At 58.7% G+C, this 112,199-nt stretch carries 104 protein-coding genes, 1 tRNA gene, 4 pseudogenes and 1 riboswitch (2 of these 110 running past the window's edge); of the genes and pseudogenes, 69 read left to right on the top strand and 40 right to left on the bottom strand.

Features of this window, described 5'->3' with window-relative positions; genetic code table 11:
* Positions 1–1,880 carry the 5' portion of a sensor domain-containing diguanylate cyclase gene (locus tag ACYVB2_RS03055; RefSeq protein WP_382429149.1) on the bottom strand. The gene continues 1,045 nt to the left of window position 1, outside the view, so the window shows 1,880 of its 2,925 coding nt (coding positions 1–1,880); it begins with the start codon at positions 1,878–1,880; the stop codon falls past the left edge of the window.
* A 62-nt stretch (positions 1,881–1,942) separates the two neighbouring features.
* Positions 1,943–3,511: a threonine ammonia-lyase, biosynthetic gene (ilvA, locus tag ACYVB2_RS03050; RefSeq protein WP_382429151.1), complete on the bottom strand. Its 1,569-nt coding sequence runs from the start codon at positions 3,509–3,511 to the stop codon at positions 1,943–1,945.
* Between the two features lie 312 nt (positions 3,512–3,823).
* Between ilvA and ACYVB2_RS03045 the strand changes: the two genes are divergently transcribed.
* Positions 3,824–4,273 (top strand): OsmC family protein, encoded by a 450-nt coding sequence (locus tag ACYVB2_RS03045; protein WP_382429153.1) that lies wholly within the window; start codon positions 3,824–3,826, stop codon positions 4,271–4,273.
* A 36-nt stretch (positions 4,274–4,309) separates the two neighbouring features.
* Here the strand turns inward: ACYVB2_RS03045 and coq7 are convergent, their stop codons facing one another.
* Positions 4,310–4,927, bottom strand: coding sequence for a 2-polyprenyl-3-methyl-6-methoxy-1,4-benzoquinone monooxygenase (gene coq7, locus ACYVB2_RS03040; RefSeq protein WP_382429155.1), 618 nt, complete (start codon positions 4,925–4,927; stop codon positions 4,310–4,312).
* Between the two features lie 261 nt (positions 4,928–5,188).
* On the opposite strand from coq7, the gene ACYVB2_RS03035 reads away from it, so the two are divergent.
* From ACYVB2_RS03035 to thiC, 32 genes are all read left to right on the top strand, one after another.
* Positions 5,189–6,160, top strand: a complete 972-nt coding sequence (locus tag ACYVB2_RS03035) for a porin (protein WP_382429157.1) — start codon at positions 5,189–5,191, stop codon at positions 6,158–6,160.
* A gap of 114 nt (positions 6,161–6,274) precedes the next feature.
* Positions 6,275–7,144 carry an acyl-CoA thioesterase gene (locus tag ACYVB2_RS03030; RefSeq protein WP_382429159.1) on the top strand — a complete coding sequence of 290 codons (870 nt, stop codon included), beginning with the start codon at positions 6,275–6,277 and terminating at the stop codon, positions 7,142–7,144.
* Positions 7,145–7,149: 5 nt separating this feature from the next.
* Positions 7,150–7,926 carry an enoyl-CoA hydratase gene (locus ACYVB2_RS03025; protein ID WP_382429161.1) on the top strand — a complete coding sequence of 259 codons (777 nt, stop codon included), beginning with the start codon at positions 7,150–7,152 and terminating at the stop codon, positions 7,924–7,926.
* Positions 7,927–8,067: 141 nt separating this feature from the next.
* Complete coding sequence (locus tag ACYVB2_RS03020) at positions 8,068–9,153, top strand: CobW family GTP-binding protein (protein WP_382429163.1); 1,086 nt, start codon at positions 8,068–8,070, stop codon at positions 9,151–9,153.
* A 179-nt stretch (positions 9,154–9,332) separates the two neighbouring features.
* Positions 9,333–10,076 (top strand): RNA polymerase-binding protein DksA, encoded by a 744-nt coding sequence (gene dksA, locus ACYVB2_RS03015; RefSeq protein WP_382429165.1) that lies wholly within the window; start codon positions 9,333–9,335, stop codon positions 10,074–10,076.
* 51 nt (positions 10,077–10,127) lie between these two features.
* The gene (locus ACYVB2_RS03010) at positions 10,128–11,909 is read left to right on the top strand and encodes an STAS domain-containing protein (RefSeq protein ID WP_382429167.1); all 1,782 of its coding nucleotides are present in this window, start codon (positions 10,128–10,130) and stop codon (positions 11,907–11,909) included.
* 49 nt (positions 11,910–11,958) lie between these two features.
* Entirely contained in the window at positions 11,959–12,522 is a 564-nt protein-coding gene (gene hslV / locus ACYVB2_RS03005; protein WP_382429169.1) for an ATP-dependent protease subunit HslV, read from the top strand.
* 21 nt (positions 12,523–12,543) lie between these two features.
* Positions 12,544–13,860, top strand: coding sequence for an ATP-dependent protease ATPase subunit HslU (hslU, locus tag ACYVB2_RS03000; protein ID WP_382429171.1), 1,317 nt, complete (start codon positions 12,544–12,546; stop codon positions 13,858–13,860).
* A gap of 274 nt (positions 13,861–14,134) precedes the next feature.
* Entirely contained in the window at positions 14,135–15,070 is a 936-nt protein-coding gene (gene rsmH / locus ACYVB2_RS02995; RefSeq protein WP_382429173.1) for a 16S rRNA (cytosine(1402)-N(4))-methyltransferase RsmH, read from the top strand.
* Between the two features lie 46 nt (positions 15,071–15,116).
* Positions 15,117–15,395 carry a cell division protein FtsL gene (gene ftsL, locus ACYVB2_RS02990; protein ID WP_382429175.1) on the top strand — a complete coding sequence of 93 codons (279 nt, stop codon included), beginning with the start codon at positions 15,117–15,119 and terminating at the stop codon, positions 15,393–15,395.
* A complete protein-coding gene (locus ACYVB2_RS02985) occupies positions 15,392–17,137 on the top strand; it encodes a peptidoglycan D,D-transpeptidase FtsI family protein (RefSeq protein ID WP_382429177.1) in 1,746 nt (581 codons plus the stop codon). Before ftsL ends, ACYVB2_RS02985 begins: the two co-directional genes overlap by 4 nt.
* A 29-nt stretch (positions 17,138–17,166) precedes the next feature.
* Positions 17,167–18,639, top strand: coding sequence for a UDP-N-acetylmuramoyl-L-alanyl-D-glutamate--2,6-diaminopimelate ligase (locus ACYVB2_RS02980; protein ID WP_382429771.1), 1,473 nt, complete (start codon positions 17,167–17,169; stop codon positions 18,637–18,639).
* 5 nt (positions 18,640–18,644) lie between these two features.
* Complete coding sequence (locus ACYVB2_RS02975) at positions 18,645–20,078, top strand: UDP-N-acetylmuramoyl-tripeptide--D-alanyl-D-alanine ligase (RefSeq protein ID WP_382429773.1); 1,434 nt, start codon at positions 18,645–18,647, stop codon at positions 20,076–20,078.
* Entirely contained in the window at positions 20,072–21,250 is a 1,179-nt protein-coding gene (mraY, locus tag ACYVB2_RS02970; RefSeq protein WP_382429179.1) for a phospho-N-acetylmuramoyl-pentapeptide-transferase, read from the top strand. The genes ACYVB2_RS02975 and mraY overlap by 7 nt, the downstream gene beginning before the upstream one ends.
* 5 nt (positions 21,251–21,255) lie before the next feature.
* Positions 21,256–22,776, top strand: a complete 1,521-nt coding sequence (gene murD, locus ACYVB2_RS02965) for a UDP-N-acetylmuramoyl-L-alanine--D-glutamate ligase (RefSeq protein ID WP_382429181.1) — start codon at positions 21,256–21,258, stop codon at positions 22,774–22,776.
* Positions 22,776–24,041 carry a putative lipid II flippase FtsW gene (gene ftsW, locus ACYVB2_RS02960; protein WP_382429183.1) on the top strand — a complete coding sequence of 422 codons (1,266 nt, stop codon included), beginning with the start codon at positions 22,776–22,778 and terminating at the stop codon, positions 24,039–24,041. The genes murD and ftsW overlap by 1 nt, the downstream gene beginning before the upstream one ends.
* Positions 24,038–25,102 carry an undecaprenyldiphospho-muramoylpentapeptide beta-N-acetylglucosaminyltransferase gene (gene murG, locus ACYVB2_RS02955; RefSeq protein ID WP_382429185.1) on the top strand — a complete coding sequence of 355 codons (1,065 nt, stop codon included), beginning with the start codon at positions 24,038–24,040 and terminating at the stop codon, positions 25,100–25,102. Before ftsW ends, murG begins: the two co-directional genes overlap by 4 nt.
* Complete coding sequence (gene murC / locus ACYVB2_RS02950) at positions 25,099–26,529, top strand: UDP-N-acetylmuramate--L-alanine ligase (RefSeq protein WP_382429187.1); 1,431 nt, start codon at positions 25,099–25,101, stop codon at positions 26,527–26,529. Before murG ends, murC begins: the two co-directional genes overlap by 4 nt.
* 4 nt (positions 26,530–26,533) lie before the next feature.
* On the top strand, positions 26,534–27,538 hold the full coding sequence (locus ACYVB2_RS02945; RefSeq protein WP_382429189.1) for a D-alanine--D-alanine ligase: 1,005 nt from the start codon (positions 26,534–26,536) through the stop codon (positions 27,536–27,538).
* Positions 27,535–28,320 carry a cell division protein FtsQ/DivIB gene (locus tag ACYVB2_RS02940; RefSeq protein WP_382429191.1) on the top strand — a complete coding sequence of 262 codons (786 nt, stop codon included), beginning with the start codon at positions 27,535–27,537 and terminating at the stop codon, positions 28,318–28,320. Before ACYVB2_RS02945 ends, ACYVB2_RS02940 begins: the two co-directional genes overlap by 4 nt.
* Positions 28,321–28,353: 33 nt before the next feature.
* Positions 28,354–29,583 (top strand): cell division protein FtsA, encoded by a 1,230-nt coding sequence (ftsA, locus tag ACYVB2_RS02935; RefSeq protein ID WP_460535195.1) that lies wholly within the window; start codon positions 28,354–28,356, stop codon positions 29,581–29,583.
* 105 nt (positions 29,584–29,688) lie between these two features.
* Positions 29,689–30,921 (top strand): cell division protein FtsZ, encoded by a 1,233-nt coding sequence (gene ftsZ / locus ACYVB2_RS02930; protein WP_382429195.1) that lies wholly within the window; start codon positions 29,689–29,691, stop codon positions 30,919–30,921.
* Between the two features lie 105 nt (positions 30,922–31,026).
* Positions 31,027–31,950, top strand: a complete 924-nt coding sequence (gene lpxC / locus ACYVB2_RS02925) for a UDP-3-O-acyl-N-acetylglucosamine deacetylase (protein ID WP_382429197.1) — start codon at positions 31,027–31,029, stop codon at positions 31,948–31,950.
* Positions 31,951–31,959: 9 nt separating this feature from the next.
* A complete protein-coding gene (locus tag ACYVB2_RS02920) occupies positions 31,960–32,136 on the top strand; it encodes a hypothetical protein (protein ID WP_382429199.1) in 177 nt (58 codons plus the stop codon).
* A gap of 201 nt (positions 32,137–32,337) precedes the next feature.
* On the top strand, positions 32,338–33,228 hold the full coding sequence (locus ACYVB2_RS02915; RefSeq protein WP_382429201.1) for a glutamate/aspartate ABC transporter substrate-binding protein: 891 nt from the start codon (positions 32,338–32,340) through the stop codon (positions 33,226–33,228).
* A gap of 59 nt (positions 33,229–33,287) precedes the next feature.
* Positions 33,288–34,025 (top strand): amino acid ABC transporter permease, encoded by a 738-nt coding sequence (locus ACYVB2_RS02910; protein ID WP_382429203.1) that lies wholly within the window; start codon positions 33,288–33,290, stop codon positions 34,023–34,025.
* Between the two features lies 1 nt (position 34,026).
* Positions 34,027–34,707, top strand: a complete 681-nt coding sequence (gene gltK, locus ACYVB2_RS02905; protein ID WP_460535188.1) for a glutamate/aspartate ABC transporter permease GltK — start codon at positions 34,027–34,029, stop codon at positions 34,705–34,707.
* A gap of 23 nt (positions 34,708–34,730) precedes the next feature.
* Positions 34,731–35,459 carry an amino acid ABC transporter ATP-binding protein gene (locus ACYVB2_RS02900; protein WP_460535185.1) on the top strand — a complete coding sequence of 243 codons (729 nt, stop codon included), beginning with the start codon at positions 34,731–34,733 and terminating at the stop codon, positions 35,457–35,459.
* 37 nt (positions 35,460–35,496) lie between these two features.
* Positions 35,497–36,798, top strand: a complete 1,302-nt coding sequence (locus ACYVB2_RS02895; protein ID WP_382429209.1) for a Glu/Leu/Phe/Val family dehydrogenase — start codon at positions 35,497–35,499, stop codon at positions 36,796–36,798.
* 54 nt (positions 36,799–36,852) lie between these two features.
* Positions 36,853–38,772 (top strand): sensor histidine kinase, encoded by a 1,920-nt coding sequence (locus tag ACYVB2_RS02890; protein WP_460535181.1) that lies wholly within the window; start codon positions 36,853–36,855, stop codon positions 38,770–38,772.
* Entirely contained in the window at positions 38,756–40,075 is a 1,320-nt protein-coding gene (locus ACYVB2_RS02885; protein ID WP_460535381.1) for a sigma-54-dependent transcriptional regulator, read from the top strand. Before ACYVB2_RS02890 ends, ACYVB2_RS02885 begins: the two co-directional genes overlap by 17 nt.
* Before the next feature lie 75 nt (positions 40,076–40,150).
* A riboswitch (TPP riboswitch) is annotated at positions 40,151–40,269 on the top strand.
* A 75-nt stretch (positions 40,270–40,344) separates the two neighbouring features.
* Positions 40,345–42,240 (top strand): phosphomethylpyrimidine synthase ThiC, encoded by a 1,896-nt coding sequence (gene thiC, locus ACYVB2_RS02880; RefSeq protein ID WP_382429213.1) that lies wholly within the window; start codon positions 40,345–40,347, stop codon positions 42,238–42,240.
* 66 nt (positions 42,241–42,306) lie between these two features.
* On the opposite strand, the gene ACYVB2_RS02875 is transcribed toward thiC, so the two are convergent.
* Positions 42,307–44,160, bottom strand: a complete 1,854-nt coding sequence (locus ACYVB2_RS02875; protein ID WP_382429215.1) for a Tar ligand binding domain-containing protein — start codon at positions 44,158–44,160, stop codon at positions 42,307–42,309.
* Between the two features lie 43 nt (positions 44,161–44,203).
* Positions 44,204–45,346: an HD-GYP domain-containing protein gene (locus tag ACYVB2_RS02870; protein WP_382429217.1), complete on the bottom strand. Its 1,143-nt coding sequence runs from the start codon at positions 45,344–45,346 to the stop codon at positions 44,204–44,206.
* A gap of 389 nt (positions 45,347–45,735) precedes the next feature.
* Between ACYVB2_RS02870 and ACYVB2_RS02865 the strand changes: the two genes are divergently transcribed.
* The 5 genes from ACYVB2_RS02865 (at position 45,736) to ACYVB2_RS02845 (ending at position 50,423) form a co-directional block, all read left to right on the top strand.
* Positions 45,736–47,121, top strand: a complete 1,386-nt coding sequence (locus ACYVB2_RS02865) for a circularly permuted type 2 ATP-grasp protein (protein ID WP_382429777.1) — start codon at positions 45,736–45,738, stop codon at positions 47,119–47,121.
* A gap of 1 nt (position 47,122) precedes the next feature.
* Positions 47,123–48,091, top strand: a complete 969-nt coding sequence (locus tag ACYVB2_RS02860) for an alpha-E domain-containing protein (RefSeq protein ID WP_382429219.1) — start codon at positions 47,123–47,125, stop codon at positions 48,089–48,091.
* A gap of 43 nt (positions 48,092–48,134) precedes the next feature.
* A complete protein-coding gene (locus tag ACYVB2_RS02855) occupies positions 48,135–48,962 on the top strand; it encodes a transglutaminase family protein (RefSeq protein ID WP_382429221.1) in 828 nt (275 codons plus the stop codon).
* Between the two features lie 66 nt (positions 48,963–49,028).
* Positions 49,029–49,772: a peptidase gene (locus tag ACYVB2_RS02850; protein ID WP_382429223.1), complete on the top strand. Its 744-nt coding sequence runs from the start codon at positions 49,029–49,031 to the stop codon at positions 49,770–49,772.
* 78 nt (positions 49,773–49,850) lie between these two features.
* The gene (locus ACYVB2_RS02845) at positions 49,851–50,423 is read left to right on the top strand and encodes a DUF3617 domain-containing protein (protein ID WP_382429225.1); all 573 of its coding nucleotides are present in this window, start codon (positions 49,851–49,853) and stop codon (positions 50,421–50,423) included.
* Positions 50,424–50,451: 28 nt separating this feature from the next.
* On the opposite strand, the gene ACYVB2_RS02840 is transcribed toward ACYVB2_RS02845, so the two are convergent.
* Positions 50,452–51,174, bottom strand: coding sequence for a YggS family pyridoxal phosphate-dependent enzyme (locus ACYVB2_RS02840; RefSeq protein ID WP_382429227.1), 723 nt, complete (start codon positions 51,172–51,174; stop codon positions 50,452–50,454).
* Between the two features lie 36 nt (positions 51,175–51,210).
* Here ACYVB2_RS02840 and ACYVB2_RS02835 point away from each other — a divergent pair, with 36 nt between their 5' ends.
* The 4 genes from ACYVB2_RS02835 to ACYVB2_RS02820 all read left to right on the top strand — a co-directional run bounded on the left by ACYVB2_RS02835 (position 51,211) and on the right by ACYVB2_RS02820 (position 55,151).
* Positions 51,211–52,254, top strand: a complete 1,044-nt coding sequence (locus tag ACYVB2_RS02835; protein WP_382429229.1) for a type IV pilus twitching motility protein PilT — start codon at positions 51,211–51,213, stop codon at positions 52,252–52,254.
* A gap of 54 nt (positions 52,255–52,308) precedes the next feature.
* Positions 52,309–52,953, top strand: coding sequence for a cyclic nucleotide-binding domain-containing protein (locus ACYVB2_RS02830; RefSeq protein ID WP_382429231.1), 645 nt, complete (start codon positions 52,309–52,311; stop codon positions 52,951–52,953).
* A 51-nt stretch (positions 52,954–53,004) separates the two neighbouring features.
* The gene (locus tag ACYVB2_RS02825; protein WP_460535173.1) at positions 53,005–54,141 is read left to right on the top strand and encodes a PilT/PilU family type 4a pilus ATPase; all 1,137 of its coding nucleotides are present in this window, start codon (positions 53,005–53,007) and stop codon (positions 54,139–54,141) included.
* A gap of 95 nt (positions 54,142–54,236) precedes the next feature.
* The gene (locus ACYVB2_RS02820; protein ID WP_382429235.1) at positions 54,237–55,151 is read left to right on the top strand and encodes an NAD(P)-dependent oxidoreductase; all 915 of its coding nucleotides are present in this window, start codon (positions 54,237–54,239) and stop codon (positions 55,149–55,151) included.
* Between the two features lie 13 nt (positions 55,152–55,164).
* Here the strand turns inward: ACYVB2_RS02820 and ACYVB2_RS02815 are convergent, their stop codons facing one another.
* From ACYVB2_RS02815 to ACYVB2_RS02805, 3 genes are all read right to left on the bottom strand, one after another.
* On the bottom strand, positions 55,165–55,821 hold the full coding sequence (locus ACYVB2_RS02815; protein WP_382429237.1) for a BON domain-containing protein: 657 nt from the start codon (positions 55,819–55,821) through the stop codon (positions 55,165–55,167).
* Positions 55,821–56,399 (bottom strand): SIS domain-containing protein, encoded by a 579-nt coding sequence (locus ACYVB2_RS02810; RefSeq protein WP_382429239.1) that lies wholly within the window; start codon positions 56,397–56,399, stop codon positions 55,821–55,823. Before ACYVB2_RS02810 ends, ACYVB2_RS02815 begins: the two co-directional genes overlap by 1 nt.
* A gap of 70 nt (positions 56,400–56,469) precedes the next feature.
* On the bottom strand, positions 56,470–56,871 hold the full coding sequence (locus tag ACYVB2_RS02805; RefSeq protein ID WP_382429241.1) for a YraN family protein: 402 nt from the start codon (positions 56,869–56,871) through the stop codon (positions 56,470–56,472).
* Here ACYVB2_RS02805 and rsmI point away from each other — a divergent pair.
* The 5 genes from rsmI to ACYVB2_RS02780 all read left to right on the top strand — a co-directional run bounded on the left by rsmI (position 56,871) and on the right by ACYVB2_RS02780 (position 61,268).
* Positions 56,871–57,791: a 16S rRNA (cytidine(1402)-2'-O)-methyltransferase gene (gene rsmI / locus ACYVB2_RS02800; protein ID WP_382429243.1), complete on the top strand. Its 921-nt coding sequence runs from the start codon at positions 56,871–56,873 to the stop codon at positions 57,789–57,791. The two genes, ACYVB2_RS02805 and rsmI, sit on opposite strands and share 1 nt — an antisense overlap.
* A gap of 11 nt (positions 57,792–57,802) precedes the next feature.
* Entirely contained in the window at positions 57,803–58,027 is a 225-nt protein-coding gene (locus ACYVB2_RS02795) for a cysteine-rich CWC family protein (RefSeq protein WP_382429245.1), read from the top strand.
* Positions 58,024–59,499, top strand: a complete 1,476-nt coding sequence (locus tag ACYVB2_RS02790; RefSeq protein WP_382429247.1) for a DHA2 family efflux MFS transporter permease subunit — start codon at positions 58,024–58,026, stop codon at positions 59,497–59,499. The genes ACYVB2_RS02795 and ACYVB2_RS02790 overlap by 4 nt, the downstream gene beginning before the upstream one ends.
* Positions 59,500–59,532: 33 nt before the next feature.
* Entirely contained in the window at positions 59,533–60,297 is a 765-nt protein-coding gene (locus ACYVB2_RS02785) for a class II glutamine amidotransferase (protein WP_382429249.1), read from the top strand.
* A gap of 155 nt (positions 60,298–60,452) precedes the next feature.
* Positions 60,453–61,268, top strand: a complete 816-nt coding sequence (locus ACYVB2_RS02780; protein WP_382429251.1) for a tetratricopeptide repeat protein — start codon at positions 60,453–60,455, stop codon at positions 61,266–61,268.
* Between the two features lies 1 nt (position 61,269).
* Here ACYVB2_RS02780 and ACYVB2_RS02775 read toward each other — a convergent pair whose 3' ends face one another.
* Complete coding sequence (locus ACYVB2_RS02775) at positions 61,270–62,061, bottom strand: type III pantothenate kinase (protein ID WP_382429253.1); 792 nt, start codon at positions 62,059–62,061, stop codon at positions 61,270–61,272.
* A 107-nt stretch (positions 62,062–62,168) separates the two neighbouring features.
* Here ACYVB2_RS02775 and lysM point away from each other — a divergent pair, with 107 nt between their 5' ends.
* Entirely contained in the window at positions 62,169–62,645 is a 477-nt protein-coding gene (gene lysM / locus ACYVB2_RS02770) for a peptidoglycan-binding protein LysM (RefSeq protein ID WP_382429255.1), read from the top strand.
* 24 nt (positions 62,646–62,669) lie between these two features.
* On the opposite strand, the gene ACYVB2_RS02765 is transcribed toward lysM, so the two are convergent.
* The 4 genes and pseudogenes from ACYVB2_RS02765 to ACYVB2_RS02750 all read right to left on the bottom strand — a co-directional run bounded on the left by ACYVB2_RS02765 (position 62,670) and on the right by ACYVB2_RS02750 (position 64,960).
* On the bottom strand, positions 62,670–63,014 hold the full coding sequence (locus tag ACYVB2_RS02765) for a rhodanese-like domain-containing protein (RefSeq protein ID WP_382429779.1): 345 nt from the start codon (positions 63,012–63,014) through the stop codon (positions 62,670–62,672).
* 267 nt (positions 63,015–63,281) lie between these two features.
* Positions 63,282–63,782, bottom strand: a pseudogene (locus ACYVB2_RS02760) (MBL fold metallo-hydrolase); the annotation flags it as partial.
* 133 nt (positions 63,783–63,915) lie between these two features.
* Positions 63,916–63,992 (bottom strand) — tRNA-Pro (locus ACYVB2_RS02755).
* Positions 63,993–64,030: 38 nt separating this feature from the next.
* Complete coding sequence (locus ACYVB2_RS02750; RefSeq protein WP_382429257.1) at positions 64,031–64,960, bottom strand: polyprenyl synthetase family protein; 930 nt, start codon at positions 64,958–64,960, stop codon at positions 64,031–64,033.
* 216 nt (positions 64,961–65,176) lie between these two features.
* On the opposite strand from ACYVB2_RS02750, the gene rplU reads away from it, so the two are divergent.
* From rplU to proB, 4 genes are all read left to right on the top strand, one after another.
* Positions 65,177–65,488 (top strand): 50S ribosomal protein L21, encoded by a 312-nt coding sequence (gene rplU / locus ACYVB2_RS02745; protein ID WP_091459059.1) that lies wholly within the window; start codon positions 65,177–65,179, stop codon positions 65,486–65,488.
* Positions 65,489–65,503: 15 nt separating this feature from the next.
* Positions 65,504–65,764, top strand: a complete 261-nt coding sequence (rpmA, locus tag ACYVB2_RS02740) for a 50S ribosomal protein L27 (RefSeq protein ID WP_091459058.1) — start codon at positions 65,504–65,506, stop codon at positions 65,762–65,764.
* A gap of 171 nt (positions 65,765–65,935) precedes the next feature.
* Positions 65,936–67,030 carry an Obg family GTPase CgtA gene (cgtA, locus tag ACYVB2_RS02735; protein WP_382429260.1) on the top strand — a complete coding sequence of 365 codons (1,095 nt, stop codon included), beginning with the start codon at positions 65,936–65,938 and terminating at the stop codon, positions 67,028–67,030.
* A gap of 108 nt (positions 67,031–67,138) precedes the next feature.
* Positions 67,139–68,293 carry a glutamate 5-kinase gene (gene proB / locus ACYVB2_RS02730; RefSeq protein ID WP_382429262.1) on the top strand — a complete coding sequence of 385 codons (1,155 nt, stop codon included), beginning with the start codon at positions 67,139–67,141 and terminating at the stop codon, positions 68,291–68,293.
* Positions 68,294–68,300: 7 nt separating this feature from the next.
* On the opposite strand, the gene ACYVB2_RS02725 is transcribed toward proB, so the two are convergent.
* Positions 68,301–68,978 carry an RNA pyrophosphohydrolase gene (locus tag ACYVB2_RS02725; protein WP_382429264.1) on the bottom strand — a complete coding sequence of 226 codons (678 nt, stop codon included), beginning with the start codon at positions 68,976–68,978 and terminating at the stop codon, positions 68,301–68,303.
* Positions 68,979–69,069: 91 nt separating this feature from the next.
* Here ACYVB2_RS02725 and ACYVB2_RS02720 point away from each other — a divergent pair, with 91 nt between their 5' ends.
* The 4 genes from ACYVB2_RS02720 (at position 69,070) to ACYVB2_RS02705 (ending at position 75,196) form a co-directional block, all read left to right on the top strand.
* Positions 69,070–70,815, top strand: a complete 1,746-nt coding sequence (locus tag ACYVB2_RS02720) for a proline--tRNA ligase (protein ID WP_382429266.1) — start codon at positions 69,070–69,072, stop codon at positions 70,813–70,815.
* Positions 70,812–71,486, top strand: a complete 675-nt coding sequence (locus ACYVB2_RS02715) for a lytic transglycosylase domain-containing protein (RefSeq protein ID WP_382429268.1) — start codon at positions 70,812–70,814, stop codon at positions 71,484–71,486. The genes ACYVB2_RS02720 and ACYVB2_RS02715 overlap by 4 nt, the downstream gene beginning before the upstream one ends.
* Before the next feature lie 127 nt (positions 71,487–71,613).
* A complete protein-coding gene (locus ACYVB2_RS02710; RefSeq protein WP_382429270.1) occupies positions 71,614–72,885 on the top strand; it encodes a hypothetical protein in 1,272 nt (423 codons plus the stop codon).
* A 16-nt stretch (positions 72,886–72,901) separates the two neighbouring features.
* Positions 72,902–75,196, top strand: coding sequence for a CHAT domain-containing protein (locus ACYVB2_RS02705; protein WP_382429272.1), 2,295 nt, complete (start codon positions 72,902–72,904; stop codon positions 75,194–75,196).
* Here ACYVB2_RS02705 and paeA read toward each other — a convergent pair.
* From paeA to ACYVB2_RS02690, 3 genes are all read right to left on the bottom strand, one after another.
* A complete protein-coding gene (gene paeA, locus ACYVB2_RS02700) occupies positions 75,172–76,500 on the bottom strand; it encodes a polyamine export protein PaeA (protein WP_460535158.1) in 1,329 nt (442 codons plus the stop codon). The genes ACYVB2_RS02705 and paeA overlap by 25 nt on opposite strands.
* A gap of 122 nt (positions 76,501–76,622) precedes the next feature.
* A complete protein-coding gene (gene grxD / locus ACYVB2_RS02695; RefSeq protein ID WP_382429276.1) occupies positions 76,623–76,943 on the bottom strand; it encodes a Grx4 family monothiol glutaredoxin in 321 nt (106 codons plus the stop codon).
* A gap of 82 nt (positions 76,944–77,025) precedes the next feature.
* Positions 77,026–79,869, bottom strand: a complete 2,844-nt coding sequence (locus ACYVB2_RS02690) for an ATP-binding protein (protein WP_382429278.1) — start codon at positions 79,867–79,869, stop codon at positions 77,026–77,028.
* Positions 79,870–79,878: 9 nt separating this feature from the next.
* Here ACYVB2_RS02690 and ACYVB2_RS02685 point away from each other — a divergent pair.
* The 4 genes and pseudogenes from ACYVB2_RS02685 to ACYVB2_RS02670 all read left to right on the top strand — a co-directional run.
* Positions 79,879–80,226: pseudogene (locus tag ACYVB2_RS02685) on the top strand (transposase); the annotation flags it as partial.
* A 263-nt stretch (positions 80,227–80,489) separates the two neighbouring features.
* The gene (locus ACYVB2_RS02680) at positions 80,490–81,017 is read left to right on the top strand and encodes a beta/gamma crystallin domain-containing protein (RefSeq protein ID WP_382429280.1); all 528 of its coding nucleotides are present in this window, start codon (positions 80,490–80,492) and stop codon (positions 81,015–81,017) included.
* A 407-nt stretch (positions 81,018–81,424) separates the two neighbouring features.
* Positions 81,425–81,646 (top strand): annotated as a pseudogene (tnpA, locus tag ACYVB2_RS02675) (IS200/IS605 family transposase); the annotation flags it as partial.
* Positions 81,647–81,770: 124 nt separating this feature from the next.
* On the top strand, positions 81,771–82,886 hold the full coding sequence (locus tag ACYVB2_RS02670; protein WP_382429282.1) for an ABC transporter substrate-binding protein: 1,116 nt from the start codon (positions 81,771–81,773) through the stop codon (positions 82,884–82,886).
* Between the two features lie 18 nt (positions 82,887–82,904).
* Here ACYVB2_RS02670 and prmC read toward each other — a convergent pair whose 3' ends face one another.
* From prmC to ACYVB2_RS02625, 9 genes are all read right to left on the bottom strand, one after another.
* Positions 82,905–83,747: a peptide chain release factor N(5)-glutamine methyltransferase gene (prmC, locus tag ACYVB2_RS02665; protein ID WP_382429284.1), complete on the bottom strand. Its 843-nt coding sequence runs from the start codon at positions 83,745–83,747 to the stop codon at positions 82,905–82,907.
* Between the two features lie 8 nt (positions 83,748–83,755).
* On the bottom strand, positions 83,756–84,844 hold the full coding sequence (prfA, locus tag ACYVB2_RS02660; protein ID WP_382429286.1) for a peptide chain release factor 1: 1,089 nt from the start codon (positions 84,842–84,844) through the stop codon (positions 83,756–83,758).
* A gap of 76 nt (positions 84,845–84,920) precedes the next feature.
* The gene (gene hemA / locus ACYVB2_RS02655; protein ID WP_382429288.1) at positions 84,921–86,222 is read right to left on the bottom strand and encodes a glutamyl-tRNA reductase; all 1,302 of its coding nucleotides are present in this window, start codon (positions 86,220–86,222) and stop codon (positions 84,921–84,923) included.
* Positions 86,223–86,302: 80 nt separating this feature from the next.
* Positions 86,303–86,905, bottom strand: a complete 603-nt coding sequence (locus ACYVB2_RS02650) for a HupE/UreJ family protein (protein ID WP_382429290.1) — start codon at positions 86,903–86,905, stop codon at positions 86,303–86,305.
* Between the two features lie 34 nt (positions 86,906–86,939).
* Positions 86,940–87,392 carry a hydrogenase maturation protease gene (locus ACYVB2_RS02645; RefSeq protein ID WP_382429292.1) on the bottom strand — a complete coding sequence of 151 codons (453 nt, stop codon included), beginning with the start codon at positions 87,390–87,392 and terminating at the stop codon, positions 86,940–86,942.
* An 8-nt stretch (positions 87,393–87,400) separates the two neighbouring features.
* Positions 87,401–88,867, bottom strand: a complete 1,467-nt coding sequence (locus ACYVB2_RS02640; protein ID WP_382429294.1) for a Ni/Fe hydrogenase subunit alpha — start codon at positions 88,865–88,867, stop codon at positions 87,401–87,403.
* A gap of 32 nt (positions 88,868–88,899) precedes the next feature.
* Positions 88,900–89,445, bottom strand: a complete 546-nt coding sequence (locus tag ACYVB2_RS02635) for an NADH-quinone oxidoreductase subunit B family protein (protein ID WP_382429296.1) — start codon at positions 89,443–89,445, stop codon at positions 88,900–88,902.
* Positions 89,445–90,167 (bottom strand): 2Fe-2S iron-sulfur cluster-binding protein, encoded by a 723-nt coding sequence (locus ACYVB2_RS02630; protein ID WP_382429298.1) that lies wholly within the window; start codon positions 90,165–90,167, stop codon positions 89,445–89,447. Before ACYVB2_RS02630 ends, ACYVB2_RS02635 begins: the two co-directional genes overlap by 1 nt.
* On the bottom strand, positions 90,164–91,969 hold the full coding sequence (locus ACYVB2_RS02625) for an NAD(P)H-dependent oxidoreductase subunit E (protein WP_460535149.1): 1,806 nt from the start codon (positions 91,967–91,969) through the stop codon (positions 90,164–90,166). The genes ACYVB2_RS02630 and ACYVB2_RS02625 overlap by 4 nt, the downstream gene beginning before the upstream one ends.
* 106 nt (positions 91,970–92,075) lie before the next feature.
* Between ACYVB2_RS02625 and ACYVB2_RS02620 the strand changes: the two genes are divergently transcribed.
* Genes ACYVB2_RS02620 through hypD form a run of 5 tightly spaced genes read left to right on the top strand, consistent with a single transcriptional unit; the run spans position 92,076 to position 95,814 of the window.
* Positions 92,076–92,420, top strand: a complete 345-nt coding sequence (locus ACYVB2_RS02620) for a hydrogenase maturation nickel metallochaperone HypA/HybF (protein ID WP_382429302.1) — start codon at positions 92,076–92,078, stop codon at positions 92,418–92,420.
* A gap of 20 nt (positions 92,421–92,440) precedes the next feature.
* Positions 92,441–93,280: a hydrogenase nickel incorporation protein HypB gene (gene hypB / locus ACYVB2_RS02615; RefSeq protein ID WP_382429304.1), complete on the top strand. Its 840-nt coding sequence runs from the start codon at positions 92,441–92,443 to the stop codon at positions 93,278–93,280.
* 18 nt (positions 93,281–93,298) lie between these two features.
* On the top strand, positions 93,299–94,429 hold the full coding sequence (locus ACYVB2_RS02610; RefSeq protein WP_382429306.1) for a Kae1-like domain-containing protein: 1,131 nt from the start codon (positions 93,299–93,301) through the stop codon (positions 94,427–94,429).
* Positions 94,430–94,435: 6 nt separating this feature from the next.
* Complete coding sequence (locus tag ACYVB2_RS02605; RefSeq protein ID WP_382429308.1) at positions 94,436–94,681, top strand: HypC/HybG/HupF family hydrogenase formation chaperone; 246 nt, start codon at positions 94,436–94,438, stop codon at positions 94,679–94,681.
* On the top strand, positions 94,678–95,814 hold the full coding sequence (gene hypD / locus ACYVB2_RS02600; RefSeq protein ID WP_382429310.1) for a hydrogenase formation protein HypD: 1,137 nt from the start codon (positions 94,678–94,680) through the stop codon (positions 95,812–95,814). Before ACYVB2_RS02605 ends, hypD begins: the two co-directional genes overlap by 4 nt.
* Here hypD and ACYVB2_RS02595 read toward each other — a convergent pair.
* Positions 95,792–96,925, bottom strand: coding sequence for a GNAT family N-acetyltransferase (locus ACYVB2_RS02595; protein ID WP_382429312.1), 1,134 nt, complete (start codon positions 96,923–96,925; stop codon positions 95,792–95,794). The genes hypD and ACYVB2_RS02595 overlap by 23 nt on opposite strands.
* 149 nt (positions 96,926–97,074) lie before the next feature.
* Between ACYVB2_RS02595 and ACYVB2_RS02590 the strand changes: the two genes are divergently transcribed.
* On the top strand, positions 97,075–98,325 hold the full coding sequence (locus ACYVB2_RS02590; RefSeq protein WP_382429314.1) for a YbfB/YjiJ family MFS transporter: 1,251 nt from the start codon (positions 97,075–97,077) through the stop codon (positions 98,323–98,325).
* Positions 98,326–98,350: 25 nt separating this feature from the next.
* Here the strand turns inward: ACYVB2_RS02590 and ACYVB2_RS02585 are convergent, their stop codons facing one another.
* Positions 98,351–98,569: a hypothetical protein gene (locus tag ACYVB2_RS02585; RefSeq protein ID WP_382429316.1), complete on the bottom strand. Its 219-nt coding sequence runs from the start codon at positions 98,567–98,569 to the stop codon at positions 98,351–98,353.
* 159 nt (positions 98,570–98,728) lie between these two features.
* Here ACYVB2_RS02585 and hypE point away from each other — a divergent pair, with 159 nt between their 5' ends.
* From hypE to ACYVB2_RS02570, 3 genes are all read left to right on the top strand, one after another.
* Complete coding sequence (hypE, locus tag ACYVB2_RS02580; protein ID WP_382429318.1) at positions 98,729–99,769, top strand: hydrogenase expression/formation protein HypE; 1,041 nt, start codon at positions 98,729–98,731, stop codon at positions 99,767–99,769.
* A gap of 108 nt (positions 99,770–99,877) precedes the next feature.
* On the top strand, positions 99,878–103,783 hold the full coding sequence (locus tag ACYVB2_RS02575; RefSeq protein ID WP_382429319.1) for a DUF3683 domain-containing protein: 3,906 nt from the start codon (positions 99,878–99,880) through the stop codon (positions 103,781–103,783).
* Positions 103,780–104,256 carry an HIT family protein gene (locus tag ACYVB2_RS02570; RefSeq protein ID WP_382429321.1) on the top strand — a complete coding sequence of 159 codons (477 nt, stop codon included), beginning with the start codon at positions 103,780–103,782 and terminating at the stop codon, positions 104,254–104,256. The genes ACYVB2_RS02575 and ACYVB2_RS02570 overlap by 4 nt, the downstream gene beginning before the upstream one ends.
* Positions 104,257–104,299: 43 nt before the next feature.
* On the opposite strand, the gene ACYVB2_RS02565 is transcribed toward ACYVB2_RS02570, so the two are convergent.
* The 11 genes and pseudogenes from ACYVB2_RS02565 to ACYVB2_RS02515 all read right to left on the bottom strand — a co-directional run.
* A complete protein-coding gene (locus ACYVB2_RS02565; protein WP_382429323.1) occupies positions 104,300–104,755 on the bottom strand; it encodes a DUF1877 family protein in 456 nt (151 codons plus the stop codon).
* A 25-nt stretch (positions 104,756–104,780) separates the two neighbouring features.
* Positions 104,781–105,302, bottom strand: coding sequence for a DUF2946 family protein (locus ACYVB2_RS02560; RefSeq protein WP_382429325.1), 522 nt, complete (start codon positions 105,300–105,302; stop codon positions 104,781–104,783).
* Positions 105,295–106,071 (bottom strand): uroporphyrinogen-III C-methyltransferase, encoded by a 777-nt coding sequence (cobA, locus tag ACYVB2_RS02555; protein ID WP_382429327.1) that lies wholly within the window; start codon positions 106,069–106,071, stop codon positions 105,295–105,297. Before cobA ends, ACYVB2_RS02560 begins: the two co-directional genes overlap by 8 nt.
* On the bottom strand, positions 106,068–106,412 hold the full coding sequence (locus tag ACYVB2_RS02550) for a (2Fe-2S) ferredoxin domain-containing protein (protein ID WP_382429329.1): 345 nt from the start codon (positions 106,410–106,412) through the stop codon (positions 106,068–106,070). Before ACYVB2_RS02550 ends, cobA begins: the two co-directional genes overlap by 4 nt.
* On the bottom strand, positions 106,409–107,425 hold the full coding sequence (gene cobJ, locus ACYVB2_RS02545) for a precorrin-3B C(17)-methyltransferase (protein WP_382429781.1): 1,017 nt from the start codon (positions 107,423–107,425) through the stop codon (positions 106,409–106,411). Before cobJ ends, ACYVB2_RS02550 begins: the two co-directional genes overlap by 4 nt.
* A gap of 63 nt (positions 107,426–107,488) precedes the next feature.
* Positions 107,489–107,890 (bottom strand): annotated as a pseudogene (locus tag ACYVB2_RS02540) (cobalamin biosynthesis protein); the annotation flags it as partial.
* A complete protein-coding gene (locus ACYVB2_RS02535) occupies positions 107,890–108,693 on the bottom strand; it encodes a cobalamin biosynthesis central domain-containing protein (RefSeq protein WP_382429331.1) in 804 nt (267 codons plus the stop codon). The gene ACYVB2_RS02535 and the pseudogene ACYVB2_RS02540, both read right to left, overlap by 1 nt.
* Positions 108,690–109,490, bottom strand: a complete 801-nt coding sequence (gene cobI, locus ACYVB2_RS02530; protein WP_382429333.1) for a precorrin-2 C(20)-methyltransferase — start codon at positions 109,488–109,490, stop codon at positions 108,690–108,692. The genes ACYVB2_RS02535 and cobI overlap by 4 nt, the downstream gene beginning before the upstream one ends.
* Positions 109,483–110,802 carry a precorrin-6y C5,15-methyltransferase (decarboxylating) subunit CbiE gene (gene cbiE, locus ACYVB2_RS02525; RefSeq protein ID WP_382429335.1) on the bottom strand — a complete coding sequence of 440 codons (1,320 nt, stop codon included), beginning with the start codon at positions 110,800–110,802 and terminating at the stop codon, positions 109,483–109,485. The genes cobI and cbiE overlap by 8 nt, the downstream gene beginning before the upstream one ends.
* Positions 110,802–111,944: a cobalt-precorrin-5B (C(1))-methyltransferase gene (locus tag ACYVB2_RS02520; RefSeq protein WP_382429337.1), complete on the bottom strand. Its 1,143-nt coding sequence runs from the start codon at positions 111,942–111,944 to the stop codon at positions 110,802–110,804. The genes cbiE and ACYVB2_RS02520 overlap by 1 nt, the downstream gene beginning before the upstream one ends.
* Positions 111,945–111,954: 10 nt before the next feature.
* A protein-coding gene (locus tag ACYVB2_RS02515; protein ID WP_382429339.1) for a precorrin-8X methylmutase crosses the window boundary here: on the bottom strand, positions 111,955–112,199 show its final stretch. The gene runs 445 nt beyond the window's last position; 245 of the gene's 690 nt are visible here — the last part of the coding sequence; its start codon lies beyond the right edge, outside the window — the gene reads right to left on this strand; it ends in the stop codon at positions 111,955–111,957.

Here is a 112,199-nt window from a genome sequence, read left to right as displayed (position 1 = left end):
TAGTCATCGCGTTCTTTGCGCTCTGAAATGTCGCGGGTGATGCCCAGCAGCCCCAAAAACTCGCCATCGGCGTTTTGTACTCCGTTGGTCGTCACCTCAGTCCAAACCGTGCTGCCATCTTTACAGGGTTGTTCCAACTCTGCACGCAACTCTGGAATGGGCAACCCCGCCTTGGCGGCTGCTTGGCTTTTGTGCAGGGCGTCCAGTACCACGGGCACCCCCTCGGGCATCAATGCCTCCTGCAAGGATTGCTGCATCACTTCGGCACTGGTATAGCCCCGCAATTTGGCCACCGAAGGGCTGACATAGGTGAAGTGCCCTTGCGCATCCAACGTCCAGATCACATCGTGGGCGTTCTCGGCTAGCAGCCGGTATTGCGCTTCGCGCACCTTCAGTGCTTCTTCTATCTGCTTGCGCTGTGAAATGTCGACGATGAGCCCCAGCATCCCGCCATCTTGCCCTGGCACCAGATCGAAGGTGCATCGTTGGTACAACACCGTACGCATGACCCCATCGCAGAAGGCCAGGTCAATTTCTTCGGTGGTTTGCCCGCCTTGGGCCATCAATGCTCGGTCGGCCGCTTGAAAGGCTTCACGGGTTGCTGGTGGTAGAAAGTCCAGATCTAGCACCGTTTTGCCAATAAAGTCTGCGCGTGCAATACCAAATGCTTCTTCGTAGGCACGGTTGCAGGCCGTGAAGACGGTGTGGGTGTCTTTGATGAAAATCGGGTTGGGCAGTGCATCAATGAATGCTGAGAACAGCCGCAACTGCTTTTCCAGATCGGACTTTTGCTGCGCTATCCCGCTCAGTAGGTGGTTAAAACTTTGAATCAACAAACCAATTTCATCATGGCGCTCCACCGGCAAGGGTTGGGGCGTTTGGGCCAGTGATGACATGTGGGCCAACGTTTGGGCCGTGTCAGACAATCGAGACAACTCCCGCCGCAGCAACCACCAAGTCAGAGCACCGGCCAGCACAGTCAACAACAGTGCCGCCATGACCATACGGTGTTGCATGGCAAGAATAGGCGCAAAGGCCTCTGCCGCAGAGATAGAGGCAGAAATGCCCCAGTCCACCGCGGTCAGGCGCTTGACGGAATTGAGCACCTCCACCCCTGCGGGGTTGATATAAACCTGAGAGCCTTCAAAACCATTGACAAAACGGTCAATGGCCGGAATTTGACCTTGTGGTCGCAGCGGTTGCAAGATGCGCTCGGTTTTGGTGGATGCAATGATCAGCCGTTCTTGCCGATCGACCAGAAAATAACTTCCGGTCTTGCCATAGGCGCTCTGGGTCAGCTCATCAAGGAACCCGGTCTTGCGCAGCGCAATCACCCCCGCCAGAGTGCCAAGATTGCGTCCTGTGGCATCCCGAATGGGCGCCGCAATACCAATCACTGGCACGGCCAGCCGTTTGTCCAGGACGGGGGTGCCAATTTGGGTATGCCCCTCCTGCAAGGCGACGGCCACCGCTTTGCGATCCATAAAATTGACGCCAATGCGCCCCAAAGAGGGCGGCACTTCTGCAATTGCGGTGCCACGGCTGTCGGTAATGAGCACGCCACCACTGAACAAGGTTTGCAACAGGGGACGACTATTGAGCAGGTGCTGCAATGCGGCGGGCTGCTCCATTGCCTGGGGGTCTATGCTGTTGGCAATCGTCTCTAATGCCTTGATGCGCTCATTCAGGTGGGCATCAATGGCCCTTGCAATAAAAGACACCACCGAAAATTGCTGGTCACTCAATTGACGTTGCATATCTTCGCGCAGCATGTGGCTAGCGTAGAACGTCAGCGACCACAGACTGGTCATAAAAATCACCAGCGTGAACAAAGTGATGCGGGTCTTGAGCGAACCGGCGGGTCGGATTTTGGACGGCATGTGCTGTGGTAGCTACCAGCGCATGCAGTCCAAGCGCCGGTGGGGAGTGGTGGCCTTCTTCTTCAATCGGCAGCCGGGGCTTGCAGAAACAAGCGGTAAGCTGGATTGTCTGTCTCTTCCACATAAGGGTAGCCTAAGGTGGACAGGAAGGCTGCAAAAGCCTCGCTATCCCCTGGGGGCACTTGGATGCCTACCAAGATACGGCCATAGTCTGCCCCCTGATTGCGGTAATGGAACAGAGAAATATTCCAGCTCGGCTGCATCAGGCTCAAAAATTTGAGCAAGGCACCGGGCCGCTCTGGAAACACAAAGCGCAGCAGCCGCTCATCTTGTGCCAAGGCAGAATGGCCGCCCACTAAATGGCGCAGGTGCTCCTTGGCCAGATCATCATGTGTCAGATCCAGCGCCCCAAACCCGTGTTGACTAAACGCCTGCGCCAGTTGGGCCGACTCGCCTTTGCCATGCGTGGTCACGCCCACAAACACATGGGCACGGGCAGCATCGCTGATACGGTAGTTGAATTCAGTCACATTGCGCTGCCCACCGGGCAAGCTGCCAATAATTTCGCAAAAGCGTCTGAAGCTGCCACGTTCTTCCGGAATACTCACGGCCAGCAGGGCTTCTCGCTCTTCGCCTACCTCGGCCCGCTCGGCCACAAAGCGCAGGCGGTCAAAATTCATGTTGGCACCACACAAAATAGCGGCGTAAGTCTCGCCCTCGGTGTGGTGGGTAGCGACATACTGCTTGACAGCCGCTACAGCCAAGGCACCCGCAGGCTCCACAATGCTGCGTGTGTCGACAAAAATATCCTTGATAGCTGCGCACACAGCATCCGTATCGACCGTGATGAACTCATCCACCAAGCCTTGTGTGATGCGGAAGGTCTCTTCGCCCACCAGCTTCACGGCGGTGCCATCAGAGAACAAACCCACGTCGGGCAATGTGACCCGGCTGCCCGTGGCTACCGATTGCACCATGGCGTTGGAGTCGTTCATTTGCACGCCGATCACCTTGATCTCAGGGCGCAAAGCCTTGATGTAGTTGGCTACACCTGCAATCAGGCCGCCGCCGCCAATGGCGACAAACACCGCGTCGAGGCGGTTGCTGCCCAGCTTTTGCAATTGGCGCAAAATCTCCATAGCGATGGTGCCCTGTCCGGCAATCACATCGGGGTCGTCAAAAGGATGGACAAAGGTCAGACCTTGTTCCTTTTCCAGTTTCACCGAATGGGCATAGGCATCGGAATAGCTCTCGCCAGCCAATACCACCTCGCCGCCCAGGGCTTGTACAGCGTCAATCTTGAGCTGTGGCGTGGTGGTGGGCATCACAATCACCGCCCGTGCGCCCAGTTTGCGTGCGCTCATGGCGACCCCTTGGGCATGGTTGCCTGCCGAAGCGCAAATCACCCCTCGTTCCAATTGGCCTGGAGTCAGGTGGGCCATTTTGTTGTAGGCCCCGCGCAGCTTGAAGCTGAACACGGGCTGTTGGTCTTCGCGCTTGAGCAGCACCTTATTGCCTAGGCGTTGGCTCAGGGTGCGGGCCACTTGCAGATCGGTTTCAACCGCCACGTCATAAACACGGGCAGTCAAGATTTTTTTCAGATAGTCCAGGGGAGAAAGTGGGTCGGTCATGGTGGAGTGCAAAAAAGACACGGCCTGCCTGAAAGTGGCAAGCAGTCACAGAGACATTGACGACACATCATAGGCGTCTGACCGGGCTTGGGGTACGCACCGACAGAGCAAAAAAAAAGCCCCAAACCAAAGGTTTGGGGCTGAATCCATCCTTTGAGGAGATGGAGGAGACAATTGGTGCAATGCTTGGGGTTAGTACCAGCTATAAGCATCGCGTGTTTTGAATTATAAGCCATCCGATCGGTTTATGCTGCATAGCAACAAAATCCACGACAATATTGTGGTGAAAAAACAACCATCAAGGAAGCAATCATGGAATGCACAGTGAGTTGGACTGGCGCTGCAGGCGCGCGCTCGGCAATGGGCTTTGTGGCTGAAACCGGTAGCGGTCATACGCTGGTGATGGATGGTGCACCCGATGCGGCACGGCCCGAGAATGGGGGGCAGAACCTTGCACCGCGCCCTATGGAAACCGTGTTGGCGGGCACCGGTGGCTGCACCGCCTACGATGTGGTGCTGATTCTGAAGCGGGGCCGTCACGATGTGCGCGGCTGCAGTGTCAAGCTCACCAGTGAGCGTGCCGACAGCGATCCCAAGGTCTTTACCAAAATCCACATGCATTTCACCGTCACGGGCAAAGACATCCCACCCGGTGCCGTGGAGCGGGCCATTGCCATGAGCCACGACAAATATTGTTCGGCCAGCATCATGCTGGGCAAAACAGCAGACATCACCACCAGCTTTGACCTGTTGTCCGCTTGAGAGGCGCACTATGCCACCCTGTGACCCCTCCATGCGCTAGATGTAGTGGGCTGTGGTAGTCATGACTTTGGCCGCCACTTGCATGAGCGCCTTGGCTGGAGCAGGAAGCTCCAAGGCTCCAGCCGCCAGCGCGTTGGCAGCGTGACGCTCCTCGTCGTCTTTCATGCGGGCCACGATGGCGCGAGAGGCCTCGTCCTCCTGCGGCAAACGTTCCAAGTGACTTTGCAAATGTGCTGACACTTGGTTTTCGGTCTCGACCACAAAGCCCAGGCTGACCGCATCGCTGATTTTGGAGGCCACCACGCCAATGGCAAAGGCGCCCGCATACCACAGCGGATTGAGCAGGCTGGGCCGGTCGCCCAGTTCTTCCAGGCGCTCGCGGGTCCACGCCAGGTGGTCGCCTTCTTCGCGTGCCGCTTGCAATAGGTGGGCGCGCAGTTGTTCATCGCGCGTCACTGTAGCTTGGGCCGTGTAGAGTGCCTGAGCGCATATTTCGCCCACATGGTTGACGCGCATCAAGGCACCAGAAAGGCGCTGCTGGCTAGGCTCCATCTCAGGCTTGGGGCAATCGCGTGCCGGTGAGGCTTCTTGGGCACGGTGGGGTGCAAACAGGGTGCGCAGGGCTGCATCGGCGGCAGTCAGCAAGGTATCCATCAAGGTTCTCCAGGCGATGGCGGCAGACAGCCAGGTGCTTTGGTCACCTCGGTGCCAGCCGCCGCTATGTTGCGGCAGTGCAACGGATTTTGCGTTTGACGCCCATTGTGGGGGAATTCCTTTGCGAAACTGGCGCGCGTCTGGTGCAATAGGAGCAACTTCCCCACCAGGAGGTTGGCCCGGGGAACCGGCGGGACTGCGTAGGCTCTGCAACCAAGCCCCCCGTACCGGCGCCCTCTGTTTAACCTTGGAGTACTCGCAATGAAAAAATCCCTGATTGCCCTGGCCGTGCTGGCTGCTTCCGGCGCCGCCATGGCCCAATCTTCTGTCACCCTGTACGGCGTGATGGATCTGAGCTTGGTCAAGTCCAATGGCATTTCGGCTCAGTTGAGCGGCAGCGGCCTGATGAACAACGGCAACAGCCGTATCGGTCTGCGTGGCGTGGAAGACCTGGGTGGCGGCCTGAAGGCTTCCTTCAACCTGGAACAAGGTATCAACCCTGAGTCTGGCGCCCTGACCGGTGGTGCTGCTGGTGCTTGGAACCGTGCTGCCTTCCTGGAACTGTCGGGTGGTTTCGGTGGCGTGCGTCTGGGCCGTTCTTTGACTCCTAGCTACTACGGTCTGGCCGCTTGGGAACTGACTGGCGCTGCCAACTACTCTGCCGTGGCTAACCAATTCGGCTTCGTGGCCGCTGGTGCTCGTAACGACAGCCAAATCGCTTACACCACCCCCAACTTCGGTGGCGTGACTGCTAGCCTGGCCGTGGTTCTGAAGCCCGACACCCCCGCTGCTGTGGGCGACAACGCCAAGTATGACCTGAACGTCATCTACGCAAACGGCCCCATCGCTGCTGCCCTGTCTTACAACAAGGTGCAAGAGCACAAGGGTAACTTGGCTATCGGCGGTTCTTACGACCTGGGCGTGGCCAAGGTTGCTGCTTCGTTCCAAGACGGCTATGCCGGTGGCGTAGCTCCTTCCAACACCACAGCACAAAAGCAACGTGGTTTCACCATCGGCGCCACTGTGCCCGTGGGTGCTTTCTCGGTGACTCTGGACATCGCACGTGACACCAAGGCCAAGGACACCGACGTGGTCATCGAAGGCAAGTACGCCCTGTCCAAGCGCACCTTCGCCTACGCTGCTTACTACAACGATGGCAAGCAAGACGGCGCTGCTGTGTACAAGACTGGTGCCAAGAACCACCTGGGTCTGGGCATTCGCCACAACTTCTAATCACCCGCTGGCCTGAGCCAGTTGTGATTTAGACAAAAAGCCACCAGCCTGCCGGTTGGTGGCTTTTGCTTTTTGGACGGATACTTGCCCCCTGTGCTTTTTGAGGAGCCTGTTTTGAAAAGAACCACTGTATCCGCAGAACATCCCTTTGATCAGGCGGTGGCTTTGGCCCCGGTGGCCATTACCGCCCACGAACATGGCCGCGAAGCGGCACGCCATTGGCAGGGTCAGACCCACCCTGATTACATGAATATGGTGGGGCCATTTGGCGGCGTAATCGCGGCCCAGGCCATGAACGCCATATTGCAGCACCCCGAATTGTTGGGGGAGCCCGTGTCGTTCACCGCGAATTTTGCGGCCGCTGTGCAAGCAGGTGGTTTTCGTGCGCAAGCACGGCCAGTGCGCACCAACCGCTCTACTCAGCATTGGCAAGTCACGCTGTCGCAAACCAACAGTGAAGGCGTAGATTCGGTAGTGCTGACGGCCACCGCCGTCACTGCCAAGCGCCGCCAAACTTGGAGTGCGGTGGATGCCGTGATGCCCGATGTGCCGCGCCCCGCCACGGTAGCGCGGGCCGTTCAACCCAAGCACATGGCTTGGGTGCGCCGTTATGACACACGCCCTTGTGCTGGTGAAGTGCCTACCGAGTGGAATGGCACCGAGGCCGACAGCGTGACCCAATTGTGGATGCGGGATGATCCCCCCCGCCCGTTGGATTTTTGTAGCCTGACTGCGTTGGCGGATGTGTTTTATCCGCGCGTTTGGCGCCGTCGGGCTTTCATGACGCCGGTAGGTACCGTGTCGATGACGGTCTACTTCCATGCCAGTGCGGCCGAACTGGCTGCCACAGGCACCGATTACCTGTTGGGGCAGGCCAGAGCGCAATCGTTCTTTAATGGGTTTTTTGACCAAAGCGCCGAGCTATGGAACGAGTCAGGCCACTTGCTGGCCACCACGCACCAAATTGTTTATTTCAAAGAGTGACGCCCATGAGTACCCCGAATACCGACATCTTGGTGCATACTGAGGCGGGTATCAGCACTATCACCTTCAATCGGGTGGATAAGAAGAACTCCATTACCACCACGATGTATGCCACCTTGGCAGACTTGTTTGAGGCTGCAGCCACCGATTCTGCTGTTCGGGTGGTGGTCTTGCAAGGTGATGTGGCCGTGTTCAGTGCAGGCAACGATATTGGTGATTTTCTAGCCAATCCGCCCAGCACACTCGATGCACCCGTGTTTCGCTTGCTGCGTGCCGTAGCCACCTTCCCCAAGCCTTTATTGGCGGCTGTGTGCGGGCCTGCGGTGGGTATTGGTACCACACTGCTGTTCCATTGTGATCTGGTCTATGCGGGTGACAATGCCGCGTTTTCTATGCCTTTTGTCAATCTGGGCTTGTGCCCCGAGGCGGGCTCCAGTTTGCTTGTGCCGCAGATGTTGGGCTACCACCGTGCCGCCGAGGCTTTGTTGTTGGGTGAGCCGTTCTTTGCCGAGGCCGCCTTGGAAGTGGGGCTGGTCAACCGTGTGGTGCCGCCCACCGAATGCAATGCCGTGGCACAAGCGCAGGCCCGTAAGTTGGCTGCCAAGCCCCTGTCTGCATTGGTAGAGACCAAACGTTTGCTCAAGCTGGGTCTAACCTCTGCTGTATTGGAGCGTATGGCCCAAGAAGGACAGAGCTTTGTTCGCATGCTGTCGGAGCCAGCGGCCCGCGAAGCCTTTAGTGCCTTTATGGAAAAGCGGCGTCCAGATTTTCAGGCGTTCTGAAACTATCGGTTGCCAGCGGGTCAAGTGTGCCCGCTACACTCTAAAAAACCCTGGTTGGTTCTTCTCACCACCTACCCCACCTTGGGTGGGTGTTGGTGCTGCCTTCAGGCATCTGTATTCCTCACCGAAAGTGTTGCTTCCATGTCTCTCATCCCTGTCACTATCCTCACGGGTTTTTTGGGCTCGGGCAAAACCACATTGCTCAAGCGTGTACTTAGCGAAGCCCACGGCCAAAAAATTGCCGTGATTGAGAACGAGTTTGGCGAAGAAAACATCGACAACGATATTTTGGTAACCGATGCCAAAGAGCAGATCATCCAAATGAGCAATGGCTGCATTTGTTGCACCATCCGCGAAGATCTGCGCGAAACGCTGCAACTGCTGGCCGCCAAGAAGCGCAAAGGGTTGCTGGATTTTGAGCGGGTGGTGATTGAGACCACGGGTCTGGCCGACCCCGGCCCGGTGGCCCAGACCTTCTTCATGGATGAAGAAATTGCCGAAACCTACCTGATCGACTCCATTATCACGTTGGTAGATGCCAAACACGCCGCCCAGCAACTCAACGACCGCCAAGAAGCACGCCGTCAGGTGGGCTTTGCCGATCAGATCTTTTTGTCCAAGACCGATTTGGTCAGTGGTGAAGAGGTGGATGCCCTGACGCACCGCCTCAAGCACATGAACCCGCGTGCGCCCATCAAGGCGGTGCATTTTGGTGAGGTGCCCCTCAAGGAAGTGCTGGATCTGCGGGGCTTTAATCTCAATACCAAACTGGATATTGATCCTGATTTCCTTCAAGAGGAAGATGCACACCATGACCATGACCATGACCATGACCACAGCCATTGCGGTCATGATCACACGCACGACCACGGTGAGCATTGCCACCACCCCTCGCACCAGCACAGCCACGGCCACCACCATCACCACGACGATGATGTGAAAAGCTTTGTGTATCGCTCAGAGCGTCCATTTGATCCGGCCAAGTTAGAAGACTTCTTGGGGGCCATTGTCAACATCTATGGGCCGCGCATGTTGCGTTACAAAGGGGTGCTCAACATGGTGGGTACAGAGCGCAAAGTGATTTTCCAAGGCGTACACCAGCTCATGGGCAGCGACTTAGGGCCGCAGTGGGCGCAGGGTGAGCAGCGCATCAGCAAGATGGTATTCATTGGCATTGACCTGCCGCAAGACATCCTGCTCCAAGGTTTGGAACAGTGCTTGGTGTAAATGCTATCGCTATCCAGTATGCTTCAGGTTACGACTATGGCACCATGTTGCATCTGGAGGGAGTGGCTGCCGATACAATCGCGCCCCGGTAAGCACACGGGTTGATTACCACCCTATCGCCTCCTGGCGCGCCGTCGGCGCAGCCACAGGCCCGCCGTACTGTGAGGAGACAGGAAGTGATGACAGCCAAAACCAGTCAATCCAAGGCCCCTGCGGCCACCACCGCTTCTGCCAAAACGCCAGCCAAGTCTGCTGCGAAAACCACACCCAAGGCGGCCAGTACGCGTACGGTGGCTGCCCCTGTTGGGGCAGCACAAGACCCTGTGCGTAGCACGCGGCCTTCTTCGCGCTTGGCCTCATTGACCGTTCCATCCATGGCGCAGGCAGTGGCTTCCACTGCTGCCAAAGCCAGCTACACCAACACCATGCCCTCTACTATGCAAGTGTCGCCCACAGCCGGCTCTATCAAGAAAGATGCCAAACTCGCCAACAACTGGAAAACCAAGTCCGTGGAAGAGCTGACCGATGCCGATGTGCTGGCGATGCCTGACAGCGAGTACATGAACGACACGCAGATGGCTTTTTTCCGCCTCAAGTTGGTCAACCTCAAACGCGACATGCACAACAATGCTGGAGAGACTACCGAGCATTTGCGTGAAGACACCGTGGTGGTGCCCGATCCTGCCGATCGGGCCACTATCGAGGAAGAGCATGCACTGGAGTTGCGCACCCGTGACCGCGAACGCAAACTGCTCAAGAAGATTGAGCAGTCTATTGCCCGTATTGATGCAGGCGACTACGGTTACTGCGATGAAACCGGCGAACCTATCGGTGTAGGGCGTTTGCTGGCCCGCCCCACAGCCACGCTGTCGCTAGAAGCGCAGCAACGTCGTGAACTCAAGCAGAAAATGTTTGGCGATTGATGCCATCAGGCACTGCCTGATCCGCTGTAGCACCCCACGGTCTGTACTGCCATGAGCAAAGAAGAATCTTCCCCTGGTGGCCTGTTGTCCAAGGTGGTGCGCTTTGTGCGCAACCCGACCGTCAATTGGACTGACCTCGATACCATCGAGACTGACCGCGAAAGCCAGTACAGCAAGCAGGTGCTCAAAGAAATGCTCGAGCGCAAGCGGCGCAATGATTTTGTCCGCAAGCGCGAGTTTGACTATTTGCGCAAGCTGCGTCAGCGCGATGCGTTGGCAGGGCACCGGGTAGAAGACCCAGCGGTGCGGCCTTCATTCTTCCAAAGTAGCCTGACGCCACCCGACGACCGGGCCGGTACCATCAAGAAAATTGATGAGATCGAAGCCCAGATGTCAATGCAGTGGTGGAAAGGTAAGTCTGCCACAGAGACTGCTGTGGTGGCCCGCCCCACAGCCACTGCACCTACCAGGCTTCCGGTGCAGTCTGAGGCCTCAGAGACGCGCCCACCACAACATTTGGCCCCCGGCCTGTTTCCCCAACCTCTTTTGCGTGGGGGCGATACCAGTCCGGCCAGTTTGAGTGGATCTTTTGCCTCTACGGTGCCAGTATCACTGCCTGTAGGTTTGGAGCCTCAGGCGGGGGCAGAACCCCTGTTTGCCCACGACAGCATGCCCATTGCCGATTTTGGTGGTGCCTCTGCGCAATGGCTGTCTTCGACCCCGGATGCCCCGCCTGATTTCTTTCCCTTGCCTGCGGTGGTGCCACCTGTCCCTATGGAGCCTTTCGTGCACGACCCCGATTTGGAAGAAGCCGCCATTTTGTTTGCCAATGCCGACTATGCGGGAGCGGGTGCCTGCCTGCTTGATGTGGTGGCCCAGCATCCTGCCGAGGCCAGTGCGCAGTTGCAAGAAATTTGGATGACCCTGTTTGATTTGTATCGGGCTACCGGACAGCAGGAGGCGTTTGACCATCTGGCGATTGATTTTGCTGCACAGTTTGGTCGTTCGGCACCGTTGTGGTTTTCTATGCCTGAACAATTGGGATTGGTCTCGGCCACCCAGGCCAGTGCTGCGGCGCCTGCACGCCGCGACTTTAGCTGGAACGCGCCTAGCAGCCTGACGGTGCAATCGGTGGCGGCATTGCAAGCCTCGTTGGGCCGCGCTGCGCCGCCTTGGACCATGATTTGGAGTCGGGTAGCCAGCATTGACGAAGCGGCGCTGCCAGCATTGACGCAAGAGTTCAACCGCTGGGGTGACCAGAAAGCGCAATTGGTTTTTGTGGGGGCTGAGCGTTTGCAGGCACTGTTGCAAGCCCACACGCAGTCGGGAGACCGTAGCAGCAACCCAGAATGGTGGCGCCTGCGCATGGCTGCATTGCGTTTCATGGGGCAACCTGAAGAGTTTGAACTGGTGGCATTGGATTACTGCGTGACCTATGAGGTCTCGCCACCTTCTTGGGTAGACCCGCGCTGTAGCTACGTGGATGCTGCCGAAGGCGACGGTGCTAGCCATGATTTGCTGGCCCCCAGTGCGCCCGCAGGCGCAGGAGACGCCGTGGCGCCGGTAGGTTTGTCTGGGCACATCGAGGGGGATGCTACCGAAGCCTTGCAGGCGCTCGAAGTGTTGGTGCGCCCCGGTGAGCCGCTGGTCGTGCCCTGCGATCGGCTGATTCGGGTCGATTTTTCTGCGGCGGGGGCGGTGTTGAACTGGGCCGCAGAACAGCAAGCGCAAAAACGCGAAGTCCATTTCAAGAACCTGCATCGCCTGGTGGCCGTGTTGTTCAATGTGGTGGGTATCAATGAGCACGCTTGGGTGATTCCACGCAAGAATTGATGTTTGAAGCTGGCTTGTAAATCGGGCCATTGCTCCCAATTGGGGTTTTATGCAATCCAACAGCGAACAGGCCGTGTTTCACGGCACTACCATTTTGAGCGTGCGCCGCCAAACCCCCGAAGGCATCCAAGTGGCTATTGGTGGTGATGGTCAAGTCACTCTGGGCCATATCGTGGTCAAGGGCACAGCGCGCAAGGTGCGCAAGCTCTACCACGGCAAAGTGCTGGCCGGTTTTGCCGGGGCCACGGCCGATGCCTTTACCTTGTTTGAACGCTTTGAAGCCAAACTAGAAAAGCACCAAGGCCACCTGACCCGTGCCGCCATTGAGCTCACCAAAGACTGGCGCACCGACCGGGTGTTGCGCCGCCTAGAGGCCATGCTGGCCGTGGCCGACCACAGTGCTAGCCTGATCATTACCGGCAATGGCGATGTATTGGAGCCTGAGCAAGGCATCGTAGCCATTGGCAGTGGTGGCGCTTATGCCCATTCTGCCGCCAAGGCGCTGCTCAACAACACCGATTTGCCTGCCGTCGATATTGTGAAAAAGTCGCTCGAAATTGCGGGCGAGTTGTGCATTTACACCAATATGCACCACACCATCGAGACGCTCTAAATTGCCGCCCAAAGGTTTGCCATGTCTCACATGACCCCCCAAGAAATTGTCAGCGCACTAGACCAGCACATCATTGGCCAACCCGCTGCCAAGCGTGCCGTGGCGATTGCCCTGCGTAACCGTTGGCGCCGCCAGCAGGTGGCCGAGCCACTGCGCCACGAAATCACACCCAAAAACATCCTGATGATTGGCCCCACTGGTGTGGGCAAAACCGAAATTGCCCGGCGTTTGGCCCGGCTGGCCGATGCGCCTTTTATCAAGGTAGAGGCCACCAAGTTCACCGAAGTGGGCTATGTGGGCAAAGATGTAGATGCCATCATCCGCGATTTGGCCGAAATTGCTGTCAAGCAAGAGCGCCAAGCCCAGGTGCAAAAAATGCGCGAACGGGCTGAAGACGCGGCAGAAGAACGTATTTTGGATGTGTTGATTCCTTCGGCGCGCACCGGCGAGCCGCCCTCCGACAGCACGGCACGCCAAGTGTTTCGTAAAAAACTGCGCGAAGGCCAATTGGACGAGAAAGAAATCGACATTGATTTGGCCGATACCCACCCCCAAGTTGAAATCATGGGGCCGCAGGGCATGGAAGAAATGGCCGAGCAACTGCGTAGCGTGTTCAGCCAAATGGGCCAAGACAAGCGGCGCACGCGCAAGCTCAAAATTGCCGAGGCGCGTAAGCTGTTGATTGAAGAAGAAGCCGGCAAACTTGTCAATGAAGAAGAAATCAAAACCCGCGCCTTACACAACGCCGAGCAAAACGGCATCGTCTTTATCGACGAGATTGACAAAGTAGCCGCTCGCCAAGAAACCAGCGGCGCCGATGTCTCGCGCCAAGGCGTGCAACGCGACTTGCTGCCCTTGGTAGAGGGCACCACCGTCTCGACCAAATACGGTATGGTCAAAACCGACCATATTTTGTTTGTGGCCTCGGGGGCGTTTCACCTGAGCAAGCCCAGCGATTTGATTCCAGAATTGCAGGGGCGTTTTCCAATTCGGGTCGAGTTGGATTCTTTGTCAGTCCAAGACTTTGAAGGCATCCTGAACCAAACCAACGCCTCGCTGGTCAAGCAATACCAGGCGCTGTTGGCTACCGAGGGGGTGCAACTCGAATTTACCCCCGAAGGCATTACCCGTTTGGCACGCATTGCCTTTGAAGTGAATGAGCGCACCGAAAACATCGGCGCTCGGCGCCTCTCCACCGTGATGGAGCGCCTGCTGGATGAAGTCAGTTTTGATGCAACACAGCGCAGCGGCCAGAGCGTGTTGGTGGATGCGGCTTATGTGGATGAACGTTTGCAAGCCTTGAGCAAAGACGAAGACTTGTCACGCTATATTCTTTGACGTTCTAGCTTCTCAGGAGAGTGGCGCCCCAGCCGGTTAAATTGGGACAGCGCCTTGGGGGGGAATGCCAATTCCTGCTACAGTGCAAAGAGTTTGCGCTATGGTCGGAAAAAGCGCATTTTTCCCCGGTTTTTCGGGGCAAGTCAACGAAAAAACTAGCTGGGGTGTCTGTGTTCCAAGGGCGTTGTTCGCGGGGTCGGAGTGCGAAGGGGGGGCTGTTGCTGCGCGCCCCTAAAAAAATGTCACGGTTCTGGGCCTGTTATTGGGAGCAACCATGACCACGCCTATGCTGCAACACACAACCGTGTTATTGGATGAGGCCGTGGATGCCCTGCTGGGAAACGCCACGGACATGGGGCCAGACAGCCTTTGGGTGGATGCCACTTTTGGTCGTGGTGGGCACTCTAGGCATATTTTGTCTCGATTACCGCCAGTCGGGCGCTTGCTGGCGTTCGACAAAGACCCAGAGGCCATTTCCGAAGCAGCGCGCATCCACGATGCGCGTTTTTCGATTCGCCATGAGGGGTTTTGCCACTTGGCCGATCTGCCAACGGGCAGTGTGGCGGGGGTGTTGATGGATTTGGGCATCAGCTCGCCGCAAATTGACAGCCCGGAGCGCGGCTTTAGTTTCCGCTTTGATGGCCCCTTGGATATGCGCATGGACACCACGCGCGGTCAAGGCGTGGCCGATTGGTTGGCGCAGGCCGATGCAGCGCAGATTGCCCAAGTGGTGCGTGACTATGGCGAGGAGCGTTTTGCTGGGCCTATTGGGCGTGCCATTGTGGCGCGGCGCCAAGAGCGTGGCCCCTTGAGTACAACCGCCGAACTGGCCGATTTGGTAGCCACCGTGGTGAAAACCCGCGAAGGTGGTCAGCACCCGGCCACACGCACCTTTCAGGCGTTGCGCATTTTTATCAATGCTGAACTCGATGAGTTGCAACAGGCGCTACAGGCGAGCCTGGATGTGCTGCGCCCCGGTGGGCGGCTGGTGGTGATCAGCTTTCACTCGCTGGAAGATCGCATCGTCAAGCAGTTTATTGCCCAGCATGCCAAAGAAGTCTACGACCGCCGTATGCCCTTTGCGCCACCGCAAGCCATGCGCTTGCAGGCACTGGAGCGCATCAAGCCGGGGGCGGCTGAAGTGGCTGCAAACCCACGGGCCCGCAGTGCCGTGATGCGGGTGGCCCAGCGCACAGAGGTGGCAGCATGAGCCAGTGGTGGGGCGGTGGTTGGGGTACAGCAGGGGACGCGCGGGCATGATGCGCTTGAATCTGGTGTTGCTGGTGCTGGTGGTGCTCAGCGCCATGTATGTGGTGCGCACGCAGTACGAGGCGCGCGTGTTGTACACGGCGCTAGACCGGGCGGTGGCCGAGGCGCGGCGGTTAGAGACCGAGCACGAGCGTTTGCAGGTAGAGAAGCGGGCGCAGGCAACGCCACTGCGGGTCGAGACCATGGCCCGTGACCAGCTGCACATGCGTACGGCCACACCCCCCATCACGCAGTATGTGGCTGCGCCCACCAAGGAGCAGCCATGAGCCGCAGCGTGCTCTACACCTCCAGTCCGTTGTTGGCGAGCAAGACGCCTGTTTGGCGCAGCCGTTTTATTGTGGGCATGATTGCGCTGGGCTTTGTAGGGTTAGGCGCGCGTGCGGCCTATGTGCAAGTGGTAGGAAATGACTTCTTTCTGCGTCAAGGTGAGGTGCGTTTTGCCCGCACGCTAGAGCTGCCTGCTAATCGGGGCAAGATTCTGGATCGCAATGGCTTGATCTTGGCCTCCAGTGTGCCTGCGGCCAGTATTTGGGCCATTCCCGAAGATGTGGAGATGCAAGCCCCAGAGGTGCGGGCCAAACTGCCCGAACTGGCCAAGCTGTTGGAGATGCCCTTGGCCGAGTTGCAGGCCAAACTGGCCGATGAAGACAAAACGTTTGTCTGGATCAAGCGCCAATTGGATTGGGAAACAGGGCAAAAGATTGCCGCCCTCGATATCAAGGGTATTTATCAACGCAAAGAATACCGGCGCCAATATCCAGAAGGCGAGTCCGCGGCCCACGTAGTGGGCTTTACCAACGTGGAGGACAAGGGCCAAGAAGGCATGGAATTGGCCTTTGACAAACTGTTGGCAGGCAAGGCCGGTTCGCGTCGGGTGATCAAAGACCGGCTGGGTCGGGTGGTCGATGGGGTGGGTGAGGAGGTGCCGCCACAAGATGGACGCGACATGCAGTTGTCCATCGACAGCAAGGTGCAGTTCTTTGCCTACCAGAAGCTGCGCGATCAAGTAGAAGCGCACAAGGCCAAGGCGGGCAGTGTGGTGGTGCTCGATGCCAATACGGGGGAGGTGTTGGCGCTGGCTAACTACCCGAGCTACGTGCCAGACAAGCGCAAAAACCTGACCGGAGAGCAGCTGCGCAACCGTGCTATTACCGATACCTTCGAGCCGGGCTCTACCATGAAGCCCTTTACCGTGGGCATTGCGCTAGAGACCAAACGTGTGCGCCCCGAGACAGTGATTGATACCAACCCTGGGCGCATCACTATCACTGGCTCCACCATTTCGGATACGCACAACTACGGCGCGCTGACGGTGGAGGGGGTGATCCAAAAGTCCAGCAACGTTGGCACTACCAAGTTGGCTATGCAAATGCCCGCTAAGGAGATGTGGGAAACCTTTTCTGCTGCGGGCTTTGGTCAGAAACCACAAATTGCCTTCCCTGGGGCGGTGAGTGGCCGTTTGCGGCCCTACAAAACCTGGCGCCCAGTGGAGCAGGCCACGATGTCGTATGGCTATGGCCTCTCGGCCAGCCTGTTCCAAATGGCCCGCTCTTACACCGTGTTTGCCCACGATGGCCGCATCATTCCTGCCACCATGCTCAAGAGCAGTGAATCGGCGGTGGGGGTGCCAGTGTTTTCGTCCAAAACCGCCAGCCAAGTGCGCAAGATGCTGGAGATGGCCGCTGGCCCCGGTGGCACCGGCCAACGTGCCCAAACCTTGGGCTACTCGGTGGGGGGGAAGTCGGGTACTGCGCGCAAACAAATTGGCAAAAGCTATGCCGCAGGCAAGTACCGCGCTTGGTTTACAGGTATGGCTCCCATCGATAAGCCACGCATCATTGTGGCTGTGATGGTGGATGAGCCTAGCAACGGGCAGGTTTATGGGGGGCTGGTGGCTGCACCCGTGTTCAGCGAGGTGGTGCAGCAGACCTTGCGCATGATGGGTGTGCAGCCCGATATTGATGTCAAGCCGCAGATTGTGGCCAACCCTGTGGAGGAGTCCCTGTGATCGTTCATCTCTCTTCGTTTCAGGAAGCCATGCAGTGGCTGCGTGCCCGTGTCACAGGCACTTTGCAGACCGACAGTCGCCAAGTGCAGCCCGGTGATGGTTTCATTGCTTGGCCAGGGGCCAGCACCGATGGGCGCTCCCATGTGCAGGATGCCCGTGCCCGTGGGGCGGTGGCCTGTTTGGTGGAACAGGCTGGCGTGGAGTCCTTCGCATTGGACGGTGAGGATGTGGCGGTGTACACCGGCCTGAAGATCGCCACTGGATTGATCGCTGCTGAGTGGTTTGGCTCACCCAGCAAGGCGGTGGACGTGGTGGCCTTTACAGGCACCAATGGCAAAACCAGCAGTGCGTGGTGGCTGGCTAGCGCCTTGAGTGGGCTGATTCGTGAGCCAGTGCATGATGAGCCCATTCCCTGTGCCTTGGTGGGCACCTTAGGGATGGGGGTATTGCCCCGACTGACCATGACGGGGCTAACAACCCCAGACCCCGTGCGTTTGCAGCGGGCCTTGCGCCAGTTTGCTGATGCCGGGGTGCGTACCTGTGCCATAGAGGCTTCCTCTATTGGGTTGGCCGAGCACCGTCTGGCAGGCACCCGCATTCGGGTGGGGGTGTTCACCAACTTCACCCAAGACCACCTCGATTACCACGGCAGTATGGAGGCTTATTGGCAGGCCAAGTCGGCACTGTTTGATTGGCCAGGCATGGAGGCTGCGATCATCAATATCGATGACCCTCAAGGGATGCTGCTGCACGCCTCACTGGCGGGCCGTGGGCTGGATTTGTGGAGCGTGTCTATGCGCCAAGAGGCCCGCTTGCAGGCGCAAGATCTGGATTTGGGTGGCGATGGTCTGCGTTTCGTCGTGGTAGAGGGCGAGGAGCAGTACCTTTTGCAGACGGCCCTGATTGGTGATTACAACGTCTCTAACCTACTGGGCGTGATTGCTGCGTTGCGCACCTTGGGCATCCCTTTACAAGCGGCTGTGCAGGCTTGCGAGCAGTTAGAGCCCGTGCCGGGCCGCATGCAGCGCATCATAGCCCCTGGCCAGCCCTTGGTGGCAGTGGACTATGCCCATACCCCTGATGCCTTGGCCCAGGCACTGCGCGCATTGCGTCCGGTGGCACAGGCCCGTGGTGGTCAGCTGTGGTGCATTTTTGGCTGTGGTGGCGAACGCGACAGCAGCAAGCGTCCCTTGATGGGGGCTGTGGCCCAGCAAGGGGCCGATTGGGTGGTAGTGACCAGTGACAACCCACGCAGCGAGCCGCCCGAGCACATCATCCACCAAATTTTGCAGGGCACGATTGCAGGCACTACCTTGCTGGTGGAGCCAGATCGCGCTGCGGCCATTTCTGAAACGCTGGCCGAAGTCGATGCCGCTGATGTGGTGCTGATTGCGGGCAAAGGCCATGAAGACTACCAAGAAACCGCGGCGGGACGCCGCCCCTTTTCTGATATGGCCCAAGCGCAAGTAGCTCTGCAACGCAGGGGAGGCGGTGCGTTATGAACAGTATGATGAAGCTGGCCCATGCGCTGGGCTGGATAGGCCAATGGCAGCCACAAGCGTGCCTGGTGGGACATGCGGGCGTGTCTATTGCCAGGGTGCATACCGATAGCCGTACCTTGCAGCCGGGCGATTTGTTTGTGGCTCTCAAGGGAGAGCGTTTTGACGCCCACGACTTTCTGGCCCAAGCGCGTGCGGTCGGGGCGGTAGCCGCCATTGCCCATACGGGGCGGCTGGCAGAAGTAGGTTTGCCCGGCATTGAGGTGCCCGATACGCTGGTGGCTTTGGGGGCATTGGCAGCTGGTTGGCGTAGCCAATTTGCTTTGCCATTGGTGGCCGTGACGGGCAGCAATGGCAAAACCACGGTCACGCAAATGGTGGCCTCTATTTTGCGCGCCTATGCAGGCGAGGCCGCATTGTTTACCCAAGGCAACCTGAACAACGCCATTGGTGTGCCGCAAACCTTGTTGCGCCTGACGGCAGCGTACCGCATCGGTGTGGTCGAGTTGGGCATGAACCACCCCGGCGAGATTGCCGAGTTGGCCCGCATGGCCCAACCGACCGTAGCGTTGGTGAACAACGCCCAACGTGAACACCTGGAGTTCATGGGCACGGTACAAGCCGTGGCCGAAGAAAACGGCTCTGTGCTCACCGCACTGCCTGCCGATGGCGTGGCGGTGTTTCCCGCCGATGAACCCTATACCCCGCTTTGGCGCGGTTTGGCGGGGGCGCGCCGTTGCCTCACTTTTGGCGGCGCAGGTGCTGATGTGCAGGCGCTGGCTGCCCACTGGTGTGATGGCGCTTGGCAGGTGCAAATCACTACTGCGCAAGGGCAATTTGCTACTGCTTTGCACATTGCAGGCCGCCATAACGTGCGCAACGCGCTGGCGGCCACCGCCTGCGCGCTGGCAGCAGGGGTGCCTCTGGCAGCAATTGCCCAAGGGCTGGGCGCTTTTACGCCAGTCAAGGGGCGTTCGCGGGCGTTGGCGGTGGTGCTGGCTGGGCGCAGCGTTACGGTGGTGGATGACACCTACAACGCCAATCCCGACTCGGTACGCGCTGCCATCGACGTGTTGACGGATTTGCCAGGCCCGCGCTTGCTGGTGCTGGGCGATATGGGCGAGGTGGGCGATGAGGGGCCACAGTTTCATGCCGAGGCTGGGCGTTATGCCTCAGCCTGCGGCATAGAGCAACTGCTGGTGTTGGGGACACAAACCAGGCACGCTGTGGCCGCTTTTGGCCCCAACGCACAGCATTTTGACAACATGGCGCAACTGCAAGAAGCAGTGCGCGCAGCCCTGCCCACTGTGGGCAGTGTGCTGATCAAGGGATCACGCTTCATGAAGATGGAACAGGTGCTGGAGGTGCTCACGGCACCCGCACAGACACATACCGCAGTGACCACTGCTGGTGCATCTGCCGCTATGGGGGCTGCATGCTGATTTGGTTGGCGCAGTGGTTGCAGGGCTTGTCGCCCGATTTTGGTTTCTTTCGGGTGTTTCAGTATTTGACGTTCCGTGCCGTGATGGCCGCCCTGACGGCGCTGCTGATTGGTTTGGTGGCTGGCCCAGCCGTCATTCGCCGTCTGACGGCCTTGAAGATTGGTCAACCGATTCGCACCAACGGCATGGAAACCCACCATGTCAAGAGTGGCACACCCACCATGGGGGGGGTGTTGATTTTGATGTCGATTGCTGTCTCTACCCTGCTGTGGTTTGACTGGGCCAATCGTTTTGTCTGGATTGTGCTCATCGTCACGCTGGGCTTTGGGGCCATTGGTTGGGCCGATGATTGGCGCAAAGTGGTCAATAAAGACCCCGAGGGGATGCCCTCGCGTGAAAAATATATGTGGCAGTCGATCATTGGGCTGCTGGCGGCGTTGTATTTGGTGTTCAGCATTTCTGAGAGCAACAACTACAAGGTGTTCGAGTTGTTCATGTCTTGGGTGCGCTCGGGCTTTGATGTCAACTTGCCAGCGCAAGCGGGGTTGCTGCTGCCCTTTTTCAAGGAAGTGAGCTATCCGTTGGGTGTGTTGGGCTTTGTCATCATGACTTATTTGGTGATTGTGGGGGCCAGCAATGCGGTCAATCTCACCGATGGCCTGGACGGTTTGGCCATCATGCCGGTGGTGATGGTGGGTTCTGCCCTGGGGGTGTTTGCTTATGTGACGGGCAATGTGTTCTATGCCAAATACTTGTTTTTGCCACACATCGCTGGTTCTGGGGAGCTGCTGATTTTTTGCGCTGCAATGGCGGGGGCTGGACTGGCCTTTTTATGGTTCAACACCCACCCAGCACAGGTTTTTATGGGTGATGTTGGGGCGCTGGCGCTGGGCGGAGCATTGGGCACGATTGCCGTCATCGTGCGCCAAGAGATTGTGCTAGCCATCATGGGTGGCATTTTTGTGGTGGAGGCGCTGTCGGTGATGGCGCAGGTGACTTGGTTCAAGTTCACCAAAAAGCGTTATGGCGAAGGGCGTCGTTTGCTCAAGATGGCTCCACTGCACCACCATTTTGAGAAAAGTGGCTGGAAAGAGACCCAGGTGGTGGTGCGCTTTTGGATCATTACCATGCTGTTGTGCTTGGTCGGTTTGTCCACCCTGAAACTGCGGTAACTGCCATGTCGTTGCAAGACCAGCATATTTTGATTCTGGGCCTAGGGGCTTCGGGTTTGGCGATGGCACGTTGGTGTGCGCGTGCAGGTGCCCATGTCACCGTGGCTGATACCCGTGCCCAGCCACCCCAGTTAGAAACCTTGCAGGCCGAGTGGCCTCAGGTGGCGTTTGTAGCGGGCCCGTTCAGTGCCGATCTGGTGCAAGGGCAGCCAGTGCAAGCGGTGTACCGCTCGCCCGGCCTCAGCCCCGATGCAGTGGCTCCGGTGTTGGTGGCTGCCAGTGCCAGCGGTATTGTCACTGGGGGAGAGTTGAGCCTGTTCTTTCTGGCCTTGCAGGACTTGCAGGTCCGCCAAGGTTACGCCCCCGCAGTGCTGGCGATCACGGGCACCAATGGCAAGACAACTGTTACCTCACTCACCGGGCAATTGGTTGAGCGTGCAGGCAAAACGGTGGCGGTGGCAGGCAACATTGGCCCCACGCTGCTCGATACGCTGGCAGCACGGTTAGAGGCCTCTGCGTTGCCCGATGTGTGGGTGTTGGAGCTGTCGAGCTTTCAGTTAGACAGCGTCACTGGCTTTGAGCCCACCGCTGCCGCTGTGTTGAACGTTACACAAGACCACCTCGATTGGCATGGCAGCATGGAGGCCTACGCCAATGCCAAGGCGCGCATTTTTGGAGCCAATGCGCTGATGGTGCTCAATCGCGAAGATGCAGCCGTCATGGCTATGTTGCCTGCGCCAGTACGTACCAAGCTGCAAAAAACCGCGCAGCGGGCCCATGTCACTTTTGGTGGCGATCTGCCCCGGCGCCCTGGCGACTTTGGTATCGAAACGGTTGGTGGCATGGCTTGGCTTGTGCGGGCAGCACTGGCTGACGAGACACGCCAGCGCAGCCGTACGGCCCAAGAGCCAGAGGAGCTGCATATCCAACGCTTGATGCCTGCCGATGCCTTGCGCATCCGCGGGCGGCACAACGCCATCAATGCGCTGGCGGCTCTGGCCTTGGCCCAGTCGGCAGGTTGTGCGCTGGCCCCGATGCTGTATGGCTTGCGTGAATACCAGGGTGAGCCGCACCGTGTGGAGTCGGTAGGGCTGGTCAATGGAATTGAATACTTTGACGACAGCAAGGGCACCAATGTGGGGGCCACTGTAGCGGCACTCACAGGTTTGGGGGCCGACCGGCGCTTGGTCGTCATTTTGGGGGGCGATGGCAAGGGCCAAGACTTTGCCCCATTGGCCGTGCCCGTGGCCCGCCATGTGCGTGCGGTGGTGCTGATAGGGCGTGATGCACCGCAGATTCAGGCTGCCCTGCAAGAGACGGGCGTCCCCTTGTTGCGGGCAGCCACCCTGCCCGAGGCCGTGCAGCAGGCCACACAGCAAGCACTTGCAGGGGATGCAGTGCTCATGTCGCCTGCCTGCGCCAGTCTGGATATGTTCAAAGACTACGCGCACCGCGCCCAGGTGTTTTGCGAAGCCGTGCAAACTTTGGCCGATGAATGTGGTCAGACGCTGGGAGGCGGGCTGTGATGGACGAGCGCATCGGTCTGCACCACCGTATTCGGGGCTGGTTTCAGCCTGCCCAGGCGCAGGCTGCCGATGGCCTGCCTGTGCGGGTCGGTGGCATGGAGTACCGTCAGACCTCCACCACACCGGCCAGTGTGTTGGGGTTTGATCAGGCGTTGCTGTGGGTGGTCGTGGCGTTGCTGGCCTGGGGGCTGGTGATGGTCTATTCGGCCTCCATTGCCCTGCCAGACAACCCCCGTTTTGGCAAGATTGCACCTACCCATTTTTTGGTGCGCCATATCTTTGCCTTGGTGATGGCGTTTGTTGCCGGGCTGATGGCTTTTCAAGTCCCGATGGTGGTTTGGGAGCGCCATGCACGCAGCCTCTTTTTGTTGGCTTTGTTCATGTTGGTGCTGGTGCTCATTCCCCATGTGGGCACGGTAGTCAATGGAGCCCGGCGCTGGTTGTCGTTGGGAGTGATGAATTTTCAGCCGTCAGAGTTGGCCAAGTTCGCGGTGCTGATCTATGCCGCCGACTACATGGTGCGCAAGATGGAAGTCAAGGAGCGATTCTTCCGTGCTGTGCTGCCGATGGGCGCTGCGGTGGCGATTGTGGGCGCATTGTTGCTGGCCGAGCCAGACATGGGCGCTTTTATGGTGATTGCCGTGATCGCAATGGGCATCCTCTTTTTGGGAGGGGTCAATGCGCGCATGTTCTTCATGATTGCGGCTATTTTGGTGCTGGCCTTTGCCGCTATGGTGTGGTTCTCTGATTGGCGACGCGAGCGTATTTTTGCGTACCTCGATCCGTGGAGCGAGAAGCATGCGCTGGGCAAAGGCTACCAGTTGTCGCACTCCCTCATCGCCATTGGTCGGGGCGAGATTTTTGGGGTAGGACTCGGTGGCAGCGTTGAAAAGCTGCACTGGCTGCCCGAAGCGCATACCGACTTTTTACTGGCAGTGATTGGCGAGGAATTTGGTCTGATTGGGGTGTTGGTGCTCATCACCCTGTTCTTCTGGCTCACCCGGCGCATCATGCACATTGGTCGCCAAGCGATTGCGCTGGATCGGGTGTTTTCTGGTTTGGTTGCACAAGGGGTGGCGATGTGGATGGGTTTTCAGGCATTCATCAATATGGGGGTGAATCTTGGAGCCCTGCCTACCAAGGGCTTGACCTTGCCGTTGATGAGCTTTGGTGGATCGGCCATCTTGATGAATTTGGTGGCATTGGCCGTGGTTTTTCGTGTGGACTACGAAAATAAATTACTCATGCGCGGAGGTCACGCATGAAGCAGAAAACGGCACTTGTCATGGCCGGTGGCACGGGCGGGCACATCTTTCCAGGGTTGGCGGTGGCACAGGCACTGCGTGAGCGTGGTTGGCAGGTGCATTGGTTGGGTGCGCCCGCCAGCATGGAGGCCCGCTTGGTGCCCCCGCAAGGTTTTGTGCTCGAGACCATAGATTTTTCTGGTGTGCGCGGCAAAGGCCTCAAAACCTTGGCTCTGTTGCCTTGGCGCTTGCTGACGGCAGTGGGGCAGGCGCTGGCTGTGGTGCGCCGGGTGCAGCCCGACGTAGTGGTCGGTCTGGGGGGCTACATCAGCTTTCCGGGGGGCGTGGCGGCACGGCTATCAGGCAAGCCCTTGGTGCTGCATGAGCAAAACTCCGTCGCTGGCATGGCCAATAAGCTGTTGGCCCGTGTGGCCGACCAAGTGTTCACGGCCTTTCCGGGCGTGTTTGCCCAAGGACACTGGGTGGGTAATCCTTTGCGGGCTGCTTTTTTGCAGCACGCCGCTCCTGCAGAGCGTTTTCTAGGGCGCAGCGGGCCGTTGCGCCTGTTGGTGGTGGGGGGCAGCTTGGGGGCCAAGGCACTGAACGAGGTAGTGCCTCAGGCGCTGGCCTTGTTGCCTGCGGGGCAGCGGCCCGTGGTCACACACCAAAGTGGTGCGGCGCAAATTGACGCCCTGCGTGCCCACTATGCTGCTGCGGGCGTTGAAGCCACCCTCACACCATTCATTGAGGATACGGCCCAAGCTTTTGCTGATGCCGATGTGATCGTCTGTCGTGCGGGCGCCAGCACAGTGACGGAGATCGCCGCCATTGGCGCGGCGGCCATTTTTGTCCCCTTCCCGGCAGCCGTAGACGACCACCAAACTGCCAATGCGCGCTTTTTGGTGGATGCAGGTGCGGGTTGGTTGGTGCCACAGCCCGAGTTGTCAGCGCAGATGCTGGCCAAAATGTTACAAACCCTAGAGCGCCCAACCCTGTTGCAGCGCGCAATCAAGGCCAAAGAAATGCAAAAAACAGAAGCCACACTGGTGGTGGTCAGTGCGTGTGAGGCGTTGCTGGCATGAAACACGCGGTTCAACATATCCATTTTGTCGGCATGGGTGGCTCGGGCATGAGCGGCATTGCCGAAGTGCTGCACAACTTGGGCTACACCATCTCTGGTTCCGATTTGGCCGACAGCGCCACCCTGCGCCGTTTGCAAGGGCTGGGTATCAGCACCTATCTAGGCCATGATGCTGCCCATATTGCCGGTGCCGATGCTGTAGTGACGTCCACCGCTGTGCAATCCGACAATCCTGAAGTGCAGGCAGCCCGGGCCAAAAAAATCCCGGTGGTGCCCCGTGCCCTGATGCTGGCCGAGCTGATGCGCATGAAGCAAGGTATTGCTATTGCTGGAGCCCACGGCAAAACCACCACCACCAGCCTGGTGACCAGTGTGCTGGCCGAAGGTGGCCTAGACCCCACTTTTGTGATCGGTGGGCGCCTCAACAGTGCGGGAGCCAATGCCAAACTGGGCAGTGGAGAATACATTGTGGTGGAGGCCGACGAGTCCGATGCCTCGTTCCTGAACCTGCTGCCCGTGATGGCAGTCGTTACCAACATCGATGCCGACCACATGGAAACCTACGGCCACGACTTTGGCCGGCTGAAAAAAGCATTTGTTGATTTTCTGCACCGGATGCCCTTCTATGGCACGGCCATTTTGTGCATTGACAGCCCTGCGGTGCGTGACATCCTGCCCGAAGTCACCTGCCCCATCACCAGCTATGGCTTTGCCGAAGATGCCCAAGTCCGTGCCGTCAATGTGCGAGCCCAAGCTGGGCAGATGCACTTTACCGTGCAACGGCGCAATGGCGTCACCTTGCCCGATTTGGACGTCGTGCTCAACTTGGCAGGAGAGCACAATGTGCTCAATGCCTTGGCTGCGGTGGCGGTGGCGGTAGAGTTGAACATTTCTGATGAGGCACTGCTGCGGGCATTGGCAGGGTTTCGGGGGGTGGGACGGCGTTTTCAGCGGTATGGCGACTGGCCTGCACCTGCCGGTGGCGGTGTTTTTACCCTGATAGACGATTACGGCCACCACCCGGTCGAGATGGCCGCCACACTGGCGGCAGCGCGTGGTGCCTTTCCGGGGCGCCGTTTGGTGCTGGCTTTCCAACCCCACCGTTATACCCGTACCCGCGACTGTTTTGAGGACTTCGTCAAGGTCATTGGCAGTGCCGATGCCGTGCTGCTCACAGAGGTTTATGCCGCTGGTGAAGCGCCTTTGGTGGCTGCTGATGGCCGCGCTTTGGCCCGTGCTTTGCGTGTGGCCGGGCGCATTGAGCCCGTGTTTGTTGACAATGTGACAGATTTGCCACAAACCATTGTCGATCAGGTGCAGCCGGGCGATGTGGTGCTGTGTATGGGGGCTGGCACCATCGGTGCCGTGGCCGCAAAAGTGGTGGATTTGCTACAGAATCAAGAGCTGCTGATCGCAGCATCGGAGTAAAGGAATGAGTCTCCTGGATGTCAATATCGATGTGGCGGCACTGGGCAAAGTGGCCGTCTTGATGGGGGGCAGTTCCGCCGAGCGCGACGTCTCGCTCATGTCGGGCAGTGGCGTTTTGCAGGCATTGCGTGCGCGGGGTGTGGATGCCCACCTGTTTGACCCGGCCTACAACGACTTGGGCGACCTGAAACGCCAAGGCTACAGCCGCTGTTTTATTGCCCTGCATGGCCGCCACGGCGAAGATGGCACGGTGCAAGGTGCGCTTGAGCTACTGGGCATTCCCTACACTGGCTCAGGCGTGCTGGCCTCCAGCATTGCCATGGACAAGATCATGACCAAACGCCTGTGGCGGGCCGAGGGTTTGCCTACCCCTGATTGGCGTTTGGTAGCCAACGCCACAGAGACCGAACAGGCTTTGCAAGCACTGGGTGCGCCCATGATCGTCAAGCCTGCCCGCGAAGGTTCCACCATCGGCCTGACCAAAGTGACCGATGTGGCGCAGTGCGCCCAAGCCTATCAGCTTGCTTCGCGCTATGACCCCGAAGTGCTGTGCGAGCAATTTATTGCCGGTGATGAGACCACCTGCCCGATTCTGGGCGAAGCCGCCAGCGCCCAAGCCTTGCCCGTGATTCGTATCGTGGCCCCCCAAGGCAACTATGACTACGAGCACAAATACTTTACCGACGACACCCAATACCACTGCCCCAGTGGTCTGCCCGCAGTCGAGGAGCAAGCCATCCAAGAACTGGTGGTGCAGGCTTTTCGTACCTTGGGCTGCCGGGGGTGGGCCAGAGCCGACATCATGATCCGTGCTACCGATCGCCAGCCGTTTCTGCTGGAGATCAACACTTCGCCGGGCATGACCGGGCATTCTTTGGTGCCGATGTCGGCCCGTGCGGCGGGCATCAGTTATGAAGACCTGTGCTTGCGCCTGCTGGCCCAAGCGACCCTCGACACACCACTGCAAGACCGTCACACCGCCACTGTGCGGTCTGGAGACGCTGCATGACAGACACACTGCCCGCACCGCTGGACGTCCGGCTCATGAACCTGGCCGCCTCGGTCTTGTTTTTGGGCTGCGTCGTGCTGGTGCTGGCAGCCGGGGCTTGGTGGGCGCTGCGTCACCCGGCATTTGCCATTGGGCGGATTGTGGTACAGGGTGAACTGGTGCATAACAATGCCGTCACCTTGCGTGCCAACGTGGCGCCCCAGCTTACTGGCAACTTTTTTACCGTGGATCTTCAAGCGGCCCGCAAAGCTTTTGAACAGGTGCCTTGGGTGCGCAAGGCCCAGATTCGTCGCCAGTATCCGCGCACTCTGGAAGTGGTGCTGCAAGAGCACCATGCCGTGGCGCACTGGGGCCGGGAGTCGGGCGAAGAAATGGTCAACAGCCAGGGCGAGGTGTTCGAGGCCAATGGTGACGAGGCTGACCTGGATGATCTGCCCCGTCTGCATGGCCCGCAAGACCAATCGACGCAAGTCTGGCAGATGTACCAACGTTTACAGACCCTGCTGGGGGCACCTATCAAGACGTTAGAGCTCTCGGGGCGTGGCGGCTGGAAGGTCACCTTCCAAGGCGGCGCCGTGGTGGAATTGGGGGGGGGGAGCGCCCAAGAGGTGGAGCAGCGTGCTCAACGCTTTGTCAGCACCCTGGCGCAGGTGGCAGCGCACTATGGGCGCAAGCCCGATGCATTGGAGTCGGCAGACTTGCGCCACAGTGGTGGTTACGCCGTGCGTTTGCGTGGTGTAACCACAGTGGCACCGGGCACTGCATCAACAGCGCGCAAATAAGGCGGCACAGGACAACAAAAGGCAGACACGGATATGGCAAGAGAATACAAAGATGTGGTGGTCGGGCTGGACATCGGTACGGCCAAGATCATGGCGGTGGTGGCTGAAGTGTTGCCCAGTGGTGCCCTCAAGTTGGTGGGTTTGGGCGTGGCCCCCAGTAACGGCCTCAAGCGTGGAGTGGTTGTCAATATCGATGCCACCGTGCAAAGCATCCAGCTGGCCCTCAAAGAGGCCGAGTTGATGGCCGACTGCAAGATCCAGCGGGTCTACACAGGCATCACGGGCAGTCATATTCGGGGCTTGAATTCCAGTGGAATGGTGGCTGTCAAAGACAAGGAAGTCACAGCTGCCGACGTAGCCCGTGTGGTCGAGACTGCCAAGGCCATCAACATCTCCAGCGATCAGCGCCTGCTGTTGGTGGAGCCGCAAGAGTTTGTGATTGACGGCCAAGACGTCAAAGAGCCCATTGGCATGAGCGGTATTCGTCTCGAAGCCAAAATCCACATTGTGACTGGGGCACAAAGTGCCGCCGAAAACATCATCAAGTGTGTGCGCCGCTGCGGCCTGGAAGTGGAGCAACTGCTGCTGAACCCACTGGCTTCCAGCCAAGCAGTGCTCACCGACGACGAGCGCGAGCTGGGTGTGGCGGTGGTGGATATCGGTGCTGGCACGACCGATGTTGCCATCTTCACGGGGGGGGCCATTCGACACACAGCCGTCATTCCGGCTGCGGGCGATCTGATTACCAGCGATATTGCGATGGCGTTGCGCACCCCCACCAAGGATGCCGAAGACATCAAGGTAGAAAGTGGCTATGCCAAGCAGATGCTGGCCGACCCTGAAGCCCAAGTAGAAGTCCCCGGTCTGGGTGACCGGGGCCCACGCATGTTGAGCCGCCAGGTACTGGCTGGCGTGGTGGAGCCGCGCGTAGAAGAAATATTCTCGCTGGTGCAACAGGTGATTCGCGAGTCTGGCTATGAAGAAGTGCTGTCTTCGGGTATCGTACTGACTGGCGGCAGTTCCGTCATGCCGGGCATGGTGGAGTTGGGCGAGGACATTTTCCTGAAGCCAGTACGCCGGGGCATTCCTAAATATTCCAGCGCCCGGGCCGACATGGTGGCCCAACCGCGTGCTGCCACCGTAATGGGGCTGCTCGAAGAAGCGCGTTTGGCGCGCATGCGTGGTTTCAAGGTGGCACAGAAAACCGGCACGGTACAGACCGTCTTTGGCCGGTTCAAAGAATTCATCGTAGGAAATTTCTGATCGTGAAGCGCGCGAGGACGTACACTGCGCGGCAAAAAAACACGGTCTTTACCTTTTATTTACTTTTGCCAGCGCATACCATTCAGGGTCAGGAGCACCAACAACATGCCAATTGAAATCATCGATGTGGAAGAATTCAACCAAGGCACGCAGATCAAGGTCATTGGTGTCGGTGGTGGTGGTAGCAATGCGGTAGAACACATGATTGCACGCCATGTGCAAGGTGTCGAGTTTGTCAGTGCCAACACCGACGCACAGGCACTCAACCGCAGTTCTGCCCACCGCATTATTCAACTGGGCCAAAACGGCTTGGGTGCGGGCAGCCGCCCCGAGAGAGGCCGTGAGGCCGCCGAAGCCGCCATTGACGATATCCGTGCTGCTATTCAGGGCGCGCACATGCTGTTTATTACCGCAGGCATGGGCGGCGGCACCGGCACTGGCGCTGCGCCGGTGATTGCACGGGTGGCCAAAGAGATGGGCATTCTCACCGTGGGCGTGGTTACCAAGCCCTTCGATTGGGAAGGCAATCGCCGGATGCAAAATGCCGACAATGGTTTGGCCGAGCTGGAGTCAAACGTCGATTCGCTGATCGTTGTGCTCAACGAAAAGCTGCTTGACGTGCTGGGCGACGAGGTCACCCAAGACGAAGCCTTTGCCCATGCCAATGATGTGCTGCGCAACGCCGTGGGTGGTATTGCCGAAATCATCAACGAGTACGGCCAAGTCAATGTCGACTTTGAAGACGTGCGTACCGTGATGGGTGAGCCGGGCAAGGCCATGATGGGAACGGCTACTGCCAGCGGTCCCGACCGTGCCCGTATTGCCGCCGAGCAAGCCATTGCGTGCCCGCTGCTGGAAGGCATTGATCTGTCTGGTGCCAAGGGCGTATTGGTGTTGGTAACCGCCAGCAAGGGCAGCCTCAAGCTGTCTGAGTCGCGCTTGGCCATGAACACCATCAATGCCTATGCCTCGCAAGATGCCCACGTCATCTTCGGTGCGGCTTACGACGAAACTTTGGGCGATGCCATCCGCGTCACAGTGGTTGCCACCGGCCTGTCGCGCCAAAATGCCCGCCGCCAAAACATTCAGGTGGTGCAAGGCGGTTTGCGCACTGGCACTGACAACGTAGCCTACCAAGTGGCGGGCTTGGGTGGCAGCATGGGGGGAGGCTCTGGCTTGGGCGCTGGCAGTGCAGCGGGAGCCGACTACCACGGTATGGCTGTGCCCAGCGTTTGGCGTACCAACCGCAATCAGGCTGCAGCCAGGGTCGACGCGCTGTCCTCCGGTGGCATGGACGATCTGGAGATTCCAGCGTTCCTGCGCAAACAGGCCGACTGATCTTGTAGAGCGCGTGGGCTGCGCGCGGGGTATTTATCGTTGCCATAGTCAAGGTTTTGGGGGCAAAGCCTGTGCGTTGTTGTCCCCAAAAACTAAAATCGGCCTATGCTCCAGCAACGTACTCTCAAAACGCTGACCCGTGCTGTCGGCGTGGGTCTTCATAGTGGTCAACGGGTAGAGCTCACCCTGCGACCAGCCCAGCCCGACACCGGCATCGTCTTTCGCCGCATCGACTTGCCAGAGCCCGTCGATATTCCGATTTCGGCCACCGCCGTGACAGACACACGCATGGCCTCCACGATTTCTGCGGGCCATGCCAAGGTGCATACGGTGGAACATTTGATGTCGGCTTGTGCAGGTTTGGGTATTGATAACCTGTATGTGGACATCACTGCGGAAGAAGTTCCCATCTTGGATGGATCTTCAGCCTCTTTTGTGTTTTTGTTGCAAAGTGCGGGCATCGCCTTACAAAATGCGCCCAAGCGTTTTATTCGGGTCACGCGCCCGGTGCAGGTGTCTCAGGGCGAGGGCGTACAAGCCAAATGGGCGCGGTTGGAGCCCTACCACGGCTTCAAACTGCGCTTTGAGATCGATTTTGCCCATCCGGCCGTGGATTCCACGGGCCAGTGCGTAGAGTTTGACTTGGGCAGTGGCAACTACAGCCGCGATATTGCCCGCGCCCGCACCTTTGGTTTTACCAAAGATGTAGAAATGATGCGCGCCAACGGCTTGGCGCTGGGGGGCGGACTGGACAACGCCATCGTCATGGATGACTACAAGGTGCTCAATGCCGATGGCTTGCGCTATGACGATGAGTTTGCCAAGCACAAGATTTTGGATGCCATGGGGGATTTGTACCTGATTGGCAAACCCCTGCTGGCGGCTTACAGTGCCTTTCGCTCCGGCCATGCGCTCAACAACCTGTTACTGCGCGAGTTGCAGGCCCAGCCCGATGCTTGGGAATGGGTGAGCTTTGACAGCGAGCGTCAGGCACCCAAGGGTTTTGCCCTGCCTGCGCGTGCTTGGTAAGGTGGTGCGATGCTGCTGTTTCGCTGGCTGGTGATCTTGCTGTTGATCGTGGCAGCAGTGTGTTTTGCTTTTTATGTGGGAACAGGCCGGGCCTACTACAAGCGATTAGGCTTTATTGTGCTGAAGTGGACGTCGATTGCCGCTACGTTGTTCTTTGCGGTATTGATTGCAGAACGGGTGTTTTAAGCGAGGGGCTGTGTCGGAAATCCGATGGCTTGTAGTGTTGCATTGCCGGAAATCCGAGATGGTCGGGTGTTGCGTCTAAATTTTATCTATTGAAATCAATAGGTTAGATGGTTAATGTGGGCGGCACACACTGGCACAGTGTTTGCGAAACAAAGAGCGTGAAGCCGGCAGTCGGCTTTTTCCTGTTTTGGAGACAAACCCATGAAAAACATTGCCCTCATCGCTACTGTGCTTGCTGCTACCTTGGCTTCTGGTGTTCAGGCGCAGGAGTCGCCGACCCTCAAGAAGATCAAAGACAGTGGCACCATCACGCTTGGTCATCGGGAATCCTCCATTCCCTTTTCTTACTACGATGACAAGCAGCAAGTCATTGGGTATTCGCACGAGCTGATGCTCAAGGTGGTTGAGGGCGTGAAGGCTGAACTCAAACTGGCCAAGCTCGATACCCGGTTGATGCCAGTGACTTCGGCCAACCGCATTACGTTGGTTCAAAACGGCACGGTAGACATTGAATGCGGCTCCACTACCAACAACAGTGAGCGGCAAAAGCAGGTAGCGTTCTCTAACAGCATCTTTGTGGTTGGCACCCGTCTGATGGCAAAGAAGACATCGGGTGTTCAAGACTTTCCAGACTTGGCAGGCAAAAATGTGGTCTCTACGGCGGGTACCACGTCTGAGCGTCTGATTCGCAAGATGAACGAGGATAAGAAGATGCGCATGAACATCATCTCGGCCAAAGACCACGGTGAATCTTTCTTGACACTGGAGAGTGGTCGTGCAGTGGCCTTCATGATGGATGATGCCCTGCTTTATGGCGAAATGGCCAAGGCGCGTAAACCCGATGACTGGATGGTCACCGGCACTGCACAGTCCAAAGAAGCCTATGGCTGCATGTTGCGCAAGGACGACCCCGGCTTTAAGCGCGTGGTAGACACGGCCCTGGCCAAGGCCATGACTTCTGGTGAGGCTACCAAGATTTACGCCAAGTGGTTTACCAGCCCTATCCCCCCCAAGGGACTCAATCTCAATATGCCCATGTCTGAAGACATGAAGGCGCTGCTCAAGGCTCCTAACGATAAGTTCTTCGATTAACAGCGGACTGGGTCGCTCGCAGCCCTGGGGGGCTGCGGGTGCCTGGGCAAGGAGATCGCATGAGCTATCAATGGAATTGGACGGTCTTCCTGCAGCCCAGTGCCAGCGGGGATGACACCTATCTGGGCTGGATGTTGGCGGGTCTGCAAATGACGGTCTCGCTGTCACTGGCAGGCTGGCTGCTGGCGCTATTGCTGGGGGCCGTGGTGGGGGTGCTGCGCACAGCGCCCAATCGGGTGTTGGCAGGTTTGGCGGGTGCCTATGTGGAGTTGTTCCGCAACGTGCCGCTGCTGGTGCAATTGTTTGGCTGGTACTTTATCTTGCCCGAATTGTTGCCGCCTGCCTTGGGTGATGCCTATAAGCAATCGAACCCGGTGCTGCAGCAGTTTTTGGCTTCCATGATTTGTTTGGGCTTGTTCACCAGCGCGCGCGTGGCTGAGCAGGTGCGGGCTGGTATTGAGTCGTTGCCGCGCGGCCAGCGCAATGCAGGGCTGGCACTGGGCCTGACGTTGCCCCAAACCTACCGCTTCGTGATTTTGCCCATGGCCTTTCGGGTCGTGGTGCCGCCACTGACGTCGGAGTTTCTCAATATCTTCAAAAACTCGGCGGTGTGCTCCACCATCGGCTTGTTGGAGTTGGCGGCCCAAGGGCGCCAGTTGGTCGATTACACAGCGCAACCCTATGAGTCCTTCATTGCGGTCACGTTGGCTTACCTGTTGCTGAATGTGACGGTGATGGCTGCGATGAAAAAAGTCGAGAGCCGCATTCGGGTGCCCGGCTACTTGGGAGGAAAGTGACATGCATGAATTCGATTGGTCTTCCATTCCCGGAGCACTGCCCTTCCTTTGGGAGGGTATGCAGACCTCGCTCAAGATCACGTTCATCGCGATGGTGGTGGGCATTGTTTGGGGTACTTTGCTGGCGATGATGCGCTTGTCGTCGGTGCGCTGGCTGTCGGTTTTTGCGGCGGGCTATGTCAACCTGTTCCGTGCCATTCCGCTGGTCATGGTGCTGCTGTGGTTCTTCTTGATCGTGCCGCGCTTTACTGAGGAGCTGTTTGGCTTGCCACCTGGCACCGATTTGCGTCTGGCCTCGGCGATGGCTGGGTTTGCCCTGTTTGAGTCTGCGTATTACTCAGAAATCATCCGTGCTGGTATTCAGAGTGTGCCCAAGGGGCAATTGAGTGCCTGCTATGCGTTGGGCATGAACTACCCACAAGCGATGCGCTTTGTCATTTTGCCGCAGGCGTTTCGCAACATGGTGCCGTTGCTGCTGACCCAAGGCGTGATCTTGTTCCAAGATACCTCGCTGGTCTACGTTTCGGCGCTGGCCGACTTCTTTGGCGCGGCCTACAAGGTGGGCGACCGCGATGGCCGTCTGATTGAGCTGCTGTTGTTTGCGGGGCTGGTCTACTTTGTCATCTGCTTTGCGATTTCCATGCTGGTCAAGCAGCTACAGAAAAAACACCGTCCGGCCTGAGCGCCGTACCTTAGGAGACTTTCATGATCCAGATTTCTAATGTGGGCAAGCACTACGGGGCTTTTCAGGTGCTCAAAAATTGCACCACCACGATCAATAAAGGCGAAGTGGTCGTGGTGTGCGGCCCTTCGGGCTCGGGCAAATCGACACTCATCAAATGTGTGAATGGCTTGGAGCCGTTCCAGTCGGGTGAGATTGTGGTCAATGGCACCTCGGTGGGCGCTGCGGGCACCAACCTGTCCAAACTGCGGGCGCATGTGGGCATGGTGTTTCAGCATTTCGAGCTGTTTCCCCACATGAGCATCACCGACAACCTGAGTCTGGCCCAAGTCAAGGTCTTGGGCCGCTCTGAAGACGAAGCACGGGAGAAGGGCTTGAAGCTGCTCGACCGTGTGGGCTTGAAAGCCCATGCACATAAATTTCCGGGCCAGCTTTCGGGAGGCCAGCAGCAACGTGTAGCTATTGCCCGGGCGCTGGCGATGGACCCGATTTGCATGTTGTTTGATGAGCCGACCTCGGCACTCGACCCCGAGATGGTCAACGAGGTGCTGGACGTGATGACTGAATTGGCCCAAGAGGGCATGACCATGATGTGCGTGACCCACGAAATGGGCTTTGCCAAGCGGGTGGCCAACCGGGTGATCTTCATGGATCAAGGCAGCATTATTGAAGACGACCAGAAAGAAGCCTTCTTCAGCAATCCGCAGTCGGAGCGGGCGCGCCAGTTCCTTGCAAAAATCTTGCAACACTGAGCCGCAAGACGACAAAAAATAACCACAGGAGACAAAAATGAACCAGATCACTACCAACCACCAGCGCACAGACAGCCTGTCCTTTCTTGACCCGGCCGCACCTGAACCGTGGGCCAGCTTTATCGAGCAGATTGACCGTGTAGCCCCCCACTTAGGCTCATTGGCCAAGTGGATCGATACCCTCAAGCACCCCAAACGTATCTTGATTGTGGATGTGCCCATCGTGCGTGACGATGGCACTGTGGCCCATTACGAAGGCTACCGCGTGCAGCACAACATGTCGCGTGGGCCGGGCAAGGGCGGTGTGCGTTACCACCCAGCCGTCACGCTCAACGAGGTCATGGCCCTGTCGGGCTGGATGACCGTCAAGAACGCGGCCCTGAACCTGCCCTACGGCGGGGCCAAGGGGGGCATCCGGTTGGACCCTCGCGCGCATTCACGCGATGAGTTGCAGCGCATTACCCGCCGCTATACCTCAGAGATTGGCGTCATCATCGGGCCAGAAAAAGATATTCCGGCACCGGATGTGGGCACCAACGAGCAGACGATGGCTTGGATGATGGACACCTATTCTATGAATGTTGGTGGCACGGCCACCGGCGTTGTGACAGGCAAGCCGGTGTCATTGGGGGGCTCATTGGGCCGCCACGAGGCCACTGGGCGCGGTGTTTTTATTGCAGCGCGTGAGGCAGGCCAGCGCATGGGCGTGGCCATTGCTGGGGCGCGGGTGGTGGTGCAGGGGTTTGGCAATGTGGGGGGAATTGCTGCGCGCATGTTCCATGAGGCGGGTGCGAAAGTGGTGGCCTTGCAAGACCACTCTGCCACGCTGGCCAACGAGGCGGGTATGGATGTGCCCGCTGCGTTGGCTTATGCCCAGGCCCACGGTGGGTTGGCGGGCTTTGGTGGTGCGTCCCCGATTTCGTCGGAAGACTTCTGGCTGCTCGAGAGCGACTTCTTGGTTCCTGCGGCGCTGGAGGGCCAGATCGTGCCAGAGCGCGCCCAAAAGTTGCGCACCAAAATCATTGTGGAAGGTGCCAATGGCCCAACCACTCCAGCGGCAGACGATATTCTGCGTGAGCGCGGGATTTTGGTGGTGCCTGACGTATTAGCCAATGCTGGGGGCGTCACGGTGTCTTATTTTGAGTGGGTGCAGGATTTCTCTAGCTTCTTTTGGAGCGAAGAAGAAATCAACAGCCGCTTGGAACGCATCATGGTGGGGGCGTTTGATGGCATCTGGAAAATGGCCACCGAGCGCGGGGTCTCGTTGCGCACGGCCACCTTCATCATTGCCTGCCACCGGGTGCTGGCGGCCCGTGAGCAACGTGGGCTGTATCCCTGAGCAAGCAGCACGGCTCTGGATGTGTTCACGCACTAAGATGTTGTTGCCGTAGCCATGCCAGATGTTCACCACGCTCACCCGTCTTCTTTGCCACCGGGGCGGCGGCGGGCAGCGTGGCTGTTGTTGGCTACAGTGCTTCTGGTGGGTGTGAGTTGGCTGGTTTTTAAGTACTCCGAGCGCGTAGGCGTAGAGCGTATGCGGGCGGTGGCCAGCCAGGATCTGAATGTACGGGCTGCGGCTATTGACGGGGTGGTCACCCGCCATGTCGCCATTCCGGCAGCCATTCAGTTGCACCACGGTGTGTTGGAGCTGTTGCGCACCTCCGCACCGCAGCAAACGGCGCTGGCGCAGGAGGTCAGCCTTTTTTTGCAGCAACTGAACGACCATTTGGGCGGGCCAGCCATTTTTGTGCTGGATGTCCATGGTCGGGTGGTGGCTTCTAGCGATTGGATTTTTTCGGACAACCTGTTGGGGGCAGACCTGTCGTATATGCCTTTTTTCCGCAGTGCGATCAGTGGGATGCCTGCCCGCCACTATGGCATTGACCATGTCCGGCCCGAACCGGGCTACTATTTTGCCCAGCCTATTCGCGACGATAAACAGGGCTGGCGTGTGATGGGGGTGGCGGTGGTCAAGTCCAGCATCCGCGAGTTGGAGCGGCGCTGGCTACAGCAAGAAGCCCCAGCCGTGATTGTGGACAACAATGGCATTGTGCTGCTGTCGTCGCCCCCCGAATGGCGCTATGCCAGTTTGCAGCCCTTGCCCGGCGAGGCTTTTGCCGATATCGATCCGCGCCATTTTTCGGGGCAAGAGGTGGGGCGGCACAGCTTGAACATCACCATTGACGGTGCGGACGAAGGGGTAGTGGTGCGTTTGCCCAAGGATTTGCGTGATGATGTGCGCCAGTTCTCTGGCATTGGCCCCTATTTGGCGCTATCGCGCAATCTGCCTGAAACAGCGTGGAAAATCGTTGTCTTTGCCGATTTGCGGCCCGTGGCTTTGCTGGCCGCCACCCATGCGGCACTGGCAGTGGCGGCATTGGGGTGTATGTTGTTAGGGGCTTTGTATTGGGGCCAGCGCCGCCGTTTGGCCTTGAGCCGAGAGCAGGCCCGTGTGCTGATGGAGCGTTCGCACCAACAATTGGAGCGCATGGTGCAAGAGCGCACCGCCGACCTGAGCCATGCCATTACCTCGTTGCAGCACGAGGTGCTGGAGCGCCAACGGGCAGAGCGCGCCTTGCGCGCGGCACAAGATGAATTGGTGCAGGCCGCCAAGCTGGCGGTATTGGGGCAAATGGCCGCAGGCATTACGCACGAGCTGTCGCAGCCGCTGGGAGCCATCCGTATCTTGTCAGAAAATGCCGCAGAGTTTATGCGCCGGGGTGATCAGGCCACGGCTGAGCGCAACCTGGCCACGGTGGGGCAGTTGGCAGGCCAGATGGGCAACATCATCAATCCGCTCAAAACCTTTGCCCGCAAGTCACCAGCGGTGTCTTCTGCGGTAGATTTGGCCCATGCCACCGATGCGGCACTCTTTTTGTTTGACCAACGGCTGCAAAAATTGCAGGTGCTTGTGCAGCGCAATCTGGAGCCGGGCGTCTGGCTGGCTTATTGCGACCCAAACCGCTTGCAGCAGGTGCTGGTCAATCTGATTGGCAATGCCTTGGATGCGATGGCCCAAGCACCGCAGCGGCAATTGGGTTTGCAGGCGGAGCGCCAAGGGGCACAAATTGTTCTGCGGGTGTCGGATACCGGCTGTGGGTTGAGCCAAGAGGCTCGCCAGCGTTTGTTTGAGCCGTTTTTTACCACCAAGCAACCCGGCGAGGGGCTGGGCTTGGGGCTGACGATTTCGCGCGATATTTTGCGTGATTTTGGTGGCGACTTGCAGGCCGAAGTTTCTCCCAACGGTGGCGTATGCTTCGTTATCACCCTGCCCAGCATCCCCTCTGCACAAGAAGATCCCCCCCATGCTTAAAGTCCTGTTGGTCGAAGACGATCCCCATGCACGGTTGGGCTGTGAACAGGCGCTGCAATTGGATGGTATTCCGGTTTTGGCGGTGGGTTCGGTAGAGGAGGCCGAGCGGGCGTTGTTGGTCGAAGACTTTGGCACCGTGGTCACTGATATGCGCCTGCCCGGTGCCAGTGGCATGGACTTGCTGCGCCGTGTGGTGGAGCGCGACCCCGGCTTGCCCGTCATCATCATCACCGGTCACGGTGATGTTACGCTGGCGGTGGAGGCCATGCGCCACGGCGCGTATGACTTTATGCAAAAGCCCTTTTCTACCGCTGATTTGGTGGATGTGGTGCGCCGGGCGCTAGAAAAGCGTGGGCTGGTGTTGGAAGTGGAAACCCTGCGCCGCCGTCTAGACCACCGTGATGTGTTGGAGACCCGGTTGATTGGCCGCTCACCCCAAATGAGCCGGGTGCGCCAGCGTATTCTGGATGTGGCCGATGCTGCCGTAGACATTCTCATCGTCGGTGAGACTGGCACCGGCAAAGAAATGGTGGCCCGCTGTCTGCACGACCTCTCGCACGGTAGTCAAGAAAATTATGTGGCCCTCAACTGCGGGGGCATGACCGATACCTTGCTCGACAGCGAACTGTTTGGGCACGAACCCGGCGCTTTTACGGGCGCACAAAAGCGCCGTATCGGCAAGATTGAATATGCCCGTGGTGGCACATTGTTTTTGGATGAAGTCGAATCCATGCCCATGCCCATGCAGATCAAATTGCTGCGGGTGTTGCAAGAGCGGGTGATTGAGCGGCTAGGGGCCAACCAGCAAATTCCGGTGTCGTGCCGGGTGGTGGCGGCCAGCAAAGCAGACCTCAAGGTGCAGGCCGAGCAGGGGCGCTTTCGTGCCGACTTGTACTACCGCCTCAATGTGGTACCGATTGAGTTGCCACCGCTGCGCGAGCGGCGCGAAGATATTCCAGAGCTGTACAACGAGTTTTTGTTGCAAGCGGCCAAGCGTTACAACCGGCCTCCGCCCACGTTGACCCCCGAAGCACTGCGCCGCCTGATGGCCCAAGACTGGCCGGGCAATATCCGTGAGCTGCGCAATGTGGCCGACTGCCATGCGCTGGGCATCAACCGCAGCACAGCCAGCGCCAAAGAGTTGCCTGTGCAGTCCTTGACCGAGGCGGTAGAAAGCTATGAGCGCCTGCTGATTGCCGATGAATATGGCCGCCAATCGTGCAACATCAGCCGCACTGCAGAGGCGTTGAAAGTGGCACGCACCACCTTGCACGACAAATTGAAAAAGTACGGACTGCTCTGACGGTCAATCTGGCCCATCAGGCCAGGTGGTCTTGTGGACAACGCTGTGCTGTGGTGGGGGCTGCGCCCTATACTTGGGCCTGCTCCGGGGTGTGCGTTGCACTGAGATGGGGGTGGCCAAACCAACGGCACACCCGCGAACCCGACGAACTTGATCCGGTTCATGCCGGCGGAAGAAGAGCCGATGCCCCCCTGCCCGCTTTGGCGTTTGGGCCAGGGCAACGATCTACACCGGAGCGCAACCCCGCCACAGCCTCCGGAGATCACCCGATGAATGCCCCCGACACCCTTGCCCGCGAAAAGTTTGCCGACCTGCTCGCACTGACGCGTGAGCCTTTTCCTGCTTCGCGCAAAGCCTATATCCCCGGCCAATTGCACCCCGAACTGCGCGTGCCGGTGCGCGACATCCAACTCACCAATGGCGAAACAGTGAGTGTCTATGACACCTCTGGCCCTTACACCGACCCCACCGCCGTGATTGACGTGCGCAAGGGTTTGCAAACTGTGCGCAGCACTTGGATTGAAGGTCGTGGCGATGTCGAACGTTACCAAGGCCGCCCGCCAGTGGCACTGGACGACGGCCAAAAGAGCGACGATGCTGCTCGTTTGGCCGCCCTGCGCGCCGAAGCCGCTGCCCTGCAACGCCAGCCCCTGCGTGCCAAAAGCGGTGCCAACGTCACGCAGATGCACTATGCCAAAAAGGGCATCATCACGCCTGAGATGGAGTTTGTGGCGATCCGCGAAAACGGCAAGCGCGAATGGATGGCGCAGTACCAGCAAGATGCCGCCCGCGAGCAGCGCCTGATGGGCAACCCGCTGGGCGCCAGCATCCCCAAAATCATCACCCCAGAATTTGTGCGCGATGAAGTGGCCCGTGGCCGCGCCATCATCCCGGCCAATATCAACCACCCCGAAGTGGAGCCGATGGCGATTGGCCGCAACTTCTTGGTCAAAATCAATGCCAACATCGGCAATTCTGCCGTCACTTCCAGCATTGAAGAGGAAGTCGAAAAGCTGGTGTGGTCTATCCGTTGGGGTGCAGACAACGTGATGGATTTGTCCACCGGCAAAAATATCCACACCACCCGCGACTGGATTGTGCGCAATAGCCCCGTGCCCATTGGCACGGTGCCGATCTACCAAGCCTTGGAAAAAGTGGGCGGCATTGCCGAAGACCTGACCTGGGAAATCTTCCGCGACACGCTGATCGAGCAGGCCGAACAGGGGGTGGATTACTTCACCATCCATGCCGGTATCCGTTTGGCTTATATCCACCTCACGGCCAACCGCCGCACTGGCATTGTGTCGCGTGGTGGCTCCATCATGGCCAAGTGGTGTATGGCCCACCACCGCGAGAGCTTCTTGTACGAGCACTTTGAAGACATCTGCGACATCATGAAGCAGTATGACGTCAGCTTCAGCTTGGGCGATGGCCTGCGCCCCGGCTGTGCCTCGGATGCCAATGATGAGGCCCAGTTTGCCGAGCTGCACACCTTGGGCGAATTGACGCAAGTGGCTTGGAAGCACGACGTGCAAACCATGATTGAAGGCCCCGGCCATGTGCCCATGCACATGATCCAAGCCAACATGACCGAGCAGCTCAAGACCTGCCATGAAGCACCGTTTTACACCCTTGGCCCGCTGACCATCGACATTGCCCCCGGCTACGACCACATTGCCAGTGCGATTGGTGCTGCGATGATTGGCTGGATGGGCACGGCCATGCTGTGCTACGTTACCCCCAAGGAGCATTTGGGCCTGCCCGACCGCGATGACGTTAAACAAGGCATCATTGCCTACAAAATTGCCGCGCACGCTGCCGATGTGGCTAAGGGCCACCCCGGTGCCCGCGCCCGCGATGACGCGCTGAGCCAAGCGCGCTTTGATTTCCGTTGGCAAGACCAGTTTAATCTGGGCCTCGACCCCGAAACCGCTAAGGAGTACCACGACGAGACCTTGCCCAAGGACTCGGCCAAGGTGGCGCATTTCTGCTCGATGTGCGGCCCCAAGTTCTGCTCGATGAAGATCACCCAAGAAGTGCGCGACTTTGCCGCGCAAAAAGGCTTGGCTGAAGCGCAGGCACTGGAGCAAGGTCTGCACGCCAAAGCCGAGGAGTTCCAACAGGGCGGCGGCAGCCTGTACGTGCCGATCCAGCGCGTGGACTGAGCGTGGCGGTTTCCCCTTTGATCAGTTTTTGTGGAACGGGTCGAAGGGGGGCCATGTTGTTACGCGCTAGTCAAAATACTTGACAAGCTCATCCAGCTCACGGGCGGTATGTTCCAGCCGCTGCGAGGCGGCCCAAGCGCCTTGAACATCTTCGCGGTTTTGCACCACCAACCGCGCCACTTGGTGCAGTTGGCTAGACACTTCTTCTACGGCCAAGGCTTGGCTGCGGGCTGCGCTGGCTACGGTTTGCACCTGTTGGCCCCATTCGGTAGGGGCGGCAGGGGGCAGGGTAGGGGTTGCTCTGGGTGGTGGAGCCACTGGTGCTGCGCTAGGTTCTGGGGCGGGGGCGGCTGTTGACAGGCTGTCGCCAAACACCGCCATGAGTTCTGCGGGCATCAACTCAAAAGCAGGCATGGGGGGCTCGGTTTGGCCGGGTGCCTGCAAGGTGGCGGCGCTGTCGTTGTCTCCGGCATGAACGGCCTCTAGCAAGGTGTCCATGTGCCCAGCGATGGCGGTCATGGCTGTGCGTGAGGACTTAACGGCCTCCACAGTTTGGTAGATGCGCTCTTGTTGTTCGTCCGAGTGCTCGGCCAAGTCCATCATCACTTGGTTGAGTTGGTTGCACTGTTGGTGGATAGATCCGGCAGATTGCCGAATCTCGTGCAGCATCACCTTCAGGTGCATTTGTGTCACCATCACAGCGGTCATCACCCGCCCCGGTTCGCCATAACCCGAGGGGTCTACATTGTCCGAGAGCTTGCCTTCGGCAATGTTTTCTAGGGCCAGCACGGCTTTTTCGAGTGGGTGGGCTGTGATACGGAAGAAAAAGACCCCTGCCACGATCAGCACCAAGCAGCTCAGAGCAATGCCCGCTACGGCCATCTTGAAAATCAACTCACCGCGCTTGGTGGTGTCTACCAGCTTGCTGTGGGCGCGCTCGGACAGGTAGCTCAAGAGGGTAGAGGCGTGGGCATTGGCCGTGTCGTACAGGGGATTGACTTGGTTAAAAAACACCCGCTGCGCTTGCAGGTAGTCTTCGGCCTCAATAGCTTGGTTGGCTTGTAAAAGCCCTTCGTTGACATAGCGATTGCGGGCTTGGATGTAGGCATTGGCCAGTTGCTGTTCTTTGCTATCACGGACTTGGCCGATATAGTGGGCCCAGAGCTGGTCAATTTCTTGCCGGTTGGTGGCAATCACCTGCACATGGTGGTTGCCTGCACCATGATTGAGCACCACGTCCGAGTGGGCACCAAACTTAAAGTTGAGGGCCAGTGCCAGTTGGGAGCGGTTGTCGGCCATCAAGAATTTCATGCGCTGAATGGCTTGCACCGGCACCATTTCTTGGTGGTAGAGGGCTTGGATGTCGGCCTTAGACAGGTTCAGGCCCGTGATACCTAAAATGCCTCCCCCAATCATCAGCAGGGTGACAAACGCAATCCACAGCGGGATGCCGTTCTTGATCGAGAGGTGCTTTTTCCAGCCCGGCGACACATCCTCTTTCAGCGTGTCGGGCCTGTTCTTGGCGCTTTCGTAAGCCGCTTCAGCGCCAGCCACATCCTCGCGCGAGGGGCAACTGCGCACCGACATATAGCCGGTGATCTCGCCGTTTTTCTTGATGGGTACGATGCGGGCATCGACCCAATAGTGGTCGCCGTTTTTGCAACGGTTCTTGACGATGCCGCGCCAAGGCAGGCCACGCTTCAAGGTTTTCCACATGATCTCAAAGGCCACCGGCGGCATATCTGGGTGTCGGATCAGATTGTGGTTTTTGCCGATCAGCTCTTCCTCAGAAAAGCCACTGACCTCAACAAAATCTTGGTTCGCAAAGGTGATGATGCCCTTGGTATTGGTCTTGGTGACCATGTTTTTGTCGGCAGAGAACCGTTGTTCCTGTCCGGTGACCGGTAGATTCATTTTCATGGCGATTCTCTTCGGGCTTCAATGGCGTAGATGTGGGCCAACTTCATTCGGCCCAGACTTGCCGGATGCAGACAGCGGCTGTCTGGCAGTGGGAAAACGGCACCAAACCAACGATTTCACACCCCGGCTGGGACGTGTCGCGGCGGGCGGGGGTAGACAAAATCATGCCGGTCTTGCCATAGACGCTGTAAACAATGGTGGCATCGGATTTGACGGTGGGGCTTTTGACCACCGCCACTTCCCCCGACTTGAGTTTGACGAGGGTGCCCGGTGATAACAGGCCTACCTTTGAGATCAGGATGCGGGCGATTTCTTCATCGACCTCCGAATCCTTTTTGAGATAAATCTCTTTCAGGGCATTTTGTGGAAAGTGGGCCTGGGCCCGGTAAGGCCGCATTTTGGTCATGGCGCTATAGCGATCAGACACTGCCAGTATTCTGGCGCCCAGGCTGATCTCATCGCCCTGAAGACCCGCCGGGTAGCCTTTGCCGTCCAGGTATTCGTGGTGGTTGCGCACCGTGGCGAGCCAGAGTGGATCGCTAACGCCTGCTTGTTCGAGCAGCTGGGCGCTTTGCTGGGGATGCTGGCGCATCTGCATTAGCAGATCGTCGGGCAGATAGCCCGCATGTTTATCCAGTTCTGCCTGCAACGGTATTTGTCCCAGATCGCGGGTCAGGGCAGCACACACCAACGACAGCCGTTGTGTGGCGTCCAATCCCTTGCCCTGCGCGATCAATTCGGTCAGGACGGCCCCCATCATCTGGTGAACCACGATATACGGGGTATGTGTATCTACAGAGGGGGCGGCCAGCGCGCTGTCAATGCTCTTGCGGCAGATGTTTTGTACGGCTTGGGCAATTTTGCCAATGCGTGCGCTCACATCTATTTGCTCGGGGCTTTTGAGCGTGGTGCCCAACACATGCTTGAGGTTGAGTAGCAGTCCGCTCAGGTGCTCAAAGGGCGGGGGGTCTTCGTGGACTGGCGCTGGCTGTGGCTCATTGGGGGCGTAGGGCCGCAGGTCGGTTTCTGTCTCGTCGTATTGGGCGCCACGCACCAGCAAACGCGATATTTGGTCGGGCATGTGAATGACCGAGCCACGGCGAAAAAGCAAAGTACCGCCATCGCTGTAAATGGAGAACCCAATAGGTTTGCCAAGAACGATATCGCTATGCACTATCTTTTTCACCGCTGCGCCTTTGCTTCCTCAACCCAACACAGCCTTGCTGTGGCAAAAAAAATCGCTGGCGCACGGAGCGTCTGCGATCAATAGATCGCAGCGTGCATCAAAAAATGGGCTGGTGTGGCCTGGGGCAGTGTCCCCCTTTGATGTTGGTCAAAATTTTGACAAATGTTAGGCCGTGTTTGCCCAGACTGTAGGCGGTGCCTTGCAGGGGGACGCACCACGGTGGCCCAGTCTGTAGCGTGCTCATTATCGTGAGAGAAGCACCACCCACCCCAAAATACCGGCCAATGCCTGCTGACTGGGCAGGCACGCTCCTTGCATGCTGCCAGCGTCTAGCCGATGGAGTCACCATGCACGCCCTGACCTTGCCCCCTGTGGGCCATTACGATGAGATGCTGTTGCCCAGCGGTGCTATCCGTGCGCACTACCAAACCTTTGCCCATTGGCTCCATGCACAGACACCCCAAGCACTGGGCAAAAAGCGTGTGGAGGCCGATTTGCTGTTCCACCGCGTGGGCATCACTTTTGCGGTGCATGGTGATGAGGCTGGGGCCGAACGTCTGATTCCGTTTGACACCGTGCCACACATCGTACCTGTGGATGAATGGCAGATGTTGGAGGCGGGGTTGCGTCAGCGGGTGACGGCGCTCAATCGCTTTTTGTCGGACATCTACCACAACCACGACATTGTGCGTGCTGGGTTGATTCCGGCCGAGCAGGTGTTTGCCAATGCGCAGTACCAGCCTGCTATGCAGGGGGTGGATCTGCCCAATGGCATTTATGCCCATGTCAGTGGGATAGACCTGATTCGCCATGCCGATGGGCACTATTACGTTCTTGAAGACAACCTGCGCGTACCCAGTGGCGTGAGCTACATGCTGGAAAACCGCAAGATGATGATGCGGCTGTTTCCGGAGTTGTTTGCCCACTATGCGGTAGCGCCGGTGGCCCACTATCCGGCCCTGTTGCTCGATACCTTGCACCAAGCCACCACGCAGGCCCAGCCCACGGTGGTGGTGCTAACGCCAGGGGTGGGCAATTCCGCCTATTTTGAGCATGTTTTTCTGGCCCAGCAAATGGGGGTGGAACTGGTGGAGGGACAAGACCTGTTCGTGAAAAACGATTACCTCTACATGCACACCACGGTGGGCCCCCAGCGGGTAGATGTGATCTATCGCCGCATGGACGATGTGTTTTTGGATCCGTTGGCTTTCAAGGCCGATTCAGTGCTGGGGGTGCCGGGGCTGCTGTCGGTGTACAAGCAGGGCAATGTGGTTCTGGCCAACGCGATTGGCACCGGGGTAGCGGACGACAAGTCTATCTATCCCTATGTGCCAGAGATGATTCGCTTTTATTTGGGTGAGGAACCGATTTTGCACAACGTGCCTACTTGGCAGTGCCGCAAGAGTGACGATCTGGCCTATGTGCTGGACCATCTGGCCGAGCTGGTGGTCAAGGAGGTGCATGGTGCCGGGGGGTATGGAATGCTGATCGGGCCAGCTTCCACGGTGGCCGAGGTGGCAGATTTTCGCCAGCGCGTGATGGCCCATCCGGGCAACTACATCGCCCAGCCCACCCTGTGCCTGTCCAGTTGTCCTACGTTTGTTGATAGCGGCATTGCACCACGCCACATAGATTTGCGCCCCTTTGTGCTCAGTGGCCGGGAGGTACGCATGGTCGCTGGTGGCCTGACGCGCGTGGCTTTAAAACAAGGCTCGCTGGTAGTCAATTCGTCCCAGGGTGGTGGCACCAAGGACACCTGGATTCTGGAGGCCTGAGATGCTCTCGCGTACCGCTGCCCAATTGTTCTGGATGAGCCGCTACTTGGAGCGTGCCGAAAACCTGGTGCGTATGCTGGATGTTACCCATTCGCTGTCGCTGCTGCCCCAGTCGCGTGGTGCCATGACCGAGTTTGCGGCGCCGCTGGCCGTGACGGGCACGTTGGAGCCTTATATTGCCCAGCGGCGCCAGTTTGAGGCGCAAGACTTGTTCAGCTTTATGGCCTTGGAGTTGGACAACCCCGCCTCGGTGCTGTCGTGTCTGAAGCAGGCCCGTGAGAATGCCTATGCAGTGCGGGGCCGTATCACCTCGGAAATGTGGGAGGCCATCAATGCCAGCTGGCTCGAAGCGCGTGACATGTCGCAGCGTGGCATTACGGACGTATCGGCCTTTTTTGACTGGGTTAAAGAGCGTTCGCACCTGTTTCGCGGGGCTACCTATGGCACCTTGCAACGCAACGATGCCTATTGCTTTATCCGTTTGGGCACGTTCATCGAGCGGGCCGACAACACGGCCCGTTTGTTGGATGTGAAATCCCAGCTCATTGAGCCTGCAGTGGCCGATTTGGCCCCGGTGGCTATGCCGCAAGAGAGTGCGCCCGACTTTTATTCGTGGAGCGCCTTGCTGCGCTCGCTATCAGCCTTTGAGGCCTACCACGAGGTTTACCGGGGTGCCTTGGATGGACGCTGCGTGACGGAGTTGCTGATCTTGCGCCCCGATGTGCCGCGCAGCCTGCGAGCCTGTTGTGATGAGATTCGCACCATCTTGCCCCAGATTGAGTGCTTGCCCGGCGCAGGCGATGCGGGGCGTGGTGTCAAGTTGTTGGCTGGGCGCTTGGCCTTGCAGTTGGAGTATGGCACTGTGGATGAGATTTTGGAGTTGGGTGCCCACCGCTGGCTGACAGAGTTTCTGGCGCAGTCTGCCCGGTTGGGCAAGGCCATTACCCGCGCCTATTTGCAAGCCCATTGATGCGCTTGGGTTGTGAATTTTCTGGATGCTCCAAGGAGACACCATGCACCTGCTGATCACCCATGAGACTGTGTACCGTTATGACCGTTTGGTGGAGCGTAGCACCCAGTACCTGCGCCTGACGCCGCGCTCTGAACACGGCCTGAAGGTGCTGTCTTGGCAGTTGACGCTGCCCGTCTTGGCCTCCTGCTGCCAAGATGCCTATGGCAACACCACGCATGTGCTGACACTGGATAAACCCGTGCAGGAAATCCGCCTCTTGGTCAGTGGTGAAGTGCAAACCCCTGACAGCCCTCCAGCGCCTTGTCTGGAGGACAGGCTCCCTCCAGAGGTGTTTTTGCGCAGTTCCACGCTCACCAACGCCGATACTGCTTTGCGTGACTTTGCCTTGGGCTATGCCCTTGCATTGCGCGCCGATCCCTTGGATGGTTTGTGGCAGCTGATGCGGGCCTTGGGGCGGGCCATGCACTACATGCCCGGCAGCACCGAGGTGGCTGTGCCCGTTGCACAGGCTTTTGCCCAAGGTTTAGGGGGATGTCAGAACCACGCGCAGGTGTTGAGCAGCTGTGTGCGGCTATTGGGCTTGCCTGCCCGTTATGTCAGTGGTTATTTGGTGGGGGATGCCACCCAGGTGGCCAGTCATGCTTGGGCGGAGGTGCGTTTACCCCAAGGTTGGCTGGGCTTTGACGTCTCCAACCAGTGTTTGGTGGATGGGCGCTACGTACGTTTGGCTATTGGGGTGGACTATGCCGATGCCTGCCCTGTGCGCGGTATGCGCGTGGGCGGTGGGCAGGAGCAACTCCATGCGGCAGTACAAATCAATGTGTGTGATGGGCCATTGGCCGACCAGCCGTTTGCGCAACAGCAGTAACCACCCAGGTTTTTGCCCTGATTTTTTGTTACTTCGTAGATCACTTTTACTTTTTGTCGGATACCTATGACTTACTGTGTTGCCATGCGACTCGATGCTGGTTTGTTGTTTGCTTCGGATTCACGCACCAATGCGGGCGTGGATCACATCGCTACTTTCCGCAAGATGACGATTTTTGAAGTGCCCGGTGAGCGGTTGATCACGTTGCTGAGTGCCGGTAATTTAGCCACCACCCAAAGCGTGGTGAGTTTGTTGCGCCAACGCCTAGAACACAAAGCTGTGGAGGAGGGCGCGCACCTGTTCAATCGTCAGTCTATGTACGATGTGGCCGAGTTGGTGGGCCGCACCGTCAAAGAGATTGTGGCGCGCGATGCCAATGCCCAGACGGTAAGCCAAGGCATTGATTTTGGCGGCAATTTTCTGGTGGGGGGACAGATTCGGGGGGAGGAGCCACGCCTGTTTCATGTGTATCCACAGGGCAACTTTATTGAGGCTGGAGAAGACACACCATACTTCCAGATTGGTGAGTCCAAGTATGGCAAACCCATCATTGACCGGGTGGTGCGCCACAACACCTCACTCAAAGAGGCGGCCAAATGTACGCTCATCTCCTTTGACTCCACCATCCGCAGCAACCTGTCGGTCGGTTTGCCCATCGATATGTTGCTGTATCGCACAGACTCTTTTGCGCCGGCAGTGCCGCACCGCATCACGGCCGACGATCCCTACTTCACCAAGCTGAGCCGGGGCTGGGGTGGGGGGCTGCGCCGCACCTTTGCCCGCCTGCCAGATGAGGATTGGTTTCGCTGACGCAGCCCGTGGTTTGCTTGTCGCTCACCGCTGGTGCTGCCAGAATGGGTGCCTCTATAGGCAACAGGATCTACTGTCATGACACCATCGTGGCGCAATGCCCTCCCATTGGCTAGCTTTTGCATGGTGCTGGCAGGCACAGCACAGGCGCAAAATTTACAACCCGGCCTGTGGGAGATGAACACCCGTGCCGCTCCAGGGGATGCGGGCATGGGCCAAGCGTTGGCCCAGATGCAGCAGCAAATGGCCCAGATGCCGCCAGAGCAGCGCAAGCAAATGCAGGCCATGTTGGCCCAACAGGGTATGGCCGTGGATGTGGGCAGTGGGGGTATTCGGAGCCAAATTTGTATTACCCCTGCAATGGCCCGTGATGACCATGTGGTGCCCCCGCAGCAGGGTGACTGCAAGACTTCCACGCCACAGCGTGCTGGCAACACTGTCACTGTGCGTTATGAGTGCCGTCAGCCAGTCATGAAGGGCCAAAGCACCATCACCATCAGCAGCAGCAAAGCCTACAGCGTGCATTCTGAGAACGTGGTGCAGCAAGGGGGCAAACACATCTCCACGGCGATGGACGTTGATGCACGCTGGCTGGCCAGCGATTGTGGTGGCTTGGGGGCCATCCCTGCCACTCCCAAAGCCACGCGCTGATAAGGGATGTGCGGGACGTGCTGCGGCATCAGGCTGCCGGGTAATGCCGCTCGCCAAAAATGCCGCTGCCCACACGCACCAAGGTGCTACCGGCCAGAATGGCTGCTTCCAGATCGGCGGTCATGCCCAGAGACAGTGTGTCCCATTGTTCCAAACCCGTGCTACCGCTGGCCTTGATCTGATCAAACAGCTCTCTGACGGCCATGTGAATGGCGTACTGTGCATGAAAATCGGGGGCCGGTTCGGGAATGGCCATCAGGCCGCGCAGTTGCAGCCGGGGCAGCGTGGCTATGGCTTGTGCCAAGGCCAGAGCTTCTGTGGGGGCCACACCAGATTTGCTGCTGCTGCCATCAATATTTACCTGAATGCAAACCTGCAACGGCGGTAGGTGGGCGGGCCGTTGCTCAGACAGGCGTTGGGCAATTTTGAGTCGGTCTACTGTGTGCATCCAGTCAAAGTATTCGGCTACCAGCCGGGTTTTGTTGCTTTGCACTGGGCCGATGCAATGCCATTGCAGCGGTGGTTCCCACGAGGCAGGGGTGCGCAGCAGAGCTATTTTCTCTACCGCCTCTTGCAAGTAGTTTTCGCCAAAGGCGCGTTGCCCAGTTTGAGCGGCTTCGCGCACGGCTTCTGGGCCAAAGGTTTTGGAAACAGCCAGTAACGCGACGCTGTGTGTATCGCGGCCAGCGGCAGCACAAGCCCGTGCAATGCGCGCATGAAGCTGTTGGAGGTTGTTGGCAATCGTGGTCATAATGGCCGACAAGCGTACCAAACGACAGAGGGATTTGTGGATATCACCCAGTTGCTGGCATTCAGCGTCAAGAACAAGGCTTCCGATTTGCACCTGTCCGCAGGGCTGCCACCGATGATTCGGGTGCATGGTGATGTGCGCCGCATCAATGTGGATGCCTTAGACCACAAGACTGTGCATGCCATGGTGTACGACATCATGAGTGATGCCCAGCGCAAAGCCTACGAAGAGTTTTTGGAGGTGGACTTTTCGTTTGAGATTGAAGGATTGGCCCGCTTTCGGGTCAATGCCTTTAACCAAAACCGGGGTGCAGCAGCGGTATTTCGTACCATTCCGAGCAAAATCCTGACGCTGGAGCAGCTCAATGCCCCCAAGATTTTTGCCGATCTGGCACTCAAGCCACGTGGTTTAGTGTTGGTGACTGGGCCTACAGGCTCGGGCAAGTCCACCACGCTGGCGGCGATGGTCAATTTTCTGAACGAGAACGAATACGGCCACATCCTGACGGTAGAAGACCCGATTGAGTTTGTCCACGAGTCCAAAAAATGCCTGGTCAACCAGCGCGAAGTAGGGCCGATGACGCTGTCGTTTGCTGCGGCGCTCAAGTCGGCGTTGCGCGAAGACCCGGACGCCATTTTGGTGGGCGAAATGCGCGATTTAGAAACCATCCGTTTGGCCATGACGGCGGCAGAGACGGGGCACTTGGTGTTTGGCACGCTGCACACCTCCAGCGCCGCCAAGACCATCGACCGGATCATTGACGTGTTTCCGGCAGAAGAAAAAGAAATGGTGCGTGCCATGTTGTCCGAGTCCTTGCAGGCGGTGATCTCGCAGTCACTGTGCAAGCTCAAAGACGGCTCGGGCCGCGTGGCCGCGCATGAGATCATGATTGGCACCAGTGCCATTCGCAATCTGATTCGCGAGGCCAAGGTGGCGCAAATGTATTCCACCATCCAGACCAGTAGCAGCGTGGGCATGCAGACGCTGGACCAGAACTTGGCGGACTTGGTGCGGCGCAACATCATCAGTCCGGCAGAAGCCCGCAGCAAAGCGAAGATTCCCGAGAACTTCCCGGGCTGATTTGTCATCTGATGAGACAGGCCACCGTTGTTGGGTGGCAACAGGAGTTTTCCCATGAAGGGTATTTTGAATATGTGGCGACCTTCGGCACATGCCGAAAGTGATGCGTCGCACGCGGCTGACTCTCAAGACTCGGTGTTTTTTTCCACGGCATTTTCTGAGCATGGTGGAGAAGAAGTGCCGATGGTGCCTTGGGAGGCCAGGGCCGTGGAGGTGGGGGCCAAGCGCATGCCGGCGGGGCATGGCAGCAAGTTGTTGCAGGAGTTGTGCGCCAAGAACAAATACATGGCGCAGTTGCCACCCGAACTGATGGCACGGATGGGCGAATTCTTTGATTTTGCCCAGGTGCCCTCTGACCGCGATGTGGTGCGCCAAGATGAATATGGCAACTTCATGTTCTTCTTGCTCTCGGGCACGATGGCCGTCAACCGTGTCCAGCCTTGGGGGGAGAAGCTGCTATTGGCGCAAACCCGCCCCGGTGATCTGATCGGCGAGATGTCGTTGCTCGATAGCGGCATTCGCTTCTCAGCTTGCACCACCATGACCGAGTGCGAAATCGCAGTGCTCAGTGCGCAGGCGTTGGACGAAATGATGGTGAGAGATCCCCATCTGGCCGCCGCCTTGGTGGCCGTGTTGGCGCGCAAGCTCTGCGTGCGTTTGCGAGCGGTCAGTGCCCATCTGGGCGACAACCAAAAATAAGATCAATGTGGATGACTGGCCCGGTAGTGCCAGTATGAGGGAGCCCCCCCGATGGAACGCGATCAGGCCAGTAAATTCATCAATGATCTGCTGCGGCTCATGGTCAGCCGCCACGGTAGCGATCTGTTCATTACGGCAGAGTTTCCGCCCGCGATCAAGGTCGATGGGGTGGTTACCAAGGTGTCACCCCAACCGTTGTCGCCTGGCCATACGCTGACGCTGGCGCGCGCCATCATGAGCGATAAGCAAGCGGCGGAGTTTGAGCGCACCAAAGAGTGTAATTTCGCCATTTCACCTGCCGGTATTGGCCGTTTTCGGGTAAATGCTTTTGTGCAGCAGGGCCGGGTTGGCATGGTGTTGCGGACGATTCCGCTGAATCTGCCCACCATTGATGGTTTGGGTATGCCACAGGTGCTCAAAGAAGTGACGATGACCAAGCGGGGCTTGTGCATTTTGGTCGGGGCTACTGGTTCGGGCAAATCGACCACGCTGGCAGCCATGGTGGATTGGCGCAATGAAAACTCTTTTGGTCACATCATCACGATTGAAGACCCGGTGGAGTTTGTTCATCCACACAAAAACTGTGTAGTGACCCAACGCGAAGTGGGGCTGGATACAGACAGTTGGGAGGCCGCGCTCAAAAACACTTTGCGTCAGGCACCTGATGTGATTTTGATGGGTGAAATCCGCGACCGCGAGACGATGGAGCATGCGATTGCTTTCTCGGAAACGGGCCACCTGTGTATGCCCACTTTGCACGCCAACAGTGCCAATCAGGCGCTTGATCGGGTGATCAACTTCTTTCCTGAAGAGCGCCGTGCCCAGTTGCTGATGGATTTGTCACTCAACCTGCGTGCCATGATTTCTCAGCGCCTGCTGCCCAAGCAAGATGGCAAGGGCCGGGCGGCGGCGGTGGAGGTGATGCTCAACACACCCTTGATTGCAGACCTGATCTTCAAGGGGGAGGTCTCAGAGATCAAGGAGATCATGAAAAAGAGCCGCAATCTGGGCATGCAAACCTTTGATCAAGCCCTGTTTGATCTGTTTGAGTCCAATATCATCACTTACGAGGATGCCTTGCGCAATGCCGATTCGGTCAATGACTTGCGCTTGCAAATCAAGCTGGGCAGCCAGCGTGCGCGCAGCACCGATTTGGCTTCGGGCACTGAGGACTTTGCCATTGTCTGAGGCGTAGTTCGCAGCACGGTGGGTCGTTTTTGTTGCGGTCTGCTTTGGCGAGCAGGCCGTTTTCTGTATTCAACGCATTTCAACGGATTTTTTTCATGGCTGGCACCAATTCCCGCTCTTACGATGCTGTTCCTTCCCGCAAAGTCGCTTTTATCGGCTTGGGGGTCATGGGCTACCCGATGGCTGCCCATTTGGCACTGGCCGGGCACCAAGTGACGGTGTACAACCGCAACACGGCCAAGGCTTTGGCGTGGTGCGAGGAGTACGCCTCCGCAGGATCTGTGCGCCATGCACTTACCCCGCGTTTGGCCGCGCAGGGGGCCGATATGGTGTTTTGCTGCGTGGGCAACGATGATGATTTGCGCTCGGTGGTGTTGGGCGCTGATGGCGCTTTTGCGGGCATGGAGCCGGGGGGGATTTTTGTTGATCACACCACGGCTTCAGCGGAAGTGGCACGCGAGTTGTATGGTGCTGGGCGTACGCTGGGGCTGCATTTCATCGATGCCCCGGTGTCGGGCGGCCAAGCTGGGGCGCAAAATGGCCTGCTCACGGTGATGTGTGGTGGCGATCAGGCACCGTTTGATGCTGTGCAGCCCGTGGCCATGGCGTTTTCGCGGGCCTTTACCCGTCTGGGAGACTCTGGGGCGGGGCAGCTTACCAAGATGGTGAACCAAATTTGCATTGCCGGACTGGTGCAGGGCTTGGCCGAGGCCGTGGCTTTTGGTCAGCGTGCCGGGCTGGACATGAACCAAGTGTTGGATGTGATTGGCAAGGGGGCCGCGCAAAGTTGGCAGTTGGACAACCGGGGCAAAACCATGGTGGCGCGGGAGTTTGACTTTGGCTTTGCGGTGGACTGGATGCGCAAGGATTTGGGGTTGGTGCTGGCCGAAGCACGGCGCAATGGCGCCCGCTTGCCCGTCACGGCGCTGGTGGATCAGTTTTATGGCGATGTGCAGGGCATGGGCGGCCAGCGTTGGGACACCTCCAGCCTGATTCAGCGGCTGGATTGAACGTCAACGCAGCTCAACGTGGGCTGCTGTTGCCGCTGCCGGTGGTGTCTGGGCGGGTGATGCTCATGCGCGACAGCTCATCTTCGCTCAGGTATTCAAACATCCGCACTACTTTCACCACACCAGTGACGCCGCTGGCCAGGGCGGCGGCCCGTTGGGCCTCGCGTTGGGTAACACGCCCAAGCAGGTAGACCACGCCGCGCTCTGTCACGACTTTAAAGGCGTTGGCCGTGAGGTCTTTGGCATCTACCAAACTGGCGCGCACCTTGCCCGTGATGAAGGTGTCATTGGAACGCTGGGCCAAAGTTGTGGAAGGCATGGCCGCCACCTCATTGACGACCGAGCGCACGTTTTCCAGACTGCGAATCAGTTCTTGCACCCGTTGGCGATCGGCGGCGGTGGGCACCTCGCCAGTCAGCAGCACCTGACGGTTGTAGCTGGTGATATTGACATGAATGCGGTCACCGTATTGGCCGTGCAGCAGATTGACGGCATGCAGCTCAATGCCTTCGTCCTCGACTTGGGTGCCTGTGGTGCGGCGGTCTGCGGCCACAATGCCACCCAGGGCTACGCCACCCAACACCACTGGAGCACATCCCACCAAGGCCGTGCCCAAAGTGCTGGCCGCTAGCACCAGGGGCAAAACACGGTGGATAGAAAATTTTTGCATCAGCTTTCTTCCTGTTCACCAAACAATTGCGCATCTACCCCATCGCACAGGCAATGGATGATGAGGGTGTGGACTTCCAGCACCCGTGCTGCGCGGTCATGGGGTACGCACAAGAGCACATCGGTCTCGCGCAACACCGAGGCCAAGCGTCCTGCGCTGCGGCCACTCAGGGCCACGATGCTCATATCACGTTCATGGGCGGCTTCTACGGCGGCCAATACCCCGGCATCGTTGCCATCTACACACAAGGCCAGCAGCAGGTCTCCGGCTTGTCCCAACGCCCGTACTTGGCGAGCAAAGGGTTGCTGCGTGGTGCCAAGCAAGGCGCTGTCAGAAGAGAGTGCGAGTGCGGCAAATTCGGGGCGCTCGCGTTCAAAACCAGCCAGACAAAATGCCACGAACTGCAAGGCGTGGCCTACCGAAGGGCCACTGCCACAGGCCAGAATTTTGCCGCCTCCTGTGATGCAGGCAAGCATAGCCTGTACAGCATCGGCAATCGGCTTGCCCAGGTCTTGTGCGGTCTGGTATTGCAAATCGGCACTGTCGATGAAGTGCTGTTGGATGCGTTGCTCTAGCATGGCGGCGATGATACCTGTATCGTGTTATCGATTTGCTAGCAAATGCAGAAGGCTGCACGGGTATTGGGGCTTACTGGGCATCAAATGCGGCTTGTAGCCACTCTAGGGTGTCGCCTTCTATCAGTACAGCATCAAAGCGGCATGCAGGCGGTGTTGGCAAGCGCATCAGGTAATGGCGTGCCGCAAAAATGATGCGCCGCTGCTTGGCAGCATGGATACTGGCCCCGGCACTGCCAAAATCGCTGCGGCTGCGGCTGCGCACCTCCACAAAGACAACGGTACCGTCTTGGTCACGCACAATCAGGTCAATCTCACCACCACCACGTCCGGGCGTTCGATAATTGCGTACCAACAGACGCAAGCCTGCCGCTTGCAAATGTGCCAAGGCCCGCTCTTCAGCGGCTTGGCCTTTTTGCTGTGTGGTGGCAGATGCCGCAGAGGCACTGGCTGCTTTTTTACCGAGGAATTCCATTGAGCGCATCTTTTGCTTCAGCCCTGGGAGCCGCCCGCGATGCGGCGGCTGCGCAGCATTATCCCCAAGGCGCCTTGTATGTGGTGGCTACGCCGATTGGCAACTTGGCTGACATCACCTTGCGCGCTTTGCATGTGTTGCAGTTGGCCGATACCTTGGCCTGTGAAGACACACGCCACACCCACGGTCTGCTACGGGCCTATGGGATTGACAAGAGCGGCGCACAAATGTTGGCTTTGCACCAGCACAACGAGGCAGAGGCAGCGCAGACGGTATTGGCCCGTTTGCAGGCAGGGCAACGGGTGGCCTATGTCAGTGATGCGGGCACGCCGGGGGTCAGTGATCCGGGTGCCCGTCTGGTGGCTACCGTGCGGGCTGCGGGACTGCGGGCCATGCCCTTGCCGGGGGCTAGCAGCGTGACGTCTGCATTGAGCGTGGCGGGGGCGGTAGCCCCTGCTGGGGTCGATACTGGCTTTGTTTTTGCCGGTTTTTTGCCTGTCAAAAATGCCGAGCGTGCCGCCTGCGTGCAGCGTTTGGCATCAGAGACACGCTGCGTGGTGTTGCTCGAAGCGCCCCACCGCATTACCGATCTGGCCCAGGCGTTGGCCGTGTTGGGCGAGCGTCCCGTCACGTTGGCGCGTGAAATCAGTAAGCAGTTTGAAGAAATCACCACACAGCCCGCACAGCAACTGCTGGCTTGGTTGCAAGGAGATACACAACGTGCCAAGGGCGAGTTTGTGGTGCTACTGCATCCGGTGTGGGTGGTGGACGGGGCAGATGAGAGCCAGCGCGTGCTTGAGCTGCTGCTGCCCGAGTTGCCACTCAAAACCGCAGTGCGTTTGGCGGCCCAAATCACGGGTGCCCCGCGCAATGCCCTGTATGACCGCGCCCTGGCATTGCGCCAGTCCGAGCAAGAGTGAGCGCCTTCACCATGAATCCAAACGCCCCGATTGACAACCTTTCTTGGACAGCCTCTTGTCCCCTGTGTGGACGTCCTAACCAATGCGCCGTGGCATTGGGGAAGCCGCCACAAACCTGCTGGTGCATGACCACCCCCATGAGCCTACTGGCATTGGCCGTATTGCCAGAGCAAGAGCGTGGTCAGCGTTGCATTTGCCCTGCCTGCGCACAAGGCACAGATATCCCCCGCCCATGAGTGGCCCGGACTCGGTTGCCGCACTCAAAGCCCGGTACGGCGAGAATTACCGCTGGTTGCTGCTGTTGTCGGTGATGGTGGGCACGATGGCTTCCATCATGTCCTCTACGGTGGTCAATGTAGCCATCCCTGGCATGAGTCAGCACTTTGCCTTGGGGCAAGAGAGGGCACAGTGGGTGTCTTCGGGGTTCATGATGGCTACGGCCGTGGCCATGCTCACCACCCCTTGGTTGCTGACCCGCTACGGCTATCGCACCACCTATGCTGGAGCCATGTTGCTGTTGCTGATCGGTGGGCTTGTGGGAGGAAGCACCCACCAGTTCGATTGGGTCTTGTTGGCCCGTGTGGCCGAGGGGTTGGCTGCGGGCGTTGTGCAACCTATTCCAGCCGTCATCATTCTTCATGCCTTCCAGCCCCATGAGCAGGGGCGAGCCAGTGGCATCTTTGGTATGGGCGTTGTCTTGGCACCGGCATTGGGGCCGAGCGTGGGTGGCCTGTTGGTGGATTGGTGGGGCTGGCGCTCCATTTTTTTCATGGTGGTACCGTTGTGTGTGGCATCGTTGTGGCTGGCCTACCGCTTTGTGCCGGTGACCGGCCCTGGCGGCACACAGGCCGGGCGTCACACGGCAGCTCTGGACTGGCGGGGATTGTTGCTGGGGGCTATTGGCACGCTCTGCCTGCTCAATGGATTGGTGACGCTGCACAGCGGCCCCGCTGCCCAATCTGCCATCCTGTTGGGGGCGGCCTTGGTGGCAGTGCTGGCCTTTGTTTGGTGGCAGCAACGCCAGACCGCCAGCGGCGCGCAACCCTTGATGGATCTACGCATCTTTGCGTACCGCCCATTTGCGATGGGCAGCGTAGTCGCTTTTATCTATGGCACGGCATTATTTGGCTCCACCTATCTGCTGCCGGTATTCATGCAGGTGGGTTTGGGCCTATCGGCCTCCCATGTGGGCACTATCATGCTGCCCGCCGGGCTGGTGTTGGCTATCACTATTCCCGTGGTGGGGCGCATGGCCGATCGCCAGCCTACCCACCGCTTGGTGATGATCGGTCTGGCCCTGATGGCCGTATCCTTTATCTTGATGGTCTGGGTGCGCCAAGATGCCACGCTCTGGGTCTTGGTGCTCTTTACCATCGTCGGACGCATTGGGCTGGGCTTTGTGCTGCCCTCGCTCAACTTGGGTGCGATGCGACCACTAGACAAAACCTTGATCTCGCAAGGCTCTAGCGCCATCAGCTTTTTGCGCACTCTGGGGGGTGCGGCAGGTGTGGGCTTGTGTGGCATTGTGCTGGAGTGGAGGTTGGCCGCCCACGGCACCTCACTGCATGCCCCAGTCGCAGGTGCCCAACGCATGGCAGCTTTTGGCGAGGCCTTTCTGATGTTGGGTGCTCTGTGCCTGTTGGCCTTGGTGGCCGCTTGGCAGTTGCGCGTGCCACACTCTGCGCCTGTGACGCCGCCTGCTCCCTGAAACCCCCTCCTGTCCCATCGCGAAAGCCTAGCCATGTGTCAATTGCTTGGAATGAACAGCAACACCCCTACCGATGTCACCTTCAGCTTTACTGGCTTTGCCCAGCGGGCTGGACACACGGGGGATCATTGCGATGGGTGGGGCATTGCCTTTTTTGAAGACAAGGGCGTGCGCCATTTTGTGGACCACCAACGGGCAGTTGACTCACCCATTGCCGACTTGATTCGCCGCTATCCCATTCAGAGCCGTAACGTCATTGCCCATATCCGCAAGGCCACTCAAGGCGTGGTGAGCTTAGAAAATTGCCATCCCTTTGTGCGTGAACTGTGGGGGCGCTATTGGGTCTTTGCACACAACGGCGATTTGAAAGACTTTCGTCCCCGCTTGCACAGCCATTTTCATCCCGTAGGTGCCACCGACAGCGAACATGCTTTTTGCTGGATCATGCAGGAGCTGGCCAAATCCCATGCCGATGTGCCCAGTGTGGCCGAACTGACCCTCACCCTGCGTGAGCTGGCCGCACGCATTGCTCCGCATGGCACCTTCAATTTTTTGCTCTCCAACGGTCAGGCACTGTGGGCCCATGCGTCTACCCAGCTCTACTACATTGAACGCCAGCACCCATTTGCCGAGGCGCAATTGGCCGATGAAGACATGCGCGTGGACTTCTCTACCCAGACCGCCCCAACCGACCGGGTGGCCGTGATCGTGACGGCACCATTGACCAACAACGAAATTTGGCACCCTTTTCGTTCTGGAGAATTGAAGGTCTTTGTCAACGGCCAAGTGTGCGCCTGACCGCAGTGCTGCGGTGGGTGGATGTTGCATTGCAGCGTGCAATTGCTCGGTTAGCTCGATAGAGTGAGGGTGACTGCATTTCTTGCCCCAGTTTTGTGACTCTCTACGCCTGCGCCCCTATTGATCCTACCGTGTCTTGCACAGGAGATTCGCCCATGGCGAGATGGACTCTCTTTCCTTACCCCCACCGCTATCAGTACGATAGTGCGGGTTTGGCTGCCCAGTGGCTGAATCTCCACCGTGGGGATGCAGAGCCGCTGCCATCAGACGCCCCAGTGCTGGCAGCTTGGGTACTGTTTCACAACGGTCACTTTCAGCAGGCCATGGAGGCAGGACTGGCCGCCGGTACTTTTGCGGGTATCACGGTGGCTAACCTGTCCACCATCATCCACGCCCGTTACCTAGAAAAGCGCGAGCGTACCCGCCAAGAGCTGTTTTTGGAAGTGGCTGAACGCGCCCAAATACAGATACAAAGCCAGCCCGACAACCCCAATGCTTGGTACTGTCACGGCTACGCACTGCAACACTACAGCCAAGGCATCAGTGTGGCCAAGGCGCTGGCCCAAGGAGTGGGCAACAAGGTCAAACACTCATTGGAGCGGGCCATTGCATTGGCACCTGCACACGCCGATGCCCGCATGGTTCTAGGCGTTTTCCATGCTGAAGTCATCGACAAGGTGGGGCCATTAATTGGTGGCATGACTTATGGTGCCAAAAAAGACGTGGCTTTGCGCCTGTTCCAAGAAACCTTGCAGTTGCAACCAGAATCGGCCTTGGCCCGAACCGAGTATGCCGATGCCCTGATCATGCTGGAGGGTAGCGCCCGCATGGCCGAGGCCACTGCCCTTTATGAGCAGGCCGCGCGCAGCACGCCGTTGGATGCGGCGCAATATCTCGCCACCGAAATGGCCCAAACAGAATTGGCTACCGAAGAGTATGGCGATTGGGTAGCGATGGCAAGCAAGTCTTGAGTCAGAAGAGCGCGAGGCCACTCTCACCACGGACAAAGCGGCGGGTGGCTATTTCCAGCAAGCCATCAAAGATCAGGTTATCGACCAGTTCAAACGGGCGGCCCATGCTGGGGGCCATCTTCCAGCCCGCTCCCCCGGTCATCATGCAGGCCGGTTCTGCCCCACAGTGCTGAATCACATGCTGCACCATCCGCTCCACCGCCCCGGCAATGGCAAAAGTGCCGCCACTGGTCAGGGCATCACTGGTATTGGTAGGAAACATGCACACTTCACCTGTGGGCACATGCAGCCCTGCTGTGCCCGACTCTAGCGCCCGCAGCATGATGCCGTGTCCTGGCAGGATGAACCCCCCCAAAAAATGCCCTTCGGCATCAATGGCCTCCACCGTCACGGCAGTGCCCACCATCACCACCACCAATGGGCGTTTGGGGCCGTGGGCCAGCAGCCGCTGGCGCGCGCCAATCATGGCAATCCAACGATCACAGCCTAAACGTGCAGGATGATCGTAGCCGTTGATGAGTCCAGCCTCTTGTGCGGAGGCTACCACCCACTGGGCCGATACGTCCCATATCTCCATCTGCTCTTCAACACGGCGCTTGATGGCGTCGCCGGCCACCACACAGCCCAACATGCGTGTGGGGGCTGGCAATTGTGCCCACCCGCCTTCGGCCAATCGGTCTACATGGTCAAGAAACTCTGCACCTTGCGCTAACAGCGCCGCCCCTGGGCAGGGAGCCTCGTACAGCGCCCATTTGAGGCGGGTATTGCCGATGTCAATGGCCAGGAAAGTCATGCGGCGCATTATCCCGAGTTTTGTTGACACATCTTTTTACTGTGCCGAAGGCGCTGGTTTGGCGCTACAGTGCAAGCTTCTGATCCAGCCACCACAGGAGAGAGCACATGGGCCTTTTCAGTTTTATCCAAGATGCCGGCGAAAAGCTGTTTGGCGGCAAGGAGGCAGCAGCAGCCACACCGTCCTCCCAAGAAGAGCGCAATGCCAAGGCAGCGCAAGCGATTACTGCTTATATCGCTACGCAAAACTTGGGCGTGACCGATGTGCAGGTGAGCTACGATGGTGTGCAAGGTCTTGTCACCGTGCAAGGGCAGGCACCTACCCAAGCAGCCAAAGAGAAAGTCACCTTGTGCTGCGGCAATGTCTCTAGCGTTACCCAGGTTGAGAACCTGATGAACGTGGCTAGCCCAGAGGCCCAAGCCCAGTTCCATGATGTGGTGCGTGGCGATACCTTGTCGGCTATTGCCAAAAAGTTTTATGGCGATGCCAACAAGTACCCCAAAATTTTTGAAGCCAACCAGCCCATGCTTAGCCACCCAGACAAAATTTATCCGGGCCAGAAGCTGCGCATTCCGCCACTGTGATGGGGCGTGGGCTGTGATGGCTGCTCAGCCTTGGCGCCAAGGCAGGCCATGAAAGCGCCAGCCCCCCTTGAGGCCGCGGTGGGCATGCTGGTCTGGATCGCCTTCAAAACCCTCCAGAATGTTGTAGGCCACCAGCCCCAGTTCAGTGGCCCGCCGCGCTGCAGCCACTGAGCGCACACCGCTGCGGCATAGCAGTAGCACCTTCTGGCCCGCAGGCACAGCAGCGTGTAGCTGGGCATCAAAATCGGGGTTCATGGTCATGCCGGGCCATTGCTTCCAAGCCACAGCTGCTGCGCCGGGCACTTCGCCCACCCAGGCGCGTTCGGCATCGGTGCGCACGTCCACCAGCACAGCCTCTCCCTCTTGCATCCACTGCCAAGCCAGCAAGGGGGAGATGTCACCGGCATAGCCATCGGCGGCCAGTGGCGCTTGCCCTGTCGCAGGGTGAGCATCGTGGCGCAACCCCGATTGCAAATTGGCAGGCACGGCCTCGTCCATGCGCTGGGGGCGAGGCAAGTGCAGCGTATGCATCAAGGCCACAAAATCGGCCTCGCTGCGCCCTGCTAGGCGGACATTGTTCTTTTTCTCGGCACCGATACTGGAATGGCTGCGCCCTTGGTAATCGTGACCAGGCCAAACGGTGGTGTCATCGGGCAGGCAAAACAGCTGCTGGGTAATGCTGTGGTAGAGCGCATGTGCATCGCCGGACTGAAAGTCGGTGCGCCCGCAGCCGTTGATCAGCAAGGTGTCGCCGGTAAAGACATGGTCGTGCCACTGATAAGACATGCTGCCTGCGGTGTGACCAGGCGTGTGCAAGGCATGCAGCACTTCATTGCCAAAGTGGAGGTTGTCATGGTGCTGCAACTGCACCATTGCTGTGCCAATGCCGCAAGCGGCCGGTGTTGCAGTGCGTGCGCCAGTGTGCTCAGCCAGCAGTCGGGCACTGGTGATATGGTCAGCATGGGCATGGGTTTCCACAATCCAGCGTAGCGTTAAGCCATAAGTTTGCAGCACATCCAGATCGCGTTGCAGTTGCGTATCCACTGGGTCAATAATCAGCGCCTCACGCGTGGCCGGGTCGTGCAACACATAGGTGTAGGTGCTGGAGGCAGGATCAAACAATTGCAAGGGGATCATGGTTGGGATGGTCTGTGTGGAGGTGATCGTCTTCAACGGCTGGTGCATTGCGCTGGCAGACATGGTAGCCATTCCTAGGCACCAACAAAAAACCCGCCAACTGGTCTGAGTTGGCGGGTCTTGTTTTATTTGGTGGTCGGGGTGAGAGGATTCGAACCTCCGGCCTCTACGTCCCGAACGTAGCGCTCTACCAGGCTAAGCTACACCCCGATGTTTTGCTGCTTGCATGGCACCATCGCGCTGAAAAGTCAGGCCCGGCGCTCCAAAAGCTGAGCCGCCAATTGTAGCAAACAGGCCGAATAATCATTGGTTGGCAGCTGTGTCAAGGCCGTCATCGCCCGTTGCGCTTCGGCTGCGGCCGCATCGCGGGCAGCCAACAAAGCACCGGTTTCTCGCACGATGGTCACAATCTGCTCTAGCCTATCGGCACTGCCATTTTCAATGGCGTGGCGCACGATGGCCGCCTGCTCTGGCGTGCCTTGTTGCATGGCAATAATCAGCGGTAGTGTGGCCTTGCCTTCGCGCAGGTCATCACCCAGATTTTTGCCCAATTCGGCGGGGTCACCATCGTAGTCCAGCACATCGTCAATGATTTGGAAAGCCGTGCCCAGTGCCTGACCATAGGTGGCACAGGCCTGTTCTACCTCTGCAGAGCTACCCGCCAGCACGGCTGCCAAGCGTGCACTGGCCTCAAACAGCTTGGCCGTTTTAGAGCGGATCACCAGCAGATAGCCCTCGGCACTGAGCGAGGCATCGTGCATGTTCATCAGTTGCAGCACCTCCCCTTCGGAGATGATGTTGGTGGCCTCAGCCAAAATCTCCATGATGCGCATCTGGCCCACTTCCACCATCATCTGGAAGGCGCGGGAATACAGAAAGTCGCCCACCAACACACTGGCCGGGTTGCCAAAAGTTTCGTTGGCCGTGGGGCGACCCCGGCGCAGGGTGGAGTCGTCCACCACATCGTCGTGTAGCAAAGTGGCTGTATGGATGAATTCCACTACCGCTGCCAGCGAGAAGCGGTGCGCCTGCGCGTAACCCAGGGCACCACTGACCATCAGCAGCAGAGCAGGGCGCAGGCGCTTGCCACCCGCAGCAATGATGTAATGTGAAATCTGGCCCACTAGAGGGACGCCAGAGGCGAGACGGTCGGCAATGACCTGATCGACCGCACGCATGTCATCCTGAATGAGAGCAAGCGGAGAGGCGGTGGTGCCAGAGGGTGGGGGGGCTGAAGCTGTCAAGGTAATGGTCGCTAACGGTGGGCGAAATTATAGGAAGCTGTGCCGATCTGGTGGCAGCCGACGGGGACTATGCAACGATATGACCGGGCTGATAGAATCATGGGTTCCGTGAAGATTCTTTCATGGAAACTCACAATCCAAGAGGTTCACATGTACGCGGTCATAAAAACCGGCGGCAAGCAGTATCGCGTTGCTTCCGGCGAAAAAATCAAAGTAGAACAGATTGCTGCGGACGTAGGCCAGGAAATCGTGATCGACCAAGTTTTGGCTGTTGGCAACGGCGCTGAAATCAAGGTTGGCACACCCCTGGTGTCCGGCGCAACCGTGAAGGCAACGGTAGTTGCCCACGGCAAGCACGACAAAGTGCACATCTTCAAGATGCGCCGTCGCAAGCACTATCAAAAACGCCAAGGTCACCGTCAGCAGTTCACCGAACTGCAAATCGGCGATATTGCTGCTTAAGCAAGGAGCTAAGTCATGGCACAGAAAAAAGGCGGCGGCTCTACGCGAAACGGGCGCGATTCCAAGCCCAAAATGCTCGGCGTGAAGGCTTTCGGCGGTGAATTGATCAGCGCCGGCTCGATCATCGTTCGCCAACGTGGCACCAAGTTCCATCCCGGCCCCAATGTCGGTTTGGGCAAAGACCACACACTGTTTGCACTGGTGGATGGCCATGTGTCGTTTTCGACCAAGGGCGCACTGTCCAAGCACACAGTCACTGTGACTGCAGCAGCCTGAGGCCTCGCGCTCTCACTGCACACCAAGCCCCGACTGGTCGGGGCTTTGCTTTTTCAGGCGCGCAGTGCCGCTAGCGTCACTGCATGCCAAGCGCCCCGCCCGCCGGGGCTTTATGCTTTCTGGCTGACAGGGGTCGCCGGACAAGCCGCTGTTTTGTACACTGGAATCCTGATGAAATTCGTTGACGAAGCCTACATAGACATTGCCGCCGGTGATGGTGGCAATGGTTGCGTGTCGTTCCGGCACGAAAAATACAAGGAATTCGGTGGCCCCAATGGTGGCGACGGTGGTCGGGGGGGGCATGTGTTTGCGGTGGCTGATCCCAACCTCAACACGCTGGTGGATTTTCGCTATTCGCGCCGCTACGAAGCCAAGCGCGGTGAGCACGGCATGGGCTCCGACATGTTTGGTTCTGCGGGCGACGATATCACGCTCAAAATGCCCGTCGGTACCATCATCACCGATGCCGACACCGGCGAAGTGCTGTACGAGTTGCTGAACCCCGGCGAAGTCATCACCATTGCCAAAGGAGGCGATGGTGGTTTTGGCAACCTGCGCTTCAAGAGCGCCATCAACCGGGCACCCCGGCAAAAAACACCGGGCTGGCCTGGTGAGCGCAAAGCACTCAAGTTAGAACTGAAAGTGCTGGCCGATGTGGGGCTGTTGGGGATGCCCAATGCTGGCAAATCCACATTTATCGCCGCGGTCTCCAATGCCCGGCCCAAGATTGCCGATTACCCTTTCACCACATTGCACCCCAATCTGGGGGTGGTGCGCGTGGGGCCAGAGCAGAGTTTTGTGATTGCCGATATTCCGGGGCTGATTGAAGGTGCTTCTGAGGGGGCTGGGCTGGGGCATCAATTCCTGCGCCATCTGCAACGCACCCGGTTGTTGTTGCATATCATTGACATGGCCCCGTTTGATGACAATGTGGATCCGGTGGCCCAAGCCAAGGCGATTGTGGGTGAGCTGAAAAAGTACGATAAAGCCCTCTACGACAAGCCGCGCTGGCTGGTGCTCAACAAGCTGGACATGGTGCCGCAGGAGGAGCGCGCGGCCAAAGTGGCTGATTTTGTCAAGCGATTCAAGTGGAAAGGGCCGGTGTTTGAGATTTCGGCGCTGACCCGCGAGGGCTGTGAAGCCCTGATCCATGCCATTTATCGCCATGTCAAAGCGCAACAAGTGGCCGAGCAAGCCCCAGTGGTGGAAGTTGATCCGCGGTTTGCCGAGGTCGATCCCCGCTTTGCGGGTACTGAACCTGGCTGAGCTGTCCCCCTCGTACTGCGCACACAGGGTAGATGTCTGTAGCGCAGTGTCCCGTTTGCTGTTGATCCATTGCTGCTTGCGCCTACCGCGCAACAGTGACAGTCCATGATGAACCAAAATCAAGTTTCGGATGTGTTGCACCGTGCGCACCGCCTGGTGGTCAAGGTAGGCTCCAGTCTGGTCACCAACGAAGGTCGGGGGCTGGATGAAGTGGCTATTGGTGAATGGAGCCGCCAATTGGCGGCGTTGGTGCGTGGCGGCGCAGATGGTGTGCCGCGCGAAGTCATCATGGTCTCTAGCGGTGCCATTGCCGAAGGCATGAAGCGCCTAGGCTGGACAACCCGCCCCAAAGAAATCCATGAGCTGCAGGCCGCTGCAGCCGTTGGTCAAATGGGGCTGGCGCAGATGTATGAGACCAAACTGCGCGAGAACGGCATTGGCAGCGCACAGGTGCTGCTCACCCATGCTGATCTGGCCGACCGCGAACGCTACCTCAACGCCCGCTCCACCTTGCTCACTCTGTTGGGCTTGGGTGTAGTGCCGGTCATCAACGAAAACGATACCGTGGTCAACGATGAGATCAAGTTTGGCGACAACGATACTTTGGGTGCCTTGGTCGCTAATCTGGTGGAAGCCGATGCCTTGGTCATTCTGACCGATCAAAAAGGGCTTTATACCGCTGATCCGCGCCGTGACCCTGCGGCACAGTTCGTTCACGAAGCCCAAGCGGGCGATCCGGCACTCGAAGCGATGGCCGGTGGCGCGGGCTCTAGCATCGGCAAGGGGGGCATGATCACCAAAATTCTGGCGGCCAAACGGGCGGCGGGCTCTGGTGCCTCGACCGTCATTGCTTGGGGCCGTGAGCCGGATGTATTGCTGCGCCTGACCCAAGGTGAAAGCATAGGCACGCTGTTGGTGGCGCAGACCGCCAAGACCCAGGCCCGCAAGCAATGGATGGCCGACCATCTGCAATTGCGTGGTGCGGTGGTGGTAGATGAGGGCGCTGCTGCCAAGTTGCGCCATGAGGGCAAAAGCCTGCTACCCATTGGCATGACGGCGGTAGAGGGCGAGTTTGCCCGAGGCGATGTCATTGCCATTCGTGATGCCTCCGGCATAGAAATCGCCCGTGGCCTGACCAACTATGCCAGCGCCGAAGCACGTTTGCTGTGCCGTAAGCCCTCGCCAGAGTTTGAACAGCTGCTCGGTTATGCCGCAGAACCCGAAATGGTGCACCGCGACAACTTGGTGCTGGCAGGCAGCTGAACCCACCTCACTTCATGGTCGCCGGAGCCTGGGTGGACTGCTGCGGCTCGGCCACAAAGTTGGTGCCAGGGTCGGGGTCGAACGTGGCACCCGGTGGCAACTCCATATCACGGTGCAACAGCAAATGGCCGTGGCGCAACAACATGCCCCCGTTGCCCTGCTCGGGGTCGCGGGCACGAAAGCTACCACGCAAATAGCGATTGCGTTGTTCGTGGCGGGGCAAAAAGCGTGCCAACTCTGTGAGCGCCATTTTGTAGACGCCCCTTTTAAACTCCACTACCACGTCTAGCGGCACCCAATAATCGTTCCAACGCCAGGCATCAAATTCCGGATGGTTGGTGGCCCGCAAATTCAGATCGGAGTCGTAGCCGATCAGTTGCAGCAAGTACCAAATTTGTTTTTGGCCTCTGTAGTGGCCGCGTGCATCGCGGCGGACGTACCTATCAGGCACCTCGTAGCGCAACCAGTCCCGGGTGCGGGCAACCACGCGCACATGATTGGGCTGCAAGCCCACCTCTTCGTGGAGTTCCCGAAACATGGCTTGTTCGGGTGTCTCACCCCGATCAATGCCACCTTGCGGAAACTGCCAGCTATGGGTACGTATGCGTTTGCCCCAGAACACCTGGTTTCTCTGGTTGAGCAGGATGATGCCGACGTTGGGCCGAAAGCCGTCCCGGTCAAGCATAATCAAACCCCAAATTTTTAAACTGAGCCCATTATGCACGGCCCCCTGCACGCCACAAGGGGAGCTTCTCCTATGGGCCAGCCGCATTGCGATGAAAGCCTCCCAGTTCCTGATTTCTACCCTCAAAGAAGCCCCTGCCGATGCTGAAGTAGTCAGCCACCAGCTCATGACCCGTGCGGGCATGATCAAAAAGCTGGGTGCTGGCATTTACAACTACATGCCTATGGGCCTGCGCGTGGTGCGCAAAGTTGAAGCCATTGTGCGTGAAGAAATGAACCGCGCTGGAGCCATAGAGCTGACCATGCCGGTGGTGCAACCCGCCGAGTTGTGGCAAGAAACGGGCCGCTTTGACAAGATGGGGCCAGAGATGATGCGCATTCGCGACCGGCATGGCCGCGACTTCGTTATTCAGCCCACCAGCGAAGAGGTGGTTACCGACATCGCTCGCCAAGAGCTGCGCAGCTACAAGCAGTTGCCCAAAAACCTGTACCAAATCCAAACCAAGTTCCGTGACGAACGTCGCCCCCGCTTTGGTTTGATGCGCGGGCGCGAGTTTGTCATGAAGGATGCCTACAGCTTTGACCGTGACCAAGCCAGCGCCAAAGCCAGCTACCAAGTCATGGCCGCCGCCTACCGGCGCATTTTTGACCGTTTTGGCCTGACCTACCGTGCCGTGGCTGCCGACAGCGGTGCCATTGGTGGTGACTTGAGTGAAGAATTTCAGGTGATTGCCGCCACTGGCGAAGACGCCATTGTCTATTGCCCAAACAGTGACTACGCCGCCAACATCGAAAAGGCCGAGGCGCTGCCACCCAGCCAACCCCGCCCTGCCGCCAGCCAGCCGCTCACCCAAGTGCCCACCCCCGGCAAAACCACCTGTGCCGATGTGGCCGCCTTGCTGGGCGTGCCGTTGCAACAGACCGTCAAATCCATGGTTTTGGCTACGGATCAGCTCAATGAGCAGGGCGAGATCGTGAAAAGCCAAGTTTGGCTGCTGCTGCTGCGCGGCGACCACGAGATGAACGAAATCAAAGTGGCTAAGGTGCCCGGTCTAGACCAAGGCTTCCGTTTTGCCTCCACCACCGAGATCCTCGAACATTTTGGTTGCGAGCCGGGCTATCTGGGGCCACTGAAGCTGCAAAAGCCAGTGCAACTGGTAGTAGACCGTGAAGTGGCGGTATTGGCCGATTGGATTTGCGGTGCCAATGTGGTTGATTTTCACACCAGCGGTGTCAACTGGGGCCGCGACCTGCCAGAGCCTGCACTGGTCATGGACTTGCGCAATGTGGTGGCTGGAGACCCATCGCCCGATGGTCAAGGTGCATTGGCGATTGAACGCGGCATTGAAGTGGGCCATGTGTTTTATTTGGGCACCAAATACTCCAAGGCCATGAACGCGAGCTTTCTGGCCGAAGATGGTAAGCCCGCTTTCTTCGAGATGGGCTGCTATGGCATTGGCATCACCCGCTTGCCTGCTGCGGCCATTGAGCAAAACCACGATGAGCGCGGCATTATTTGGCCCGATGCCATCGCGCCATTTACTGTGGTGCTGTGCCCTATTACCCCAGAGCGTTTTCCAGCCGTCAAAGAAGCCGCAGAAACCCTGTATGCGCAACTGCTGGCCGAAGGCATTGACGTGATTTTGGACGACCGTGGCGAGCGCCCAGGTGCCATGTTTGCCGACTGGGAGCTGATTGGTGTGCCGCACCGCGTCACGATTGGTGACCGGGGTCTGAAAGAAGGGTTGGTGGAGTATCAGCATCGCCGCGATGCTGCGGCCACCAAAATTGCCACCGCCGATGTTTTGGCCCACCTCAAGGGCCGACTGGCCGTATGAGCGCCCGATGCAATGCTGGTGCCGGGGTTTCGCGCCGCGCCAGCTTCGTATCGTTGGGGGCATGGATGGCGGCGCCCGGCTTATGGCTAGGGGCCGCCCCTTTAGCCCATGCTGGGGGCCAATTGGAAGAGCCTTTGATGGATTCCGTGCGCACGGCATTGAGTTCTGCCGTGCTCCAGCAGGCACCACCAGAGCCCGAGTTTGCCTCCACAGAGGCCCGTTTGGGCTACCTGCATTGGATGACGGCCATGAGTGAGCGCCTGCGCAAGCGCAAACCCGACTTGGAGGTGCGCCGCGACTTTTTGCAAACGGTTTGGTACGAAAGCAAACGGGCCGGATTGGATGTATCGCTGGTGTTGGGGCTCATTCAGGTAGAGAGCGCCTTTCGCAAATTTGCTATCTCTAGCGTGGGGGCGCGCGGCTATATGCAGGTGATGCCCTTTTGGACGCGGGTCATTGGCGATGGCGACCCCGGAAAATTGTTCCACATGCAAACCAACTTGCGTTTTGGTTGTGTGATTTTGCGCCATTATCTGGAGCGTGAACGGGGCGATCTGTTTTTGGCGCTGGGCCGCTATAACGGCAGCCGAGGCCGTGACCCCTACCCCAACGCCGTGTTTGCGGCGCAGCGCCATTGGATCTACAACGGTGCGGGCAGTACCGGGGCTTGAAAAACGGCCCCGCCACCGCTGAAAAAAGCCTACAACTTTTGTAATTTGTAGCAGAATCACACAGGTAGTTGCTACCAGTACATTCAGCTACAACTTCAGCAGCAATGCAACAAAAGGAGAGTGGGAGATGCACAAAAATATCATAGCGATGGCAGTAGCCACGGGTGGCTTTTTGATGGCGGGTGGGGCCGCAGCCACATGTGCCAACATCATAGACGTGATGACAGAGCGGCCTTATACGCTCAACATCAATGATTCCACGGTGGGGCGCTGTGCATCTGTGAATGAGTCCACTGCGCAGGGCTTTATTGACGCCCTCAAGACCACGCGCCTGACGGGTTTGTTTCCTGGTGCCAATAGCAACACGGATGGAATTTCGGCCCAAGCCAGTTTCAATAGCTTGCTGGTTAATCTCCATTTTCAGCCATCCAGCCCACAGTTGAGCTTTGTCATTCCTGAGTTGGGCATCAACGAGGCCTTCAATGGCAGAACGCGCGATGAAAGCCTAGACAAACTGGAAGACTACCTGAAGAACAACAATGTGATTGGCCGAATCATGAACTATCAGGCCAAGCATTCGCCGTTCAGCCCCATTACCGGACAAGGTGGGTTGATTCCCACCACCGTGGCGTCAGACTTTGGCAGCAGCTTTCTGGATGTAGCCACCAATGTAGCGGCCCCAGCGGCGCTGGCCAAGGAGGCCAGCCAAGATGGCAAGGCGGGCAATTTGCTTCAGGTGGGGTTGAACTACGGCTCAGGAAAAATCAACAGCACCAATACCAAGTTTCTCAGTATTCCGCTGTCTTACACCTTCCGTAATGATATTGATCCTCGGCGCCAACTGGTATTGCAATTGCCTATCACTTACAGTGATATTGGTGGTGCCAAGAGCATTCAAGCCGGGTTTGGTCTGGCTTATCGTATTCCCATGTCTGACCGTTGGACGCTCACGCCGGGCATTAAATATTCGTTTGTCGGCTCTGAGGATTTGGCAACCGTGGCGGGGCTGTATTCGGCCACGATTGGTAGTGCATACATTATTCCCATGACGGGGTTTGACATTGCCATTGGCAACATGCTGGGTATTTACAAAACCGGAAAATTCTCTTCGGGTGACTACGCTTTCAATCCGGACATCACCACCACCGGCATGCGCAACGGCATTATGCTGTTGCAACCTGTGACCATCAAGGGCTCTAAGATGTCGTTGGAATACTCTTTCATCGATACCCGTTATTTTGGTGACAAGCCGTTTGCCGACAATAGTCAAGAGATCGGCATTACCTTGGGCACCAATAAGAGTGCCTTTTCTGCACGCAGCTTCGTGCGGGCCGGTTTGGGCTATGCACATTCCAAGAGTGGCAATACTTGGAAGATGAACTTCGGCTACTGGTTCTAAGCCCACGGAGTTGGCCATGCGATCTCGTCTGTGCCGTGCCGTGGCTGCTGGGTGGTTGGCTGCTGTGGCGGGTGCGGCACAGGCGGGGTTGGATTTAGAGACGGTCAAGCTTGCAGCCAACGGGCAATATACGCAACTTGAAACTTTGCTTGAGACCGAGGCTGCCCAGCGCCCCTTGGGCACGCGTGATCGGCATGCGCTTTGTTTTGCCTATTCCAAAACCAAACGCTACGACCGTCTGTTTGCCTGTCTGGATCAATTGGCACGGCAGGTAGCTCAAGGGGATCGGCGCACACGCCTGTTTGGTTTGGATGATGCCACGCCCGCCATTGGGCTGATGCGGGCCGAGGCCCAACTGGAGTTGGGCCTGTATCCCGAGGCTGCGGCACAGGCCAAGGCGGTGATGGACTGGATTGCCCAAGAAGGCTCTGATGATCGGGACTTTGAGTTGCAAGCCATGTCCACACGCATTGTGGCTGCAGTGATGAATGGCGAGCGCAGTGATGCAGAAAAGCTGTTGCCACGGTTGGAAAAAATGTCCACCGCCTTTCCGCTGTTTGATGACTACATTCCCGTGCGGGTGTTTGCTGTGGCCCGCAGTTTGGCGGCGCTGGGCCGATTTGCCGAGGCCGCCACTCTCTTGGAAGGCGATCGGTATTTCAAACTGCGCCGATTTTTAGACAATTTGTTCAGTGGGGCTACCTTCCAGGGCTTGAACTACTGGATGTGGGCTGATTTGCCACGCGGCTATCTGCTGGCCAAGTGCCGTCTTGAAACGGGCCGCATTTCAGAGGCCAAGGCGGATCTGGATCGGCTGCTGGCCATTCCTGCAGCCAGTGCCAACGGCGAAATCTATTGGTTGATGCTGTTTGACCGTGGTCGCATTGCCGAGCAAGAAGGCCAGATAGAAGAGGCGATTCGGTACTATCGCCAAGCCATTGAAATCATTGAGCGCCAACGGGCCACCATCCAGACCGAAATCAACAAAATCGGTTTTGTGACCGATAAGCAGACGGTGTATGCACGGCTGGTCACAGCCAGCCTGCGTGTGGGGCAGCAGGCTGAGGCACTGGAGATTGCCGAGCGGGCCAAGTCGCGTGCCTTGGTGGATTTGTTGGCTGCCAAAAAAGAGTTTGGCCCAGATACCGCCAGCGAGCTGGCTCGGTTAGAAACTGCGGACAGCGAGATCAGGGTGCAGGGGGCCACTGATGTTGCTCAAGGGCTGCGCACCCGCAGCCAGTGGAGCCAAACCACGACCGATTTGCGCCAGCGCCGACCGGCATTGGCCTCTTTGGTGACCGTGGCTCCTGCCTCATTGCAGGCGATACAGAGCCGTTTGCGCCCTAATGAGGTGCTGCTGGAGTTTTATGGCTCCAAAGACAGCTTGGTGGCTTTTGTGGCCGATGGCAAGGGGGTCAAAGCCTTTGCACTGGAGGCTGCCGGACTGGAAGAAGACGTGCGCGCCTTGCGCCGAGCCATGACGGAGCAGGAAGAAGCGGTCAATGGCTTGGCCCGCAGGCTTTACCAGCGGCTGTTGGCTCCGATGTACCAAGACTGGGCAGGCAAAGATTTGCTGATTGTGCCGCACGGTGTGCTGCATTACCTGCCGTTTTCTATGCTCCACGATGGCAGCAATGCCTTGGTAGCCAAGGCCCATTTGCGTGTGCTGCCCAGCTCCAGCGTGTTGTTGTACCTGACGATGGCCCCCCATCGGCCCACCAAACCGTTGCTGGTTTTTGGCAATCCGGATTTGGGCGATGCCAAGCTCGACCTGCCCAGCGCCGATGCCGAAGCGCGCCACATTGCCAAGGGCATGGCCCAAAGCACTTTACTGCTGCGTGCTGCGGCCACCGAGACCGCCTTTAAAGAACTGGCACCGCATTACAAGTATGTGCATGTGGCATCGCATGGTCAGTTCAACGCCAGTACCCCGCTGGCATCGCGGTTGCTGTTGGCCAAGTCTGCACAGGACGATGGTTCCCTCACGGTCAATGAGCTCTATGGCCTGCGTTTTAGTGCCGATCTGATGGTGTTGTCGGCCTGCGAGACGGGCTTGGGCCGCATCATGAGTGGTGACGATTTGGTGGGGCTGACCCGTGCCTTCCTGTATTCGGGTGCCCACAACATTGTGGCAAGCCTTTGGGAAGTTGATGATGAAACTACGGCAGAGCTGATGCAGGATTTCTATCAAGCGGTAGCCGCAGGTGTGAGCAAAACCAAGGCATTGCGCGATGCACAAAATCGGTTGCGCCTTCGCCATCCGCATCCGTTTTATTGGTCTGCCTTTTATCTGACGGGTTCTGGCGATTGAGTCGGCAAGGCAGCACTGTCTGTGCTGCCCAAACGTGACACCATCACCTGATCGATACGATAGCTGTCTACATCCAGCACCTCGAACTTGTAGCCAGCACAACTGACGCTGTCGGTGCGCCGAGGCACGCGGCGCAGCATCACCATCAAAAAACCCGCCAAGGTTTCATAATCCCCGGCGTGTGGCAGTTCGTCCAAGTTGAGTACGCGCAATACATCACCGATGGGGGTGATGCCGTCAATGAGCCAAGAGTCGGCATCGCGTTGCACAATTTGCTCTTCGTCAAAGGGCGAGACCAAATCGCCCATCACGGTGCTCATCACATCGTTGAGCGTGACCACCCCCACCACCAAGCTGTATTCGTTGACGATGACAGCAAAATCTTCGTGGGCCAGCCTGAATTGGCTCAACACTTCGGCCAAGGTGAGCCGATCGGGCATGATGAGTACTTTGCGCACCAAGCTGTCGTCTTGCAACGAGATGGGCTGGTTGTTGAGCACCCGCTGGAACAAATCTTTGGCGTCAACGTAGCCGACCACATGGTCAATGTCTCCCTCGCACACGGGATAGGTGGAAAAAGGCTCTGCTGCAATGCGCAGCCGGATCACAGCATCAGACTCATCGCGGCGGAAAAACGAAATGCGTTCACGTTGCGACATGGCGCTACTGACCATGCGGGTGTCCAGCTCAAACACATTGGTAATGACTTGTTGTTCGCTGGCTGCCAGCACGCCCGCTTTGGTGCCTGCCTCCATCATGGCCAGAATATCGTCGGAGGTGATGCGATCATCACGCAGAGAAGACAAGCCCAGCAGCCTGAACAAGGCATCGGCACAGCGGCTATAGAACCAGACCAGTGGTCGTAACAGGGCCATCCACAACAGCATGGGCCGGTGCAAGCGCAGGGCCAGTCGCTCTGGCTCGGCCATGCCCAAACGCTTGGGCAGCAGATCAGACAACAGGATGAACAGCGAAGTGATGAGTAAAAAGGAGCTGAGGAACCCGGCGGTTTGCGCTGCTGGCATAGGCAACCACCAGCCAAAAAAATCTGTCAGGTAGGGGCTGAGTGCCCCTTCGCCCACAATACCGCCCAAAATAGCGACTGCATTTTGGCCGATCTGTACCACCGTGAAATAGTCCCCCGGCTGCTCTTGGGTGCGCAGCACCCGTGCCGCACGGGCATCACCATCATCGGCCATTTGGCGCAGCCGCAAGCGCCGCGAGGCCGCCAGAGAAATCTCGGCTGCAGAGAAAAATGCGCTGGTGGCAATTAATGCAGCGATGAACAGCAGGTGGTAGATCATCTTCGGGGCAGAAACACGGGATGTGCCGGAGGGTGTGCCGCAGTGCCAGTGTAGCTGCCTGGGCAAAAACAAAGAAGCCGCCCGCAGGCGGCTAGTACGGCCCAGTGTGCCCCGTCCAGAACTCAGGCTGCACCCAAAATTTGCTGCAACTCGCCCGATTCGTACATCTCCATCATGATGTCGGAGCCACCAATAAATTCACCCTTGATGTAGAGCTGGGGAATGGTGGGCCAGTGGCTGTATTCCTTGATGCCTTGGCGGATGGCGTCATCTTCCAGCACATTGACGGTGACTACCGTTTTGGGGTCTACGCCACAGGCTTTCAAAATTTGGATGGCACGCCCTGAAAAGCCGCATTGCGGAAAGCTGGCGGTGCCTTTCATGAACAGTAGAACGTTGCTGGATTTGACCAGGGTATCGATGCGTTGTTGGGTGTCGCTCATGGGAAAGGTTTCTCTGTATCGGCTAAAAGATGCGCGATTATTTCACTGTTGCTCGGCCAATAGTACGGAGGGCATGGGCTGGTCATACTAGCGGTGTGGTTTCAGGCAGCGGCGCAGCCACGGGCAACCACAGGGTGACCGCAGTGCCAACATTCAGTGTGCTTTCAATCTGCAAGTGACCGCCACTGAGTTCCACAATTTCTTTGACGATGCTCATGCCCAGCCCCGTGCCAGGAATTTGTCCTGATGCATCGGCCCGATAGAAGCGTTCACAAACCCGGTGGAGCTGTTCAGGGGTCATGCCAATGCCCTCATCCTGCACCCGCACACCCACTTGCTGGCCCTGCCCTTCGGTGTCGGCATGGCAGTAATGCAGTTGTACCTGGCCCCCTTGTGGCGAATATTTGTAGGCATTGGACAAGATATTGAGCAGCGCCTGCTGTAGCTTTTTGCGGTCAATTTGCACCCACAGTGGCATATCGCTGGGTGGGAGTGTGGGGGCGTGGCGGTCTTGTGGTGGTTTGTAACCGGCTACCACTTCAGCCAATACGTCCTGCAACGCTACCCGCTCCAGCACAAAATCTTTGCCCCGGCGTGACTCGATACGGGCCAAATCTAGCAGCTCATTGATGATGGAGGACATCAGCTCCGATTGGCGCGAAACGGTGTCTAGCAGCTGGTTGCGTTTGGGCGCATCAAATTCGCGCATGCGCAGCAGTTCGACATAGCCATAGATGCTGGCCATAGGTGTGCGCAACTCGTGGGCTGCGGTAGACAAAAACTCACTTTTCATCCGATCGACCTCGGTTTCGTGGGTGACGTCACGGAAATACAGAATCTGCGACACCGTGGCCGTTTCGGACATGCGGATCAATACCTCAATCACCCGACTGGCAGGGGCGGCCAATTCAAAGAGCTGGCGTTGTTCATGCGCATTGGGGGCGGGCGTATCGGTTGGCTGGCGCTTCTTTTTGTGGGTGGCACGCAGGGCCGCAACACCGGGAAAGCTTGCTTGGGCCAAAGACTTGCGTGCCAGCAGCATGGAGAAGTCATTCTCATCCAGCCCGATCACCTGTTCAGACTCCAGCCCCAGCATGTGCAGAAAAGCCCGGTTGGCAAAGGCCACTTTCAGGCGTCGATTGAATAGAACAAAGCCATCGGGGCTGAGTGCGAAAATGGTGTTGAGTTGTTCTGAGCGGTCTTGCAATTCTTTGGTGCGCTGTACCACCAGCCGCTCCAGATCGAGCCGATACAGCTCTAGTTCCGTCTGGATGGCATGGCGCTCGGTAATGTCGCGCAGCAGCACCAGCACAAAAGTTTTGTCGCTCCAATAAGCCCGACTCATGCTCAATTCTGCCGGGAAGGTACTGCCGTCTTTGCAGCGCAGAATGGTTTCTAGAAAGCGCCCATTTTCACGGACTTCATCTAACAAGGCGGTGAGTTCGGTGCGGCTGTAATGGGCATCCCAATCGTGCAGGTGCATTTGCTGCATCTCGGTGGTGCTGTAGCCGAGCAGGGCCGCCGATCGCGGGTTGGCTTCGAACACACTGCCATCGGGATTCAGGATCAGTACCCCGTCGCGCTCATGTTCGAACAAGGCCCGCCGACGCGAAGCCTCCTCCACTATGTGACGTTGGGCAGTTTGTTGCTGGGCATCTTGGCGGGCAATGGTGTCTAGCAAAGCGTCAAAATGCCGCATCAGTTGTCCGAGTTCGTCCTCGTATTGGGGGGTGCCGACCCGTGCGGTGCGATTGCCCTGACCAATCGCCACCATAGTGCTGCTGATGGCGCGCAGGCGGGTGGTCAATTCATGCCCCGCGCGCAGAAACAGCATGGACAGTGCCAACATGGCCAGTGCCATTAAACCGGCTACCAGCACCAACAATACCCCCATGACCCGCAGATAAGGATCGTAGGGAAAGGCCACGGCCAACATGCCAATGCGTTGCCCATGCCCATCGCGGATGGCCTCATACCCTGTGAGGTGCAATTGATCTGCCAGCCAGGCCTTGCCCAGCCAACGTTCGCCTTGCTCTAACACCGTTTGCCGGATCTCTGGACTGACCAAAGGGTCTATGTGTTGCATGCCGCGTTGACGCTGGCGGCTGATGGCAATACGGACACCATCTACAAAGATGGCGGCCATGCCCTCGGCATCATCGGGCAGGGTGCCCACTGGGAAAATCAATTCCCGCATGTGCTCAATCAGCGAGGCATTTTGGTTGAGCAAAATGCCACCGACCAACATCACATCTGGGCTATTGACTGCCAACGGAAAATGCGCGGCAGCATTGATCAACAAGCCGCGTACGGCGGTGCCTTGATGGGGTGACGGTGGAGGTGGCGATTGGATACGTTCGGGAAACAAGGGCGAGAAAGCCGCCAACTCTGCCAGTTCAAAGCGTTCGTAGGCCACATTGGCCACCCCGATCTGGGCTTGACGAATGACATACGACGGTGGCAAACGACTGCCTTTGTGCAGCCCAGTGCTCGACCCTACGACTGTGCCATCGGCTTGGGCAATGAGCAAAAAGTCCAGTCCGCCCCCTTTGGCTGCTGTGCTCAGGGCTTCATTGATATCTTCGGCAGGTGCCCGTTGACTGAGCAATTGGTTGAGCCGCTCGGTATGCACCAACTGCTCTACCCGTAGACCCACATCGGTTTTGACCTGATCGAGGTAGTTGCGGCTACTGGCCAGGTTGCCGCGCAAATTTGACAGCAGCAGGTGGTTGGCACGCTCACCCCCCAACAAGACCAGCACGCCAATGACGATGGGAAACACCACCAGCAGCGGCATCAACCCCAATGCCAATAGCCGAAAGCGCAACGAGCCATTCCAGGCCTGTTGCCAGCGTGCCACGATGGGTAACGGGACGCTGGCAGGCAACGGAGCAGGTGCTGACGGACTCAGAACAGGTGGAGGCATAAATGAAATGGTGATGGTGCTTATGACACACGATCTGTCTACGAAGCGGTGATGCAGCGTGGTGCCGTCCCGATGGTTCCTCCTCGCAAGAATGCTCGAATTCGCACAGGGGCTGCTTTCGCATATCGCAATGAGGCCGTTGGCGCATGCTGGCGATTGGGGTGCAAGATATGGAAAGTCTGGAGCGGTGACCACCGACGAAGTTTGGTGGAAACCAAGATGCACTGTATCAAACGACTGGGTGAGCGTGTGATGTCAAGCACCTTCGAGCGCCAGGTCAATGAGCTGCATATCCGGGCAGCCATTTTGAACAAATTTACTGAACTGGGCTGTCCTCAGACGGTGGCCGTGGCATAGATACGGTTGGGATAGGAGTAGCACGTTCCAAAATTGATTTATGCAACAGCGCCCCTTGTACAGGCCGTTGGTGGTCTCGGCCAGGGCATTGTCATAGCTGTCGCCCTTGCTGCCCACCAAAGGCTGTATTGTTTCTTGCGCGGGTTTGCAGGATTTTTTGCAAATGCAAAAAATACATTGTTGTATTTTTTAAGGGTGCTACTCTTTCGTGACGTGTCCGCCGAAAAACGTAAGAGTAGGCAAAAAATTGAAGAGGAATTGGAATGCTGCGTCATATGCGAGCAATATTGGTGGCGGGTTCATTGGGTGCTACATTGAGTTGCGCCCATGCACAAATCACTGTGTTTACCCAGCCAAACTTCCAAGGCGAAAGCCTTCAGATTTCCGATAACAACTGGTCTTCTGGCGGAGCAGGCGCTCCTTGGAATGACAAGATAAAGTCTGTCAAGGTGCCGGACGGTTGGAACGTAAAATTGTATGAGCACGATAAAAGCAGGGGCAAAGTAGAGGTACTCACTAAGGATTTGGCGAAAGTTCCAGATAACTTTGGCGTCAGCAATATTGAGATCGTCTCCAGCCCCAACCACGGCTGCTACTACCAAGACAGTAAAGACTGGTCGAAGTGGACAAAGAACGGCGGCTTTGCAAAAGATGTCAAAACCGTCGACCAGTGCGTAGCTTTGGATGGTTGCATGAAGGGTGGCGGCAACAAATCTGGTGGTGGGTGCTACGTGTACGCTTCCTCACCTGCGATTGCAGCCGAGATACTGAAGAGCAGCGGCAGGAAGTAGGAGTCCCGACGATCGTGAACGGGTCGTGTCCGAATTCTGAGACGACCCCATCTACATCTACTAGGTGCATTCCATAGAAAAATCCCTCGCCATCATCTCCGTGCTGGAGGTGTGCTGGCCAGCCAAACTGATATTGGCGGGTGGATCAGTCTTCTCGTTGGTTATCGCACTGATTGGCTCTAGTCTTGTAGACAGTCTCAATTCTGGAGGAGTCTTACACACTCTGCTTCGAGGATACATTGGGCCTTTGATGTTTCTACTGGCTGCCAGTGTTCTGATAGCTTCTTGTGTTCTTGCATACAACGCCTGCCACAAGCACATCGAGAGGTACTGTTGAATATTCTCGCGCCGGGGCATCGCCGTCTAGCAGTAGGAATCTCTGGCGTTGAGCCCAGAGAGGATCTCAAGTACATCTGCTGATTAACTATCCGCCCAAGGTGGCCCTGTCCCACCTGGTTGCATCGCTCAAGGGTGTCTCGTCGAGGTTGCTGCGCCAACAGTTTGGGGACTTCCATCCGTAGCTTAAACGGCGAGGCGTTTTATGGTCGCCGTCCTACTTTGCCTCAAGCTGCGGTGGTGCGCCAATTGACATTCTTCGGCAGTACATTCAAGAGCAACAAGCGCCCCATGAGGACACCTGCGGTGTCCGCGCTTTCCACTCTGGGCTCAACCCGGAGGCTTCCCGCGCACTGGGTGAAAAATTGATGAAATTGATGAAATTGATGAAATTTCAATCCTACCTTCGGAGGGAATATGTCTTTCATGGTCAGGCTGCAGCGCCTTTGCTTGGTGGTGTTGGCAAGCTTTCTGTTGATAGCTTGCGGCCCTAAGCCTCCGGTCAAGGTGGGTTTTATTGGTGGCCTGTCTGATCGCAATTCAGACAATGGTCAAGCGGGGTTGAATGGCGTCATTTTGGCGGTGGAGCAGTTCAACCGTGCCGGAGGCTTGGATGGCCGCATGGTCGATTTGTTGGCCCGTGACGATGCACAGACCAAAGAGGTGGCTGCGCAATCGGCGCAGGAGTTGGTCGATGCCCAGGTTGAAGCGATCATTGGGCCGTTCACGAGCAGTATGGCCGAGGTGATTGTGCCCATCACAGGCCAAGCGGGTATTTTTCAGGTCAGCCCTACCATTACGTCGATGGCCTTTTATGGCCGGGATGACAACTTGTTTCGCATCAACCGTACCACCAGTGACAACGCACACGACTATGCCAAGGTCATGTTGCAGCGGGGGCAGCGCCACATTGGGGTGGCCTATGATTTGCGCAATCGTAACTTTACCGAGTCGTGGTTGGCCGAGTTCCGCCATGCCGTCACCGTTCATGGGGGGGGTAAAGTGAGTGCCGTGCCATACGAATCGGGGCCGGACACCGACTTTGCGTTGGTGATGAATCAGTTGCTGCAACACCAGCCCGATGGCCTGTTCTTCATTTCTGGGGCATTGGATGTTGCCCGGCTGGCACAGCAGGCGCGCAAACAAGCGCCACAGTTACCCATTGGTGCTGCCGAATGGGCCGCAACAGAACAATTGGTGGAATTGGGCGGGGAGGTGGTGGAGGGGTTGCTGATTGTGCAGAACTATGACCGTGATGACACTTCGCCACGTTTCCAAGAGTTTACAGAGGCCTATTTCAAACGATTTCAACGCATGCCGGGCTACAGTTCTGTGTCGGCCCATGACGCGGCCACGGTGGTATTGACGGCACTCAAAAACCGCCAACATGGCGAGACACTCAAGGCTGCCGCTCTGCGCAGCAATCCGTTTCAAGGTTTGCAGCAACAAATCACCTTTGATGCCAATGGCGATACCGCACGCAAGGTGTTTTTTACCGAAATCCACGGTGGCCGTTACGTGCAGGTGAAGTAAGCCAGCCAGCCTTCCAATTTAGCCGAGTGGGCGTTGGGCGCCAGTGCAACGCTCTATGCCCGCCAAGTCGCAGCGCGATTGCACTTGGCACAGCCCTGCTTGTGTCAGCAGGGCGCGCACGCTGGCGGCTTGGTTCCAGCCATGCTCTAGCAGTAGCCAACCGCCGGGCTTGAGGTGTGCGGGGGCTTGGATGGCGATGTCGCGGATGTCATCGAGCCCATCGGGACCACTGGCCAAGGCTTGCAGTGGTTCGTGTTGTAAGGTGGCTAAATGGGGGTCACTGCTGGCGATATAGGGCGGGTTGGAGACGATGGCATCAAAATGCCCCTGCACCCCTTGCAACCAATGGCCGTGTTGAAACCGCACCGCCAGCCCCAAGCGTTGGGCATTGGCTTGGGCCACGGCCAAGGCATTGGCACTGGCATCGAGCGCCAGCACGTGGGCATCGGGGCGCTGCTGTTGCAGTGCCAAAGCAATGGCGCCACTGCCTGTGCCCAAATCCAGCACTTGGGGGCTTGGCACCGCTTGCAGCCGTTCTAAGGCCCAATCGACCAACGTTTCGGTATCGGGGCGTGGGTCTAACACGCGTGAATCTACCTGCAAGGGCAGGCCGTAAAACTCTTTCACCCCAGTGAGGTAGGCCACGGGTTCACCTGCTGCGCGGCGCTGGCACAGGGCCAGAAATGCGGCACTGGCTGCAGTAGGCATGGTGTCGGTATCGTGGGCCAGCAGCCAAGCACGGTCATGCAGTGGACGGCCTAAAGTGTGTAGCAGCAGCATCTGGGCATCGATGCGGGCCAGCCCAGCCGTGTGCGCTTGGCGCAGGGCGGCGGCTACGGTGGTGGGGGCGAAAGCGGACATGGCCCGGTTTAACCCAATTGGTTGGCTTCGAGCTCGGCCAGTTGTTCGGCCTCGTGGGCGTGTTGCAGGGCTTGCAGCACATCGCCCAAATCGCCTTCCATCACGTAGAGCAGTTTGTACAGCGTCAGGTTGATGCGATGATCTGTCAGGCGGCCTTGTGGGAAGTTGTAGGTGCGTATGCGGTCGCTGCGGTCGCCGCTGCCAATCAAGCCTTTGCGTAAAGCGGCTTCTTTGGCGGCGCGTTCGCTGCGTTCTTTTTCTTGGATGCGTGCTTGCAGCACTTGCAAGGCTTTGGCTTTGTTGCTGTGTTGGCTGCGGCCATCTTGGCATTCGGCCACGATGCCGGTGGGCAAATGCACCACGCGCACGGCAGAGTCGGTTTTGTTGATGTGCTGGCCGCCCGCACCGCTGGCGCGGAAGGTGTCGATGCGTAAATCAGCCGGGTTGAGCTTGATGGCTTCGGTTTCGTCGGGTTCGGGCATCACGGCCACGGTGCAGGCACTGGTGTGGATGCGGCCTTGGGTTTCGGTGGCAGGCACGCGCTGCACCCGGTGGCCGCCCGATTCAAATTTGAGCGCCCCATAGACGTGATCGCCCACGATACGCAAGACGATTTCTTTGTAGCCGCCTAACTCGGCGGCGTTTTCGCTCACGGTTTCGACTTTCCAACCCACGTTGGCAGCGTAGCGCATATACATGCGGGCCAAATCTCCGGCAAACAGCGCCGATTCATCGCCCCCCGTGCCGGCGCGGATTTCTAAAAAGGCGTTGCGGCCATCGTCGGGGTCTTTGGGCAGCAGCAGGCGTTGCAGTTCATCTTCCAATTGCGCCAGTTCGGCGTTGGCGCTGGCGATTTCTTCTTGTGCCATCTCGGCCATGTCGGGGTCGGCCAGCATGTCTTGTGCTCCGGCCAAATCGCTTTCGCGTTGCAGGTAGCGCCGGTAGCGGCCCGCAATGGCGGTGACTTCGGCGTGCTCGCGCGACAGGACGCGGTATTGGGCCATATCGGCCATGATGTCATCGCGCGAGAGCAAAAAGTCTAGCTCGCCCAGGCGCTGGGCGTAACGCTCCAGTTGGCTTCTCAAAAAAGGTTTCATCGGGGGAAATCGTGAAGGCCAAGTGCCCACGGGGCGCTGGCAGTAGCAAAAAAATAGGCTGCCTTAATTGGCTACGCTAACGGCGACCGGGGCTTTGCTGTTGGCGCAGGAACAGGCGCGAGACGGTGCGCGCCGTTTGCTGCCGGGTGGCTGCATCGCCTGCATGCAGTTCGGCCAGAGTGCCGTGCAAGAGCTTGTTGGTCAGCCCTTTGGCCAGTGCATCGAGCACCGTTTGGACATCGTCGCCTTGCGCCAGGCGCTTGTGGGCACGGGCAATTTCTGCCGCTTGCCATGCTTCGGTTTGGGCGTGGATTTGCTGGATCAGGGGCACGACACCATGCTGTGGGTCGCGCTCGTCCAGCCAGTGCATAAAACTTTGCACCCCAGCATCGATGATGGCTTCGGCCTGGGCCACGGCGGCTTGGCGGTTGGCCTGTGCGGTTTGCACCACGCTGGCCAAGTCATCCACGGTGTAGAGGTAGACATCCTCCAGCGCCTTGACTTCGGGCTCGATGTCGCGCGGCACGGCCAAATCGACCATGAACATGGGGCGGTGGCGGCGTTTTTTCAGGGCACGTTCTACTGCACCCAAACCGACGATGGGCAAGCTGCTGGCGGTGCAACTGACCACGATGTCGAACTCGTGCAGGCGCTCGGGCAAATCGGCCAAGCGCATCACCTCGCCACCAAAGCGGGAGGCTAACTTTTCGCCGCGTTCTAGGGTGCGGTTGGCAATGGCGATGGTTTGTGGGCTACGGGCGGCAAAGTGCGTGGCCGTGAGCTCAATCATCTCACCAGCACCGACAAACAACACCTTGGTGCGGGCTAAATCTTCAAACAACTGACTGGCCAAGCGCACTGCGGCGGCGGCCATGCTGATGGAGTGTGCGCCAATCTCGGTTGAGGTGCGTACCTCTTTGGCCACGGCAAAGCTGCGCTGGAACAGTTGATTGAGCGTGGAGCCTAAAGCGCCCGCGTCTTCGGCGGCGCGCACGGCACTTTTCATTTGGCCCAAAATTTGCGGCTCGCCCAGCACCATCGAATCCAGGCCGCTGGCCACGCGAAAGGCATGGCGGGCTGCGGGGCCGTTTTGCAGCACATAAGAATGCGAACGCAACACATCGGGGTTGACGCCACCACTGTGGGCCAGCCAGCCAAAGGTGCGCTCTAGGGCGCGTGGGTCGCCTGCACAGTAAATCTCGGTGCGGTTGCAGGTGGACAAAATGGCCGACTCAATGCCCTGCTGTGGGCTGTCGGGGGCCAGTGCCTGACGCAAGCCATGCAGCGTGGGGGCGATTTGGTCGAGCGCAAACGCAAAGCGGCCACGCAGGTCGAGCGGCGCGGTGGTGTGGTTGATGCCTAAAGCCCAGACTGCCATATTGGCCGGGATTATAAATTTTTACCATTGCTCCCAGCAGTGTTTATCCCACTGGCATTGCTGGGCAGTGGGATGGGCCATTAAACATGGCTGAACAGATACAGCCCGGCCGCACTGCACAAGCTGCCCAGACCGGCCAGCGCCCAGTGCTGATAGCGGGCCGCTTGGTAACGCAGGGCCAGCCCCAAGGCCATGCCGCCAAAGTGCAATGCTGCTGTGGTCAACATAAAACCCAAGGCATAAGCACCAAAACCGGTGTCTGGGGCTTCAGCGCCATGCGCCATGCCATGCAGCACTGCCGCTGCGGCTACCAAGCCCAGCCCCACCCCCGGCGGCAAAGGCTGCCGTGCCAGCACCAGCATGGCCCCAAACAGCACCACCGATAAAGCGATGCCATGCTCCAACCCCGGCAGCAGCAAACCCGAAGCGCCCAAGCCAGCCCCCAATACCAGTGCCAGCAAAAAAGCTGCTGGCCCCCACCATGCCCGCTGCCGGGGCAGCACCGAGACCGACCAGACCCCCACCGCCACCATCGCCAGCAGGTGGTCTAGGCCCAGTGGATGCACCATACCCGTCCATAGCCCGGAGGTGCCATGCCCGGTATGCGCTTGTGCTGTGCCCACCCCCAAGGCCAGCCCGGCCAGCAGAAGGGTGCGGATGCGGGGTACAGAAACAAATGCCATATTCAAACTCCACCGAATCAAAAATTGTTGCCAGCTAGGTGCGTAACCACTGCGCGGCCCAATCCAGTGCTTGGGCCAAGCGCGTTTGCGCGGTAGCACTGGGGGGCTGGCCTAACTCCCAACTCTCGCCAGGAATCGCCAAAAGCCAACTGGGGGGTGGCGCATGGCCCTGCACATCAGTAAAGACTTGCAATAGCGCCGCCGGGCTCATGGCATGGGTGGTGTAGCTGCTATCACGGGCTGGGTGCAAGGGCGCACAACGGAAGGGTGGCTGCACGCCATCCGACACGCCACAAGAAGCATCAACAAACAAAATGCGCTGCCGCCCCAACAAATCCAAGCTGTGTTCTATCTGCAACTGAAAATCCGTCAGGCACTCTACCTGCGGTAAATTCATGGCTTGCACGGCTTCGGCAAACAGTGGGCCCAAGGCATCATCGCCCCGGCTGGGGTTGCCCCACGCAAAAACCAAGGTATTGGCAGGCATGGGCAGGCTTAGGCCTTATATTGGCGGTCTAACTCGCGCCCTTGGGCATCCAGCAGCACCACCTCCAGCGGCATTTTGCCCAGCGCATGGGTGGCACAAGACAGGCAGGGGTCGTAAGCGCGAATCGCCACTTCGATATGGTTGAGCAGCCCTTCGGTGATCTGTTGACCGTCAAGATACTTTTTGGCCACCTCGCGTACGGCGGTGTTCATGGCGTGGTTGTTGTTGGTGGTCGAAACGATAAGGTTTGCCATCGTGACCAAATCGTTCTCATCGACTTGGTAGTGGTGGAACAGCGTGCCACGGGGTGCTTCAATCACGCCCACCCCTTCGCGCTGGCGCTGGCCGGTCACTAGCAAATCACTGCCTTCGATGTCGTCGTCGTGCAGCAACTCTTTGATCATTTCGGCGGCAAACAACATCTCGATCATGCGCGCCCAGTGGTAGCCCAGGGAGGCGTGCATCGGCTCGCTACCCGCATAGGCAGCCAACTCGCGCCGTTCATGCTCGGCAAAGGGGGTGGGAATGTGGTCGCAGGTTTGCACCCGCGCTAATGGCCCCACCCGATACCAACCCTGCTCGGGGCCGAGTTGGGTCAGGTAGGGGAACTTCATGTAGCTCCACGGCTTGACTTCCTCGGTGATGAGGCGGTCGTAGGTTTGGTAGTCCACATGGTCAAACAGAATCTGGCCTTCGGCATTTTTAGCGCGCAGGCCACCGTGGTACAGGTCTAAATCCCCATTGGGCGCGACCAGCCCCATGAAATGGGAGCGGAAGCTGCCAAACTGGTCATACAGCGCCGGATTTTGCTGGTGCAACTCCTTAATGATTTTGACGGCCTCGCGGCTCCAGGCAATCATCTGGTAGCTGTCTTTGAGCAGTTCTTGGCGCTCGGCCCCGGTCAAAGAGCGGTTGACACCGCCGGGCACAGAGCCGGTGCCATGCACGCGCTTGCCTGCCGTCAGGCGAATCACCTCTTGGCCGTATTTGCGCAGCAAAATGCCTTGTTTGGCAATGTCGGGGTATTTGGCGGCCACGCCCACAATGTTGCGCTGCGCTACTTCGGAGTCAAAGCCAAACAGCAGGTCGGGCGACGAGAGGTGAAAGAAGTGCAGCGCGTGCGATTGCAGTATCTGGCCGTAGTGCATCAAGCGGCGCATTTTTTCTGCGGTGGGCGTGAGCTGCTTGGCCCCGACAATCACATCCAGCGCCTTGCTGGCGGCCAAATGGTGCGACACCGGGCAAATACCGCACAGGCGTTGCACCATCACCGGCACTTCCCAATAGGGCCGCCCTTGGATGAAACGCTCAAAGCCGCGAAACTCGACAATGTGCAGCCGTACCTGATGCACCTTGTTGTTTTCATCCAGCAGCAGGGTGACTTTGCCGTGCCCCTCAACGCGAGAGACCGGGTCAATCGCCACACGGCGCAAAGATTCGCTGGCAACAGAGGCAGTTTCGAGTTCAAAGCTCATGGCGGTTCTCGGTGGCGGTGGGCGGCAAAGGCTCAGTCGTAGTGCAGCAGGCCGTGGCCCAAGGTAGGCTCTTTGCCTGCTATCAGATCGTTGAGGAACGACCAAATGGCATCGCCCGAAGGTGGGCAGCCGGGCAAAAAGTAGTCAATCTTGACGATTTCATGCACCGGATGCACTTGGTTGAGCGGCAAGGGCAATTCGGGGTCGTTGGGGATGCGGCTGCCGGGGGCTAAGCCGTGCCCGGTGCGGTAGACCTCTTGCAAAATATCGCTCAGGGGCAGGTGGTTGCGTTGCGCTGGCAAGCCCCCATTGACGGCACAAGCCCCCATTGCCACCAAAATTTTGCAGTTGTCGCGAAACTCGCGCAGCACATGCACGTTTTCGGCGTTGCAGATGCCGCCCTCAATCAGGCCAATATCGCAAGGGCCACAGTGTTTGATGTCGGTGATGGGGGAGCGGTCAAACTCGACCAATTCGAGCAACGGTAGCAGGCGCTCGTCGATGTCTAAAAAGGACATGTGGCAGCCAAAACAGCCCGCCAGCGATACCGTGGCAACTTTGAGTTTAGCGGCGGCCATTAGGGTTTCTCCTCCGCCGTTGGGGCTGTGGCGGCCACGCTGGCGCTGATGGGCTGGGCATCGTAGGTGCGCTGGCCGATGGGCACGGCAAAGCCGACCTTCTTGGGCAAAATCACGCCCACGGGGCAAACGTGGGCGGCGCGGTCGGTGGCGGCAAAGTCGGTGTCGGCCAATTGGCCCGATTCGCTATTCACAATCAGGTGCGATTGCACGCCGCGCCCCGACAGGGCAAACACGTTTTTGCCATCCACTTCGTGGCTGGCACGCACGCACAGCTCGCACATGATGCAACGGTTGAAGTCCAGCAGCACCTCAGGGTGCGAGGCATCGACCGGGCGGTCGGGGTAGAAATGGTCAAAATGCGGGGTCAGCATGCCCATTTCATAGGCCGTGGCTTGCAGCACGCAGTTGCCGCTTTTCTCACACGAGGGGCAAAAGTGGTTGCCCTCGACAAACAGCAGTTGCAGCAGCGTGCGGCGTTTGTCGCGCAATTCGTCGGTTTGGTTGTCCACTTCCATACCCGCCGTGGCCCGGGTGGTACAAGCGGTGGTGAAGCGCCCGCCCACTTTGACGGTACACAGCTTGCACGAGCCATGCGCTGTGAAATCGGGGTGCCAGCACAGGTGTGGGATGTATTTGCCTGCCGTGGTGGCGGCTTGCATCAGCGTTTGGCCGGAGGCAAACGGCACTTCCTCGCCGTCGAGCAGAAAGGTGTGGTTCATGGCTGTGGCTCGCTGGAAAGGTGGGCGCTGAGGTTGTCGCTCAGGTGGGCTTCGGCATCGTCACGGGCCGTCATGCGCCGCGCTTGCGACAAGGCTGCGTCCAAATCAAACGCGGGTTCGTACTCGGGCGAATGCAAGCGGCGCTCAAACGCCGGGCGGAACTTGTGCAGCATGTCTTGCAGCGCAATGGTGGCGGTGTTGCCCAAGCCGCAATGGCTGGCCCCTTGCATCAGGCGGTGCATACGCTGCATCTCGTCCAAATCGTAAGGCGAGCCGTGGTCGTTGGCCAGCTTGTTCAGCAGCCGCACATTCACCGCCGTGCCGACGCGGCAGGGGGTGCAGAAGCCGCAACTTTCGTGGGCAAAGAACTGGGCAAAATTTTGCGCCACATCAAAAATATCGCGCCGCTGGTCAAACACCATGATGGAGCCGCCGGTAGCTACATCTTCAAAGGCAATGTGGCGGCCAAATTCGTCGGCTGCCAAGCAATGCCCGGCGGCCCCAGCACTGGTGACGGCTTGGGTATCGCGCGCGCCACAATCGGCCAAAATTTCGGCAATCGTGACCCCAAACGGGTACTCGTAAATGCCGGGGCGCTCGACATCGCCCGATACCGAGAGCAATTTGGTGCCGGTAGAGGCCGGGGTGCCAATGGCACGGAACCATTCACCACCCTGCACGGCAATCAACGAGGCCAAGGCCAGCGTTTCGACATTGTTTACCGTGGTGGGCTGGCCCAAATAACCATGCGTGACCGGGAAGGGGGGGCGAATGCGCGGCTTGCCGGGTTTGCCTTCAAGCGATTCAATCAGCGCCGACTCTTCGCCACAAATGTAAGCACCCGCGCCCACATGGATGTCAATATCAAAGCTAAAGCCCTTACCCAAAATGTTACGCCCGAGCAGTCCGGCCTCACGCCGCTGCTCTAGCCGGGTTTCTAGCTTTTCGAGCAAGAAGCGGTATTCACCGCGCAGGTAAATCAGCCCTTGGTTGGCCCCTATCGCCATACCGGCAATGCACATGCCATCGACCACCAAGTCAAAATAGGAGCTGAGCAGCACCCGGTCTTTGAAGGTGCCGGGTTCGCCCTCGTCGGCATTGCAGACCACATAGTGTGCATCGCCCCACGCATCACGGCACGAGCGCCATTTGATGTCGCTGCCAAACCCGGCACCACCACGGCCACGCAGGCCGGAGCGTTCAATCTCGGCCAGCAGGCCGGATGGGCCACGCGCTAAAGCGGCTGCCAGCGCCTCGCCCGGCTGCAAGCTGCTGCCGAGCAACACATCGCGGCGGCGGATGTTGTCTTCTACGTGGAACCATTCGGGCGGCCAATCACCTACCGGCACGCGCCGCCGAATCAGGTGCGCCATTTGGTCGATGCGCTCTAGCGTCATGTGGGTCAGGGCGCGGTAATTGGCCAACACCGCTGGGCCTTGGTCACACAGGCCGGTACAAGAGGTGGTGTCGACACTGACCAGCCCATCTTCGGACACATGGCCCGGCTCGAGCCAGAGTTTTTGGCACAGCGCACGCATCAGGTCGCGGCTGTCCAACATTCGGTCGGTGATGTTGTCGGAGAATAGGATGCGGTACTCACCCAAAGGCCGGGTGTGGAAGAAGCTGTAAAAGCCCGCCGTGCTTTCTACCCGCGCTCGGGGCCAGCCAACGCCATCGGCAATGTAGCTCAGGGTTTGCGGCGACAGCCAACCCAAAGCATCTTGCACCTCGCGCAAAATTTGCACCAAACGAGTGCCATCACGCCCATGCCGTTCGAGAATGGAGTCAAGATTTGCGGTCAATGCAACCTCCTGCGCTATGGCTGCAATCTACCGCAGATTGGGGCTTTTGGGGGGCATGGGTAAACCCGCTTGCACAATCAGGGGCAAAACAACGAAGGTCAACGCCATGCATGAATTGTCTTTGGCCGAAAGCATGGTGCAGCTGATAGAAGCCACGCAACAGCGCGAGGGGTTTCGCCGCGTGTGCGTGGTGCATCTGGATGTGGGTGAACTGGCCTGTGTGGAGCCTCGGGCGTTGGAGTTTGCCTTCACTTCGGCCAGTGCGGGCACTTGCGCCGAAGGGGCTAAGTTGGCACTACGATATGTGCCCGGCGCAGGTGTGTGTCCCGGTTGTGGTAACCACGCCGCCATGCCTACCTTATACGAGTGCTGCCCCGCCTGCCAAGCCCACCCCTTAACCGCTGTGGCGGGCACGCAAATGCAGCTTCGGGATTTGGATGTTGTGGATTAAACCGGAAGGAAAACCTATCTATGTGCAGCACTTGCGGTTGTGATGGCGATGGCGCCACGATAGAGCACCACCACGGACACCACCATCATCACCATGCTGTGGAGGGTTGCCACACGCACAGCCATAGCACCGCCCCCGAGGCTGAACGGGTGCGCCGGGTGGCGGTGGAGCAAGATTTGCTGGCGCGTAACAATGCCCAAGCGGCAGCGAATCGGCAGCTTTTTACCCAAGCCGGGGTGTTGGCGCTCAATTTGGTCTCTAGCCCCGGCTCGGGCAAGACCACCCTGCTGGTCAAAACGATTGAGCGGCTGGCCGGTCAATGGCCCGTAGCGGTGATTGAGGGCGACCAACAAACCAGCTTGGATGCCCAGCGCATCCGCGCCACTGGCGCACCAGCCAGCCAAATCAACACTGGCAAGGGCTGCCATTTGGATGCCACGATGGTGGCCGATGCCTTGCCCGCTTTGCCCTTGGCAGCGGGTGGCCTGCTGTTGATTGAAAACGTCGGCAACTTAGTCTGCCCAGCGGCGTTTGACTTGGGCGAAGCCCACAAGGTGGTGGTGTTGTCCGTGACCGAAGGCGAGGACAAGCCGCTCAAATACCCTGATATGTTCCGCGCCGCCGATGTGATGCTGCTGAACAAATGCGATTTACTGCCCCATTTGAATTTTGATGTGGCCCAAGCCGAAGCCTATGCACGCCAAGTGCATCCGGCCATCCGCATTATTCGGTTGTCGGCCACCAGCGGCGAAGGCATGGATGAATGGCTGGCTTGGCTGCAACAGCAAGCGCAAGCGTGCCAAGTGATTGCTGCCGCCTTGGGTGGTGGGCGGGCTGCGGCTGCCTCAAGCCTAGCTTAAAGCGGATGCTGGCGGCCTGTGCTTCACCGCATCGAACATGGCTTGCCCTTGCCCCCCGGCCCGCCGGTGCTGGCTTTGGGGGCGTGGTTCAAAAATACGGTGTGTGCTGCCAGTGCCACCCAAGCCTTTCTTTCTTACACCGTGGGTGATTTGGACAGCCCAGAGGCGTGTCGTGCCCATGAAGACACAGCACGCGCCTTGCTCACTGGGTTGCAACAGCAAACCGGCCAACAACCCCAAGGCATCGCCCACGACCTGCACCCGGATTTTTATTCCAGCCGCTTGGCCGCCACGCTGGCCCAAGAAATGGGCCTGCCCTTGCTGGCGGTGCAACACCACCACGCGCACATTGCTGCCATCTGTGCCGAACATGGCTGGCAAGGGCCGGTGTTGGGGTTGGCGCTGGACGGCGTGGGTTGGGGCCACGATGGCACGGCGTGGGGTGGGGAACTGTTGCAAGTCCACGGCAGCCATTGCCAACGCTTGGGGCATTTGCACCCGCTGGCCTTGCCGGGGGGCGACCGGGCAGCGCAAGAGCCTTGGCGCATGGCCGCAGCAGCTTTGCACGCCTTGGGCCGGGGGCGTGATATTCCAGTGCGTTTTGCCCAACACAGTGCGGCGGCTGGAGTGGTACAACTGTTGGTGCGGGGTGTGCGTTGCCCGGCCAGCTCTAGCATGGGGCGCTTGTTTGATGCGGCGGCCGGTTTGCTGGGGCTGTGCCATGTCATGCACACCGAGGCCGAAGCCGCTATTGCGCTAGAGCAAGCGGCCAAAGCCTATGGCCCCTGTGCGCCCTTGGCCCAAGGCTGGCTGCTGCAAGCCAATGGGCAACTCAGCCTGCTGCCCCTGTTGGCGGCGCTGGCCGATGAGCCCGATGCAGGCCGAGGGGCTGCCTACTTTCATGCGACGGTGGCCGCCGCTTTGTGCGCTTGGTTAGAACAGGCCATCGCCAGCACCGGGATTACCACGGTGGCGCTGGGTGGGGGGTGCTGGTTCAATCAATATCTGTTGACGGCCATGCGCCAACACTGTGCTGCACGCGGCTGGCGCTGCCTAGAAGCCCAGACCCTGCGCCCCGGCGATAGCGCCATTGCCTTGGGCCAAACGTGGGTCGCCCGCGCTGGGCTGCAAGACTACCCCAAAGGATAAATAGCGATGTGTTTGGCTGTACCTGCCCGAGTTGTGCAATTGCCCGCCCCAGACCAAGCCGTGGTGGATTTGGATGGGGTGCGAAAAACCATCTCGCTGGCGATGGTGGACGATGTGGCCGTGGGCGACTATGTGATCGTGCATGTCGGCTTTGCCTTGCAAAAGCTGGATGTGGAAGAGGCCGAAGCCACACTGGCACTGTTGCGAGAAATCGGGGCTACGGTAGCCCCTGCCGCAGGGGCTGCGCCATGAAGTATGTGGATGATTTTCGTGACGGCCACATCGCCCAAGGACTGGCCCACGCCATTGCCCGCGAGGTGCAACCGGGCCGCCAGTATCGGCTGATGGAGTTTTGCGGCGGCCATACCCATGCCATCTCGCGCTATGGGCTGGTGGATTTGTTACCGCCCTCGATCCAACTGATCCACGGCCCCGGCTGCCCGGTGTGTGTGCTGCCGATTGGCCGCATTGACCAAGCTATTCGGCTGGCGTTAGAGCAGCAGGTGATTTTGTGCGCTTATGGCGACACGCTGCGCGTTCCAGCCTCGCACAAGTTATCTTTGCTGCGGGCCAAAGGTCAAGGGGCCGATGTGCGCATGGTGTATTCGCCGTTGGATGCGCTGCACATCGCCCGCCAACAGCCCGAGCGGCAGGTGGTGTTTTTAGCCATTGGCTTTGAAACCACCACCCCCCCCACCGCCGTGGCGGTGCTGCAAGCGCAGGCAGAAGGATTGAAAAACTTTTCGGTGCTGTGCAACCATGTGCTGACTCCGGCCGCCATGCACGCTATTTTGGCCGCCCCGGCGGGGGTGCAGATTGATGGGTTTGTCGGGCCAGCGCATGTGTCTACCGTGATTGGCAGCACGCCCTATATGCCGTTTGCGCGCGACTATGGCAAACCCGTGGTGATTGCTGGGTTTGAACCGTTGGATGTGTTGCGTGCCATTCAAATGCTGGTGGCACAAATCAACCAAGGTCGTGCGGAAGTAGAAAATCAATTCACCCGCGCCGTGACACCCGAAGGCAACCGCAAAGCGCAAGCCTTGGTGGAGCAGGTGTTTGAGTTGCGCCCGGCTTTTGACTGGCGCGGCTTGGGCACTTTGGCGCAATCGGCACTGCGCTTGCGCCCAGCTTGGGCGGCTTTTGATGCCGAACAGCGTTTTGCCGCCCCCTACCAGCCGGTGCCCGACCACAAAGCCTGCGAATGCGCAGCCATTTTGCGCGGTGAGAAGCGCCCGGAGCAATGCCGCATTTTTGCTACTGCCTGCACCCCCGAGCACCCGATAGGCTCGTGCATGGTGTCGTCGGAGGGGGCTTGTGCAGCCCATTACAGTTATGGACGGTTTCGTGGGGTGGCTGTGCCTAGCCTTGGCCCTGCCGCTTAAAAGGCGAGCTTTGCTCAAGCACCTCCACATACTCCTCCACGGCTTGGGTTTCGCGCTGCAAAAACTCGGCAATGGCCTCGGCAAAGCGCCGATTGGCTACCCAATGGGCAGAAAAGGTCTTGACCGGTAGCAGGCCGCGAGACATCTTGTGTTCGCCCTGCGCACCCCCCTCAAAAGAGGTGATGCCCCGCTCAATGCAATAAGCGATAGATTGGGCATAGCAGGTTTCAAAGTGCAGGCCCGGCACTGGCTCCACACAACCCCAATAGCGCCCATACAACACATCCGGCCCCCGAACATTCAAAGCGCAGGCTATGGGCATACCTTGGCGTTGCGCCAATACCAGCATCAAAGCATTTGGTGCTTGTTGGTGCAGACGGAGAAAAAACTCCAGCGACAAATAGGGCCGGCCCCCGTGGCGTTCATAGGTGTTTTGGTAGCAATGGTAAAAAAACTCCAGGGTCTTGGCGGTCAGTGCATGGCCCTCTAGCCATGCAAATGTGATGCCCGCCGCCTGCACTTTTTTGCGGTCTTGTTTGAATTTTTTCCGCTTCTCTTGCGCCATCGTTGCCAAAAAAGCATCCATGTCGGCATAGTTGGCATTGCGCCAATGGAACTGCACGTTCTCGCGCACCATAAAACCGGCCTCTTTGAGTGCAGTGAGGTCTTGTTCTGCTGGAAAAAGTACATGGATAGAAGAAGCCTGTGTCTGCTGTGCCAGCGCCATCAGCGCCTGGATCAACAAAGTCCGATGTGCTGGTTTACTCGCCAACAAGCGTGGGCCAGCTACCGGAGTGAAGGGCACCGACACCACCAGTTTGGGGTAGTAATCTAAGCCATGTTGGTGATAAGCCTGTGCCCAAGAGTGGTCAAAAACAAACTCACCGCGCGAATGGGTCTTGAGGTAGGCGGCCACCGCCCCTTGCAGCACCCCGTGCTCGCGCAATAGCACATGGCAGGGCGTCCAGCCCGTGTCTGGTTTGGCACAAGCGGTTTCTTGCAACAGGTGCAGAAAATGGTGCTGCGCAAAGGGGTGTTTATCGGCCAGAGCGTTCCACTCTGCTGCGGGCACTGCGTCCAGTGCGGGGGCAATTTCAATCTCTAGGGGCATGGCAGAACTCCAATCGGATGCACACAAAGGCTCTGGTGGCAGCAACTGCACGCCATTACTCCGTGTTTACCCGCAGATGATGCCCAGATACTGACGACACCGTGCAGCCATGCGCTATAAGCCTTGGGCCATTGATCCTAGGACAGCCCATGCCCCATGCCTCCACCCATTCCGCACCACCAGCGCATCCGCAAGCAGGCACCGGATTGGGTCTGGCCTTGGCACTGTCTTTGGCGGCAGTGGTGGCCTTGGGCATCACGCGGTTTTCTTACGGCCTGCTCTTGCCCCCTATGCGGGCCGATCTGGATTGGAGTTACTCGCTGGCCGGTCTGATGAATACCTTCAACGCTATTGGCTACCTGTTAGGCGCTTTGAGTACTCCGGCATTGATGCGGCGCTGGGGGCCGGGGCCGTTGCTGTTGTGGACGACGGCAATAGCCAGTGTTTGCATGGTGGTGGGGGGCTTATTTACGGCCTCAGGCGCCTTGTTGGGCCAGCGTCTGTTGGCAGGGGTGTTGAGTGCTTGGATTTTTACGGCTGGTGGGTTGTTGGCTGCACGCTTGAGCTTGCGTTGGCCGGGACACAGTGGCTTGTTGCTGGGCCTGTATTACGGTGGTGCTGGTTGGGGCATTGTGCTGTGCGCCTTGTCGGTGCCTGCGGCGCTGCACGTAGCCGGGCCACAGGCGCATCCGTGGATGTGGGCTTGGTGGATTTTGGGGGGGTGGGCTGGTGTGGCCACGCTGGTGTTGGTGCTGGCCCTGCGCGCTTTGCAGCGCCACGGTATAGAAACAGGCCCCAGTGCCCCACCTGGGCCCACCACCGCCAGCAGTGGAGTGGCTACTGCCGCCACCGTGCCTTGGCGGGCATTGGCCCCGGCGCTGCTGGGCTACAGCCTGTTTGGGGTGGGTTATATCGGTTACATGACGTTTGTGATTGCGCTGTTGCGGGCACAAGGCAATTCAGACAGCACTATCACCATTTTTTACAGCCTGCTCGGGGTGGCGGTGGTGGCATCGTCGCGCCTGTGGGCTGGCTTGCTCGATCGCCACCGCGACGGTCAGCCGTTGGCGCGACTCAATGCGTTGCTGGGGTGTGCCACCCTCTTGCCGGCCTTGACCAGTGCCTTGCCTGTTTTGGTGGTGTCGGGGCTGTTGTTTGGGGCCGTATTTTTGTCGGTAGTGGCTGCCACCACAGCTTTGGTGCGGCATAACCTGCCCCAAGCGCAATGGGCCAGTGGTATCAGTGGTTTCACCATTATCTTTGCTGTGGGGCAAATTGTGGGGCCCACCGTGGTGGGTTGGATTTCTGATGGGCCCGGTGGTTTGGCGCGTGGGCTGTTGTTCTCTGCGGGGGCACTGTGGCTAGGCGCACTGTTGGCATGGCGGCAAAAAGCCCTTTGAGGGCATGTGGCACGCCCAGCCCTGCTCATTCCTGCTCATCACTCCCCACCACTGCCTTGACCCCTGCCACACCCACATCTACCGTTGTGCTAACCACTGCCACACCAACTCCCACCGCAGTGGTAGCCACCGTGACGGCCGCCCCGGCTACCGTCACTACTGCACAGCCAGTGCAGCTGCACACAACCAGTAGCCCCCACAAGACAGTCCGCAAACAAGACAACTTTTCAAAAACGAGGTGCATGATGACAAACAAGCAGGGCAAGGCGAAAAAAGTGGGCGATCCACGCGTGCCCACGGGCTTTGCGTGTTCACCCCCAGTGGGGGCAGGTCTACGCAGGGCAGTCTAACGGCTGCCTGCATCCTTCCTTTATCCTGCAGGCTTTGCTGCCGGAAAAATGCCATGATCTCTCTTGTCTCCTCCGCCCTGGATTTGCAACAGGGTCGCATTGATCTGTCCCACGGTGCCGGAGGTCGGGCAATGGTGCAGTTGATCGGGCAATTGTTTGCCCCTGCCTTGCACAATGAGTTTCTGGCACAAGGCGACGATGGCGCTCGGCTGCCACTGTGCCACGGTCGGTTGGTCATGGCCACTGATGCCCATGTGGTCTCCCCCTTGTTTTTTCCAGGGGGCGATATTGGCTGCCTGTCGGTGCATGGCACGATCAACGATGTGGCAGTGATGGGAGCGCGCCCTTTGTATTTGACAGCAAGCTTTATTCTGGAAGAAGGATTGCCACTGTCTGATTTGGCGCGGGTGGTGGAGTCGATGGCTGCTGCCTCGCGTGCGGCGGGTGTGCCCATTGTGACGGGAGACACCAAAGTGGTGCAGCGCGGCAAAGCCGATGGTATTTTTATCACCACCACGGGTGTGGGCGTGCTGCGCGACGGCGCCGATGTGTCTGGTGCCTATGCCCAGCCTGGTGATGTGATACTGGTGTCTGGCCCCTTGGGCGACCACGGCATGGCCATCATGTCGGTGCGCGAGGGCTTGAGTTTTGATGCCCCTATTGTTTCTGATACAGCCGCATTGCATGGCTTGGTGTCAGATGTGCTCGATGCCGCCCCCGGCGTGCATGTGCTGCGCGACCCGACACGCGGTGGCCTGTCGGCCACACTCAATGAGATTGCCCACCAATCTGGGGTGGGCGTGGTGTTGCAAGAGGCGCAGATTCCGGTGCGCTCTGCGGTGGCGGCGGCTTGCGAGCTGTTGGGCCTAGACCCTTTGGACGTCGCCAATGAAGGGCGCTTGCTGGTGATAGTGCCAGCGGCCCAAGCCGATGCTGCTTTATCGGCCCTGCGCGCCCACCCCCTGGGCCGTGAGGCAGCCCGCATTGGCGATGTGGTGGCTGACGATCGCTATTTTGTGCAGATGCACACCCGTATGGGGGGGCAACGCATGGTCGATTGGTTGGCTGCCGAGGCCCTGCCCCGCATCTGTTGAGCAAGCTGTCTTGTCCCTGACACCAACAGTGCTGCCTTGCGCTTCTAAAATCCCCTTTTGCGATTGCCCGGCCTTGCCGGGTGCGCCGCCCCTTTAAGGTTCACCCCCATGAATGCTCCGACCGCGTTGACCGCCCTGATGGCGCAGTCCCCCGAACCCGTGCGATTGCGCGAGATTCCTTATAACTACACCAGCTTCTCTGACCGCGAAATCGTGATTCGCCTGTTGGGCGCACGCGCTTGGGAGGTGTTGCAACAACTGCGTGAAGAGCGCCACACGGGCCGTTCTGCCCGGATGCTCTACGAAGTGTTGGGCGACATCTGGGTGGTGCAGCGCAACCCCTACCTACAAGACGACTTGCTGGACAACCCCGACCGGCGCAAACTGCTGGTGCAAGCCTTGCAACACCGGCTGGGCGAAGTGCAAAAGCGCCGCAAGCCACAAGACGATGCTGCCCGCGACGCTTTGGTGGGTGAACTGCTGGAACTCGCCAGCACGGCCATTCGCCGCTTTGATGCCGCGTTTGACCAAATTGCCGAGCTGCGCCGCCAAACCCGGCGCACGCTGGGCCGCCTGACAGCCAAAGACAACATCAAGTTTGATGCCCTGAGCCGCGTCAGCCACGTTACCGATGCCACCGACTGGCGCGTTGAGTACCCCTTTGTCGTGCTCACCCCCGACACCGAGGCCGAAATGGCCGCCTTGGTCAAAGGCTGCATTGATTTGGGCATGACCATCATTCCCCGTGGGGGCGGCACGGGCTACACCGGCGGCGCGATTCCACTGACGTGGAAGAGCGTGGTCATCAACACCGAAAAGCTCGAAGCCATGACCGAGGTTGAGATGCGCAAGCTCCCCGGCATTGAGCGCGAGGTGGGCACCATCTGGACAGAAGCCGGTGTGGTGACGCAGCGCGTGGCCGATGCGGCTGAGCGGGCCGGGTTTGTGTTTGCGGTCGACCCGACCAGCGCCGAGGCCTCGTGCATTGGCGGCAACATCGCTATGAATGCCGGTGGCAAAAAAGCGGTACTGTGGGGTACGGCACTGGACAACTTGGCCAGCTGGCGCATGGTCACGCCCGATGCCCAATGGTTGGAAGTGGTGCGCCTAGACCACAATCTGGGCAAAATCCACGATGCTGAAGTCGCCAGCTTTGAGCTGAACTACTACGAAGCCGACGGTAAAACCTTCATCCGCACCGAGCGGCTGGACATTCCGGGCAAAACCTTCCGCAAAGAAGGGCTGGGCAAAGACGTCACGGACAAGTTCCTCAGCGGTTTGCCGGGCATCCAAAAAGAAGGCTGTGATGGCTTGATTACCAGCGCCCGTTGGGTGGTGCATCGGATGCCCGAGCACACCCGCACCGTTTGTTTAGAGTTCTTTGGCAACGCCAAAGATGCTGTGCCCAGCATTGTCGAGATCAAAGACTTCATGTTTGCCGAGCAAAAACGCTCGGGCGTGCTGCTGGCCGGTTTGGAGCATTTGGATGACCGCTATTTGAAAGCCGTGGGCTACACCACCAAGAGCAAAAAGCACGGTGGCCTGCCCAAAATGGTACTGTTTGGCGACATTGCCGGTGACAACGCCGACGATGTGGCTCGCGTCACCAGCGAAGTGGTACGCATTGCCAACTCGCGCAGCGGCGAAGGCTTTATCGCCATCAGCCCCGAAGCGCGCAAAAAGTTCTGGGCCGACCGCAAACGCACTGCCGCCATCAGCCGCCATACCAACGCCTTCAAAATCAACGAAGACGTGGTGATTCCGCTGCCGCGCATGGCCGAATACACCGATGGCATCGAGCGCATCAACATTGAACTGAGCCTGCGCAACAAGCTCAAGCTGGTGGATGAACTCGAAGCCTTCTTCTTGCGTGGCAATCTGCCGCTGGGCAAGCACGACGAAACCAGCGAAATCCCGGCAGCTGAGATGCTGGAAGACCGCGTGGCCCAAGCCTTGCAGGTGCTGGCCGAAGTGCGTGACCTGTGGCAAGGTTGGCTGCTCGAGGTGGAAGCCCTGTTCCCGCAATTGCAAGACCACCGCTTGCGCGCCAGTTGGAAAACCCAAATTCGCGCCCGGCTACAAGACATCTTTACCGGCGTGGCCTTCTTGCCGATTTTGGCCGAATGCAATGCTATCCACCAGCGCGTGCTCAAGGGCCGCGTGTGGGTAGCCTTGCACATGCACGCGGGCGATGGCAACGTCCATACCAATTTGCCGGTGAACAGCGACGACTATGAAATGCTGCAAGCCGCCCACGGTGCCGTCGAGCGCATCATGGTGTTGGCGCGCAGCTTGGATGGGGTGATTTCGGGCGAGCACGGTATTGGCATCACCAAGCTGGAGTTTTTGACCGAAAAAGAGCTGCAACCCTTTGCCCAATACAAGGCCAAGGTAGACCCCCAAGGGCGCTTTAACAAAGGCAAGCTGCTGCGCCCGCAAGACCAGCCCACCGCACCACCAAGCGGCAACGATGCCCTGAGCGAGCGCGTGGCCTTCTCGGACTTGACGCACGCCTACACCCCCAGCTTTGGCTTGATGGGGCATGAGTCGCTCATCATGCAGCAAAGCGACATCGGCGCGATTGCCGATTCGGTCAAAGACTGCCTGCGTTGTGGCAAGTGCAAGCCCGTGTGCAGCACCCATGTGCCACGCGCCAACCTGCTCTACAGCCCGCGCAACAAAATTTTGGCCACTTCGTTGCTGGTCGAAGCCTTTTTGTATGAAGAGCAAACGCGCCGCGGTGTCAGCATCAAGCACTGGCAAGAGTTTGAAGATGTGGCCGACCACTGCACGGTGTGCCACCGCTGCGAAAGCCCCTGCCCGGTCAAAATCGACTTTGGCGATGTGACCATGAACATGCGCAACCTGCTGCGCAAAATGGGCAAAAAGAGCTTCCGCCCCGGCAATGCGCTGGCGATGACCATGCTCAACGCTACCAACCCCGACACTATCAAGCTGTTGCGCAAGGGCATGGTGGATGTGGGCTTTAAAGCCCAACGCATGGCCGTGGATATGCTGCGCAAGGTGGGGCGCAAGCAAACCACCAAGCCCCCGGCCACGGTGGGCACTGCGCCGATTAAAGAGCAGGTGATCCATTTCGTGAACAAGAAGCTGCCCGGCGGCCTGCCCAAACAGACCGCCCGTGCGCTGCTGGACATCGAAAACAAAGATTACGTGCCCATCATCCGCAACCCCAAGGTCACCACCCCCGAGACCGAAGCGGTGTTCTACTTTCCGGGCTGTGGCTCGGAGCGCCTGTTCAGCCAGGTCGGGCTGGCGACGCAAGCTATGCTTTGGCACGCAGGGGTGCAAACCGTGTTGCCGCCGGGCTACCTGTGCTGTGGCTACCCACAGCGTGGCAGCGGCCAGTTTGACAAGGCCGAAAAGATGATCACCGACAACCGGGTGCTGTTCCATCGGGTTGCCAACACGCTCAACTACTTGGACATTAAAACCGTGGTGGTGAGCTGCGGCACTTGCTACGACCAGTTACAGAAGTACGAGTTCGAGCAGATTTTCCCGGGCTGCCGCATCATCGATATTCACGAATATCTGTTAGAAAAGGGCATCACCCTGCAAGGCAAGGGCGCTTATCTCTACCACGAACCCTGCCACAACCCGATGAAGCTGCAAGATTCGCTCAAAACCGTCAAAGCCTTGGTGGGGCCACAGGTGCTGAAAAGCGAGCGTTGCTGTGGTGAATCGGGCACGCTGGGTGTGACACGCCCCGATGTCTCGACCCAAGTGCGCTTCCGTAAGGAAGAGGAAATCCGCAAGGGCGAAACTGCACTGCGTGCCAGCGGTGCTGTGGGCGCGCAAGAGAATGTCAAAATCTTGACCAGTTGCCCCAGTTGCTTGCAAGGTCTGACCCGCTATGGCGACGACTTGCAAAATGGCCTGCTCGAAGCCGATTACATCGTGATCGAAATGGCCCGCGAAGTGCTGGGCGAAAACTGGTTGCCCGAGTATGTGGCCAAAGCCAATCAGGGCGGTATAGAAAGAGTATTGGTATGACCGAACGCGCCATGTCCACCGTCCCGCCTGCGCGGCCCCCAGTGTTTCAGCCCGGCTGTGCGCTGTGCAGCCAAGATGGGGGGACGGTGGTCTGGCGCAACGAGCGTTTGCGCGTGATTCGCGCCGATGAGCCGGGTTTTCCGGCGTTTTACCGGGTGGTGTGGAACTCGCACCTGCCCGAACTGTCTGATTTATCCACCTTTGAGCGCCTGCATTGCCTAGAGGTGGTGACTACGGTGGAGCGCACGCTGCGCCAGCAGTTGCAGCCCACCAAGATCAATCTGGCCGCATTGGGCAATATGGTGCCGCACCTGCATTGGCATGTGATTGCCCGCTTTGATTGGGACAGCCATTTTCCCGCCCCCATCTGGGCCGCCGCGCAGCGCGAGCGGGCGCTAGAGCAGGAAGAAGCCGTGCGGGCGCGATTGCCTGAGATCGAAGCCGTGCTGCGGATTCAACTGCCGCTGGCTTGAGCCAGCCCACGGACTGATGGCCGTCCTGTGGGCCAGATGCCGATCAGCAAATCATAAACAGCACCACCTGCCCAGACTGGCCCGCTTTCTCATACAGCGCGGCAATCTGGCCCAAGGTGTCGGCCAATTGTTGCGGGTGCTCTTGCAAATAGTGGCCGTGGTAGAGGTTGTCGTAATCCAGCGCCTCTAGGGCTGACTGCAAATCTTCGGCAGATATGTCTTGAAGCTGATGGGCCATCAGCGGGACACGGGCCTCTGGCACCCAGAAAGCACTCTCACAGCAGGCCAGTGCAATGTCGTGCTCGCCCATCACATAGGCAATATCGAGTGCATCGCAAAGGGCATTGATGCCATGCCAGTGGTCGCCGATATCTAGCACCAAGGGTTGCGGTTGGCCCGGCAGTTCACCACGCACCCAGGCACATAAGTCCTGTTGGCCCGCCAAATGCTGGTGCAGCACCTCGGTGGGTACGACCACAAACTCTCCGGCAATACTCATTGGACGATCCTTAGAAAAATACGGCTCAAGCGGGTGCCGTGGGGCTGCGCACAAAACCATAACTCTGCGCTAGTGCTGCGGCTTGCACTGGCTGTGGTTCCCATTGCCATTGTTCCAGGGCGTCCGCCAGCATTCCCACGTCTTGGGTATGCACTAGCCCTAGGCCTAAACCTGTTGCCAAATAAACTTTGCCCTCTTCATCGATCAGGCAGGCTTGCGGTTGGGCCAAACGCCCAGTGTGGCTGCGCACGGTCAGATCGGGTTGTAGACGCCACACCCACGGGGTGTGTTCTAGCTCCACATAGACGCGCTGTGGCCCGTTCTGAAAGAACCATTGCCCCAAAGCGTCGGCTTCGTAATTGCGGCCAATGAATTCGATGAGCTTGTCGTGTTGCAAGAGTGAGCCTTTGCTCTGCGGGAATGGGCCTAGGGCTTGGGTGGCATCATCGCGCATGAACCAGCGCCCACGCGCATCCAATCCTAACCAACCATAACAGTGGGGCACATGGGGCCATTTGGCCAAGGCTTGTTGAACAATGTCATCCATGCCGCCATTCTGCACCGAGTGCAGAGGGCGGTATCAAGGACACCACAGTGCCAATCACCAGCAACGTGGGGGGCTTGATGCCATAGCGGCGGGCCGTGGCGTCCAATGCGGCCACGGTGGTGGTGTAAATGGCCTGTTGCGGCCAAGTGGCTTTGTAGATCAGGGCTGCTGGAGTGTCTGCGGGCAGCCCTGCCGCTTGCAACTCGCGGGCAATGGTGGCTAGCCCGGTAATGCCCATATAGATCACGACTGTTTGGTGCGGTTGCGCCAGTGTTTGCCAGTTTAGGTCTACCGTGTGGTCTTTGAGGTGCCCAGTGACAAAGATGCAGCTTTGCGCATGGTCGCGGTGCGTGAGCGGAAAACCAAAGCTGGCCCCGGCCCCCAAAGCGGCGGTGATACCGGGCACGATTTCGACTGGAATCTGCTGTTGTAACAGCACGTCCATTTCTTCGCCGCCCCGGCCAAAAACGAAGGGGTCACCACCCTTGAGCCGCACCACGCGCAAGCCTTGGCGGGCCAAATCGACCAGCAACTGGCAAATTTCTTCTTGGGCCAGCGTGTGGTTGCCAGCCGATTTGCCAACATAAATGCGCTGCGCCTGCGCTGGCACCAAATCGACAATGCCGGGGCCAACCAGATTGTCATAAACCACCACTTCGGCCTGTTGCAAGCGCCGCCAAGCGCGCAGCGTGAGCAGTTCCAAATCGCCCGGCCCTGCCCCGACCAGCGATACCGTGCCCCGTGCTTGTTCTGACAGCACGGGCATCATGCCGCTGGCCCTTGGTGAAATACCAGCTCCTGCACTGGCTGCCCACCCACCAAGTGCTGCGCAATGATGCGATCCATGTTGTCGGAAGTGACGTTGTAATACCACGTGCCATCGGGTTGTACACACATCACTGGGCCGCCTTTACAGGCCGCAAAGCAACTGACCCGGCTGCGCTTGACGCGCAAATCGCCCTTGTCTAGCCCAGCGGCCTTGAATTTGTCGCCCAAGCTATCAAACAGGGCTTGTGCGGCCCCATCTTGGGTGCAGCGTGGGCCGGTACACACCAGCAGGTGGCGGCGATAGTCACCGATTTTGGGTTTCTCTACGCTCTCAGTGTTCATGCTTCTTCCTCAGCGGTATCGGTGCTGGCAAGCTCAGAAATCGGCTCCAACAAAGTGGCGCGAATATAGTCGGCGGGCAGCCGGTATTGTTGCGCCAGGGTCTCGATGGCTGTGCCCTCAGCGTATTGCGCCTGCACAGTCTCTAACCAGCCTAGCAGCCCAGTAGACAGCGAACGGCCACGTTTTTCGCCATCGCGCGTTTGGCCGTTTTGTTCCAGATCGTATTTGTTGGCGTAGCCACGCGGCGTGACCATCAGGCCGTGGCGGACAATGGTATTGCTGTTGCCAATCAGCACGGTGCTGAGCATACCGATGTCGGCTTCGGCCATTTGGTCTAGCGTGGTAAAGATGATGCTCTCGCGGCGGCGGTAGGCACTTTTGACGATAGCCACTGGGGTATCGGGGCGGCGGTGGCGCAAAAACAGGCGCTGGGCCTCGACAATCTGCCGGGTGCGGCGGCCACTTTTAGGGTTGTAGAGGGCTACGACAAAATCGGCCATCGCCACGGCGTCGAGCCGCCGGGCAATGGTGGGCCAAGGCGTAAGCAAGTCCGACAAAGAGATGGCGCAAAAATCGTGCGTCAGGGGGGCACCCACCAGCGCGGCACAGCTGTTGAGCGCCGAGGCTCCCGGAATGATCTCTACCTGCACGGGGTCATCGGGTGTCCAACCGGCTTGAAACAGCACCTCGTAAGTCGGCCCAGCCATGCCATACACGCCCGCATCGCCGGAAGAAATCAGCGCCACCTTTTTGCCTTGACGAGCGGCTTCCAGCGCCGTCACGGCCCGGTCTAGCTCTTCGGTCATGCTTTTGCGAATGACTTCTTTGCCGTCGAGCAAATCGGCCACCAGCTTGATATAGGTGACATAGCCAATCACCGTATCGGCCTCGATGATGGCCTCGCGGGCGCGGGCCGTCATGTGGTCGGCACTGCCGGGGCCAATGCCGACCAGCATGATTTTGCCCGCCGTGGCCGGTGCCGTAGTGGTGTCTGGGGTGAGGGAGGGGGTCATGCGGGAGGGGCTTTCTGGGGGCATGGAGGGCAACATAGGAGGGTGCAGGCGGGCGATAGACACCGTGGCATTTTTGCCATCGGCACCGCGCCATTTGTGTTTTTCGAGACACAAGGCATGGATGGGGGCGGGCTGACCTGCCGTACCTGCGGCCAGCAAGGCTGCCGCCTCACTGACCGAGGGCGTGCCGGTGTAACGCAACACCGTGGCACTCGGGTTGGGCACCGGCACGGGGGCCAATACAGCGGCGGGGTAGAAATGGATAGTGCAGCCCCATTGCTGCGCCAAAGCGTGCAGACAAGGCTCGTCGGCCTTCAGATCAACACTGGCTAAGGCCACCACATGGCCCGCTTGAGCCCCCACCCGGTGCAGTGCTTGGGCCACCGCTTCTTGCAGGGTGGCAAAAGAAGTGCCCCGGTCACAGCCTAAGCCTAGCACCAGTGCCGCAGCAGAATTGGGGGGCATCATGGTGTGGCCCCGGTGGCGCATGCTTCGTACAGTGGAGGGCGGTACACCACCAGCCGCTCGGCCCATTGCTGCCATTGCGCGGGGGTAATATTGGCATGGGTAATCCACAGCACGGCCCGGTGATGTTCGGGTCGCACTTGGTCAAAACGCTCCAGCAGTTCAATATGGGCGGGCAGTGGCGTGGGGCGTGTCCACCAATCGCGGCTACCGGCTTCTTGCACCACGGCAATCGGTTCGCCATTGACCACATGGGCCGAAACACGGGTGATGTTGATTTTGGGCGCTTCAACGCGCCAACCCAAATGGCGGCCCAGAATATCCACCGGAATGGTTTTGCCCACATCCGACGCCGTGGTTAGTACCGCTGTTGCCCCCATCAGGTCAGCAACGCGCTCGCTCATGGCATTGGCCCCGCCCACATGGCCCGACAGCAGCGGAATGACAAACTGCCCCGCATCGTCCACCACGGTGATGCCGGGGTCTTCGTCCTTGCTTTTCAGGTGTGGCGCAATCAAGCGCACCACCGCCCCCAGCGAGACAAAAAACACGATCTGGTCGTACTCGGCAAACAGCCGCGCTATTTCATCGCGCAAAGCGCCTTCGTAGGGATACACCGGCTGGGGCAGGTGGGCAAAGGCGGCGGCAAACTTGCTGGCGGTGCAAATATGGGCTTCGGGCAAGTCTTGCGCCAGCCGGGCTGCCAGTGCGGCCCCATGTTTGGTAATGGCTACTATGCCAATACGGGGTTGGTCTTTGGCAGGCGCAGACAGTACCACCTGTGTAGAAGTTTTATGGCTCATGCGGGCAACTCCGGGGAGGTTTTCTTCAGGCAACCTTTGATGCGCTCGCCACGCACCCGGTGTGGGTTTTTCACGATCAGCAGTGACAAATAGCTCACTTTGCTGCCACGCAAGGCCAGCAACTCGGTACCGGATAAATGGCGCTCATCGAGCGCACCTACACGTTCAATAAAGTGGGCACCGGCCAATAGTTCTTGGCGCTCCAGCCAGTCCAACAGTTCATCGAGCAGGGGTTTGATTTTCATCAGCACCAGCGTGTCAAAGTCGGGCAGCAGCCGATCTACTGCACTGACACCATAGGCCGCGGGCACAATAGCCACGGTGTCGTCTTGTTCAGCAAAAGGCTTGCCCACCTTGGCACAGGCCGCGGTAAAGGAGTTGACGCCCGCAATCACTTGCACGGGCACCTGCGCATCCAAGCCACACACCGTGCGCGCCAAATGGCCAAAGGTGGCGTAGGTGCTGGCGTCGCCCTCGACCAAAAACAACACATCCCGCCCCGCTTGCAACCAAGGCAGCACCGTCTGCGCCGCCTTGACCCAAGCGCGGCCTAGCTTTTCGGCATCGTGGGTCATGGGGAACAGCAGTTGCGCGTGCTCAGCCGGTGGGGCCAGTTCTGCCCGCTGTGCAATATCGAGCGCATAACTGGGGGTTTTGCCACTGCGTGCTGGATAGACCCAGATGGTGTCGCGGCGTTGCAAGGCGGCCCAAGCCGCACGGGTGATGAGGCCCGGATCGCCAGGGCCGAGCGAGATGCCCCACAAGGTGCCTCGGCCCATTGCAGAGATTTCAGTCATGTTTGGCTTCCTCAGATGTAACTTGTGCGCAAACCAGCCAGACCGGGTTTTCTGCCGCCATGCGGTGCATCTGCAAAATAGGCTTGCTACGGGCGGCCTGCAATTGCAGAACATCCCACGCCACGTTGGCCGCAGATTCCAGCGTTTGGATGGCGGTGCTCAGGTTTTCCAGCGTGACAAAATTCATCACCAAGCGCCCGCCGGGGCGCAGGCGGCGCAGCACCAAGGCGATGAGTTCGGCCAGCTCACCGCCAGAGCCGCCGATAAACACCGCATCAGGGTCGGGCCAGTGCTCTAAGCCTTGCGGGGCTTTGCCCCAGTGCAGGCTGTAGTTGCTTACGGCAAAGGCAGCATGGTTGCGCCCGGCAATAGCGTGGTCGGCCTCGTTTTTCTCGATGGCATAGACATGGCCGCGTGGGCACAGCCGTGCTGCCTCTAACCCGACCGAACCTGATCCGGCACCAATATCCCACACCACGCTGTTGGCGCGCAATTGCAGCCGCGCCAAACTGACGGCGCGCACTTCCTGCTTGGTAATCAAGCCCTTGTCGGGCTGGCGCTGCTGGTAGGCGGTATCTTCCAGCCCTAAAAGCACTGGTTCGGGTGGCAGCCGCGTGCGCCACAGCAGCACCACATTGAGCGGGGCAAATGGCATCTGGGCCGCCTCCTCTGGCGAGAGCTCGGCCAATACCCGCTCGGTGGGTTGCAGCAGGTTCTCGGCCACGGCCATCTGAAAGTCGTCACCCAAGCCTTCGGCCAGCAGCAAGCGGGCGATACGGTCTGGGCTGTTAGCCGGGCTGGTGAGCACCAACAAACGCTGGTGCGCGCGCACCGCTTGCGCCAGTGCATACAGGCCATGCGTGGGAGTGCTACCGCGCACCCATTCCCCGGCATCTTGGCTATGCACCGAAACAATCCGTGCATCCTGCCATGCCAGCCCGATGCGGGCACAAGCCCATTGCAGGGTGGACAAGTTGGGCAGGATCTCCAACGCTTGTATACACAAATGCTGCGCCAAAAATGGTGCAATGCCGTGGCACAGAGGGTCGCCCGTAGCCAGCACCACACAGCTCTGGTGGGCTTGGCGGGCATTGCGCACCCAGTCCGGCACGGTGCGGAGTTGGCCGGTCAGGTCGTGCAGCACAGCACCGGGCTTCAATTCTTGCGCCAACAGGGCCAAGGTGCGGGTGCCACCAATCACCACATCGGCGCTGCGCACATGGGCCAAAGCGGTGGTGTTTAGACTGGCGATACCGTCGTCGAGCACGCCAATCACGCGGCAGGGGTTGGGGTCTTTGTCGCGGGGTTGCATCAGGTGTCCAAAGTCAAAGGGGTAGCGGCGCACAGCACATCGGCTACCTTGTTGCCAGAAAAATCACACACCAGCACCCGCAACTGAAAAGCGTTGCCGTAGCGCCCAGAGGCCGTCAGGGTGTGGATGGCGCTTTGCGCCAATGCGCGGTGGAATGGCTCGCCCAAGCCCCGCTCGACCATCAGTTCAGCGCCAAAACGGGCGGTTTCGGCTTGGGCAATGGCTTGGCAGTCGGCCTCGCTGGCCCCCACTTGGCGGGCAATACGGGCCACCAAATCGGTATCGACCTCGGCGCGATTGGCGTGGGTGATGGTCTCACCTTGGGCCATTTTGGTCAGTTTGCCCACCATCACGCCCAACACCACCAGCGGTATGCCTTGCGCCACCACCTCGTCCAAGGCGTAGCGCAAAAAGTCGCCCATCTGGACAAAACAGGCCGCAGGCAATCCGGGCTGTTCGCGGCGCAGTTCGGTCATGGCAAAGCTCTCGGTGCGCCCGCCAGTGGTCAGGGCCACCATGCCATGCCCCAGCGTGGCCGCTACCCGAACGCCCTGCACCACACTGGCCCGCCATGCGGCGGTGGAGTAGGGTTTGACGATGCCGGTGGTGCCCAAAATGCTGATGCCGCCCAAAATGCCGAGGCGCGCATTGGTGGTTTTTTTGGCCATTTGTTCGCCACCGGGCACGCTGATCGTCACTTGGAGCCCATGTGTGGCCAGCAAATGGGGGGCGGCTTCGCGCAGATTGTCCAGAATGTTTTGTCGGGGCACTGGGTTGATGGCTGGGCCGCCTACTTCCAGCCCCAAGCCCGGCATGGTCACGGTGCCCACACCTTCACCAGCGCAATACACCACGCTGCCGGGCTGGTTGGGCAGCAGGCGCACATCCACTGTCAGGTGGGCACCATCGGTGCAGTCGGGGTCATCGCCCGCAAACTTGACCACCACGGCATGGGCGCTGTGGGCGTCACAGTGGCCCTCTTGCACGGCAAACCGAACACGGTTGCCATTGGGCAAGAGGCTTTCTATCTCCGTGGGCACCGCGCCACTGACCAGCCCCACCACGGCGGCCCGTGCTGCTGCTGCCGAGCAGGCTCCGGTGGTAAAGCCGGTGCGCGTACCGCGCGGGGTACTTTTTTCCATCACCCCACCCTTATGCGTTGGCAGCGAGTTGTGCCTTTTGCTGCGCTTCGGCCAGCGCCAGCAGGGCGTGCAAGGCGGCCACCACCAAGGTAGAGCCACCCTTGCGGCCGCGAATCACCATCCACGGCACCTCGTTTTGCAGCGCAATCAGGTCTTTCGACTCCGCCGCTGCCACAAACCCAACCGGCATCCCGACCACCAACGCAGGCCGCACGCCTTCTTCTTGAATCAAGCGGGCCAATTCGATCAAGGCCG

The organism is Giesbergeria giesbergeri, assembly GCF_054779375.1.
The sequence above is the reverse complement of the archived record's forward strand: the minus strand, read 5'-3'. Positions and strand labels throughout refer to the sequence as shown.

What these genes read in the sequence shown, in the direction of transcription:
- hypE (WP_382429318.1), top strand. Translation starts at nt 98,729, where the DNA reads ATGATCTCTCTTGTCTCCTCCGCCCTGGATTTGCAACAGGGTCGCATT.
- hypB (WP_382429304.1), top strand. Translation starts at nt 92,441, where the DNA reads ATGTGCAGCACTTGCGGTTGTGATGGCGATGGCGCCACGATAGAGCAC.
- paeA (WP_460535158.1), bottom strand. Translation starts at nt 76,500, where the DNA reads ATGATCTACCACCTGCTGTTCATCGCTGCATTAATTGCCACCAGCGCA.
- ACYVB2_RS02790 (WP_382429247.1), top strand. Translation starts at nt 58,024, where the DNA reads ATGAGTGGCCCGGACTCGGTTGCCGCACTCAAAGCCCGGTACGGCGAG.
- ilvA (WP_382429151.1), bottom strand. Translation starts at nt 3,511, where the DNA reads ATGACCGACCCACTTTCTCCCCTGGACTATCTGAAAAAAATCTTGACT.
- ACYVB2_RS02595 (WP_382429312.1), bottom strand. Translation starts at nt 96,925, where the DNA reads ATGCCCCTAGAGATTGAAATTGCCCCCGCACTGGACGCAGTGCCCGCA.
- ACYVB2_RS02565 (WP_382429323.1), bottom strand. Translation starts at nt 104,755, where the DNA reads ATGAGTATTGCCGGAGAGTTTGTGGTCGTACCCACCGAGGTGCTGCAC.
- rpmA (WP_091459058.1), top strand. Translation starts at nt 65,504, where the DNA reads ATGGCACAGAAAAAAGGCGGCGGCTCTACGCGAAACGGGCGCGATTCC.
- hypD (WP_382429310.1), top strand. Translation starts at nt 94,678, where the DNA reads ATGAAGTATGTGGATGATTTTCGTGACGGCCACATCGCCCAAGGACTG.
- ACYVB2_RS02920 (WP_382429199.1), top strand. Translation starts at nt 31,960, where the DNA reads ATGCTGCTGTTTCGCTGGCTGGTGATCTTGCTGTTGATCGTGGCAGCA.
- murD (WP_382429181.1), top strand. Translation starts at nt 21,256, where the DNA reads ATGTCGTTGCAAGACCAGCATATTTTGATTCTGGGCCTAGGGGCTTCG.
- hemA (WP_382429288.1), bottom strand. Translation starts at nt 86,222, where the DNA reads ATGGCAGTCTGGGCTTTAGGCATCAACCACACCACCGCGCCGCTCGAC.
- prfA (WP_382429286.1), bottom strand. Translation starts at nt 84,844, where the DNA reads ATGAAACCTTTTTTGAGAAGCCAACTGGAGCGTTACGCCCAGCGCCTG.
- ftsZ (WP_382429195.1), top strand. Translation starts at nt 29,689, where the DNA reads ATGCCAATTGAAATCATCGATGTGGAAGAATTCAACCAAGGCACGCAG.
- cbiE (WP_382429335.1), bottom strand. Translation starts at nt 110,802, where the DNA reads ATGCAACCCCGCGACAAAGACCCCAACCCCTGCCGCGTGATTGGCGTG.
- ACYVB2_RS02635 (WP_382429296.1), bottom strand. Translation starts at nt 89,445, where the DNA reads ATGGCCGCCGCTAAACTCAAAGTTGCCACGGTATCGCTGGCGGGCTGT.
- ACYVB2_RS02690 (WP_382429278.1), bottom strand. Translation starts at nt 79,869, where the DNA reads ATGCCTCCACCTGTTCTGAGTCCGTCAGCACCTGCTCCGTTGCCTGCC.
- ACYVB2_RS02725 (WP_382429264.1), bottom strand. Translation starts at nt 68,978, where the DNA reads ATGCTTGACCGGGACGGCTTTCGGCCCAACGTCGGCATCATCCTGCTC.
- ACYVB2_RS02795 (WP_382429245.1), top strand. Translation starts at nt 57,803, where the DNA reads ATGAATCCAAACGCCCCGATTGACAACCTTTCTTGGACAGCCTCTTGT.
- prmC (WP_382429284.1), bottom strand. Translation starts at nt 83,747, where the DNA reads ATGTCCGCTTTCGCCCCCACCACCGTAGCCGCCGCCCTGCGCCAAGCG.
- thiC (WP_382429213.1), top strand. Translation starts at nt 40,345, where the DNA reads ATGAATGCCCCCGACACCCTTGCCCGCGAAAAGTTTGCCGACCTGCTC.
- ftsL (WP_382429175.1), top strand. Translation starts at nt 15,117, where the DNA reads ATGATGCGCTTGAATCTGGTGTTGCTGGTGCTGGTGGTGCTCAGCGCC.
- ACYVB2_RS03035 (WP_382429157.1), top strand. Translation starts at nt 5,189, where the DNA reads ATGAAAAAATCCCTGATTGCCCTGGCCGTGCTGGCTGCTTCCGGCGCC.
- ACYVB2_RS02640 (WP_382429294.1), bottom strand. Translation starts at nt 88,867, where the DNA reads ATGAGCTTTGAACTCGAAACTGCCTCTGTTGCCAGCGAATCTTTGCGC.
- lysM (WP_382429255.1), top strand. Translation starts at nt 62,169, where the DNA reads ATGGGCCTTTTCAGTTTTATCCAAGATGCCGGCGAAAAGCTGTTTGGC.
- ACYVB2_RS02535 (WP_382429331.1), bottom strand. Translation starts at nt 108,693, where the DNA reads ATGAGCCATAAAACTTCTACACAGGTGGTACTGTCTGCGCCTGCCAAA.
- ACYVB2_RS02875 (WP_382429215.1), bottom strand. Translation starts at nt 44,160, where the DNA reads ATGAAAATGAATCTACCGGTCACCGGACAGGAACAACGGTTCTCTGCC.
- ACYVB2_RS02630 (WP_382429298.1), bottom strand. Translation starts at nt 90,167, where the DNA reads ATGAACCACACCTTTCTGCTCGACGGCGAGGAAGTGCCGTTTGCCTCC.
- ACYVB2_RS02715 (WP_382429268.1), top strand. Translation starts at nt 70,812, where the DNA reads ATGAGCGCCCGATGCAATGCTGGTGCCGGGGTTTCGCGCCGCGCCAGC.
- ACYVB2_RS02980 (WP_382429771.1), top strand. Translation starts at nt 17,167, where the DNA reads ATGCAGTGGCTGCGTGCCCGTGTCACAGGCACTTTGCAGACCGACAGT.
- ACYVB2_RS02985 (WP_382429177.1), top strand. Translation starts at nt 15,392, where the DNA reads ATGAGCCGCAGCGTGCTCTACACCTCCAGTCCGTTGTTGGCGAGCAAG.
- ACYVB2_RS02650 (WP_382429290.1), bottom strand. Translation starts at nt 86,905, where the DNA reads ATGGCATTTGTTTCTGTACCCCGCATCCGCACCCTTCTGCTGGCCGGG.
- ACYVB2_RS02645 (WP_382429292.1), bottom strand. Translation starts at nt 87,392, where the DNA reads ATGCCTGCCAATACCTTGGTTTTTGCGTGGGGCAACCCCAGCCGGGGC.
- ACYVB2_RS02590 (WP_382429314.1), top strand. Translation starts at nt 97,075, where the DNA reads ATGCCCCATGCCTCCACCCATTCCGCACCACCAGCGCATCCGCAAGCA.
- ftsA (WP_460535195.1), top strand. Translation starts at nt 28,354, where the DNA reads ATGGCAAGAGAATACAAAGATGTGGTGGTCGGGCTGGACATCGGTACG.
- ACYVB2_RS02820 (WP_382429235.1), top strand. Translation starts at nt 54,237, where the DNA reads ATGGCTGGCACCAATTCCCGCTCTTACGATGCTGTTCCTTCCCGCAAA.
- murG (WP_382429185.1), top strand. Translation starts at nt 24,038, where the DNA reads ATGAAGCAGAAAACGGCACTTGTCATGGCCGGTGGCACGGGCGGGCAC.
- ACYVB2_RS02830 (WP_382429231.1), top strand. Translation starts at nt 52,309, where the DNA reads ATGAAGGGTATTTTGAATATGTGGCGACCTTCGGCACATGCCGAAAGT.
- ACYVB2_RS03020 (WP_382429163.1), top strand. Translation starts at nt 8,068, where the DNA reads ATGTCTCTCATCCCTGTCACTATCCTCACGGGTTTTTTGGGCTCGGGC.
- ACYVB2_RS02890 (WP_460535181.1), top strand. Translation starts at nt 36,853, where the DNA reads ATGCCAGATGTTCACCACGCTCACCCGTCTTCTTTGCCACCGGGGCGG.
- ACYVB2_RS02585 (WP_382429316.1), bottom strand. Translation starts at nt 98,569, where the DNA reads ATGCACCTCGTTTTTGAAAAGTTGTCTTGTTTGCGGACTGTCTTGTGG.
- cobJ (WP_382429781.1), bottom strand. Translation starts at nt 107,425, where the DNA reads ATGACCCCCTCCCTCACCCCAGACACCACTACGGCACCGGCCACGGCG.
- gltK (WP_460535188.1), top strand. Translation starts at nt 34,027, where the DNA reads ATGCATGAATTCGATTGGTCTTCCATTCCCGGAGCACTGCCCTTCCTT.
- ACYVB2_RS02550 (WP_382429329.1), bottom strand. Translation starts at nt 106,412, where the DNA reads ATGAACACTGAGAGCGTAGAGAAACCCAAAATCGGTGACTATCGCCGC.
- ACYVB2_RS02840 (WP_382429227.1), bottom strand. Translation starts at nt 51,174, where the DNA reads ATGACCACGATTGCCAACAACCTCCAACAGCTTCATGCGCGCATTGCA.
- ACYVB2_RS02705 (WP_382429272.1), top strand. Translation starts at nt 72,902, where the DNA reads ATGCGATCTCGTCTGTGCCGTGCCGTGGCTGCTGGGTGGTTGGCTGCT.
- ftsW (WP_382429183.1), top strand. Translation starts at nt 22,776, where the DNA reads ATGGACGAGCGCATCGGTCTGCACCACCGTATTCGGGGCTGGTTTCAG.
- ACYVB2_RS02570 (WP_382429321.1), top strand. Translation starts at nt 103,780, where the DNA reads ATGACCGAACGCGCCATGTCCACCGTCCCGCCTGCGCGGCCCCCAGTG.
- ACYVB2_RS02620 (WP_382429302.1), top strand. Translation starts at nt 92,076, where the DNA reads ATGCATGAATTGTCTTTGGCCGAAAGCATGGTGCAGCTGATAGAAGCC.
- grxD (WP_382429276.1), bottom strand. Translation starts at nt 76,943, where the DNA reads ATGAGCGACACCCAACAACGCATCGATACCCTGGTCAAATCCAGCAAC.
- ACYVB2_RS02945 (WP_382429189.1), top strand. Translation starts at nt 26,534, where the DNA reads ATGAGTCTCCTGGATGTCAATATCGATGTGGCGGCACTGGGCAAAGTG.
- rsmH (WP_382429173.1), top strand. Translation starts at nt 14,135, where the DNA reads ATGACCACGCCTATGCTGCAACACACAACCGTGTTATTGGATGAGGCC.
- hslV (WP_382429169.1), top strand. Translation starts at nt 11,959, where the DNA reads ATGCAATCCAACAGCGAACAGGCCGTGTTTCACGGCACTACCATTTTG.
- ACYVB2_RS02810 (WP_382429239.1), bottom strand. Translation starts at nt 56,399, where the DNA reads ATGCTAGAGCAACGCATCCAACAGCACTTCATCGACAGTGCCGATTTG.
- proB (WP_382429262.1), top strand. Translation starts at nt 67,139, where the DNA reads ATGAACCAAAATCAAGTTTCGGATGTGTTGCACCGTGCGCACCGCCTG.
- lpxC (WP_382429197.1), top strand. Translation starts at nt 31,027, where the DNA reads ATGCTCCAGCAACGTACTCTCAAAACGCTGACCCGTGCTGTCGGCGTG.
- mraY (WP_382429179.1), top strand. Translation starts at nt 20,072, where the DNA reads ATGCTGATTTGGTTGGCGCAGTGGTTGCAGGGCTTGTCGCCCGATTTT.
- ACYVB2_RS02865 (WP_382429777.1), top strand. Translation starts at nt 45,736, where the DNA reads ATGCTGTTGCCCAGCGGTGCTATCCGTGCGCACTACCAAACCTTTGCC.
- ACYVB2_RS02720 (WP_382429266.1), top strand. Translation starts at nt 69,070, where the DNA reads ATGAAAGCCTCCCAGTTCCTGATTTCTACCCTCAAAGAAGCCCCTGCC.
- ACYVB2_RS02575 (WP_382429319.1), top strand. Translation starts at nt 99,878, where the DNA reads ATGAATGCTCCGACCGCGTTGACCGCCCTGATGGCGCAGTCCCCCGAA.
- ACYVB2_RS02910 (WP_382429203.1), top strand. Translation starts at nt 33,288, where the DNA reads ATGAGCTATCAATGGAATTGGACGGTCTTCCTGCAGCCCAGTGCCAGC.
- ACYVB2_RS02895 (WP_382429209.1), top strand. Translation starts at nt 35,497, where the DNA reads ATGAACCAGATCACTACCAACCACCAGCGCACAGACAGCCTGTCCTTT.
- ACYVB2_RS02785 (WP_382429249.1), top strand. Translation starts at nt 59,533, where the DNA reads ATGTGTCAATTGCTTGGAATGAACAGCAACACCCCTACCGATGTCACC.
- ACYVB2_RS02825 (WP_460535173.1), top strand. Translation starts at nt 53,005, where the DNA reads ATGGAACGCGATCAGGCCAGTAAATTCATCAATGATCTGCTGCGGCTC.
- ACYVB2_RS02845 (WP_382429225.1), top strand. Translation starts at nt 49,851, where the DNA reads ATGACACCATCGTGGCGCAATGCCCTCCCATTGGCTAGCTTTTGCATG.
- ACYVB2_RS02680 (WP_382429280.1), top strand. Translation starts at nt 80,490, where the DNA reads ATGCTGCGTCATATGCGAGCAATATTGGTGGCGGGTTCATTGGGTGCT.
- ACYVB2_RS02520 (WP_382429337.1), bottom strand. Translation starts at nt 111,944, where the DNA reads ATGGAAAAAAGTACCCCGCGCGGTACGCGCACCGGCTTTACCACCGGA.
- ACYVB2_RS02915 (WP_382429201.1), top strand. Translation starts at nt 32,338, where the DNA reads ATGAAAAACATTGCCCTCATCGCTACTGTGCTTGCTGCTACCTTGGCT.
- ACYVB2_RS02710 (WP_382429270.1), top strand. Translation starts at nt 71,614, where the DNA reads ATGCACAAAAATATCATAGCGATGGCAGTAGCCACGGGTGGCTTTTTG.
- ACYVB2_RS03025 (WP_382429161.1), top strand. Translation starts at nt 7,150, where the DNA reads ATGAGTACCCCGAATACCGACATCTTGGTGCATACTGAGGCGGGTATC.
- ACYVB2_RS02805 (WP_382429241.1), bottom strand. Translation starts at nt 56,871, where the DNA reads ATGGAATTCCTCGGTAAAAAAGCAGCCAGTGCCTCTGCGGCATCTGCC.
- ACYVB2_RS02775 (WP_382429253.1), bottom strand. Translation starts at nt 62,061, where the DNA reads ATGACTTTCCTGGCCATTGACATCGGCAATACCCGCCTCAAATGGGCG.
- ACYVB2_RS02975 (WP_382429773.1), top strand. Translation starts at nt 18,645, where the DNA reads ATGATGAAGCTGGCCCATGCGCTGGGCTGGATAGGCCAATGGCAGCCA.
- ACYVB2_RS02900 (WP_460535185.1), top strand. Translation starts at nt 34,731, where the DNA reads ATGATCCAGATTTCTAATGTGGGCAAGCACTACGGGGCTTTTCAGGTG.
- ACYVB2_RS02850 (WP_382429223.1), top strand. Translation starts at nt 49,029, where the DNA reads ATGACTTACTGTGTTGCCATGCGACTCGATGCTGGTTTGTTGTTTGCT.
- hslU (WP_382429171.1), top strand. Translation starts at nt 12,544, where the DNA reads ATGTCTCACATGACCCCCCAAGAAATTGTCAGCGCACTAGACCAGCAC.
- rplU (WP_091459059.1), top strand. Translation starts at nt 65,177, where the DNA reads ATGTACGCGGTCATAAAAACCGGCGGCAAGCAGTATCGCGTTGCTTCC.
- ACYVB2_RS03045 (WP_382429153.1), top strand. Translation starts at nt 3,824, where the DNA reads ATGGAATGCACAGTGAGTTGGACTGGCGCTGCAGGCGCGCGCTCGGCA.
- ACYVB2_RS02750 (WP_382429257.1), bottom strand. Translation starts at nt 64,960, where the DNA reads ATGCGTGCGGTCGATCAGGTCATTGCCGACCGTCTCGCCTCTGGCGTC.
- cobI (WP_382429333.1), bottom strand. Translation starts at nt 109,490, where the DNA reads ATGACTGAAATCTCTGCAATGGGCCGAGGCACCTTGTGGGGCATCTCG.
- cgtA (WP_382429260.1), top strand. Translation starts at nt 65,936, where the DNA reads ATGAAATTCGTTGACGAAGCCTACATAGACATTGCCGCCGGTGATGGT.
- cobA (WP_382429327.1), bottom strand. Translation starts at nt 106,071, where the DNA reads ATGATGCCCGTGCTGTCAGAACAAGCACGGGGCACGGTATCGCTGGTC.
- ACYVB2_RS02855 (WP_382429221.1), top strand. Translation starts at nt 48,135, where the DNA reads ATGCACCTGCTGATCACCCATGAGACTGTGTACCGTTATGACCGTTTG.
- dksA (WP_382429165.1), top strand. Translation starts at nt 9,333, where the DNA reads ATGACAGCCAAAACCAGTCAATCCAAGGCCCCTGCGGCCACCACCGCT.
- ACYVB2_RS03010 (WP_382429167.1), top strand. Translation starts at nt 10,128, where the DNA reads ATGAGCAAAGAAGAATCTTCCCCTGGTGGCCTGTTGTCCAAGGTGGTG.
- ACYVB2_RS02765 (WP_382429779.1), bottom strand. Translation starts at nt 63,014, where the DNA reads ATGCAAGAGGGAGAGGCTGTGCTGGTGGACGTGCGCACCGATGCCGAA.
- ACYVB2_RS02940 (WP_382429191.1), top strand. Translation starts at nt 27,535, where the DNA reads ATGACAGACACACTGCCCGCACCGCTGGACGTCCGGCTCATGAACCTG.
- ACYVB2_RS02860 (WP_382429219.1), top strand. Translation starts at nt 47,123, where the DNA reads ATGCTCTCGCGTACCGCTGCCCAATTGTTCTGGATGAGCCGCTACTTG.
- ACYVB2_RS02560 (WP_382429325.1), bottom strand. Translation starts at nt 105,302, where the DNA reads ATGGATGACATTGTTCAACAAGCCTTGGCCAAATGGCCCCATGTGCCC.
- murC (WP_382429187.1), top strand. Translation starts at nt 25,099, where the DNA reads ATGAAACACGCGGTTCAACATATCCATTTTGTCGGCATGGGTGGCTCG.
- ACYVB2_RS02605 (WP_382429308.1), top strand. Translation starts at nt 94,436, where the DNA reads ATGTGTTTGGCTGTACCTGCCCGAGTTGTGCAATTGCCCGCCCCAGAC.
- ACYVB2_RS02815 (WP_382429237.1), bottom strand. Translation starts at nt 55,821, where the DNA reads ATGCAAAAATTTTCTATCCACCGTGTTTTGCCCCTGGTGCTAGCGGCC.
- ACYVB2_RS02670 (WP_382429282.1), top strand. Translation starts at nt 81,771, where the DNA reads ATGTCTTTCATGGTCAGGCTGCAGCGCCTTTGCTTGGTGGTGTTGGCA.
- ACYVB2_RS02780 (WP_382429251.1), top strand. Translation starts at nt 60,453, where the DNA reads ATGGCGAGATGGACTCTCTTTCCTTACCCCCACCGCTATCAGTACGAT.
- coq7 (WP_382429155.1), bottom strand. Translation starts at nt 4,927, where the DNA reads ATGGATACCTTGCTGACTGCCGCCGATGCAGCCCTGCGCACCCTGTTT.